The organism is Pseudomonas sp. MAG002Y (genome assembly GCF_019400845.1).
Classification (GTDB): Bacteria; Pseudomonadota; Gammaproteobacteria; order Pseudomonadales; family Pseudomonadaceae; genus Chryseomonas; species Chryseomonas luteola.
Window position 1 is genome coordinate 515,708 of sequence record NZ_WOEJ01000001.1, and the last position, 115,343, is coordinate 631,050.

A 115,343-nucleotide genomic window follows, 5' to 3' on the forward strand; every position below is an offset into this window, starting at 1 on the left:
GCCCCTGAATATAAGATGCCGTAACCCCGCCGACAAAGCTGCCCAGGATGATGCCAACCGTCATCCACACCACGAGTGGCCACTGGACCGCTCTCTGGCAATGATGCGCCAGAATGGAATTGATTGACGTAAAGACGATTGTTGCCAGTGAGGTACCGACGGCCAGATGCGTCAGCACATCGGTATCCATTCCATGAGCAGTGAAGCTGAACACCAGAACCGGTACGATGATCAATCCACCCCCGACGCCGAACAGACCCGCCAGAACGCCTGCACATGCGCCAAGAACCAGATAGAGCACGAATTCCATATCGAATCCTGCCGAACAAAACGGCAATGGTAGCCCAATCGGCCAACGCAAACGAGCGAACCCTCAATGATCAAGGCCTTACGGAGCCCAACTGATGTGTCTGATTGTCTTTGCGTGGCGCCCTGAAGATAACGAGTCACTTATCCTGGCCGCCAACCGTGACGAGTTCTATGCACGCCCCAGCGCTCCTTTGGATACATGGGACGATCAACCAGACATCATTGGAGGAAGAGACCTGACGGCAGGCGGGACCTGGCTCGCGGTAGGAAGGGATGGTCGCTTTGCCACCGTGACCAATATCAGGGATCCTGGTCAGTCGGTATCCGACCGCTCACGGGGCGAACTGCCTGTACGCTTTCTGGAACGTGATATCTCGGCCGAAGAGTATGTACATGAAGTGGCTCAACGTAGCGATGAATACACAGGGTTCAACCTGCTTCTAGGCGATCGCCAGTCGTTATGGCATTTGAATGCTCGCAGCCGAAAGCCGCATCGACTGCCGCCGGGCGTTTACGGCGTATCCAATGCCGATTTGAACACGCCATGGCCCAAGTTGCTCAGAGCCAGAGCAAGTCTCGAACAGGCCCTGGAAACCCCTTCGGACGAGGCTTTATTTGCACTGTTGGCCGACACCTGGCGACCTGATCCCGTAACGCTTCCGCATACCGGCATCAGCCATGAACTGGAAATACTCTTGTCCAGCGCTTTCATCTCCAGCGAACACTACGGCACACGGGCCAGCACTGTGCTACGGCAACAGGTAGACGGACAGACCGTCATTACGGAACGTCGCTTTGGAGCCTACGGCAAGTCGCTTGGAGAAAGCCGCCGGACGCTGTAGTCCGGCGTGCTGTCAGCTCTGGACGGTGGAAGCCGGGTTGATGACGCGCCCTAGCCCCAGGTTACGCAAGGCCAGATGCAGCGCACTGTGCACCACTTGCGGATTGTCAATCTTGAGCAGCTGATCCAGGAGCTCCTTTGCCTTGGACAGGCTCATCTGACGCAGCAACCACTTCACCTTGGGGAGGTTGGTTGCATTCATGGAAAGGGAGTCGTATCCCATGGCCATGAGCAATACCGCTGCGGCCGGATCGCCTGCCATCTCGCCACAGATACTCACTGGAACGTTTTCCGCATGAGCATCCTCCACCACGCTCTTGAGTGCTTGCAGCACGGCTGGATGGAAGTAGTCATACAGGTCAGCCACGCGTGGGTTATTACGATCTACCGCCAGCAGATACTGGGTCAGATCGTTGGAGCCCACCGAGATAAAGTCCACCTCACGGGCCAGATCCCGGGCCTGATAGACCGCCGAAGGCACCTCTACCATCACACCGACAGGCGGCATGGGAATATTGACCCCTTCATCACGCACCTCGCACCAGGCGCGATGCAGGAGATGCTGAGCCTCGTCCAGCTCGTGCACCCCCGAAATCATGGGTAGCATGATTCGCAGATTATCCAGACCTTCACTGGCCTTGAGCATGGCTCGCGCCTGTACCAGGAAGATTTCCGGATGGTCCAGCGTGACACGAATCCCGCGCCATCCCAGGAAGGGGTTGTCTTCCTTGATGGGGAAATAGGACAGGGATTTATCTCCGCCGATATCCAGCATGCGCATGGTAACCGGCTGGGGATGGAACGCCGCCAGTTGCTCCCGGTAGATGGACAGCTGCTCCTTCTCACTGGGGAAGCGGTCATTGATCATGAACGGGACCTCAGTCCGATACAGCCCCACCCCTTCCGCGCCACGCTGCTGCGCCCGTGCAACATCAGCCAGCAGCCCCGTGTTCACCCAGAGCGGCATACGATGGCCATCCAGGGTTTCGCACGGCAGGCTGCGCAGGGCTTCCAGCCCCTGGGTCAGCTGACGCTCCTCCTCGACCACAGCGCTGTACTGCTTGAGCAGCTGAGGTGAAGGGTTGGTAAAGACTTCGCCGTGATAGCCGTCGACAATCAACGAAATACCATCGACTTTTGAATAAGGCAGGTCTACCGCGCCCATGACGGTGGGAATACCCATCGCGCGTGCCAGGATTGCAACGTGGGAGTTGCCAGAGCCGAGCACGGAAATCATGCCGGCCAGCTTGCCTTCAGGCACCTCGCCCAGCATGGCGGGTGACAGCTCCTCACTGACCAGGATGGTCTGGTCGGGATAGACCAGACATTGTTGCCGTGCCTGCTGCAGATAAGCCAGCAATCGACGGCCAAGGTCCTTCACATCAGCGGCACGTTCGCTCAGATAGGCATCGTCCATCATTTCGAAACGACGAACATGCTCGGTCACAACCTGACGCAGTGCACCCTGTGCCCACTGCCCTCTCTTGATGATCTGAGTAACCTCGTTACCCAATGCCGCGTCGTCGAGCATCATGAGATAGACGTCGAATAGGGCGCGCTCTTCCTTGCGAAGCTGGGTCGACAGACGCTCTGACAGCTGGCGCATATCTTCACGTACAGACTCCAGCGCATGCTGGAACAAGGCCAGCTCTGCCTCGATGTCCGTAACGGTCTTGTCAGGAACGACTTCCAGATCAGCTGGAGGCAGCACGACTACAGCCGTACCCACACCAACACCGGGAGCACCGGGAATACCTACGAAACGAGCCTCCTGGATACCCTTGCCCTGCCGTCCGAGTCCACGAATGGTACCCGTGGCTTCAGCATGTGCGATAACGCCGGCCAACTGGGCGCTCATGGTCACAAGGAAGGCTTCTTCACCTTCGTCGAACTGGCGCCGCTCCTTTTGCTGAACAACCAGAACACCCATCACACGACGATGGTGAATGATTGGCGCCCCCAGGAAAGAGGCATAGCGCTCCTCGCCCGTTTCGGCGAAATAGCGGAAGCGCGGATGACTGGAGGCATCCTCAAGGTTGAGCGGCTCTTCACGCGTGCCGACCAGGCCGACCAGGCCTTCATTGGGCGCCATGCTGACACGCCCGATGGAGCGCTTGTTCAGGCCCTCGGTCGACATGAGAACAAATCGATTGGTTTCAGGGTCCAGCAGATAGACCGAGCACACCTGAGTGCCCATGGCCGCCCGAACGCGCTGAACGATGATCGATAACGCTGTCTTGAGATCCTTGGCGCCGTTTACTTCTTGAACGACCTTACGCAGCGTATTCAGCATGCTAGAAGCCCTGGGCTCTGGTGACGTTGGACGACATCCTGGTAAAGGATTTCGAGGCGCGAGCAAATTGAGTTCCGGTCACCGACCTGATAGCCACGATCGATGAAGGTGGACAGCAACGCCTATCTGACAGCGTATTGCCACTCAACGTCACAAATCGTTCATCCAGCATGGCCACAGCATTTCCTCCGTCCACGGCAGGCCCGGCATAACCGGGCAGGCCGGTGAGGCAATGCAAACGGTGCCTCTTCCGTCTTCCATACGTACACGTATGGTACAGGCTTAACATATCGATCAGGCGAGCAAGCGCGGGGCCAACTCCTTGAGGGCTCGACGATACACTTCCCGCTTGAACGTCACCACCTGCCCTAATGGGTACCAGTAGCTGACCCAGCGCCAACCGTCGAACTCCGGCTTGCCTGTCACATCCATGCGTACCCTCTGATCCTCAGACATCAGCCGGAGCAGAAACCATTTCTGCTTTTGACCGATGCACAGGGGCCTACTATGCGTACGCACCATGCGTTGGGGCAAGCGATAACGCAACCAGCCCCGCGTACAGGCCAAAATCCGGACATCATCCGGACTCAGACCCACTTCTTCGTTCAATTCGCGATAAAGCGCTTCTTCCGGCGTTTCACGATCATCGATACCTCCCTGTGGAAACTGCCAGGCGTCCTGGTTGATGCGCCGAGCCCACAGCACTTGGCCAGCGTCATTCGCGAGGATGATGCCGACATTCGGGCGAAAACCATCAGAATCGATCACGGCTGACACCCCTGGAAAGTCAATAGACTTGCATTGTTCCATAAAGCTTGTTGGAGCGGCAACGCAGCTCCCTGCCTGTATTTTTGCCGTCTGTGGCAATACGCTGGCAAGTGCCACTCCTGCCTGCTCGTCCATATGGACATTACATTGGGGTAATCCCGCCGGAGCGCCTGAAAATCCGCGAGCAGTATCCTCAGCCCTTGCTGAACAAAAGCTTACATAGCCAAACAATCAATGGATTCTGACGGGTAAAGCATGACCCGTTTCCCACTCCTATCAGCGAAAGTGCCGCTGCAGAAGCATGTAGATAGCCAGAATTACACCTACCCAGCCGATCAGGTAGAAATAGTCCAGGAAGCCCAGGATCGCAGCCTGGCGATTGACCAGCGAGGCCATCTGGCTCATGGAGGCATGCCCTACCGCCTCGCTCAGCTGTTCCCGATACTGCTGATAGAGCGGATTGAATGAGGTGATGTGACTGCGCAGAACATTGCCATGGAACGCATCGCGCCATTGCAGAAAGACGTTGGCCATGACGATTCCTAGCGGCATGACGATCTGCTGCGTCATGTTCTTGATCTGATATGCCTGGCTGAAGTAACGCGGAGGAATGGTCATGAAGGTGTACATGATGATCACCGCAAAGGTCGAGATCAGGAACACACCATGCATCATGAGCGCAGGCTGAAGCTGCTGCACAAGCGGCACCTCGCCATTCTGGCTGGACATCCAGAAGCCATAGCCGGCCAGCAGCGAATAGCCGAGCACCAGAAACTTCTTGAAGCCACCCCACGGGAAATACCGCTTGAGCGTGCCGGAGGTAATGGCCATGAGCGGCACTATCCCACACAGCCAGCCGATAGCCATGATCGTTCCAGCGGTGTAGATCGGCACCTGCAGGGCGTTCAGGACATATTGGGGAATAACGTAGTTATAGGCACCGAGCATGAAGTAGTTCAGCATCATAAACAGCATGCCGAGCAGAAAGGCCGGATTGATGGCGTTACGAAAGTCGAGGGTTGGCCGCTCCCGCTGCCGCTCACAATAGATGAAGACGGCCATGAGGCAGATACCCAGCAGAAAGAGTCCGAGCAGCTCCCAGGTATCGCTGTAGAAATCAAAACTCATCCGCTGGATAGTGGTTTCGACAATGATGCTTCCAACCAGCAGGATAGCCATGGGCAGCAGTGCTGGTCTGGCCGACAACTTTTCGGGTATGACGCGCGAGGGAATGGCCATCCAGATGCACACGGCCATGACCAGACAGACCACCAGCGGCACGGCAAAGATACCGCGCCACTCCTCATGCGCCAGCAGTTGCGCCGTACAAAAAGAAGCCATCGCCGCGCCAAGCGGCACGCCGCTGGCAAAGGCTCGTATGCCTGTGGGGGTTTGCGGCCCCGGGAAGAACATGAGCACCAGCACCCGCGCACCGGCGAAAAAGGTCGCGGCGGCCGCCCCCATGAAGACTCTGCCCGTGGCAAAGACCCACAGGTGGTCGCCGGCCAGGCAGAGCAGCTGGCCTATGGTATGGACAACTGTCGCCGCCATCATCAGGTGCCGGTACCCCAGATGCTGCACAAACCACTGGTGAGGCGCCGTGAAGACGATGACCGCGACGCTATAGGCTGCCGTGGCATACACATAGCTGCGCTGATCAGCACCCAGGCCGCCGGATACATAGCGGTTGGCCAGCGCGATGGAGAGGCTGTCGAGAAAATAGACGGTGACCATCAGCGTGATGCTGAGCATCAGCAGGCCACGGTGATGTGGAAACGTAGGTGAAGACATTCCGACTCGGTTCGATGACTGGTATCAGCTGGCCAGTAAACGTGGCCAGCCTTTCATCGAACACGGCCCGGGCGCTTGGTTCCCTACCAGACGCCCGCCGCCACCCTAAGCGTTAACTCAGAAACAGTTTATACGCAGGGTTATTGGTCTCATCCCAATAGCGATAACCGATCTCTGCCAGCGCTTCGGGCACACGGTGCCGCTCCTCCTCCGGAACCTCAAGCGCCGCCAATACGCGGCCATCAGCCGAGCCGTGATTGCGATAGTGGAACATGGTGATATTCCACCGCCCACCCAGGCGATTGAGGAAGTTGAACAATGCGCCAGGCCGCTCGGGAAACTCGAAACGGAAGACCTGCTCGGTATCCACATGGGCCGCATGTCCACCTACGGTATGCCGTATGTGCAGCTTGGCCAGCTCATTGTCGGTCAGATCCAATACGGGAAACCCTTGCTCACGCAGGCTTTCGATGAGCTTGCCGCGTGGATCGGTTTCCGGATGGGTCTGTACGCCGACAAAGATATGGGCTTCCCTGTCCGTGTTATAGCGATAGTTGAATTCGGTGATCTGGCGCTTGCCCAGTGCCTCGCAGAACGCTTTGAAACTGCCGGGACGCTCAGGAATGGTCACGGCGATGATAGCCTCACGCTGCTCCCCCAGCTCGGCACGCTCTGCCACGTGACGCAGGCGGTCGAAGTTGACGTTGGCACCCGAGTCGATGGCTACCAGGGTCTCCCCTTTTATGCCGCGGGTAGCGACATACTTCTTGATCCCCGCCACGCCTAGGGCACCAGCCGGCTCGGTGATGGAGCGCGTATCGTCGTAGATGTCCTTGATAGCTGCGCAGATCTCATCGGAGCTGACGGTAATCACGTCATCCACATAGTGTCGGCAGATCTCGAAGGTGTGATGACCGATCTGCCCGACCGCTACGCCATCGGCAAAGATACCTACTTGACTCAGCACCACCCGGTCACCTGCCTGCATGGCGGCCTGGAGGCAATTGGAGTCGTCTGGTTCAACACCAATAATCTTAATGTCAGGACGCAGGTACTTGACGTAGGCGGCGATCCCCGCGATCAGCCCTCCACCGCCTACCGGCACGAAAATGGCGTCCAGCTGACCTGGTTGCTGGCGCAGGATTTCCATGGCGACAGTACCCTGCCCGGCAATCGTATCCGGATCATCGTACGGGTGAATAAAGGTGTATCCCTTTTCCTCTACCAGTTTCAGCGCATGAGCCAGCGCCTCAGGAAAGGCATCGCCGTGCAGGACAGCCTTGGCACCGCGGGCACGTACCGCCTTGATCTTGATTTCTGGCGTCGTCTTGGGCATGACGATAACGGCCTTGATACCCAGCTTCTGAGCAGCTAAGGCCAGGCCTTGGGCATGGTTGCCGGCGGATGCCGCGATCACGCCGCGAGCCTTTTCCTCGTCGGTGAGCTGGGCCACCTTGTTGTAGGCGCCCCGAATCTTGAACGAGAAGACGGGCTGCAGGTCTTCGCGCTTGAGCAGAATCCGGTTACCCAGACGCTCCGACAGGCTGTGTGCGGGATGCAGGGGTGTTTCGACGGCCACGTCGTAGACGGGCGAGGTCAGCATTTTCTTGACGTACTGTTCGAGCATCGACTTTTCTCGGCAGGGCTTTTGCGGGGAACAGTCAGTCTACTGCGCAAGCAGCACGACAAGCCACCCACAATGCGTCAACCACCCTGTTCACCGCTGATAGGGTCAGCCCGGCTATAATCGAACCTCTACTTCTCCTTTGCCGGAATCGATCATGAACCAGGATCAGCTCAAGCAAGCCGTGGCGCAGGCCGCGGTGGACTATATTCTCCCGCACCTCTCGCGTGACAGCGTCATTGGGGTCGGCACCGGCTCCACCGCCAACTTCTTCATCGACCTGCTGGCCCAGCATAAGATGGAATTCGACGGCGCAGTAGCCAGCTCCGAGGCAACGGCCGAGCGACTCAAGAAACATGGCATTCCGGTGTATGACCTCAATGGCGTCAACTATCTTGAGTTCTACATCGATGGCGCCGACGAGGCCAACGAGCACCTGCAACTGATCAAAGGGGGCGGTGCAGCATTGACGCGTGAAAAAATCGTAGCGGCCGTGGCACAGACCTTTATCTGCATTGCCGACGGCAGTAAACGCGTGGATGTGCTGGGCGAGTTTCCGCTCCCCGTCGAGGTCATCCCCATGGCACGCAGCTACGTAGCCCGCGAGTTGGTCAAGCTGGGCGGCGATCCGGTCTACCGTGAAGGTGTTAAAACCGACAACGGCAACGTGATCCTGGACGTGTATAACATGCATATCCTTGACCCGATCGATCTGGAGTCCAAGATCAATAACATCGTCGGCGTAGTCACGGTTGGCCTGTTCGCGGCTCGCTCGGCGGACGTCCTGCTGCTGGGAACCGCCGAAGGCGTTCAGACGCTCAAGCGTTAAATACCTACGTCCCACGACGAGACATGCACTTCAGGCTGTGCACGATCACAGTGCACAGCCTGCCCGGCATTTTTTCCATCCCCATCTATAGTTACGCTCAGGCAGCGCTGTCAGTCTGCCAGGCGTCGCCTGCCTGTCCGATTTTCAAGCCGGCACGCTATCTGCTCCATGCAGCCCCGCACTACCCATAACTACAACACAACAAACCATAACAATGAGGATCGCTTGTGCATTCCTTTTCCAAACTAGCGCTTGCAGTCGGCTGTATCTTGATAGGGGGCACCGCGGGTGCCTATGACTTTGGTGAATACGCCGACGAGACACTGGACGTTCTGATCAATGAGTATCCGGGTCGTTATCGAGGCACTACGAGTTTTGAGGGCGCCTCGGCCTGGATGCAGCAGCGTATAGGTAACAACGCCACTCTCCAGCCCTTCACCTGGAACGGAAACCGGAACTCACAGAACGTAGTGGCTCAGCTGGCAGGCACCAGCGGCAACACCCTTGTACTAGGGGCACACTTTGATACCTACTTTGGCCGCCCGACACTCCAAGGCCTGGATGACAACGGTTCCGGTGCCGCCGTCCTTACGGAGATCACGCGCAACCTCAGCGGGATCGCGCTGGAAAATGGTATCAATGTGGTTGCCTTCGGAGCTGAAGAGGAAGGCCTGCGCGGCTCACGCGCCTATGTAGCCGGCTTGAGCGATAGCGAGCGGGCCAGCCTGCTGGGCATGATCAACCTCGACAGCCTGATCACGGGCGACCTGATGTATGCCCATGCCGGTGCCAACAGCGTCGATAACCCCGCCCTGGCGTCCATACGCGAGCAGACGCTTCGTATCGCACAGGAACTGGGGATCGATCTGCGCACGAATCCCGGGCTGAATTCGGAATACCCTGCCGGCACCGGCTGTTGCAGTGATGCAGCAAGCTTCGAGGCGCTCGGTATTCCGGTGTTGTTCGTCGAAGCGACCAACTGGGAAATCGGCGAGTTGGACGGCTATGAGCAGACCACCAATCCAGCCATTCCTGGCGGCGCCACCTGGCATACACCATCACTGGACAACGAGACGGTGCTGACCGGCGCCTTGGGTGCAGAGCGCATCCAGCAGCGCCTTCGTGATTATTCACGTCTGCTGACGCGTCTTCTCCTGGAGCTGACAAATGCCGACCTGCTCGCTTCCACCGCCTCCAGCGGTGCGCTGGCACGGGCCATGGAGGACAACCTGCGCAGCCAGCATGAAACCCTTACTCGGCTGCATGATCGCCGTTGGCTGGGCCTTCAGCTTGCTCCACTTGCACCCAACCAATTCACTGGCAGCGTGGGAATCGAGGGCGAGTACCAGCCTGAGCATGGGTTTGATGTAGATCCGAGCCAACGCTCCAAGCGGGCCACCGCCTATGCCATTGGCGATTATCGGGCCAGTGAATGGCTGACCGTAGGCGGTAGCCTGAGCATTCAGCGCGGCAAGGATGACCTGGAGCATTCCGGCAAGGTCCATAGCGAGACATGGCAGGCCGGGCTGTATGGTCTGGTCAGCAACGGCGGGCCGCTTTGGGCTGCAGGTGAGCTGAGCGCGGGTCACACCCGCTTCGATACGGATCGCTCCGTGTTCCTTCAGGCCAGTGGCGGGCCGGTTCTCCTGAACCAGACGTTATCTGGCGATACCAGGGCCCGCTTCTTCGGTGCTCGCCTGACCGGAGGCTACGACATGACGGTCGGTCAGCTGCGAACCGGTCCTCAGCTGGGACTGGACTATACCCGTTACCACATCGATAGCTTCGATGAAGACGACAGCCGCCGGACCGCCATGTCATTTGATGATCAGACCTATGACTCCATTCAGGCAAGCCTGGGTTGGCGGGTCTATGGCGATCTCCCCATGAGCCGTGGCATGGCCCTACAACCCTATGCTCATGTCGCCTGGGTCGAAGAACTGGGTGATGGCCGCGAGAGTCGGCTGGATGTTATCAGCCGTGGGGATGGTCGGCTGCGTACGGCAGCGCTGGATTCGGTAGACAAGCACTTTGCCCGCGCTCAGATCGGGGCTCAGTGGGCGATCACACCGGAGATTGGCGTCTATGCCGAGGTCAACAGTCGCCTGGGCCATTCCGAGGGCAGCCAGACCGGATACAGCCTGGGTGCTCAGTGGCGGTTCTGATCCGTATAACGCAGTTTAGTTACGCTTGAATCGATAAAAGAGGTTCGGTTCGCTCACGATATACAGCGTGCCCTGGTCGTCCATGGCCAGGCCCTCGGCCTGCGGCACGCTTTTCGTCAGACCCTGCCGCCCGGCATCGAGCGGCAGGGTGCTCAAGGGCTTCCCCTCGCTATCCAGCTCAATAACCAGCCTCGACTCATCCGAGAGCGCCAGCAGGTGATTCGTGCTGGCACTAAAGTGGAGGCTCGACAGATCGTCGACAAACAGGCCCCTGTCACGCAGCACATTAGATCTGATCGTAATGCTGACCGGTGCGCCGGGCTCAGGGTCGGCAAAACCATCGACCTCATAGATCTGCACAGGGTCCTTTTCTTTAGCTACATAGAGTCGCTTGTGTCGACTGTCATAGGCGAGCCCTTCGAAACCCCGATTATCGAACGCAGCCAATTCCAGAGAGAGACGTGTCTGATTGCGAGGGTCATTCGCATCGATGACGCGCGTTGTGTCATCGACATGAATCTGAACCAACCGTTGCCGGCCCTCTTCTGCCACGACGAAAACGCCCGGGCGAATGTACTCAATCGCCTCGGGATCATCGAATCCCTGCATAGGGATTTGCCGAAGAATTTCACCGTCGAGTGACAGCTCGATGAAATGGGATGACTTGTTGGTTAGGCTCGCAAGCGTGCCCCGGCTCGGGTCATAGGTCAGCGCCGACAAATCCGCGTGCCCTGGCACAGGCTTGGCCTCGATATCGACATGATAATCAGGAAGCCAAACCGAGACCTCACGGCGCTCATCGGCATGCCAGTGCTGCTGAACGCCATACCAGAGACGCGCCAGGAGCGGGGTCTGCTGGCTGACCACGATTGCGATGAGCACTGCCATCAGCAGCCCGGCCAGAGGAATGCGGTAAGGATAGATACGCTGCATGGGTAGGCCCGCTGCCGTCGAGGGATCGATCATCCGGGCGACCTGCATGCCCGCGCTCGACGACAAGCCTACGGATACTTTATGTCAGTCAGATTTCCGGAAGACATAGAACAGGTTAGGCTCGCTCACGATATAGACCGTTCCCTCTTCATCAATCGCAACGCCTTCAGCCTGAGGGATGTTTTTACTGAGTCCATTGAGCCCTCCGATCAGGCTGATGAAACTGACCGGCTTTCCGCTTTCGTCCAGTTCAAGCAACAGGTGCGACTCATCCGAGAGCACCAGCGTATGGCCGGTACGGGGATCGACGCTTAGCGCAGAATAATCATTCATCAGGTCGGGCTGATCGGGAAGATCCCTCATCTCACCCAGGATCTGATCACCATCGCTGGACAGGCTGAACAGTGCTGCAGGGTCTCGCTCCTTGCTGAGCAGGAGACGTTGCTGTCGCGCATCCCAGGCAACGCCTTCGAACCCCTTGTTGCCGGCATCGGCAAAGCCCAGGTCGAAAAACTGGAAATCTGCGGGCTGCAGCTGGCGGGTCTCGGGGGTCAGATTGAACAGGGCCAGCGTACGCTGACGCTCATCGACAATACCCATGCGATTTCCATCCAGGACCACTAGGCCCTCAGGGTTGGAAAGCCCGGTTATGGGAATCTGCCTGAGAATGTCACCGCTCAGGTTGGTTTCCACCAGCAAAGGCTCCTTGCCCATGACAATGAACAGGGTGCCGGTCGCCGGGTTATAGGCGATGTCCGATGCCTCGGCCTTTTCCATGCCGGGCAAGGGCTTGGCCTGAATGACCGCGGTATAGCCCGGAAGCCAGATATTGTCCGCATGCTGGGTGGCAGGCGTGTTACGTTCCTGCCACCAGAGCCAGGCACGCTGGTCCCAGTGAAACAGGTATGTGAGCGTGGCGGCGGCGACCAGCACGAAGCCGGCCAGCCACCATTTGAGGGATCGACGTTGTAATACTTTTGGCATGACGACGGTTTCGACTGCTTAGCGGTTTGGATCCGTCGCCTGATGCTTCCGGATTACTCAAGGGTGGATGTTAGAGAACACGACTCGTAAAGCGGCTTTTGCCAGGCAACTCCAGGACCAGTTCCTCACCTTTGTTCAACGCGCCGACTCCCTTGGGCGTACCGGTCAGTACCACATCGCCGGGTTGCAGGGAGAAGTGTGTGCACAGGTGCTGGATCAACGGGATGATCGGGTTGAGCATGTCACGGCTGTTACCTTCCTGGCGTACCTCGCCATTGATGGTGAGGCGAACATCGATATCAGCCAGATCGCTGTAGGCATCACCCGGCACGAAAGGCGCCAGGACACAGGCGCCGTCGAACCCCTTGGCGATTTCCCAGGGATAACCCTTTTCCTTCAAGCGGGCTTGCACATCACGCAAGGTCAGGTCCAGCGCTGGCGCGAAACCCGAAATAGCATCCCGGACCTCTTCTTCGCTTGGCGTGCGTGACAGGGGCTTGCCGATCAATACGGCGATTTCCGCCTCGTAATGCACCGCACCACGGTCTTCAGGAATACTGAAGCCACCTTCAATCGGCACGACCGAACTGGCCGGTTTGATAAAGATGAGCGGCTCGGTGGGTACAGGGTTGTTCAGTTCCTTGGCATGCTCAGCATAGTTGCGGCCAATACAGACCACCTTGCCCAGCGGGAAGTGGATCTTCGTACCATCGACGTACTGGTGTTGGTAGCTCATGGTGAACCGACTCCGAAAGAGGAAAAGTCCCGTTTAATCCTTTATAACCAAAAGCTTGGCCGCATTACCAAGGCAGGCGGCCAAGCATAACGACACGAACCTGAACGTTAGCGGAACGGTCGGTTTATCGCCTGATCCTCAAGGGCTATCAGGCGATGACCTTGCCCGGATTCATGATGTTATTGGGGTCGAAGACTGCCTTGACAGCTTTCATGTAGGCGATTTCGGCTTCTGAGCGGGAGTAGGTCAGGTAATCCCGCTTGGTCATGCCCACGCCATGCTCGGCCGAAATGGAGCCGTTGTATTTCGCAACGGTCTCGAATACCCACTTGTTCACGACCTTGCACTTGTCAAAGAACTCATCCTTGGAGAGATCATCAGGCTTGAGAATGTTCAGGTGCAGGTTGCCGTCACCGATATGGCCGAACCAGATGATCTCGAAATCCGGATAGTGCTCGCCCACGATGTCGTCGATATCACGCAGGAAGGATGGTACGTTCGAAACCGTTACAGAGATGTCATTCTTGTAGGGCGTCCAGTGGGAAATCGTCTCGGAGATGTCTTCTCGCAGACGCCACAGGTTTTGCAACTGCTGATCGCTCTGGCTCATGACGCCATCGAGCACCCAGCCTTCATTGACACAATGCTCGAAGGTAGCCAAGGCCTGATCGGCGCGCTCGTCCGTTGTTGCTTCAAACTCCAGCAGTGCATAGAACGGGCAGCGGGTATCGAACGGCGCAGGCACGTCACCACGGGCCAGAACCTTGTCCATGGCCTTGTCGGAAAAGAACTCAAAGGCCGTCAGGTCCAGCTTGTCCTGGAAGGCATGCAGTACCGGCATGATCGAATCAAAATCCGGCGTACCGAGCACTAGAGCCGTCAGGTTGGTCGGTTGACGCTCCAGCCGCATCGTAGCCTCGACCACGAAACCCAGCGTGCCTTCGGCACCAATGAAAAGATGACGGAAATCATAGCCGGTCGCGTTTTTCATCAGGCCCTTGTTCAGCTCGAGCAGCTCGCCCGTACCGGTCACGACCTTGAGGCCGGCTACCCAGTTACGGGTCATGCCGTAGCGGATCACCTTGATGCCACCCGCATTGGTACCGATGTTGCCACCCAGCTGACTGGAGCCGGCCGAGGCAAAGTCGACGGGGTAATAGAGACCTTTGTCTTCAGCAAAGGCCTGCAACTGCTCGGTGATCACACCCGGCTGGCAGACCACGGTACGATCGAACGTGTTGAAGTCGAGAATCCGGTTCATGTAATCGAATGCCACGACGACTTCGCCATTAGCTGCGACCGCTGCCGCCGAAAGACCGGTACGGCCACCAGAAGGCACCAGGGCCACCCGATGCTCATTGGCCCAGCGCACGATGGCCTGCACCTCTTCTATCGTCTTGGGAAAGACAATGGCAGACGGTGCCGGAGCAAAGTGCTTGGTCCAGTCCTTGCCGTAAGACTCCAGCGAGGCCGCATCCGTGAGCACCTTTCCGGGCTCGACCAGGGTTTTCAGCGATTCGATCAAAGCAGCGTCAATCATGTTGAAACTCTCGTGGCATTCATGGTCGTCCTGAGAACCGCTCAGGTCGTATCCGGGCAAGGAAAAGGGAGAACATGCTAGCATATGCCTACCCTTCGGCGACGCCAGCCGGCAGCCGATTCACACTTCCTCGGGACTACGGGTTCAACGCAGATGAGCAAGACCTCACTCGACAAGAGCAAGATCAGATTTCTTCTTCTCGAAGGCGTACACCAATCGGCAGTAGACACGCTGAAAGCGGCTGGCTACTCCAACATCGAGTACATCTCCAAAGCGCTGCCCGAGGCTGAGCTCAAAGAGAAGATCGCCGATGCGCACTTTGTGGGCATTCGCTCCCGTACTCAACTGACCGAAGAAGTGTTCGACTGCGCCAAGAAGCTGATCGCCGTTGGCTGCTTCTGCATCGGTACCAACCAGGTGGACCTGAACGCCGCCCGTGAACGCGGTATCGTCGTGTTCAATGCGCCCTACTCCAATACCCGTTCGGTCGCTGAACTGGTATTGGCTGAAGCCATTCTGCTGCTGCGTGGCATTCCTGCCAAGAACGCTTCCTGCCACCGTGGCGGCTGGCTCAAGAGCGCCAACAACTCCTTTGAGATTCGCGGTAAGAAGCTGGGCATCATCGGCTACGGTTCCATCGGTACGCAGCTGTCCGTCCTGGCCGAAGGCCTGGGTATGCAGGTCTACTTCTACGATGTAGTTACCAAGCTGCCGCTGGGTAATGCCCAACAGGTTGCTTCCATCACCGAGCTGCTGGGCATGGCCGACATCGTAACGCTTCACGTACCGGAAACGCCCTCGACCAAACTGATGATCGGCGAACGTGAAATCCGCGCCATGAAAAAAGGCAGCATCCTGCTCAACGCTGCACGTGGCACTGTCGTTGATCTCGAGGCACTGGCCGCTGCCATCAAAGACGAACATCTGCTGGGTGCTGCCATCGACGTGTTCCCAGTCGAGCCGCGCTCCAACAATGACGAGTTCGTCAGTCCGCTACGCGGCCTGGACAATGTCATCCTGACCCCGCATGTAGGCGGCTCCACCATGGAAGCCCAGGCCAACATCGGTCTGGAAGTGGCCGAGAAGCTGGTGAAGTACAGCGACAACGGTACGTCCGTGTCTTCCGTCAACTTCCCGGAAGTGGCGTTGCCCTCCCATCCGGGCAAGCATCGCCTGCTGCACATTCACCAGAATGTGCCGGGTGTGCTGTCTGAGATCAACCGTGTGCTGTCCGAAAACGGCATCAACATTTCCGGTCAGTACCTGCAGACGGACGAAAAAGTCGGTTATGTGGTAGTCGACGTAGATGCCGCCTACTCTGACATGGCTCAGGAGAAGCTGCAGAACGTCAAGGGCACCATTCGCTGCCGCGTGTTGTTCTAAACGTTCATCCAACAAAAGGAGGCTTCGGCCTCCTTTTTGTTTTGTACATGAAGACTATTTCGCTTCGAGCGCCTGCAGGTAGGCTACAGCCTCGTTCAGCTCGCTTTCATTGAAGACCTTTACACCGGCACGCCGCAAAGCTGCAGCTGTTACGCCCTCACCCGGGACTCGGTGTCCGGAAAAGGTGCCATCGTAATTCTCATTATTACCGCACGAGGGGCTACGCGCCTTGAGCACCGCCATCTGGATACGATGCTGCCTGACCAGCTCAACAGCCTGACAGGCTCCAGCCAGAAATTTCGCACTGACGTCCTCACCGGTATCGGTCATCACGGGCTGGTAGCCGTCCAGTACGGCAGCGCCTTGTCCGCCAGGGATTTCAGCCGGCGGCCGAGGTGTAGGCAGGCCACCGGCAACCTCTGGACACACGGCGACGACACGTCCTTCCGCCAGCCAGGAACTCAACTGATCATAGGGGCCATGAGCGCCCCCGTCATAGCGGACCCGGTGGCCCAGCAGGCAGCGGCTGATCAGTATCTTTTCCATTTACAAAACGTTTTCCAGTACGTTTTCACCCCGCCGGCGAAACCAGCCCGTTAATGACATACGCTCACGCGTCGCAGGCAGGACTTCATGGGGCAAATCGCCAGACATGAAGCAGACCAGGCTGCCACCAGCAGGCAATACATCGCGGGTCTGTCCGTCAGGCAGGTGCATGCGCAGTGCGCCCCCATGCTCGGGCAGCCACGCCTCATTCAGGTACAACACCAGAGATACCATACGCCTGTCGTCGTCCTTGAAGCGATCCAGGTGAGTGGCATAAAAAGCCCCTGGCGGATACATTGCAAAATGGCTTTCATAGTCTTCGAGACCCATGAAGAGGCTCTGATTGAAGGACAGCCGGAGCGCATCCATAAGCGCCAGATAGCGGGCAATAGCAGGCGAAGACTCATCGCCTTCTAACCAGGCAATCTGATCACCACGGACACCTTCGCGAATGACTTGGCTGTCGCCACGCCCGATAGCGGCTGGGGCCAACAGTCCGTGCTGCGCACGTTTGTGGCACTCTTGCGCCAGCGCACGGGTCAGATCATCGGGTAGAAACACAGTCTGATGGGACCAGCCGACATCGGCCAGATCATCGACGATACGCTGCAACAAGGGATGATCAGGGCGAATGGGCATATCGAATTCCTGCGAGACATCGCAACGAGATAACCAGCATAGACAAGAGCGGCTGGCGGCGTCGGCATTGTAATAAGTCGTCAACGCTTCTGCTCAAATTTATACGCTCCGACGAATCGGCCCTTTCCAACCTCGACAGCAACGTGATACCTACCCAGAATACTGTCTTTTTTCTGGCATGCTGCAGCTCAAGGCATGCCCTTGCAGGAGAGTTCATGCGCGTTTTTATTGCTGGTCTGCTACTCGCCATCGGTCTTCCCGCGCTGGCCGATAATTATCAAACCCTTTACCAGACCGCGGGCTGGCCCGAACAGCGCAGCCACTTCCGCGATGCGCTGCAAGCGGCACAGCAGCGCTACCAGAACAGCCTGCCGCCAGCGTTGTACCAGACGCTGGTGGATAACAGTAACCGCCGCTTCTCGGCCGATGCCATCGACCAGCGTGCCATTGGTCAACTGCGTCAGTCGCTGCCGGAGACCAATCCTGCCTTGCAGTTTTTCCAATCGCCTATAGGCCAGAAGGTCGTCGCGGCGGAGGTCAGCGCCACCCGTAGCGATCAGATCGCCCGCAACTCGGGTGGCCTGCCCAAGATTCAGGCCAGCGCAGCCCGTCAGACACAGATCAAACGAATCGCTGCCGTGATTCCAGCTCGTGAAGCCGGCGCGGAAGTCAGCATGGCGTTGGCAGGTCTGGCGGCTGACAGCCTGAGCCAGATGCTCCCTGGTCTGATGGGTCAGGCTCAGGGCATGATCGGCCAGCAACGCGAGCGCATCATGCAGCAGATGAACAATGGCGACCTGGAAAACACGTTGCTCTACGTTTATCGCACCCTTTCCGACAACGAGCTGACCCAGTTTGCCGACTTTGCCAGCTCGCCTGAGGGCCATCGCTATTACCAGGCCGCCCTGGCCGCGCTGCGAGCAGGCCTTGGCTCAGGCAGCAACTAAACCCTACGCCAGCCGCTCCCTTAGAAAATCGAAGTAGCGCTGGCGTAACGCTTCGGTTTCGTTGACCAGATGGTGCCGCGCTTCAGGCAGGCGCAGCACCTCTGGCTTGTCGAACTTCTGTTCCAGTACCTGCAGATTGTGTCGCCAATCCACGGTGAAGTCCTGCTCACCCTGGATGATGATGGGCCGATGCAGACTGGGCGAAGCCTTTTCAATACGTGGAATCCAGCGGGCTAACGCTCCTACCCAGCGACTGGGCAGCTCGCGCGGTTGCAGCAGATCATGATGCTGTAGAAAGGTAAGAAACGCTTCGTCACCGGAGTTGGCCGAAAACCGCCTGGGCAATGCTCGGACAAAGGGACCAACCAGCCGGTAGGTCAGATGTGACATCTTCCAGCTGCAGGGGCGAACCAGCGGCGCCAGCAGAATCGCTTCGCCTATCTCCGCACCGGGCTGCCCGTTCAATAGATGGTCCAGTACGATCGCACCTCCCGTGCTCTGCCCCAGCAGATGCCAGGGTTGCGGCAGATCAAGGCGTCTGGCCTGATCGAGCAGAGCCTTTAATACCGCTTGATACTCGGCAAAATCATCGATACTTGCGCGCGGACCGCTGGATAACCCGTGCCCCGGCAGGTCGCAAGACAGCACGGCGAAATTCATCGACAGCGCCCAGTCGATCGCATGGCGATACAACCCCATGTGGTCGTAATAGCCATGGAGCACCAGAAGCGTGGCCCGCGGCTGGTCATGCCACCACCCTTGCACGGCGATCTCGTAATCAGCCACGCGCATGCGACCCAGGCGAGCCTGGACACCTGGGTGCTGCTGGCTCATGTCGAGTCCATAAAAGGACTGATACGCCAGGATGGCCGGGCCAGACTCGCCAGGATCGAGGGACAGTTCCGCCAATAGCGGTCGCAGTTGTTCTGGATGAAACGGCGTGGTCATGGTCGTCACACTAAAAAGAGAGGCCTGCCCATGTAAAGCTTGGACACTTAATCATGTTCTGCTTCACGCCCTGGCGTGGCAAGCTATGTCTTCTTTTGCATTAACAGTCACGCCATGCCCTCTCGTCGATTCACTATTCTGCTCTGCCTGTTCACCATCCTTGTCATTGCTGGTTCGGGTGCTGCCTACTGGTGGTTCGAGCTGCGCTATTTACGTTCGTTTGCCGAGCAGACCGCCTTTTTTGATGGCAGTCATCTACAACTCCCACCCGAGCTTGCGGGTCCGGGACCGATCCGGCTGGTGCACTTCTGGGACCCGGACTGCCCATGCAACGAAGGCAATCAGGCGCACCTGCGTAACCTGACTGCACGCTTTGGTGATCGGGGCGTCGAGTTCTACAGCGTGCAGAAACCAGGGAGCGAAGGAAAGCTGCCGTCCATGCTGGATGGACGTCTGAAGGCCCTATCGACGATTCCTGGAGCCGATACGCTGCCCGCCAGCCCAGCCGTGGCCATCTGGGATAATGCTGGCAAGCTGGCTTATGTCGGCCCCTATAGCGAGGGCATGATCTGTACAGCTGGTAACAGCTTTATCGAGCCTATTCTCGAAGCGCTCGTGTCAGGGCGCAGCGTACGGTCGACCAATACCTTGTCGGTAGGCTGCTACTGCAACTGGCAGGGCTGACCCTTTTCTTGTAACGCCAAAGGCCGGGCATCGCATCGACTGCCCGGCCTTTTCGTTTTCACTGTTCTTCCTCTCAGGCACTTCTAATCATTGTTGCGCTCTTAGCAACAGAGACTTTTGCAAAATGTTGCTAAACAGATAGCTGCCTAGGCAGTATTCTACTCAGACTTAGCTGCCTGGGCAGATACTGCCATGACACGTTTCAAACCAGATAATTTTTCGCTGCGTTACTCGCTCGGCCATCTGATCCACTTGGTCAATTCGCTCAAGGATCGCCTGCTGGACAAGCACCTTGTCACTTATGACATCACGGCTGCCCAGTTCAAGGTGTTGCTGATGCTGGCACGCAATACGGCGGATACGCCTGCAGAGCTGTGCCGTTGCCTGTCCCTCGACAGTGGCGCCATGACCCGCATGATCGACCGGCTGGAAAGCAAGGACCTGATTGCTCGCGTGCGCAGCACCACCGATAGACGACAGGTTCGCCTCGAGCTCACCGAGCAGGGCCACAGCTTGAGCAAACAGATTCCGCAGATTGCAGCTGACGCCATGAACGACCTGACCGGCGAGCTGACCCATTCCGAGATCGATGAGCTGGAGCGCCTGCTCAAGAAGATATTGGTTCCGGCCGGCCTGGTCCCGGCCAATGAAGGAGAACAATAACGCCATGTGCCTTAAATACCCTCTCTCAGCCCTGGCCATTGCCCTGGTGCTGTCGGGTTGCGCGTCACCCACAGGCCTGCATACAGAAGGCCGGGCGCTTGACGCAGCGAGCCTGCACAGCGAGCAGACCGTTGCGGGTTCTGCCCTGTCACCGGCTGCCTGGCCGAAAAGCGACTGGTGGAACACCTTGGGAGATCGCCAACTCGACAGCCTCATCCGTGAAGCGCTGCAATCGAGCCCGGACCTCCAAGTGGCCGATGCCCGCTCCCGCCAGGCCAATGCAGCAGTGATTGCTGCAAACGCCGATCGCCAGCCGACGCTCGATGGCAACGCCTCGATAACCCGCTCCCGGCTGTCACGTCGCGATGATCCGACCGGCCAGGGCGGGCGCTATAGCACGCTGCGCGAGCTATCCGTTAATGGCAGTTATACCTTCGACCTCTGGGGTGGCCAACGTGCCGCCTGGGAAGCCGCTTTGGGCCGCGCCCGCGCCAGCGAGGTAGACCGCAAGGCCGCTGAGCTGACCGTGGCCGCCAACGTTACACGCGCCTACAACCAATTGGGCCAGGCTTACGTCATGCTCGACCTGGCCGAACAAGACCTCAAGCGTACCCGCGGCATGCTTGATCTTGCCCAACGGCGTGTCTCGGCAGGCCTGGACAGTGAGTTCCAGCTGCAACAGACCCAGAGCCTGGAGGCCGCCTCGGAGGCGCAGCTCACTGCTGCCAAGCAGTCTGTAGAAAGTGCGCAGATCCGTCTGGCCGTCCTATTGGGTAAAGGTCCTGACCGGGGTGCCAGCATTGGTCGTCCACAGCTGATTGCTCCGAAGACAATCGCCCTGCCCAGTCAGCTGCCTGCCGAGCTGATCGGCCGTCGCCCCGATCTGGTGGCCGCACGCTGGCGTGTTGAGGCCGCTTCGCAGGACATTGACTCGAGCCGGACCAATTTCTATCCAAACCTCAACCTGGTCGCCGCGGCCGGTACCGATGCCCTGCTGGGCGACGCCCTGTTTGGAGCACCCAGCCGCTTCTTCAATATCGGTCCAGCCCTGTCGCTGCCGATCTTTGACGGTGGTCGCCGGCGGGCCGACCTGGCCAGCCGCAACGCCGATTACGATCTGGCCGTCGCCCAGTACAACCAGACGCTGGTCAATGCACTTGGCGATATCGGCGACAGCATTTCCCGGCTGCGCTCGCTGAATCAGCAGATTCAGGAACAGCAGCGTGCCCGGGACATTGCTCAGGCGTCTTTCGACATCGCGATGCAGCGTTACGGCGCCGGTATCGGCAGTTATCTCGATGCGCTGAGCGTCGAGCAACAACTGCTTCAGGCAGACCGCCAGCTGGCCAGCCTCGCGACGGAGCGTATCGATACCTCCGTTTTGCTGATGCAGGCCTTGGGCGGTGGCTTTGAACCCTCTTCTGACACACCGGCGCTGCAACCGGGCCCACGTGTAACTTCGGATCGCTGAGACGTAAGACATGGCTGAATCAAACGCACAAACCGCCACTAACGAGAATAGCAAGCCCAAATCCGGCAAGCGCAAGTTCTTTCTTTTGCTCCTGCTTCTGCTCGTCATCCTGGGAGCAGTGGGCGCTTACTTCTATCACACACTCTATGGCCGTTTTCATGAGGGCACCGATGATGCCTATGTGAGCGGCAACGTTGTCCAGATCATGCCGCAGGTGACCGGTACGGTTGTCAGCATTACCGCTGACGATGGTGACTTGGTGCATGAGGGTCAGGTCCTGGTGAAGTTCGACCCGAGCGACACCGAAGTCGCGCTGCAGAGCGCTGAGGCCAATCTGGCCAAGACGGTTCGTCAGGTCCGCGGCCTGTACAGCAACGTGGACAGCTACAAGGCCCAGGTAGCTTCACGCAAGGTCGAACTGGAGCGTGCACGATCCGACTACAAGCGTCGCCAGGACCTGGCACGCGGCGGTGCGATCTCGCAGGAAGAACTGTCCCACGCCCGTGATACGCTGAACGCAGCCGAAAATGCACTGACCAGCGCCGAGCAACAACTCAGTACCAGCCGTGCACTGGTAGACGATACGGTGATCGCGTCCCATCCCGATGTGAAAGCCGCCGCCGCCCAGCTGCGTCAGGCCTATCTGAACAATGCCCGCAGCACCATCATTGCGCCGGTGACAGGCTATGTAGCCCAGCGCTCGGTACAGGTTGGCAGCCGTGTACAACCGGGCACAGCGCTGATGGCCGTGGTGCCGCTGGATCAGATCTGGATCGACGCCAACTTCAAGGAAACCCAGCTCAGCGACATGCGCATCGGTCAGCCGGTTGAAATTCATTCCGACCTGTACGGTGAAGATGTGAAGTACCACGGTACGGTAGAGAGCCTGGGGGTCGGCACCGGCAGCGCGTTTTCCCTGCTGCCCGCCCAGAATGCCAGCGGCAACTGGATCAAGATCGTGCAGCGCCTACCTGTGCGGATTCGCCTGGATCAGGATGCGCTGGAAAAGCACCCGCTGCGCATTGGCCTGTCGATGAACGTCGACGTCGACCTGCATGATCTGGACGGCCCGGTCCTGGCACAGAAGCCGCTGGCCCAGCCCCGTTATGCTACCGACGTCTATACCCGCCAGCTGGAGGATGCCGATCGCCTAATCGAGCGTCTGATCCACGAGAACGGCCCGGCCTCCCGTGATGTAGCCAAGCGCTAATCGGAGATCACATGAGCGATTCTGCATTCCGCCCGGCGAGCCTGGTGCTCGCCACGGTCGGCCTGTCGCTGGCCACCTTCATGCAGGTGCTGGATACCACCATTGCCAACGTGGCCCTGACCACGATTTCAGGCAATCTAGGCGTAAGCTCCGAACAGGGTACATGGGTAATCACATCGTTTGCTGTCAGCAACGCGATTGCCCTGCCCCTGACCGGCTGGATGGCACGTCGCTTCGGTGAGGTAAAGCTGTTCCTTGCTGCGGTGGTGCTATTCGTTATCACTTCGTTCCTGTGTGGCATCGCGCAATCGATGCCACAACTGGTATTTTTCCGGGCGCTGCAAGGATTCGTGGCCGGGCCGCTATATCCCATGGCCCAGACGCTGCTGCTATCAATCTTTCCGGCCGCCAAGCGAGGGATGGCCCTGGCGCTCCTGGCCATGGTCACGGTGGTGGCGCCCATCATCGGCCCGATTGCCGGTGGCTGGATCACAGATAACTACGCCTGGCCCTGGATTTTCTTTATCAATGTTCCCATCGGTGTGTTTGCCACCCTGGTGGTTTGGGCACAGCTGGGCAAAAAGCCGGAGCAGATCATTCGGCAGCCGATCGACTATGTAGGCCTGACGCTTCTGGTAATCGGTGTCGGTGCGCTGCAGGTTGTACTGGATAAAGGCAATGACCTGGACTGGTTCGAATCAAACTTCATTGTCATTGGCAGCTTGATTGCCGTCATCGCGTTGATAGCCTGTGTAATCTGGGAGCTGACCGACAAGCATCCCATCGTGAACCTGCGGCTGTTCAAATACCGTAACTTCACATTCGGAACGCTGGCCCTGGTACTGGGCTATTCAGGCTTCTTTGGCATCAACCTGCTTCTGCCCCAGTGGCTGCAAACTCAGTTGGGTTATACGCCGGTCTGGGCGGGTCTTGCCGCTGCGCCAATGGGATTTTTGCCTGTGTTCCTGTCGCCGCTGGTTGGCCGGTTCGCCCATAAGACAGACCTGCGCCTGCTTGCCGGGGGTTCCTTCCTGGTGATCGGTGCCTCGTGCTTCATGCGTGCCACGTTCAATACCGAGGTTGATTATCGCCATATCGCTGAAGTGCAGATGTTCATGGGGCTGGGAATTGCGCTGTTTTTCATGCCTACAACCAGCATTCTGTTGTCCAGCCTGCCGCCTAAAGACATTGCGGACGGCTCCGGGCTTGCGACATTTTTACGGGTACTGGGCGGTAGTTTCGCGTCATCACTGACGACCTGGATCTGGGCACGCCGCGCCACGCTCCACCATGCTCAGCTGACCGAGCAGGTAACGGTGTACGACCCAGCGACACGGGACTACATTTCGATGCTGGGGGGCCCTTCTCACACCACGTACGCCCAGCTCGATCGCGTGGTCGAAAGTCAGGCCTATATGCTGTCCACCATTGATTATTTCACGTTGCTCGGCTGGATGTTCATGGGCCTGTTCCTGATCATCTGGCTGGCCAAGCCACCTTTCGGCGCCAAGGGCCCCGCTCCTGCAGGCGGCGATCACTGACCAAAAGGCCGGCATGGAAACATGCCGGCCTTTTGTTTTGGCGATTGATCAATCGACGCAAATCAGACCGCAGCGAAGAAAAGAAAAACAATACACAGCATGCCGAGGGCCCATACCTTGGAGCGCTGGGTTGCACGGTCCTTGATATACAGCCAAGTATAAATGATACGGCTGACCACGAACAGGAGCGCCAGGAAATTGATCGTTCCCTGAGCCGCACCTCCGGTGACATGCGCCACGATCACGGCAGCGGCAAACAGCGGTGTAATTTCAAACGCATTCTGCTGCGCTGCGTTGGCACGCGCCTGGGGCCCTTCCAGCTTGGCAAGGAAATCACGTGGATGCCGGTTGTTGTCCGGCGTAAAGCCACTGCCGGTAAATTTTGCGTACGCCGCGGCGCCATAGGGAATGAGGTAGGCGAATAGGATGCACCAGTAGCCGAACGTCATGGGAATTCCTTGAATTGGCAGACCTGATAGTGACCTGTTTATAAGCCAAAGGTTAAGGCTTTTCCAGACTCTGCACGCTTGATATCCGCTTTCCAGCGAGACGGACATATCAACAAGATGATCCAGGCATCCTCATGGCCTTGGCTACCGTTGTGACTTTTGTCCGCAGCCGTTGCCCTAAAAAACTGTAACTTTCCGCGTCTATAGGTGTTCTTAATGAGAATTACCTAATGGCCATCATGGCCTCTACTTTCTATCCGCTGTACTGAAAGGATGTTCAATGCTTGAACTCGCCGCTGCCTTTATCTGTTTTACTGCGCTGCTCACTTATGTGAACTACCGGTTCGTCGGTCTGCCGCCCACGATCGGCGTCATGGTGATTGCACTGGTGTTCAGTGTGCTGCTGCAAATTGCATCGGCGCTGGGGTTTCCCATGCTGGAGGAAACTATTGAAAGGCTGATCCAGCGAATCGACTTCAACGAATTGTTGATGAATTGGATGTTGTCATTCCTGTTGTTTGCCGGTGCCTTGCACGTCAATGTTCAGGATCTTCGCAGCTACCGCTGGCCGATCGGCCTTCTGGCTACCCTGGGCGTTCTCGTTTCTACCGCCCTGATCGGCGGAACGGCCTATTACGTCTTTCCCTTGCTGGGCTGGCATGTAGACCTGGTGTATTGCCTGCTGTTTGGCGCGCTGATTTCTCCAACCGACCCGATTGCCGTTCTTGGAATCCTGCGTTCAGCCAAGGCGCCAAAGTCATTGGAAATCACCATCGTGGGTGAGTCCCTGTTCAATGACGGCGTTGCCGTTGTGGTGTTTACCGTGCTGCTCGGCATTCTTGCCTCCGGCGAGACACCCTCCGCCGGGCACGCCGTCATGCTGTTTGTCGAGGAAGCCTTGGGCGGCATCCTGTTCGGCTCGGTGATCGGCTATGTCACCTACCGGATGCTCAAAAGCATCGATCAGTACCAGATTGAGGTACTCCTGACGCTTGCGCTGGTTATTGGCGGCGCTGCCGTGGCTCCCCACCTGCATGTATCCGGTCCGATTGCGATGGTCGTGGCCGGCCTGTTCATCGGCAATCGTGGCCGTGAAAAAGCGATGTCCGATACCACACGCCGCTATGTGGACGGCTTCTGGGAGCTGATCGACGAGATCCTCAACGCCATGCTGTTCGTGCTCATCGGCATGGAGCTTTTGCTGCTGCCTGTGACAGGACTGCACGTGGCCGCCGCTGTGGCCTTTACCCTGGCCATCCTGCTTATCCGCTGGATCAGCGTGACACCGGTCGTGATGCTGACGCCGCACTGGCGACACATGGCCAAGGGCACCATGGGCATTCTGACCTGGGGCGCACTGCGGGGCGGGATTTCAGTGGCGCTGGCCCTATCGCTACCGGCAGGGCCGGAACGGGATCTGATCCTGACCATTACCTATATACTGGTGTTGTTCTCCATCCTCATGCAGGGCCTGACCATCGGACGCGTCGTACGTCGCGTGACGGGTAACGCTCCCTCGGAGCCTGATCAGCACGGGCACTAAGCGTCACTGGTGCTACGGCCGTCCTGACCGTAGCACCGCCCGGGTGGCCTTTCGTCGGTCACCCAGCCATTCCTCCCGCCTATTGAGCCAGGTCAGTATGCACTGACGGCTACCTGTCTATCCTTGCGCTAATCAAGGCGTACTCCGCGCCCGCACTGACTGTCAGGGAGGTGTTATGACAGACCTCAGCGCCCGCGTGACCATCAACGGCCACAGTATTGAGACTTCAACCAGCCGCTCGCTTCTAGAGGCTGTGATCGACTCTGGACAGCCGCTCACCGATGGTGTCGGCTGCATGGGACAAGGTGTATGCGGTTCCTGCCGCGTGCTGCTGCGCCGCAAGGATTCGCGTGAAGTCACGACGGCCCTGGCTTGTGAAACCGCCGTGGCGGACGGCATGCAGGTCAGCTTTCTGGATCATCTACCGATGAACCGCCATCACACCTACACCACCAACGACTGGGACGATACCTGGAACCTGCTGGATCGCATCAACAGCGCCTTTCCCGAAGCCAGCCACTGTCGGCACTGCGGTGGATGTGACCGTGCCTGTCCCAAGCATCTTGAAGTCCAGAAAGGCGTAAACCTGGCCGCGTCGGGCGATTTGAGCGCAGCCAAGGTGTTCGATGAATGCATCATGTGCAACCTCTGCACCATTGCCTGCCCGGAACACATCTCGCCCAACCACCTGGGGCTGTACATTCGCCGGATGACGGCATCCGTGATGTTGCGTCCTTCCGACCTGCTGCTGCGACTACGTCAGATCGACCTGGGCGTCATGCCGGTCGATCCAAACGTCGAGCTCACCTGAGGATTTGGCCATGAGCGGAACTGCCTACGAACTTGCCCTGGCGAACCTGAGCCGGTGCGACGGCATGGCGCCCCCGGCAGTGGACAAAACACCATTGTTGCAACGCTATCACCCGGATTACCAGGAGGGTACTCGTACTCGCCTGAGCATCGGGGCCAACCGCGGTGATGAATGCCCCTCACGGCTGGCCGCCCTGCTGCAGAGCAATGCGCAGATCAGTGATGCCGATCTGGCAGGTGCACCGGTCATCAATACCGAAGTACTGGTCATCGGAGGCGGCGGTGCGGGCTGTGCGGCCGCGCTGACAGCCGCCGAACAGGGGCGACGCGTCATCCTGGCGACCAAGCTACGCCTGGGTGACAGCAATACCGTCATGGCGGAAGGCGGGATCCAGGCCGCTGTCGGTGAAGAGGACAGCCTGCAGCGTCACTTCGAGGACACCCTGCGCGCCGGCCACCTGTGTGCAGACCGTACGCTGGTGGCTCGCCTGGCAGAGTCGGGACCTGATTGCATTCGTTGGCTGATTAGCCGCGGCATGCTGTTCGACCTGGCCGAAGGCAGCCCAGTGGGTGGCAAACTCTTGCGCAAGAAACCCGGCGGTGCAACATGCGCCCGCATCCTTTCCTACCGCGACTATACCGGCCTTGAGCTGATGCGCGTCCTGCGTGAGGCCGTGGAGCTGGATGACCGTATCTCGCTGTGGAATCGCTGCCCGCTGGTAGAGCTGCTCTCCGACGAGAGCGGCCAATGCGTAGGAGCCGTGCTGTATAACCTCGACTGGCATGGGTTCATTCTGGTACGCGCCAGCCGGGTAATCCTGGCGACAGGCGGCGCGGGACGGCTGCACCTGAACGACTTCCCAACATCCAACCACTACGGTGCAACCGCAGACGGACTGGTGCTCGCGTATCGGATGGGTGCTCGACTGCGGGAGCTGGATTCGTTCCAGTACCACCCGACCGGCTTGGCCTGGCCTTCGCACCTGGTTGGCGGCTTGATTTCCGAGGCGGCGCGCTCTGCAGGCGCCTGGCTGATCAATGGTGAAGGCAGGCGCTTTGTTGATGAGCTGCAACCACGCGATGTAGTGGCCGCGGCCATTCTCAAGGAGTGCGCAGAGGGCCGTGGGGTGGAGCGTGACGGTAATCTGGGCGTCTTCCTGGATACCCCCGGTCTTGAACGCAGGCAGCCAGGCATCCTGGAAGAGCGACTGGTCAGTCTGGGGCATCTGGCCCATCGCTGCGGAATCGATCCCAAGGTCGAGCCCATGATGGTACGGCCTACCCTGCACTACCAGAACGGCGGTGTGGAAATCGACGAACACGGCGCGACAGCCATACCCGGCCTGTATTGCGCAGGCGAAATCAGCGGTGGCATCCACGGCCGTAACCGCATGATGGGCAATGCCTTGCTGGAAATCATCGCGTTCGGCCGCCGGGCGGGGCAGCATGCAGGCGCGACAGCCAGTCCGAAACCCGCCCCCAAGGTAGGTCTGTATCACCTGTACGACTGGCAGCGGCAAATCACATTGGCAGGGCTGCCCACCCATGTCTGCGGCCCCTGTCTGTTTCCTGATTACGGCAATTTCGATCTGCGCCGCGACGTGGCCCTGCGTGCCAGCGCACCCGGTGCCGTTCAGGCCATGCTGGCCGGCATGACGCCGTCCTGAGGAGTACCGTCATGAGTTTCACACCTGTTCTGCTCTCACCCTCAGCCCAGGTCGGAGCCAATCTGCAAGCCTGGTTTGCTCAGGGCGGCGGCCAGGGATTACGTCAGGCACTGGCCGCGCCACACGCCATCATCCCCCTTCTGGAGGAAGCCGGCCTAAGGGGTATGGGAGGTGCCGGCTTTCCTACCCATCGCAAATGGGCACCTGCGGCTGCGCAACCGTCATACCTGGATAAATACGTCGTCTGCAACGGCAATGAAGATGAGCCCGGCACCTTCAAGGATCGCGTACTGCTGGAAAAATCTCCGCATCAAGTTATCGAAGGTGCGCTGATTGCCGCCACGGCCATTGGGGCCAACCATGTACTGCTCTATGTGAATCCCCATCAGAACGCGTCCGTCGCGTCATTGAGACAGGCCGTACAGCAATGGCAGACAGAGCCGCTCTTTCAGGAGCTGGCAGCCCTGCAGGGTCGACCAATCGACCTGCGCATAGTGGAAAGCTCGGGGCTGTACATTGGGGGCGAAGAAACAGCCGTTATTGCCACCCTCGACGGAGGCTTTCCCTTCCCCCATCGCAAGCCGCCTTACCCGGCCGAGTGCGGGGTGGATAACAAGCCTACCCTTATCAACAACACCGAGACGCTGGCCAGCGTCTCGCATATCCTGCGGCACGGTGCAGACTGGTATCGCCATCTGGGTATGGGCAGCGCTGCAGGTACCAAGCTCTACTCGCTTTCCGGCGATGTGCTCAAGCCGGGGCTGTACGAACTGCCGATGGGTACGTCGCTGCGCGCGCTCATTTTCGAGCACGGCGGCGGCATGCTGCAGGGCCGCGCCTTCAAGGCCGTCTTTACCGGCGGTCCATCTAATACACTGTTAACCGAACAGCACCTTGATGTAGCGCTGGATTTCGATTCTGTGAAGGCACGCGGATCCAGCCTGGGGACCGGGGCCATGATTGTGATCTCCGAAGGCACCAGCATCGTACGCAAGGTGGCCGAGTATGTGGACTTCTTTGCTGCAGGTTCCTGCGGGCAATGTCCACCTTGTAAAACAGGCACTTATCAGCTGTCTCGCCTGCTACGACGGATCGATACCGGTGGCGGTCTGCACAGTGATCTGCGTGCCCTGGAAAGCTTGTGCGAGTTACTGCCCGGCAGCGGGCGCTGCGGCTTGATCGACGGCGCAGTAACAGTCGTGCGTAGCTCACTAATGCAGTTCAGGGAAGATTATCAGCGGCAACTGATCGACTAATCTGCGACAATTGGCCGCTCTAGCGCGCTTATCAATGGGGCAGAATACGACCTATTGATTAGGGCGCTAACGTTAGTTTTGGTCTACGGTGCCCGCAGCTCCGCCCCGTCATGACAATGATAAGACTGGAAAGCGGGCATGCTTCTATCCTTGCTGTGAGGTTCCACTGATGAGTGATCGCATCCGCCACCCCGCGTTCGCTGCCCTACGCATGTCTGCCGAGCAGGCAGCTCGCCATATTCGCCATGGCATGACCGTTGGCATGAGCGGTTTTACCGGCGCAGGTTACCCCAAGGCCGTTCCTGGTGCCTTGGCCCAGCACATCACCGAAGCCCATGGCCGAGGCGAGCCGTTTCGTATTCGTGTCCTGACGGGCGCATCCACTGCGCCTGAACTGGACGGTGCGCTGGCCCGCGTCGACGGTATCGAGTTGCGTGTACCGTTCCAGTCCGACCCCGAGCTGCGCAGCCGCATCAATGCCGGCCAGCTGGATTACATGGATATTCATCTGGGGCAACTGGCCGAAAAGGTTCGCTACGGCTTTTTCGGCAAGGTTGACATTGCCGTGGTGGAAGTAACCGCCATTCGTGAAGACGGCAGCCTGGTGCCCTCCTCCTCGGTCGGCAACAACAAGACCTGGCTGGACATGGCCGATGCCGTGATTCTGGAGGTGAACCGCTGGCAGCCGGATGCGCTCGACGGTATGCACGACATCTTCTATGACACCGCCCTGCCGCCCAACCGTACCCCTATCCCACTGACCCATCCGGGTGAGCGTGTAGGTGAGCCTTATTTGCAGGTGCCGTTGGAGAAAGTAGTGGCCGTGGTCGAGACCGACGCGCCAGACCGCAACAGCCCGTTCAAGGCACCGGATGCTGCCTCCAAGGCCATTGCCGAGCATATGATCGATTTCCTGCGCTTCGAAGTGCGTCAGGGGCGTATTCCAGCAAATCTGCTGCCGATTCAATCCGGGGTGGGCAATATTGCCAATGCCTTTATGCAGGGGCTGGGTGAAAGCGAATTTTCCGGCCTGACTGCCTTCACGGAAGTGATTCAGGACGGCATGCTGGAACTCCTGATTAGTGGCAAGATGGATCTGGCGGCCGCTACCTCGTTCTCCCTGAGCCCCGCCGGTATCGACCGCTTCCTCGAACACTCTGAGATGCTGCGCAAGAAAATCATCCTGCGCCAGCAAGGCGTGAGCAACCACCCTGAGTTGGTGCGTCGCCTGGGCTGTATCGCACTTAACGGAATGATCGAGGCCGACATTTACGGCAACGTGAACTCCACGCACCTCATGGGCACCCAGATGATGAACGGCATCGGTGGCTCGGGCGACTTTGCCCGTAATGCCTACCTGTCAGTCTTTATGGCGCCGAGCACGGCAAAGAATGGCCTGATCTCCACGATTGTGCCGATGGTGAGTCATGTCGATCACACCGAGCACGATGTCAGTGTCATCGTGACCGATCAGGGTCTGGCTGACCTGCGCATGCTCAGTCCTAAGCAGCGTGCCAAGGTCATCCTGGAAAAATGCGTTCACCCCAGCTATCGCGACATGCTGGCGGACTACATCGATCGGGCCAACAGTGGCAGCTACGGCAAACATACGCCTCACCTGTTGCCGGAAGCCCTCTCCTGGCATGAGCGCTATCTGGTGACAGGTAGCATGTTCCGCCCGGAAGCCAATCAGGCACAGGATTGATTCTGCCCTGACGAAAAAGCCCCAGCGTCTATTAGGCGCTGGGGCTTTTTTATACGCTCAAGGTGGGGCAGGGTCACCTAATGCGCCAACTGCTCCCGCACAGACCATATACCCACGGTATGCAGAAGAGGTCTGCGTAACTCGAAATCGGGTTGGTCAGCTCAGGGCCTTGATCAACTCGTCTTTCTTCATGCGCGAGCGACCGGTAACGCCTTGCTCTGCGGCTTTCTTCATTAGTTCATCACGTGTCATGTCACTCAGCGATGTACTGCTGCGACGTCCGCGCGTCGACGCGCTACGACTGGTTGAGCGTCCTGAATTCGGCGAATGCCCATGCTTGGTTGCGACCGCACGGCGAGCAGAGTCCTTACGATCGGCGCGCTTGGCCGTCTCGCTTTTCTGTTTGCCGGAGCCACTCTTGTTGCCGCCACCAGACTGCTTGTTGACGGTAGCCCAGGCACGCGCCTCCGCCTGGTCTTCCGACATGCCTTTGGCTTCGTAGCTTTCCTCGATGTGCTCGGCCTTGCGCTTTTGTTTATCGCTGTAGGTTGACTTGTCGCCGCGTGGCATAGGTGCCTCCTGTTCAGACGGATCAGTCTTCGGCTTTGATCGTTGCTACGTCATCAGCCCGGACGCGAATCTGGCGGCCGGAAACGTCTTTGAATTCATAGAAACCATCGGCAGTTTTAGTGTTGGGTTTGTCCTGGGTGATGTACTCGGTACCATCCTGCAGGGTCACAACCGTGGCGGTGGAGCAACCGCCCAAAACAACAGCGCTCAGCAGCAGTAATACACCCGCAAAACCCTGTGTCAGGTTTTCCCTGAATGCGCGAATCATTGCGCTACTCCATCATCCAGTCGGTGGATCGAAACATCACTGATGCCCACGATAGGCAAGCCCGGTTCGAGATCGAACAGCAGATACTGTGCATCGTTGACGGCAATCAGATGCTTGACGGCCAGCTCACGAACCACATCGGTGACCGGTACGTTCAGGTCGGCAATGCGGTCGGTGTGGGGCTCGCCCAGCAATTTGTAGTGAATTTCATACTCCTGGCCCATATCGCTCATGGCTTCGGTCTCCCTGAGTGAGATACACCTGTTTTGAGAGGTATAACCCTTCACTTGTTCTGTCACGCCCGCTGAACGGTCGCTTCGTTGCGGCCTGACAGATAAACGGTAAAGCCTGATTAGTTCCCTCTTCTCATCTGTTGAAGCAGGGCCTTGCACTGGTTGTCCTGACTGTTATTGCTCGGGGCCACAAGTGCCAGCAGGCCCGCAGCCGGGGCAGCAAATGTGGCAAGCAGTGCGGCAGCGGCGCCCCGTGCAGCCAAGGGCAAGGGTTTGACGCCTGGCGAAGGATTCTTCAATGTTCCCCGCACATATAAAGGCGAGCGGAGCGAGAAGATGCGATAGCCCTTGCTGTGCGGCTCAATGGACAGGTCAATCTGCTCGTTAGCAAAGTTCACGGTGCCGTCGATGTTGATCAAAGCGTTTTCCGTATCGAATACGAAGACACGCGTCTTCATCAGTCCATTCGTGACCTGCAGATCCGACGCAGCGCAATTGATCGCCACCTCATCGTCACCAAACAGGCGGCTGACCAGATAGTTGCCCACATTGAGGCCAGCGATTTCCATCAGACTACGACTGATGGAGCCATCATTCATCAGCACCTTGAGTTCACCATTGCTGCTGCCCAGCAGTGCTGCGACCGAGTTACCCGTTCCCGTCAGGGTGGCATCACCGTTGAGTTCGCCAAAGCTGTCACGCATGGCTTCAACCGTAGGGAACAGCTGCTTGAGTTTGACGCCCCGTATGTGCAGATCCACCCGGGCGGGCATGGGGCTCTTGTCTCCTTCCAGGCGAACCGTGCTATTCAGCGCACCGCCTGCGGCGCCAAAGCGCAGTGGATCGATGAGCAGGACGCCATCGGTCAGCTTCAGATGCAGATACAGATCAGACAGCGGCAATGAGGCATTCTGAACGATGCGCTGGCCGGTAAACTTCACGTCGGCATCCATGGCGCGCCACCGTTCGGTACGAAACTCGGAAACAGGTAGCGCTTTGTTCGCGGGCTGCTTGTTCTCTTCACCGCGAGCCTGCTTCTGCTCGGCAGAGTCGGCGCCGATAAGAGGCGCCAGATCAGCAAAAAGCAGCTGATTGGAGGTCAGCTCGCCGGTCAGTTTTGGCCGTGGCTTGCCCCCTGTATATTGCAGATCTCCATGAAGATCGCTCTGCCCTACCTTTCCAGAAAAGTCCTCGTATTGGAAACGTGGCCCGGCCGGGTCGTTGAGGACAACGGTAAGGTGTCCATCAGTCGAGTACGGCGCCGTTTCCGGGAGCGTTACGCCCGTCAGGCGATAGAGCTGCCCCAGGCTCTGTCCGGACAGTTTGAGCCGCAGATCCAGAGCCCCCAGCTTGAGCGGTTCGGTCAGCGTTCCGAAGACATTTAGGTGCGTGGCACCCGCGCGGACATCGGCCTGAATGGGAAAGGGTGCGTCCGGATCATGCAATGCCAGTAGCCCACCGATCTTGCCGCTGCCCTCCACGGCTTGCTCCTTGTACCGGCCCTTCACGGTCCAGCCAAATTGCAGTGCCTGGGTCTGTTTGACATTGGCCCGCTGCCGCTGAGTCCCGGCCTGCCCAACGATGTCGGCATAGGCAATGGGAGCATCCAGTGAGGTGATCGTGGTTTTGACGTGGGCCTGTACGATGTCATCGTCATAGGCGACCTGGCCTGCATCAAAACCAATGGTGCCGATGTCCACGGTCCAGGCTGAGGATACTTCGTTTGGATTCTTTTCCTGTTTGTCGCCCTGGTCAAAGGTCCAGGTATTACGGCCATCGGCCAGGCGTTGCAGGTTGGCTTCCGGCTTGGTCACGTCGATACGTGGGATATAGACCTGCTTGCTCAAAAGCGCCAGAGGCGAGATCCGCAACTGTACCCGGTCCAGGTGCACGAAGCGTGGATTGCTTGCCCAGGAAGGATTGCCGATCTCGATGTTTTCCGCCGAGATGTGCGGCCACGGGATCCAGGCCCGCCAGCCGCCCTGATCCGTTTCGCGGCGCCAGTCCACACCCAGGTTGCCATTGATGGCAAACGAACGGTTGAGCGCGGCTGACGCTTTGTCGTTGATGGTAGGCTTGAGCCGGTTCCAGTCGAACGTCGAGACGAAGACGATCATTACGACGATTAACGCCACCAGGATGCCTAGCGTCCAGACGATGATTTTCCGGGTCCGTGTCACGCCTTTTCTCCGTTTCGCCAGCCATCAGAAGGTCACGGCGTTATGCCATGTACCTACTACGTCAACGACGAACGGCAGTGGTTCAACCGCTTGCTCAGCGACCTCCAGAAATGTCGAGTATCGCACCGCTGGCATAAGAGGCCTCATCCGACAGCAACCAGATGATTCCGGCTGCAATCTCTTGCGGCTCACCTGCCCGGCCTATGGGCGTCGTGACACCAAGCCGCAAACCGCGATCAGGATCGCCGCCACTGGCATGAATCTCGGTCAGAGTCAAACCAGGACGTACCGCGTTGACGCGCACGCCCTGCGGTCCCAGCTCTTTGGAAAGCCCCAGCGTCATGGTGTCGATTGCGCCTTTGGACGCGGCATAGTCGATGTATTCATTGGGCGAACCCAGCCGCGAGGCAACCGAAGACACATTCACGATCACCCCGCCCCGGCCGCCTCGCTCGGTAGACATGCGCCGTGCAGCCTCACGCGCGCACAGGAAGGCGCCCAGGATGTTCACCTCGAACATACGCCGCATACGGTCGATGGGCATATCGGCGAGCTGCAGGGACTGCCCCGTGATACCGGCGTTGTTGACCAATCCGTCCAGCCCGCCAAACTTGTGTTGAATGGTATCGAACATGGCCAGAACGTCCGCCTCGACGGACACATCGCCACGAATGGCAATCGCCTCGCCACCAGCCTGCTCTACCAGCGCCACACATTCATTAGCCGCCGTCTCGTCAGCCGTGTAGTTCACACCCACACGCCAGCCGCGTGCACCGGCCAGTCGCGCTGCTTCACGACCGATACCCCGGCTGGCGCCGGTAATCAGAATAATCTTGCTCATGGAGGCCTCTCTTATTCGGAAAGTCCGCTCAGCTTAGGCAGGAATTGATAAGGGTGCGAGCGACAAGGCGAATAGGACAGGTGCTGTTACATATCGCGAATGACCTTGAGCCCCTCGTGGTCGGTGTGCGGGGAGCCAAACAGGTCGGCATAGCGCATCGTCGCATTAGCATGTTCGCGCATCAGAGCTTCTGCACGTGCGCCCTGTCTGTTTACCAGGGCATCGACGATGGCATGGTGCTGCATGTGCGCAAAGTTGAAGCGCCGATATTCTCGGGCCATGTTGTTGCGATCCACTGCCAGCGAGCTGACCGAGGCAAACGGCAAGTGATCGTTACGCGCCAAGGCATGACTGATCGCAGGATTACCGCTGGCCTCAATGATGACCTGATGAAAGCGCCGGTTGAAATCATGGTAAACCTCCATGTCTTCCTCGGTGACATAACCTTTGGCAAACAGGACATCTCCCGTGGCAAGGCACTGCTGCAAGGCTTCCTGAGTCGTTGGATCCAAACCGCGTTCTGCCGCCTGTCGCGCCGCCAGCCCCTCCAATACACCCCGGACTTCCACCGCACCTGCAATCTCTTCGCCAGTCACCGTCCGCACGGTATAACCACGGCCTTCGTTCTTGGACAGCAATCCTTCCTGCTCCAGCGTCCGAAAGGCCATACGCACCGGCATGCGCGAAACCCCCAGCCGCTCGGCGGTAGGAATTTCCACCAGCCGCTCACCGGCCGGTAATTCACCGGACACGATCATTTTCCGTAATGTGACCAACACCCGTTGTCCTGGCTTGCTCATGAGGTCCTCTCGGCGCTGTAATCAATTCATCTTAGCGCAGGCAGCTTCCGGCTGGGCACGACACCTGCGGCAGCTATCGTCAGGGAGCAACCCGGCGTTCGTCGAACCCAATGGCCGTTAATCGCACCAAAAATGGATCCAATAGTGACTTATAGATTGACTCAGGATCTGTATAGCGCGAAGTATTGGATCCAATAAAAACAAAACAGCCCTGCGAGGAGCCCACCATGTTCCCGAAAAATACATGGTATGTAGCCTGTACGCCTGACGAGATCGCCGATAAACCGCTCGGTCGTCAGATTTGTGGTGAAAAGATCGTTTTCTACCGTGGTCCGGAAGGCAAGGTCGCGGCCCTGGAGGATTTCTGCCCTCACCGTGGCGCCCCGCTCTCGCTGGGCTTTGTACGTGACGGTGTCCTTGTATGCGGCTATCACGGCCTGGAGATGGGCTGCGATGGCAAGACCGTTGCCATGCCAGGCCAGCGCGTTCGTGGTTTCCCCTGTATCCGTCAGTATCCGGTCGAAGAGCGCTACGGCTTCATCTGGGTCTGGACCGGCGAGGCCGAAAAAGCCGATCCTGCCCTGATTCATCATCTGGAATGGGCCGACAACCCCGAGTGGGCATATGGCGGCGGCCTGTATCACATCAACTGTGACTATCGCCTGATGATCGACAACCTCATGGACCTGACCCATGAGACCTATGTCCATGCCAGCAGCATCGGGCAGAAGGAGATCGATGAAGCCGCACCCATCACGAAAGTGGAAGGCGACACCGTCATCACCAGCCGCCATATGGAAAACATCATGGCCCCGCCCTTCTGGCGCATGGCCTTGCGCGGCAACAACCTGGCGGATGACGTTCCCGTGGATCGCTGGCAGATCTGCCGCTTCACGCCACCAAGCCATGTTCTGATTGAAGTGGGTGTGGCCCATGCCGGGCATGGCGGTTACGAGGCCGATCCCAAATACAAGGCCTCCAGCATTGTGGTCGACTTCATTACACCGGAGACCGAGACCTCTATCTGGTACTTCTGGGGCATGGCGCGCAATTTCAGACCTGAAGACGAGGCGCTGACGGCGACCATCCGTGAAGGCCAGGGCAAGATCTTCTCCGAAGACCTGGAAATGCTGGAACGTCAGCAACAGAACCTGCTGGCCTATCCCGAACGGCAACTGCTGAAGCTGAACATCGACGCGGGCGGCGTACAGTCGCGCCGGATTCTGGATCGCCTCATCGAAAGCGAGCGTAGCGCAGCTGCCCCGCTGGGCATGATTGCTACCGCCTGATGCCACTGGCGCCTCCTTCGTACAGAGGCGCCTGCTATTGATGAGGTGGCTTGCATGGCAGGCCACTCAGCCGAGGACTTTATCGTGATCGACGTTTTGATCGTTTCGAAGAAAACCGAAGCCACGGACATCTGCAGCCTCGAGCTGGCCAGTGTCGATGGCTCACCCTTGCCGGAATTCAGTGCCGGCTCGCATATCGATGTGCACTTGCCGGATGGCATCGTTCGGCAATATTCGCTCTGCAACCCGCCAAGCGAGCGCCATCGCTATCAGATTGCCGTTCTCAAGGACCCCACCTCCCGTGGCGGCTCGCTCGGTGTTCATCAGCTCAAGGAAGGTACACACCTCTCTATCAGCGAGCCGCGCAATCTGTTTCCCCTGGCACATGGCGCCAAACGCAGCCTGCTGTTTGCTGGCGGTATCGGCGTGACGCCCATTCTGTGCATGGCCGAGCGTCTGTCGAATATGGCCGCAGACTTCGAGATGCATTACTGCACCCGCTCCGCCGATCGCACGGCATTCGTCGAGCGAATCAGCACCTCACCGTTTGCCGGTCAGGTACATTTTCACCATGACGATGGCCCCGCGCAGCAGAAGCTGGACGCCACTCAAGTGCTGGGCCAGCCGGAGCCGGATGTACACGTGTACGTGTGCGGCCCGACAGGCTTCATGGAGTACGTTCTCAGCACAGCCAAAGCCAACGGTTGGCCGGAGGAGCAACTGCATCGTGAATATTTTGCGGCAGCACCTACCGATACCTCCAACGATGGCAGCTTCGACCTCAGGATTGCCAGCACCGGACAGACCCTGCATGTTCCCGCTGAACGTACCGCACTCGACGTTCTGCTGGAGGCGGGGTTCGACATTCCGATGTCCTGTGAGCAAGGTATCTGCGGCACCTGTCTGACCCGCGTGCTGGACGGTACGCCAGAACACCGGGACATGTTCATGACAGAGGATGAACAGGCCGCGAACGATCAATTCACGCCCTGTTGCTCACGCGCCAAGAGCGCTGTGCTGGTCCTGGATATCTGATAGGCCTGATGGACGCCCGTCAGGTCATCAGATCGCCATCAAAAGCTGTTCGTTAAGCGGCCACTCTTCTACGTCGAGAGGGCCGCGGTGTCGTATAAGTACTGCATCCGGTCTGCCTCGAATATCGCGATCAAGGCTTGAACGCTTCGAGCAGACTTTCAGTACTACAACAATAACAAGAGGCACCCCCATGCTCATGACACCGCTATCTCTGCTCTGTTATGCACGTCACTTGCGCGCCACCACTATTCGGGAGGCTGACCATGCATAACGACCTTCGCCGGGCTGTCGATGAAGGCCGCATGAACGGCTTTCAATGGACCGCCATTATCATCTGTATCGCGTTAAACATGATCGACGGCTTCGACGTGCTGGTCATGGCTTTTACCGCCGCGTCCGTTTCCGCTGAATGGCAGCTCTCTGGCGCTCAGCTGGGCGTACTGCTCAGCGCAGGACTGTTTGGCATGGCTGCGGGCTCGCTATTTATTGCTCCCTGGGCGGATCGCTTTGGCCGTCGCCCGCTCATTCTGGCGTGCGTAACCGTTGCAGGCCTTGGCATGCTGCTGTCTGCATTCAGTCAGTCAGCTACTCAGCTGGCTGTATTGCGGGCCATCACTGGGCTTGGTATCGGTGGCATCCTGGCCAGCAGTAATGTGATTGCCAGCGAGTACTCATCCAAGCGGTGGCGTGGGCTTGCAGTGACCCTGCAATCCACCGGCTATGCCCTCGGGGCCACCATTGGCGGGCTTATTGCCGTGGCATTGCTGTCTGCCTGGGGCTGGCGCTCGGTCTTCGTCTTTGGTGGTCTGGTGACGTTCGCTATCATTCCCTTCGTACTGTGGCGTCTGCCCGAATCGTTGGATTTTCTGCTGGCCAAGCGCCCGGACAATGCCCTGGTGCGGGTCAATCGTCTGGCCCAAAAACTGGGCTATGCACCGCTTACCGAGCTGCCTCCGCAGCCCCTGCGCGAAGCGCACAAGGGCAGCAGTTTCAAGCAGCTATTTTCACCCGCGCTGCTACGCACCACCCTGCTGATCTGGGGCTCATTCTTCCTGACAATGTTCGGTTTCTACTTCATCATGAGCTGGACGCCCAAGCTGCTGGTGTCAGCCGGTCTTTCCGCACAGCAGGGCGTGACGGGTGGAGTATTGCTGAGCATTGGCGGCATCTTTGGTGCAGCCTTGATCGGTATGCTCGCTGCACGCTTTAAGATCAGCCACCTGCTGGCCGTTTTCATGGCCTGCACAGCCGTGCTGCTCAGCCTGTTCGTTTCCTCCACCTCCTCACTGACCACGGCCTTTGCCCTGGGTCTGCTCATTGGCCTCTTCAGTAACGGCTGCATTGCCGGGTTGTATGCCTTGGCCTCCATGGCATATGACGCCTCGGTACGCGCAACGGGTATGGGCTGGGGTATTGGCATTGGCCGCTTCGGGGCTATTCTCTCGCCACTGGTGGCCGGTGGGCTGATTGACCTGCAGTGGGGTCCGGCTCAGCTGTATCAGGGCTACGCCGTGGTGTTTGTATTGGCGGCGGCTACGGTGCTTCTGCTCAAACTGTCTGCCCCTGTTCGTACCGTGGGCGCACCTTCACAGGCTCATTGAGTGAGTAGACTAGAGGCCGCTCCAGCTGCCTCTAGTCTGATCCGATTACTCCGGCAGCGTGACCTTGACCGGCCCCGGATGCGCCTTGACGGTCTTGTAGGGAATCACCGTATCGCCTGGCTCATCGCAGCTTCTGGCGGCCCGGGCAAAAGTAGGCCCCAGGTAAATTCCACGAGGCTCGAAATACCACACCGAAAACTGCCAGACAGAAGGGTCCTGGTAATTGCATTCGTTTGGGTCGTCGTTCATCAACTCGGGATACAGACGCTTGAACTGGTCAACCACCCACGGGGCAAACAACTGCTCGCGGTAGTTGGAGTACGCCTCCAGATTATCCATGCCCCGCTCGTAATGGATGTACGGCCCCTTACCCAGCCAGAACACATCTTCCAACTCTAGAATCTTGCCGGTGGCCAACTCCATGTTGAGCGGCGCATCACCAAAGTCTGGATGCGCACCGCCGCAGTCGTAGCTGGTGAACAGGCTGACGCTCAGTACAGAGTCATTGATAAATACCGGTTTGACCGTCTGATCGAACTCTGTCTCACGATCACGTGCCCCGGACAGACACCCAAAGTAGCTGTTCACCTCCTGCCACTGCCGATTCTGCAACGTCCTGTTGGCAGCGCTCAGATCCATCGCCGTAGGGGATGAAACCAGCTGGAATAGGCGAATGCGGGAAACAGGCTCCACCCACCACTGCAAGCCATATCCCATAAAGGTGTCTTGCCTGTCTTTCTTCAGGCTCAGCCCTTTCAGGCGCAGATACTCATAGGGTGATGTACGCCGCAGCTCGTCCAGGGCGGGTAAATCATCAGGACGTGCTGGCGGCAGCGCTACAGGAGAAAGACTGATATCGAGCGTCTTGCCTTTGCTGGCCCAGCGGCCGGTCCAGCGACCATTGGCGCCCTGTTTGAGCGTCCACTGCATGGGCACGCTTTTCGTGCTGAAAAAAGGACGATTCTCACTCAGACGCAGGGTATGCTGCTTGTCCAACGCTCCGTCGAGCGCAATATCGGTGTGGTACTTCTGGTAGAAATAGCGCCCGGTCACCTCGTCGGGTTTAGCCAGATCCAGCTCAACCAGCACCTTGGCCTGCCCTACAGTGCCCTGCAACAGCTCCGGCTCTGCCATGGCCGAACCGGCAGCCAGCAACAGTGCCGCGCTACAGCACTGCAGCACAGAAACGATACCTCTCATGGACTCTTATCCTCGACCCTTTCTTGTACGAACCGACACAGCCTAATCGACCCATGTGTCAGCCCATACTCTACGAGGAATAAGCGGCTCAGCACATCCCTACCATAGTTATCCGCAGGGAGCGGATGTCAGCAGGTCCTGATACCCCCGGTTGAAGTAGACCAGCCCATCTACATCGTCCTGGCGCTCGATAGCGACCACTTCGCACAGGAGTACGTCGTGAGTGCCTACGGTATTGATCGAAGCGATTCGACAATCAAAGGAGACTACCGCTCCTTCCAGCGCTGGCGAGCCGGTGATCAGGGTATTCCAGCACGCCGCGGCAAATCGATCCTGCATACCGGTTTTACCGCCAAACAGATTGGAGAGTGCCTTGTGCTCACTGCTCAAGGTATTCACACACAGGGTGCCGTTGGCCTTGAAGATCGGATAGACCGAGCCTGAACGGTTCAGGCAGACCAGCAAGGTAGGCGGCTCATCGGTCACGCTGCACACGGCTGTTGCCGTGAAGCCGGCACGGCCTTGGGGACCATCAGTCGTTACAATATTGACCGCCGCGCCCAGCCGGGCCATGGCATCGCGATAGTCCTGCTTGGGTACACGAAGAGGTTGTACGGGCGAAACGATATTCAGGTTGGCAAGTGACATGGCATAGCCTCACTGCAGGAGCGACGCTCCTGTCATCGGATTCAGGTCAGGTAGTCGAGCATTAAAGCGTTAAAGGTATCGGGGTCCGTCACGCTGGAGGCATGCCCGCCGTAGCTGAGTAGCTCGAACTGCGCATCGGGCAGGTGTTTGGCCAGATACTCGGAACACACCCACGGCACTAGCAGATCGTCCTGATTGGCGACGATCAGGGTGGGTGTTCTGATCTGCGCCAGCTGGGTATCCACATCGAATGCCTGCAATGCAGCGATACGTCGGCGCACATTCTCGCTATCGGGAAAATGCGCCAGGGCATGGGCTTCGTCGGCCTCGAGGCGCTTGGTGTTTTGCAGCATCCAGTCGGCGGGATACAAAAACAGGGGCTGGGCCTGTACGTAGGCGGCCGGGCCTGTATCGTTCAAAAGAGCGAGTCGTACAGCAAAACAGCGGGCGCTGTGCGGATTAGGCTTGCTCCAGGCGTTGACCAGAATCTGGCTGATCAAAAGTTCGGGCCGCATCAAGCCGATCTGAAGCCCTACAAGACCGCCCAGGGCGTGCCCCATGAAATGGCAACGCGCGATACCCAGCGCATCGACCATATCCAGTACATCCTGCGCCATGGCCTCGATGGTATAGCCCTCAGGGATAACCGCCGGGCTCTTGCCTGTGCCGGTCTGGTCGTAAGTCACCACGCGGAAGTACTCGCCCAGCGCCGCGAGCTGTGGTGCCCAGAATGCCCCCGCACCGCCAAGACCGGATGACAGTACGATGGTATCGGCCTCGGCATCCTGCCGGCCATGGATCTCGTAGTGCATGCAAGGCTCCCCTGTATACCGTTGGATAACGCGCATGGGTTGTTTCATGAGATGCGTGACGGGGAATCCCCTGGTAGCAGGTATCGCCTGACGGCTCGACCCAACCTACAGACTCATAAGATGGGTTGAGTGAAGCGATACCCATCACTTCACTTGCTCACTTACGTTCCCACATGGGCGATACTGGCGATCTCGATCAACGCATCCGGCTTTACCAGGCCGCATTGGATGCAATAACGCGCGGGCTTCTCGCCTGGAAAATACTCGGCATACACCGCGTTGATCGCCCCGTAGTTCGCCCAGTCGGTGATCATGATCATGTTAAAGGTCACGTCATCCATCGTTCCGCCGGCCTCCTCCACGACCCTCTTGATGGTTTCCAGCACATGCCGCGCCTGTGCAGCGGCATCGCCTACGTGTACAACATTGTTGTCCTTGTCGAATGGCAGGGTGCCGGAAACATACAGAACTCCATCAGCCAGTGAGCCTGGAACAAAGGGCGCAAGGGGTTTTCCGCTTCCGGCAGGAATCACGCTGTGCTTGGGCATGGTCAGTCCTTTTTGAAGGTGGCGTGGAAATCGGCAACGGTTGAAACCCAGCCAAAAAACGTCTCGATATTGAATAGCGCCGCCTCGTGCGCCGAGCGCGGCCCGGCCTGATGGCAGGCATCACCCAGGCAGACGCCAAAGTATTCGAGAAAGAACCCGTCTCGCAGCGTGGACTCTACGCAGACGTTGGTGGCGATCCCTACGAACACGAGGTTACGAATGCCGCGGGCACGCAGGAGGCTATCGAGAGGCGTATTGTAGAAACCGCTGTAGCGGGTTTTGGGTACGACCAGATCCCCCTCCCGCGGCTGAAGCTGATCCACCAGCGCATAATCCCAGCCGCCCCGCGCCAGGAGCCGGCCCTGCAGTTCAGGCTGGCGGCGCATGGTCTTGAGCGCATTGGACTTATGCCAGTTGGGCGATCCGGGGCCACCGGCTTCCTGATAGGCCGGGTCCCAGCCATTCTGAAACCAGACAACCTGGATACCGGTCGCACGCGCGGTTTCCACCACCCCGGCAATGTTTTCGATGACCGGACCGGTTGCGTCTACATCAAAACCGGCAAGGTCCAGATAGCCGCCCTTGCTTGCATAGGCGTTCTGCATATCGACGACTATGACTGCCGTCTCGCTGGCCTTCAGCCGCAGGGGCTCAGGGCGTGCAGGTAGCGTGACCGCGTCCTGGCTGGCTGTCGGCACGGCATATCCTGCCACGGATTCAAGCGCGTTCATCAGGCACTCTCCTGCAGCCGAGTGACATGGCGGCGGCTTTGCATCAAGGGCTGGATTTTTTCACCAAATTCGGTGACGCCCTGCATGAAGTCGTCAAAGGTCAGCAACACACCACTGGCCCCAGGCACCTCGGCGATTTCATCCAGCATGCGGGCCACATTGGCGTAGGAGCCCACCAGCGTACCCATGTTGATGTTGACCGCAGATGTCGGGTCCGACATCTGTCGTACATTTGTATCGCCGCCTGACTTGGTATCTGCTGCTGCCTGAGTTCCCAGCCATTTGATGGCCTCTTCGTCGGCACCGGCCTTGTAGTGTTCCCACTTGGCACGTGCCGCTTCATCGGTTTCGCCGGCAATCACCATGAACAGCACGATGGAGCTTACGTCGCGGCCTGTCTTGGCGGTGGCAGCCATAAGACGCTCGGAGGTCGGCGCAAAAGCCTTGGGCGTGTTCACACCTTTGCCAAAGACAAAATTGTAATCGGCGTACTGTGCCGAGAACGCCATGCCGGCGTCGCTGGAGCCAGCACACACGATCTGCATATCAGCTTGCGGTTGCGGGCTGACACGGCAGTCTTCCATCTGGAAATGCTCGCCCTTGAAGTCGGAGCGACCGGTTCCCCACAAGTCGCGCAGGATCTGGGCGTACTCACCCAGGTAGTTGTAGCGGGTAGCAAAGAACTCATCGCCCGGCCAGAGGCCCATCTGGCTGTATTCAGGCTTTTGCCAACCGGTCACAAGGTTCACGCCGAAGCGGCCACCGGAAATAGAGTCAATGGTAGAGGCCATCCGCGCCACGATGGCAGGCGGCAGGGTCAATGTAGCGGCAGTAGCAAACAGCTTGATGCGGGAGGTAACGGCGGCAAGGCCTGCCATCAGGGTGAAGGATTCCAGGTTGTGATCCCAGAACTCGGTCTTGCCACCAAAACCACGCAACTTGATCATCGACAGGGCAAAGTCGAAGCCATAGTGCTCGGCGCGCTGCACAATGCTCTTATTCAGCTCGAAGGTAGGTTTGTACTGCGGTGCGTTCTCGGAGAGGAGCCAGCCGTTGTTGCCGATCGGGATGAATACGCCAATGTCTAGAGTCATGCTCAGCCTCGGATTCGCTCGTGGGTCGAAGTGATTTCCCGCCCGTACCGCAAGCCAGGAATACCAAGGACAGAGCACAAACTCTGCCAGCTTTAGGTTTCTGCTGGGCAAACAAGGAGTTAGGTCAAAACTTGCTTCTTAGCGTGGACCATTTGGTCCGAACAAGAGCACCTGGCTTGTGCAGCCTGCACGATGATGGGGCGAAAACCGCAGGCGACCTGCTACTCTGGCGAGCATGAAATTCGACTGACGGTACTCACTCAAGGCCGCTCGCGGTAAAGTGCAGTTCGTGCTGTAGAGGCAGGAGTCGTTGTGAGTCAGGACCGTTCATCCACACCCAGCAAGCCCACTCGCAAGCCCAGTGCTGCGACACTGGAGCGCCGCCGACGGCAGATCGAGGAAAAGCGCGGCATCATCCTTGAGGCAGCGCTGGACTTGTTTTCCCGGTACGGCCTGCATGGCACCAGTCTTGACCAGATAGCCGCCCAGGCAGAGGTTTCCAAGACCAATCTGCTGTACTACTTTGGCAGCAAGGAAGACCTCTACCTCAACGTGCTACGCCAGCTGTTGGTGATCTGGCTGGCCCCCTTGAAGACCTTTAGCACAGAGCAGGACCCGATCGACGCCATCAAGGGCTACATCAGGCACAAGCTGGAAATCTCTCGTGACTACCCAGCCGAATCCCGCCTGTTCTGCATGGAAATTCTGCAAGGCGCGCCGCTGCTCCTGAGCGAGCTGGAAGTGCCCCTGCGGGAGACAGTCGAGGCCAAGGCTGCAGTAATCCGCGCCTGGATCGACGCCGGTCAACTGGCTCCGGTCGACCCGCATCACCTGATCTTTACGCTCTGGGCAACCACCCAGCACTACGCCGATTTTCGTGTCCAGGTTCAGGCCATCCTGGGCAAGACCCTTGATGACCCTGTGTTTTTCGAAGAGGTGCTGAGCAGTGTACAGGCACTGATTCTGGACGGTTTGAAGCCCCGTTAGCCTGAAATGCAAAAGCCCGGTCAATGCCGGGCTTTCTATCGGTCTTTCGACATTCAGTCGTCGATCGTGAGCGTGCCCTTCATGATGGCCGCATGACCGGGGAAGGAGCAGAAATATTCATAGTCCTCTCCCTTATTCAATGTGGAGGTATCAAACGTCACGGACGTCTTTTCGCCACCCCCAATCACCTTGGTATGGGCGATCACGCGGGAATCGTTTTCCTTGAGGTAATCCTTGTCCATACCGGCCGCGATACCGTCAGTGGCGACGCCCTGGACATCATCCTTTGTGGTCAAGACCCAGTTATGCCCCATGACATTCTTGGGAAGCGTGCCGGGATGGATCAGGTTGACCGTGAATTGCTTGCAGTCCTCATTGACCTTGATCTTGTCCGTGCTGAAGGTCATCTGGTCAGTTCCCTGAATATCGACCGAGCACTGGTCGGCTGCCCATACGGATGAGCTGGCCAGAGCAAGCAGAGAGACAGCGAAAAGCGAACGTTTCATGAAATCTCCTAACGCATGTGTTCACTTAGTGAAGACTGGCATGTTTGAAAGCGAGTTCCAATCGCTAAAACGTCTGGAACATGGTTTGCAACGAAACGGCTATGGCTGCCATCGAAACTTTTGAGCGGCAAGGCCAGCCTGATATTGAGAGGATGCCCCTGTCACTTGCCGTCTTGAGGAGTACCCACCATGAAATTCCCGGACTACATCAACCAGCTTTTCATCGCCTACGCTCTGGGTGCCAGCGGCACCTGTCCTGAACAGGTCTCTGCCTGATGCTCCCTCCAGCCTGAAGTAATCGGCACGCGCGCACCTGCGATCAGCCGATTGCTTCATGGCCACCTCTCCCGCATGCACTACGGCACTGATCATGACAAGACTTGGTTAACCTCGGCGTGAGGATTACGCTTACGCCTCCTACCAGCCAAGGATCAGCAATGTCGTTGAAAGCCGTTTGTGTATTTTGTGGCGCCAAGACAGGCGCCGACCCAATCTACCGTGAAGCTGCCGAAGCTTTGGGTCGCGCCCTGGCCAAGCGCGGTCTGACGCTCGTCTATGGTGGCGGTGCCGTGGGCCTGATGGGCATCGTAGCCGACGCGACCCTCGCAGCCGGAGGCGAGGTGATAGGCATCATCCCCAAAAGCCTCCAGGATGCCGAAGTCGGCCACAAGGGACTGACCCGTCTTGAAGTAGTCGATGGCATGCATGCCCGTAAGGCACGGATGTCAGAACTGGCCGATGCGTTTGTAGCCCTGCCGGGGGGATTGGGCACACTGGAAGAGCTATTTGAAGTCTGGACCTGGGGTCAGCTCGGCTATCACGCCAAGCCGCTGGGCCTTCTGGAAGTAAATAACTTCTACGCGCCCCTTGCACAGTTCCTGGATCATGCAGTGAGTCAGGGCTTTGTGGCTGGCCCTCATCGCGAGATGCTTCAGGTCAGCCAGTCGCCGGATGAACTGCTCAATACGCTTGAACAATGGACGCCCACCGTAGCGCCTCGCTGGCACGCCAACGCGCCCAAGTAGATCACTTCAGTCGATAAAGCGAGGCGTATGGCCTCGTTTTATCGTTTCAGCACCATTCATCTCTTTTGGTGAACCCGCTCAACGTATGGCATGTCGCATTTTTACATCGCCCTAACACGTTTGGAGGAATTCATCATGACCGATTACCCACGCCCGCCTTTCCCCGAACAACCCCAAGAGCCGCCAGCACTTCAATCCAAAATGACACCCGTTCCGGACTGTGGCGAGCAGAGCTACAAGGGATCTGGTCGTCTGGCTGGTAAGGTTGCGCTCATCACCGGGGGAGACAGCGGCATCGGTCGTGCAGTAGCCATAGCCTTCGCTCGGGAAGGTGCCGATGTTGCCATTTCCTACCTGAACGAACATGAAGATGCCGAGGATACTGCGCGCTACGTGAAAGAAGCCGGACGCAAGGTTCTGCTACTGCCAGGCGATATCAGCAAGCGCCAGCAATGCCTGGATATCGTTCAGAAGACCGTGTCTGAGTTCGGCCGCATTGATGTACTCGTCAATAACGCCGCATTTCAGATGTCCCACGAGTCGCTGGAAGAGATTCCGGATGAAGAATGGGTGTACACGTTCGATACGAACATCACGGCCATGTTTCGTATCACCCAGGCAGCCGTCAAACACATGGGCAAAGGTGGTTCGATTATCAACACCACCTCTGTGAATTCAGACATGCCCAAGGCCACTCTGCTGCCCTATGCCACCACGAAGGGGGCGATTGCCAACTTCACGGCAGGTCTGGCTCAGCTCCTGGCCGAAAAAGGCATCCGCGCGAACAGCGTGGCACCCGGCCCGATCTGGACACCGCTGATTCCGTCCACCATGCCGCCTGAACAGGCGTCGCAGTTCGGTAGCCAGGTTCCGCTGGGACGAGCAGGTCAACCGGCCGAGCTTGCGCCTGTATATGTCATGCTGGCCTCTGATGAAGCCAGCTATGTGTCTGGCGCTCGCGTTGCGGTCACTGGCGGCAAGCCGATTCTGTAAGACCTACTGCGCCATGGTCGGCTACAAACCGGCCGACCGTGGCCAGACCCAAACATCTACATGCTCTTAATGACTCATGCGCCCTTGTGAGCGTACGGGATTGTTTTGCCTGCCTGTTCCTCATCTGTACTAAGGAGCACACATGGACTGGTACCCTCTTCGGTTATCTACCCCTATCCGTAGCCACATGTTCGGCGGTCACGCCATTGCTGAAATACTGGGTCGCCGCGGGCTGCCTGCCGGCCGTATTGCCGAGACATGGGAAGTCAGCGATGTCGAAGGCAGCATTGCAAATGTCACCGAGGGCTCGCTTGCCGGTCAATCGCTTCGTGATCTGGTGAAGCGTTATCCCACCGAGCTGGTGGGCCCGAGGTTTGACGGTCCCTATTTCCCCCTGCTCAGCAAGTTTATCGATGGCTGCGGCATGTTGCCGGTGCATTTGCATGCTGATGACGAAACCGCTCGCCGTCTCGAATGCCAGCCCAACGGCAAGACCGAAGCTTGGCATATCCTTTGGGCCGAGCCCGGTGCCACCGCACTGGTCGGAATCAAGCCGGGAATTGATCGCGATACCTTGCGCAGCGCCCTGATTGCCCAGGATTACGACGCCGTCATGCGCCGTCTGCCGGTCCGTGCAGGTGAAACCATCTATGTGCCTGGAGGCACGCTGCACAGCTTTGGCCCCGGTACGCTGATCTATGAGATCGAGCAGACTTCGGATATCCAGCAACAGGCAATGCCCTGGCAGATGTCCGACGGCTCGCCGCTCAGCCATCAGGACTGGATTGCCGGTATCGATCAGCTGCTCGAAGAGTGCTATCTCGAACCCCAACCCGAATTCACACCCGGCTTCCGGCTGCCCCAAGGCGATGACATTGATCGCTTAATCTGTACTGCTAGCCCTTACTTTGCCTTGGAGCGCTGGCGTGTAGCCGGTGCGGGCGCCAAGCCCCTTACCTACCGTTTCAACAAGGCCACGCTGCTCAGCAACGTCGGCACACCCATCCGCATTCAGGCCGGTAACTGGTCTGGCGTCCTGGGCGCTGCCGAAACCCTTCTGCTGCCTGCCGCGCTAGGAGAAATTCAGTTAGCCGGACCGGCTGACGTCCTGTTCGGCTACGTACCTGACCTTGAGCAAGACATTCGGACGCCCTTGCGCGCTGCAGGCTACGGTGATCAAGCCTTTGCAGTGCTGGGCGCCACGCATTAACCCGTTTTTCTAACCACTTGAAAGGAGGTCTTTATGTCCGACTATCCAACGCCACCCATGCCAGCCGAAACCCAACCCTATCCGGGCTATGAAAGCCAGATGAATCCGCGTCCGGACTTTGGCGAACAGAGCTACAAAGGCTCCGGCCGCCTGAAAGGCAAGGCCGCACTCATTACCGGCGGTGACAGCGGTATCGGCCGCGCGGTGGCCCTGGCCTTTGCTCGCGAAGGTGCGGACGTTGCCATCTCCTACCTGAGCGAAGACGAAGACGCCCGTGAAACGGCACGGCTCGTTACCGAAGCAGGCCGCAAGGCAATCCTGATTCCAGGTGACTTGAGCCAGCGCGAAAACTGCCTGGCCGTCGTGCAGAAAACCGTTGAAGCGTTTGGCCGTATCGATGTGCTGGTCAACAACGCCGCATTCCAGATGACCCGCCAGTCGCTGGAAGAAATTCCGGATGAAGAGTGGGTGCACACGTTCGATGTGAACATCACCGCCATGTTCCGCATTACCCAGGCGGCTGTGAAGCACATGCCCAAGGGCGGCTCCATCATCAATACCTCCTCGATCAATGCGGACATCGCGCCGCCTTCACTGCTGGCTTACTCCGCCACCAAAGGAGCAATCGCCAACTTCACGGCAGGTCTGGCGCAACTTCTGGCCGAAAAAGGTATTCGCGCAAACAGCGTGGCACCCGGACCGATCTGGACGCCGCTGATCCCCTGCACCATGCCAGCCGAACAGGTGGAAAGCTTCGGCAAGATGGCGCCGCTGGGTCGTCCTGGCCAGCCTGTCGAACTGGCGCCAGTCTATGTAATGCTGGCCTCGGATGAATCCAGCTACGTCTCCGGTGCCATGGTGCCTGTCACTGGCGGCTCGCCCGTGCTCTGATCGATCACGGCTGGGCTGTCTAACGGCCCAGCCGGCTTCTTACGCTGTTCTGTCATCTCTCCGCTTCATACTGCGCCTACCGTTTCGTTGAAAGCATGCTATTGCTTAAAGGATGAAGCGATCCGCTTGGTATGCCTCTCTGGCATGCATATCCCTCTGCACCTGGAAGCGCTAGATGATGCCTGTTCGCTCTTATGCTGCCCTGGGCCCTGTGGCCTTGTCCCTCCTGCTGACGGCCTGCTCTTCGGCCCCGACCCAACCGTTAGAGATCAACCTGGCCGTATTCAATGACTTTCACGGCTACCTGCAACCCGCCAGACTGACCTACCCTGACTCCACCGCACCCGACGGCAAACGCACAATCGAAGCGGGTGGTATAGAGGTGCTGGGTGGCGTTATCAACTATCTGCGTCAACAGGATCCAGAGCTACTGGTCGTTGCCAGCGGTGACCTCATCGGTGGCAGCCCACCCATCTCATCGCTCTGGGCGGACGAGCCCACCATCGAAGCCATGAACCTATTGGGGCTGCAACTCTCGGCGGTAGGTAATCATGAGCTGGACAACGGAAAGGATGAACTGCTGCGTATCATCAATGGCGGCTGCGCTTCCAACCGACCCCAGAAAGCCTGCCAGCTGCACAAAAACTATCAGGGGGCGCACTTTACCTACCTGGCTGCAAACCTGATCGATAACCAGACGGGTAAACCCGTGTTTCCGGCCTACCAGATCCTGGAAGCCCACGGACAAAAAATCGCATTCGTGGGTGCCGTGCTGAAAGACGTAGCCCGGATCGTCTCGCCGGCTGGCATGAACGGACTGAGCGTTCAGGACGAAGCCGATGCCATCAACGCCCAGATCCCTGCCCTCAAGGCCCAGGGTGTAGAGGCCATCATCGCAGTGATTCACCAGGGCGGAGGCACGAATGAATCCTACAACGCGCCAGACTGCACCCGCCTGCGCGGCCCTATCGTCGAGATTACCAAGCGCCTTGATCCGGCAGTCGATGTCGTTGCCAGTGCCCACACGCATCAGTCTTATACCTGTCACGTGGACAATCGCCTTGTCTTTCAGGGCGGCTCCTACGGGCAGTTCGTCAGCCATGTACGGCTCGGCATTAACCCCAAGACCCACGACATCGTCTCGGCCAGCAGCGAAAACCTGACCGTGGACGCCCATCGCTACACCCCCGATCCAGCGCTCGCCGCGCTGCGTCAGGAAGTTGAAAAGCGTAGCCAGCATGTGCTTCAGCGGCCTATCGCACGTATTGCTGTCCCCCAGATCACCCGCATGACCGATGCCAATGGCGAATCGACGCTAGGCGATCTCATTGCCGATGCCCAACTTCAGGCGACACGCAAGCTGGGCGCCCAGATTGCCCTCATGAACGCAGGCGGCATCCGCAGCAATCTGACTCTGGAGCCTGGCCAATCCAGGTTGACCTACGCCCAACTGGCCGCCAATCAGCCATTCGGCAATACCCTGACCTTGCTGACCTTGAGCGGTGCCCAGCTCTATCAGCTCATGGAGGAGCAATGGAGCAGTGACGACAGCGCCAGTCTGATGCAGGTTTCGGAAGGCTTCAGCTACCGCTGGAATCCGGCAGGCAAACCGGGCCAGAAAGTGGTTTCCGGAAGCATGAAGCTGAATGGACAGCCGATCCGGCTCGACCAGGATTACCGCATTACAGTGAACAACTTCATGGCCCAGGGAGGGGATGGACTTGAGACCCTCAAGCACGCCCGCCACGTACAGGAGACCGGCATTCTTGATGTCGATGCGCTTGAACACTATCTCGTTGAACGGGACACGTCCGATAAGCCGGCCGGCCAACTTAAACCTGCCGGACGTATTCAACGCTTGTAAGCGTGGCTGATATGACCCGTCTTAGCGCCATGCTATGTAACGTGGCGCTTCATCTACGGACTGCAGCGGTAGTCCGCCTGCCCTTACTGGCTCGCATGCTCTCAGTGATAAAACTGATCAGCCAGCGCCTGCAAAAAAGTTAGCTAGGCATACAAATAACTGACTTAATAAGAACGTATCGCTCGAAAATCTGAAATATTTTGTTACTACTGTAGAGGCCAGCTCCGTTACTGAGGTTTCCTCCGATGAAAGATGACGACCGTAATAAGCCCGATTCCACCCTCGAGAAATCAAGACGCCGCTTCCTGATCGGAGCAGGTGTCGTCGGGTTAGGGCTAGGTTTGCCCGGTCTTGACCGCATGGGAATGGCTGAAGCTGCCGAGCGCAAGGCATTCGACCATTCACTGAAACGGCAAATCAAAAATGTCGTTGTGATCTACGCGGAAAACCGCAGCTTCAATAACCTGTTTGGCAATTTTCCTGGCGTCTCGAAGCCACTGTCTGCGGTCAACGCCAAGCATTTCCAGCAGAAGGACCGTAACGGACAGCCGCTACCGCACTTACCCAAGATCTGGGGTGGCCTGGTGCCTATGGCTCAGACCATTGACGGTCAGCAATACCTGATTACTGAAGATCAGATCAGTGGGCTTTCCAATGCACCCTTTCCTCTGAAGGATGCTCAAGGCAAGCCGCTTAACCCGGGCTTGATCACTCGTGATCTCGTACATGCGTTCTACCAGAACCAGATGCAGATCAACGGCGGACGCAATGACGGCTTTGTCGCCTGGGGCGACTCCGGCGCACTGGTCATGGGTTACTACAGCCAGCCCGAGAAATTGCGCTTGTGGAAACTGGCCCAGGAATTCACCCTCTGCGACAACTTCTTCATGGCGGCTTTTGGTGGCTCTTTCCTGAACCATCAGTTCCTGATCTCGGGTCGCGCGCCGTTCTACCCCAACCACACCACCAGCCCGGCAAAAGACAAGGTGGCGGTGCTTAAAGGGAAGAATCCGCTGGGCTATGAGTTGGCTCTGGCGGATAACTCTCCTGCCTCGGCCCTGGACGGACGCCCGATGTTCGTCAATCCGGGCGCGCTTAGCCCTGACGGCTATGCCATCAACACCATGCTGCCGCCCTATCAGCCCAGCCAGATTCCGCCGCCGGCAGGAGGCGACCCGGCCTTGTCCGATCCGACCAACCCGAGCGTACTGCCACCACAGACCCATGCCACCATTGGCGACCTGCTGTCAGCCAAGGGCGTGGACTGGGCTTGGTACTCGGGAGGCTGGCAGGCAGCGCTGGAGGGCAATGGCGCCGATACCCGGTTCCAGGCGCACCACCAGCCATTCAACTACTTCAAGCGCTTCGCTCCGGGCACGGCAGCACGCGAGCAGCACATCCGCGACGGCGGGATTGGCGATGATCCGAGCACCAACCGCTTTCTGGCAGACATTGATGCCGGTCGCCTGCCGCCTGTAACCTTCTATAAGCCCCAGGGCAGCCTCAACCTGCATGCCGGTTATGCCGATGTCGCTTCAGGCGATCAGCACATTGCCAAGGTTATCGAACATCTGCAGAAAGGCCCGCAATGGGAAAACACCGTAGTCGTCATTACGTTCGATGAGAACGGCGGCTGGTGGGATCACGTAGCACCGCCCAAGGGTGATCGCTGGGGTCCAGGCACACGTATTCCGGCCCTTGTCGTGTCACCCTTCGCACGCAAAGGACATGTCGATCACGACCTGTACGACACTACCTCAATCCTGCGCCTGATCACCCGGCTCCACGGCTTGCCGCCGCTCAAGGGTCTGGTGGAGCGCGACATCGCACGCGTCACCCACGGTCTCGCCCCCTTGGGCGATCTTACCGGCGCGTTGACGATCCGCTGATAGCAAAACGGCGAGCCCGAGGCTCGCCGTTTCATCAACGCGGAATATTGGGTTCTCGCCGGGGCTTTTTCTTGCCTTTGGCAAACGCCACCGCCTGACCTTCCTGCTTCTTGTCCCATCCCTTGCTGCCATCCGCCGCCCGCGGCGGTAAGCCGGTATGCTGAGTCAGCAACGGCTTGCCTGCTTTTTTGCTACCCAGCGGCGTCGAGTTCTTACGACGTGCGCTCTGGTAAGTACCATCCACAGCGGGCTGGAACGTGGGAATCAGGTGATGCTTGCCGTTACCGATCAAGTCGGCACGCCCCATATCCTTGAGCGCTTCACGCAGCATCGGCCAGTTGTTTGGATCGTGATAGCGCAGGAATGCCTTGTGCAGGCGGCGCTGACGCTCCCCCTTCACGATCGGTACGCCATCGCTCTTGTAAGTTACCTTGCGCAGCGGATTCTTGCCCGAATGGTACATCGCAGTCGCGGTTGCCATTGGCGACGGATAGAACGCCTGTACCTGATCCGCCCGGAAGCCGTTACGCTTGAGCCAGAGCGCCAGGTTCATCATGTCTTCGTCAGTCGTACCTGGATGCGCAGCGATGAAGTAAGGAATCAGGTACTGTTCCTTACCGGCTTCCTTCGTATACTTCTCGAACATCTGCTTGAAGCGATCGTAACTGCCGATGCCCGGTTTCATCATCTTGGAAAGCGGACCTTCCTCGGTGTGCTCTGGCGCAATCTTCAGGTAACCCCCCACGTGATGGGTTACCAGCTCTTTTACGTACTCCGGCGACTCTACCGCCAGGTCATACCGCAAGCCCGACGCAATCAGGATCTTCTTCACACCCGGCAAGGCACGTGCAGAACGATACAACTGGATCAGCGCCGAGTGGTCGGTGTTCAGGTTTTCGCAGATACCCGGCCACACGCAGGACGGCTTGCGGCAATGCTTCTCGATTTCCGGGTCCTTGCACGCAATCCGGTACATGTTGGCTGTCGGGCCACCCAAGTCGGAAATAACCCCGGTAAACCCTGGCACTTTGTCGCGAATTTCCTCGATCTCGCGAATAATGGACTCTTCCGAACGGTTCTGGATAATGCGGCCTTCGTGCTCGGTAATGGAGCAGAAAGTGCAGCCGCCAAAACAGCCGCGCATGATGTTGACCGAGAAGCGGATCATCTCGTACGCAGGAATCCGCTCGCCTTTATAAGCAGGATGCGGAACACGGGCATAGGTTAGCCCGAAGACGTAGTCCATCTCTTCAGTGGTCAGCGGAATTGGCGGCGCATTGAGCCATACGTCCTGATCGCCATGACGCTGAACCAGCGCGCGAGCATTGCCCGGGTTGGTCTCCAGGTGCAGCACGCGGTTGGCGTGGGCATACAGGACCGGATCGCCCTTTACTTTCTCGAACGACGGCAGCCGAATGACCGTCTTGTCACGGGTAAGCTTCGGGCTGGGCAGCAGCTGAACAACCTTCGCTTCCTCAGGATCTTCCTGCGGCCCCTTGGACTGCTCAATGGCACACGCCTGCAAATCCTGTGTATTGACGTAGGGGTTGATGATCTTGTCGACCTTCCCCGGACGGTCAATACGCGTCGAGTCCAGCTCGAACCAACCTTCCGGCGTGTCCTTGCGGATAAACGCAGTGCCGCGAATATCGGTGATCGCCTGGATGGGTTCACCCGCAGCCAAGCGGTGAGCAATCTCCACGACTGCACGTTCGGCATTGCCGTACAGCAGAATATCCGCCTTGGCATCCATCAGGATGGAATGGCGTACCTTGTCCTGCCAGTAGTCGTAGTGAGCAATCCGGCGCAGTGATGCCTCGATACCGCCCAGGACAATCGGTACCCCCTTGTAGGCTTCACGGCAACGCTGGCTGTAGACCATGCTGGCACGATCGGGACGCTTGCCGGCCAAACCGCCTGGTGTATAAGCGTCGTCGGAGCGAATCTTGCGATCGGCTGTATAGCGGTTGATCATCGAATCCATGTTGCCTGCCGCCACGCCAAAAAACAGGTTCGGCTTGCCAAGCTTCATGAAGTCGTCTTTGGATTGCCAGTCTGGCTGGGAGATAATCCCTACCCGAAAGCCTTGCGCTTCCAGAAGACGTCCAATAATGGCCATGCCAAAGGATGGATGATCCACATAGGCATCGCCTGTCACGACAATGATGTCGCAACTGTCCCAGCCGAGCAGGTCCATCTCCTCCCTGCTCATCGGCAGGAAAGGCGCAGGTCCAAAACACTCAGCCCAATATTTGGGATAGTCGAACAACGGCTTGGCAGCGAGCATGAAGGCTTCCGGGGATTAAAAGTGGTGCGGGAGGAGGTGCAAGAATAGCACAAAAAATAGCCAGTTAAGAGAGGCGAACCGCTATCCGTCGCCTGACAGCCGCATGGTTACTGGACTGCTGAGCTTGCCGAACGCGCGCATCCACGCCTGGATTACCACATGCAAGGCCAAGGCGCTTATAAAAAAGCCGCACAGGTGTGCGGCTTTTTTGCGCCCCCGACAACTTAGTCGTCGTCGAAGTTATAACTGCCGGGCGCCAAGTTCTCGAAACGGGTGTACTTGCCGATAAAGGCGAGTCGCACCGTACCGATAGGACCGTTACGCTGTTTACCGATAATGATTTCGGCTACACCCTTGTACTCGGTTTCAGGGTGATACACCTCATCCCGGTACACAAACATGATTACGTCGGCGTCCTGCTCGATCGCTCCGGATTCACGCAAGTCGGAGTTCACCGGGCGCTTGTTCGGCCGCTGTTCCAGCGAGCGGTTAAGCTGGGACAACGCAACCACCGGACAGTTGAACTCCTTGGCCAGCGCTTTGAGCGAGCGCGAAATTTCGGAAATCTCATTGGTCCGGTTTTCGCTGGCTGCCCCGCCAATCCGCATCAATTGCAGGTAGTCGACCATGATCAGCGCCAAGTCACCGTGTTCACGCACCAGACGCCGCGTACGCGCACGCATTTCCGACGGGCTGATACCTGCCGTGTCGTCGATAAACAGCTTGCGGTCATTCAGGAGGTTGACCGCTGAGGTCAGCCTTGGCCAGTCATCGTCCTCCAGCTTACCCGAGCGGACCTTGGTCTGATCGATTCGCCCAAGGGACGACAACATACGCATCACGATCGAATCAGCTGGCATTTCCAGTGAAAATACAAGCACGGCCTTGTCCGTACGCAGTACCGCATTTTCGACCAGGTTCATGGCAAAGGTCGTCTTACCCATCGAGGGACGTCCCGCCACGATAACCAGGTCCGACGGTTGAAGGCCGCTGGTTTTATCATCCAGATCCACAAATCCTGTGGAAACACCCGTAATGGCATTATCCGAGTTGAACAGGGTATCGATTCGATCAATGGCCTTGGTCAGGATGTCATTAACGCCAATCGGACCTCCTGTCTTTGGGCGGGCCTCGGCGATTTCGAAAATCTTGCGCTCCGCCTCATCAAGAAGCTCATTAGCGCCCCGACCTTCAGGGTTATAGGCACTGTCGGCAATGTCATTGCTGATGCCGATCAGCTGGCGCAGCGTGGCGCGCTCGCGCACGATCTGGCCATAGGCCTTGATGTTTGCAACAGAGGGGGTGTTTTTTGCCAGCTCACCTAGGTAAGCCAGCCCCCCTACCTGGGGTAGTTGTCCTTCCTTGTCGAGCTGCTCGGATAACGTAACCACATCGAAAGGCTGGTTGCTTTCAGCCAGACGAGCAATGGCACGAAAGATCAGGCGATGGTCATGGCGATAGAAGTCGCCGTCCGATACCTGGTCCGAGACGCGTTCCCACGCATTGTTATCCAGCATCAAGCCACCCAGCACGGCCTGCTCGGCCTCGATGGAGTGCGGTGGCACCTTCAGCGCGGCAGTTTGCAAATCGTATTGTTCAGCGATGGCGATCTCATTCATGGCGTAGCGATTGGCACCGAAAGTTCGATCAGAGAAGACAGGCCTTCATGGCCTGAAAAAAAACGGGCACGTCATTACGAGAATGACGTGCCCGATTGTCGGCAGGCTTGCATGTTCGTGCAAGCCCGCCAGTCAGTTGTCATGACCGCTTATTCAGCAACCACGACCACCTTGACGGTAGTTTCAACGTCGGTGTGCAGCTGCACATCTACGTCGAACTCGCCAACGTTACGCAGAGCGCCGTTGGGCAGACGAACTTCGCTCTTGTCCAGCTCAACGCCAGCAGCAGAAACAGCCTCGGCGATGTCGCGAGTACCGATAGAGCCGAACAGCTTGCCTTCGTCGCCAGAGTTGGCAGCGATGGTAACGGTCAGTTCGTTCAGCTTGGCAGCACGAGCTTCAGCAGAAGCCTTCTTATCGGCAGCCTGCTTCTCGAGCTCTGCACGACGTGCTTCGAACGCAGCAACGTTGTCAGCAGTAGCGGCAGTTGCCTTGCCCTGCGGCAGCAGGAAGTTACGAGCGTAACCGCCCTTGACGTTCACTTTATCGCCCAGGTTGCCCAGGTTGGCGATCTTTTCCAGCAGGATGACTTCCATTTGAGTCTTACCTCTTAACTTTTAACCTTCACCGTTCGTGGAGTCCTTGGACGTATTGCCCAGGCGCCCACGAAAATCAAACAGACTGTCGACCACGGCTACGATCACCAACAACGGATAGATCAACTGCCCAAAGATCAGCAGTGTCACGTACAACCCCACCAGCCAGAACGTGGCCATGTGCTTCTGTCTTACCAGTCCGTGAATCAGGGCAACGCCAGCTATCGCCAGGGGTACACTGCACAGCGGTGTCAACATCCCAAGTCCCAGGTTGATGTTGGGTGCCAGTAGCATGACCAACAGCATTCCCAGTGCTAGGGCGGGCGACAATCTCAGCGCATGAAACTCACGCGCGAAACCGCCTGGGTTATACAGCGCAGCTTGCCAATAACGTCCCAACATCAGGCACAGCAGACAGACAATCTGGAAAAGACTCGCCATCAGACCGGTCAATACAGGCACCAGCATGTCATGCAGCTGGGCCTGCTTGGCTTCCGGCAAAGCATCCGGTGACTGACCCGCCATCTGAGGCAGAAGCTTTTGAATTTCCTCTGCCAAGAGGTTGATGGGCTCTGCGTAGACATGACCAATGGTCACAGCAAACGCCAGACCGACCAGGATGCTGGCGAGCAGGACACGCGGCCAGGAAACACTGCTGCGTAAAACCAGCGCCAGCGCCAGGGTACCGACGAATACGAGCGCAATGCTCGGGTCCCCCAGATACCACCAGAACGCGGCCGGCAGCAATGCCCAGACCACTACACCTGCAGCGTCACTTGCGCCACGGCGCAGGACGACCAGACTCCCTGCTGCAGCGCTGAGCCAGTACAGAAATGGCACAACCGCTGCAATCACCACCGTAAGGGTGGCTTGCATGCGACCGCGCATGATGAAATCAGCAAGGGCTCGCATGCGAATTATCCGTTAGTTCGTGTCGATGCCCAGTCTCAACGGCCGTGGCTGTCGGTGTAAGGCAACAGGGCCAGATAACGAGCACGCTTGATGGCAGTACCCAGCTGACGCTGGTACTTGGCCTTGGTGCCAGTGATACGGCTCGGAACGATCTTGCCGGTTTCGGAGACGTAGGCTTTCAGGGTGTTCAGATCTTTGTAATCGATCTCTTTCACGCCTTCAGCGGTGAAACGGCAGAATTTACGACGACGGAAGAAACGTGCCATAACAATGATTCCTCAATAATCCAGGCTTACTCGGCGCTATCGTCGCCATCGACGTCAGCATTGTCGCTGCCATCGGCGGACTCGGACTCGGCAGGACGCTCGCGACGCTCACGGCGCTCGCTACGGTTCTCTTCGGCCTTGAGCATTTCAGACTGGCCGGTAACGGCTTCATCGCGACGGAGGATCATGTTACGGATCACGGCGTCGTTGTAACGGAAGTTGTCTTCCAGTTCAGCCAGTGCTTTGGCGCTGCACTCAATGTTCATCAGAACATAGTGAGCCTTGTGCACGTTGTCGATAGCGTAAGCCAGCTGACGACGGCCCCAGTCTTCCAGACGATGAACCTTGCCACCGTCTTCTTCAATCGCTTTGGTGTAGCGCTCAACCATGCCGCCCACCTGTTCGCTCTGGTCAGGATGAACCAGAAACACAACTTCGTAATGACGCATAAATGCTCCTTACGGGTTATAGCCTGCCACATGATGCGGTCAGACAAGGAGTGAATGTTTCGTTTTGACTTGCCTGCAAGCGGAGGCCCGCTACAGGCAAGGGGCGGTATTCTAGAGAAGGGCACCGGGTGGCGCAAGGAAGATCACGAGCCAACCGGCTCGCCGGTACAACTATCTGACGGACAGATCATCGAGCAGCTGCCGGATCTTGAAAAGATCGTATGGCTTGAGCAGCGCCTTTACGTGTTTGAGTTCGTCGTCCTTGTCAAAGGCATAACCGGAAGCCACTACGACATGCAATCCGGGATAACGCTTGAGCGCCTGACGGCTCAGGTCCAGCCCTGACATGCCTCCAAGCCCGATATCTGTGAAAAGGACATCAAAGGTACTGCTCTGCAGCGCGTCCAGTGCCTCTTCGGCAGAAGCCACGGCCGTAACCTGATAGCCCAGCTCTTCCATCACCTCGCTAGTCAGGCTACGTAGCGTCAGGTCATCCTCGACCAGCAGAATATTCAATACCTTGTTACTTGCGGTTTCCTCCAACGCCATGTCCTCTTCTGTTACAGCTGTAGTAGGGGTGTGCTGTCTGTGCATACCGAGCATCATACGCACCTTTTGGGCTAACTCATCCCGACGATAGGGTTTACTGAGCAGGTTACCTCCTGCCTCGAGCCGTCCGCCCTGTATTACAGCGTCCTGTGTATAGCCCGAGGTAAACAGTACCTTCAAGGAAGGCCTGAGCGCCCCTGCTCTGCGTGCCAGCTCGGTGCTGCGTACCGGGCCTGGCATCACAATGTCTGTAAACAATAAATCTACAGGCGCCCCCTGCTCAAGCATCGTCAGGGCAGCCTGCCCATCACCGGCTTCCAGCACGTCATAGCCTAGCTCACTCAGCATATCCACCACGATGTGACGAACATCGGGGTCGTCTTCCACTACAAGGATACATTCGCTTCCACCTTCCTCAACCGACGGCAAGACCATAGAGCTATCGGCTGTATCGGTATTCGGTAGCGAGCGTGGCAGATAAAGAATGATCGATGTTCCCTTGCCCAAGGTACTGTTGATCAAGATATGTCCGCCACTCTGCTTCACGAAACCATAGACCATGGACAGGCCAAGCCCGGTGCCATGCTCTTCACGCTTGGTCGAGAAAAAGGGCTCGAAGGCTTGCGCCTTGACCTCTTCGGACATTCCGCGCCCGGTATCCGTGATGATCAACTGCACGTACTCGCCTGGAATCAACTCGTCAGCGGCCTGCCACTGGTCCTGGGAAAGCAACACGTTATGTAGCTCAACAGTGACATGCCCTTCATTAGCCATTGCCTCACGGGCATTGAGTAACAGACTGACTAGCACGTTTTCCAGCTGACCTGCATCGACAAATATCGACCAGACATCAGGGTCAGCAAGCACAGTCAGCGTGATGGACTCGCCCAACGCCTGATGCAGCAAATCACTCATGCCATCCAGGAGACTCTTCGTATCGACTGACATTGGTTGCAGGGGTTGCCGCCGCGCAAAGGACAAGAGCTGAGAAGCAAGGCTTGCACCCCGCTCTACGGCTGTATTGGCCGCCTGCAGCCGACGCTGGCCAACCTCATCGCCTGCCAGTCGGGTTTTCAGCAACTGCAGGTTGCCTCCGATGATCTGCAGGACGTTATTGAAATCATGGGCAACGCCCCCCGTCAGTTTGGCAACGGCTTCCAGCTTTTGCGCCTGAACCATAGCGGCCTGTCGCTCATCTTCACTGCGTTTGAGCTCGCGCGTCCGCTCCTGCACCAGATCTTCAAGGTGCAGCCGGTAATTGGCCAGCTCGGTTTCCGCCCGCTTCTGCTGGGTGACATCGTTACCCTGGATAAAAAGCCCTGCCACCTGCCCGTTATCAATAATCGGCTGCAGGATGAAATCTACATAGATTTCGTTAGAAGGCCCCAAGGCGGTACGTTGAATATCCAGGCGAACGCCGCGTCCGGAAAACGTTTTGAGAGAGACTAGCGCCTCATCAAATAACCTGAGAGCACCTTGCTCTACCAATTCGGGAAAGACAATACGAAGAGGATGACCGACAATGTCTCCTCGCGCTACAAGGTGCAGAAACGCATCGTTAGCCAGCTCAAACACATGGTCAGGCCCGCTCAAGACACAGATGAAACCCGGCGCCTGCTGAAACAGCCGTCTCAGCTGGGCCCCTTCATCCTGTAAGGCTTTTGCTCGATTGATCAGTCGCTGCCCCAGTTGAATGTTTGTCGATGTCAGGCTGGGAGAACGAACTACATCGGCACGCATGGCCTGGAGTTCACTGATATCCGTAGCGTGCTGGAGGATATGCTGCAATCGACCTTCAGCATCGAAGAGTGGCGTATGCGTAACACTCCAGACATGGTCTTCAAACACTACCCCCCTGGCACTGCTACGCGGTATCGCGTAGCGAATGACAGGGAGAGCATCTTCCTGCCTGAGCGTAACAGCTCGCTCGATGGAAGCTTTCAGGGCCTGCTGCGATGGCACATTGCCCTGCAACGGATCGACAGGAAAGGCCTCGAACAAATGGACCCCAAGCAACTCCTGACGCTGCCGCCCCACGGCCCTTAGGTACGCCTCGTTGGCGTCCACGACGGTCAAAGCGCTGTTCAGCAGAACATACGAATTCGGCGAAGCCCTGAAAATGCTTTCAAAATCGAGCATGTAACCTAACTACTTTCAGCGGGCGAGCCGATCCCTCTAGCGAGAACGACGTTGACGAACGGCTTCGAACAGGCAAACCCCTGTCGCTACGGAGACGTTCAAACTGCTGACACTACCGGACATAGGCAAACGCACCAGAAAATCGCACAGCTCACGTGTCAATCGGCGCATTCCCTTGCCCTCTGCACCCATGACGAGAACGGTCGGCCCGGTCATGTCTACATCATAGACATCCTGCTCTGCTTCTCCTGCCGTGCCCACAACCCACAGCCCTCGCTTCTTGAGCTTTTCCAGCGTACGCGCCAGATTGGTAACCGCTACCAATGGAATAACCTCAGCGGCACCACACGCTACCTTACGAACCGTAGCATTCAGACTGGCTGACTTGTCCTTGGGTATGATGACCGCCTGAACACCTGCCGCGTCGGCTGTACGCAGGCAGGCCCCCAGGTTATGCGGATCCGTCACCCCATCCAGCATCAGAAGCAGTGCCGGGCCTTCGGCTCTATCCAAAAGTTCTTCAAGCATCGCCTCGCCCCAGATCTGGCTCGGACTTACATGCGCCACGATCCCCTGATGCACACCGTCCACCTGCTCATCGAGCGATTGACGGCTATGGGTCTGCACCGGCACACGTGCAGCATCGGCCAATGTGACCACTGCCTGTATGCGCGGTTCCTGACGACCTTCGGCTATCCATAGTTGCTTCACCCGCTTTGGATGATGACGCAACAACGCTTCTACGGCATGGATGCCATAGACCATTTCCCACTGACTCATGACTTGACCTTACGTTTACGGACTTCACCAGAAGCCGCCTGTGCCTTGGCCTTGGAAGGCCCCTTGCGATGTTTGCTCGGCTTCGTTGCCTTGGCCGATTTAGCTGGCTTGCCGGGTTTAGCGCTGTCTGCTTTTTTACCTTTCTTTGCTGGCGTGTGCGCCGGGGCGGCCTCCTGTCTGGCAGGTTGCGCCCTGGCGGGCTTTTCTCCACCGGTCTTGGCCTCATCCAGCAGGGCGCGCTTGACTGCACGACTGCGCTTGACGTCCGTATTGCCCAGCAACACTTCTGCCTGCTTGAGCAATTCAGGCGAGACCTCGATCCCTACTGCTGAATTCTGGGCAGGTACCTGGGTTTTCTCGCGCTTTCGAGACTTATCTCTTGAGGGCTTGGCATCGCCTCGCTGGCGACGACCTGCCGGAGCCGATTGTGCCGTCTCGGACAGCTCGAAGTCGATCTTGCGCTCATCCAGATCCACACGCGCCACCACGATTTCGACCAAGTCACCCAGCCGATAACTGCGCCCGCTACGCTCACCTGAAAGCCGATGGTGTACGGCATCGAAATGATAATAGTCGCTTGGCAGCGCCGTAACGTGAACAAGCCCCTCGACGTAGATATCGCTCAGCTCGACAAACACGCCAAATCCCGTCACAGCGGTGATGACACCCGGGTACGTCTCGCCGACCCGATCACGCATGTACTCGCACTTGAGCCAGTTCGAAACGTCTCGTGTAGCTTCGTCGGCACGGCGTTCGGTCATGGAGCACTGCTCACCCAGCTGATCCAGCTGCGCCTCATCATACGGATAGATACGCGACTTGGGCATGGCAGCGGCGCCGGCACGCTTCACATGCCGTGTTTCAAGCTTGGAACGAATGACGCTGCGAATTGCACGGTGAACCAATAGGTCCGGATAACGCCGAATGGGCGATGTGAAGTGTGTATAGGCTTCGTAATTGAGACCAAAATGGCCCTCATTGTCCGGGCTGTAAACCGCTTGACTCAGTGAGCGCAGCATTACCGTCTGGATCAGACGGTAATCGGGACGGTCATGAACGGCTTTGAGTAGCGCCTGGTAGTCTTTGGGCGTCGGTGTAGCCTTGCCCTTCGTCAAAGTCAGGCCGATCTCACCCAGGAACTGCCGCAACTTGGTCTGTTTCTCAAGCGGCGGCGCATCGTGAACCCGGTACAGGGCTGGAATGCTGTGCTTCTCGAGAAACTTGGCTGTCGCTACGTTCGCGCACAGCATGCATTCTTCGATCAGCTTGTGGGCGTCGTTACGCTGAGTAGGCCGGATTTCCGAAATCTTCTTGTCGGCACCAAAGACGATTCGCGTCTCCTGTGTCTCGAAATCGATAGCACCCCGCTCCTGCCGGGTAATCACGAGCACCTTATATAAGGCATACAGTTCCTGGATATGCGGCACCAGCTGCGGCAGCTGCTCACGGAACTGCTGCGCCTCAGTGCTTTCCGGCGTTTCCAGTAACTGACTGACCCGGGTATAGGTCAGGCGCGCATGGGAATGGATCACCGCCTCGTAGAACTGATAGCCCGTGAGCTTGCCTGTCGCCGAGATGGTCATCTCGCATACCATGGCCAGGCGATCCACCAAGGGGTTCAGGGAGCACAGCCCATTGGACAGGATTTCAGGCAGCATGGGCACTACGCGCCCCGGGAAATATACCGAGTTGCCCCGGCGTGCGGCCTCGGTGTCTAGCGCGGAGCCGACCTTCACATAATGAGACACGTCTGCAATCGCGACGAAGAGCCGCCAGCCTCCGGACTTCTTCTTCTCGGCATAGACCGCGTCATCAAAGTCACGCGCATCTTCACCGTCAATTGTCACGAACGGTACGTTGCGCAGATCGACCCGCTTTTCCTTATCTTTCTCAGAGACTTCAGGCTTGAGCTTGGCCGCCTCTTTCTCTACATCGGCCGGCCACTCATGGGGAATATCGTAGCTGCGCAATGCCACTTCGATTTCCATCCCCGGCGCGAGGTAATCACCCAGCACCTCAACCACCTCGCCCTGAGCCTGGCGATGAGTGGTAGGCCAGTCGGTGATATGAACCTGAACAAACTGCCCATGCTGCGCTCCGCCATGCTTGCCGGCGGGGACCAGCACCTGCTGTTGGATCCTGGGGCTGTCCGCCACTACATACGCGATGCCGCTCTCTTCAAAGAACCGGCCGACCACGCTCTCATGGGCACGGTGTACGACTTCGACCAGAGCGCCTTCACGGCGGCCTCGACGATCCAGACCGGACACACGCGCCAGCGCCTTGTCACCATCGAACACGAGCCGCATTTGCGCAGGGCTCAGGAAAAGGTCATCACTGCCGTCGTCAGGGATAAGAAAGCCAAAGCCGTCACGGTGACCACTGATTCGCCCACAGACAAGATCGAGCTTATCAACAGGGGCGTAAGCACCGCGACGCGTATAAAGAAGCTGCCCATCCCGCTCCATGGCACGAAGGCGACGGCGCAATGCTTCAAACTGATCCTCTTCCGTCAAACCGAACTCTTCTATCAGCTGCGTGCGCGAGGCAGGACCGCCCCGCTGCGCCAGATGCGCCAGAATAAGCTCGCGACTTGGAACAGGGTTTTCATATTTTTCCGCTTCTCTAGCGGCCTCGGGATCGAGGGATTGCCAATCGGCCATCAGTTTAGAGTTACCTTTTGTCTGGTTAAGAGCTCTCTATATATTGAAGCTCGAAAATGCCTTAAAGGTTAGTCTTCGAAAAATAATAAAAATTTTCCACTTCAAGGGTTTACAGGTTTAAAAAAGCCACGTATAGTTCGCGCCACAGCAACGGCAACAACGTTGCTAACGCGAAATACGATGAGATCATCGCATATCGCAGAGTGCCCAGGTGGCGGAATTGGTAGACGCACTAGGTTCAGGTCCTAGCGGTGGCAACACCGTGGAAGTTCGAGTCTTCTCCTGGGCACCACTTTACAGACAACCGAGCTAAATAGCTCGGTTTTGTCGTTTCTGGGGTTATGCTTTTTAATTCCCTCCCCTTTCTCAGTTGCTTTTACTGACGCCTATAAAAAAGGGCCGCCTAAGCGACCCTCCCTTCTATCTACCCGATCAGATCAGGCAAACGGATGACGAAGCGTAATCGTTTCGTTGCGGTCAGGGCCTGTCGAGATAATATCGATAGGCGCACCAACCAGCTCTTGAATACGCGCAATATAAGCACGCGCATTTGCAGGCAGCTCATCCATGCTGCGAGCACCTACGGTAGACTCGGACCAGCCTGGCATTTCCTCATAGATAGGCTCCAAACCGATATAGCTATCAGCATCGGTCGGCGCTTCGGTCAGCTCACCTTCGGCATTACGATAACCTACACAGATACGCACGGTTTCCAGACCATCGAGAACGTCCAGCTTGGTCAGGCATAGACCAGAAATGCTGTTTACCTCGATAGAGCGACGCAGGATGACTGCATCGAACCAACCACAACGACGCGGACGACCTGTTACCGAACCAAACTCATGACCTTTCTTGGCCAGATAAGCGCCAGTCTCGTCAAACAGCTCCGTTGGGAACGGACCGGAACCTACACGCGTGGTATAGGCCTTGGTGATTCCAAGGATGTAATCCAGATACAAAGGCCCTACGCCAGAACCCGTCGCTACACCGCCTGCCGTGGTGTTAGAGCTGGTAACAAATGGATAAGTGCCGTGATCGATATCCAGCAGCGTACCCTGAGCTCCTTCGAACATGATGTTCTCGCCGGCTCTACGCAGCTCGTGCAAACGCGACACTACATCCAGCATCAGCGGCTCGAGTACCTTGGCGTGCTCCATCGCATCATCATAGGTCTTCTGGAAATCAACAGGCTGCTCGTTGAAGAAGTTCTGCAGCACAAAGTTATGATACTCCAGCACTTCACGCAGCTTTTGAGCGAAGCGCTCAGGATGGAACAGATCACCTACGCGCAGGCCGCGACGGGCAATCTTGTCTTCATAAGCCGGGCCGATTCCACGACCGGTCGTTCCGATCTTGGCATCACCTCGGGCCTTTTCGCGCGCCTGATCAAGCGCCACGTGATAAGGCAGAATCAATTGGCAGGCCGAACTGATACGCAGTCGCTCACGAACCGGAACGCCTCTCGCCTCAAGCTCGGCAACTTCCTTGAACAAGGCGTCCGGCGCCAGCACCACGCCGTTACCGATCAGGCACTGCGTGTCGGCACGCAAAATACCGGACGGAATCAACCGCAGAATGGTTTTTTCACCATCGATAACCAATGTATGCCCAGCGTTGTGGCCACCTTGGTAACGAACAACCGCTGCCGCCTGATCAGTCAACAGATCGACAATTTTGCCTTTGCCCTCATCACCCCATTGGGTGCCCAGGACGACGACATTCTTACCCATAACCTTTCCCCTATAGGAATCTCTGGAGCCGGCTAACCCGGCGAACTCTCACGACGCCAGGGGCGCCACCTGCCAACTTCCATCCTGCCACGTCAGCTGTCGGTCACAGCCCGACTCGCGCGCATCCGAATCCGCCTGGCCAGGCAACGCCTGCACCACGCGCTCACCGCCTGAACGTAACTGGCGAATCGCATTCCATAGCTGAGCATCCTCGCCATGAGGTGCCCAGATACCTGTTAGCGGCTCGGTCATTTCCGCCTGACCCAGCATAACCAATGTTTTCAGATCGGTAGAAAAGCCTGTTGCCGGGCGTGCCCGGCCAAAATTCGCGCCGATATTGTCGTAGCGCCCCCCTTGAGCAATAGCTTGACCGCTACCTGGGACAAACGCCGCGAAAACAACGCCGGTGTGATAGTGATACCCACGCAGCTCGCCCAGATCAAAATACAGCGGAACATCTGGAAACCGTTGAGCTAACGTATCAGCAAGAGAGCACAGCGCCTCCAGGGCAGAGACAACGGCAGGCGGCGCTTCCGCCAGGCGCTGACGCGCAGCCTCCAGGGCCTGACGCCCACCGCACAGCTCAACCAGGCTACGCAACATGTCGCCATAAGGCGCAGGAAGCTTTTGGGTCAGGGTAATAACTTCATCTACCGCCTTGCGCTGCAGCGCATCGAAAAGCGCCTCTTCTGCTGCGCCGGATAGGCCCGCCGCTTCGCACAAACCACGATAGATTCCGACATGTCCAAGATCCATGTGCACATCCGGGATTTGAGCCAGTTCAAGCACACCCAGCATCAGGCTGATGATTTCAAGATCACCGGCCGTGTCCTTGGCACCATATAACTCAGCCCCGATCTGAATCGGACTGCGCGACGTAGACAGCGCACGCGGACGGGAATGCAGGACACTGCCGGCATAGCACAGGCGACTCGGGCCTTCCCTATGCAACGCATGGGCATCCATTCGAGCGACCTGGGGTGTGATATCGGCGCGGAATCCCATCAGGCGCCCCGACAGCGGATCGGTTACCTTGAAGGTGCGCAGCTCCAGATCCTGGCCCGCCGCCGTCAGCAACGACTCCAGAAACTCGACATGGGGCGTTACGACAAATTCGTATCCCCACTGTTGAAACAACTCCAACACCCGTCGACGCGCGATCTCGATGCTGGCAGCCTCGGGAGGCAGGATTTCTTCAATTCCGTCAGGCAGCAGCCAGCGGTCTACCGTTGCCATTTAGCCTTTCTCCATCATGCGAGCAGCAGCCTGTCATGAAGACCTTATGCACGCGCAGGCAAAACCTGCCGCACAGAGCACGGTACAGTAGCGAGCAAAGCGCGCAGCGACGGTAGATCGCCTAAGCCATCCCCGTGATACAACCTCGCCGCCATGCAATGGTTCATGCAGACGCAAAAAAGCCGGGATGTTCCCGGCTGACTCATGATACCACGAAATACAAAAAGGTCAGCGGCGGGCGACGAGCGCCCGCCAACCTTTTTACGGGGTTGGATCACCCAAGTATTTGAAGAACTCGTTCTTCGGATCCATCACTAAGATGTCGCTCTTATTAGAGAAACTGTTGCGATAAGCCTGCAAGCTACGCGTAAAAGAGTAGAACTCAGGGTTTTTTGTATAAGCCTGAGCATAGATCGCAGCAGCACGAGCATCACCATCGCCTCGTGTTTCTTCTGCCTCGCGATAGGCCTCCGCCAGAATGACGCGACGCTGACGATCTGCATCTGCACGAATACCTTCAGCCAGCTCACGCCCCTTGGCACGGTGCTCACGCGCTTCACGCTCACGCTCAGTGCCCATACGCTCATAGACGCTACGGCTCACCTCTTTCGGCAGATCAATAGCCTTGACTCGGACATCCAATACTTCGATGCCCAGCTCTGCATTAGCCATTTTGTTAAGTGAACCTGTTAACTCGGCCACCATGGCATCACGCTCACCAGAAACCACTTCATGCAAAGTACGCTTACCAAACTGATCACGCAGTCCGGCTTCTAAACGACGCATCAGACGCTCATCGGCAATCTGCTTCATACCTGAGGTTGCCGTATAGAAACGCTCAGCATTAAAGACACGCCATTTGGCATAGGCATCAACCATCACAGCTTTCTTTTCCAAGGTCAAAAACCGCTGTGTTGGAGAGTCTAGCGTCATAAGACGGGCATCGAACTTACGCACCTTATTTACAAAGGGCAGCTTGAAGTGCAAACCAGGCTTAAGGTCAGCATCTACTACACGACCAAACTGCAACATAACTGCACGTTCGGTCTGCTGAACGATAAACAGGCTGCTCCAGGCAAATAGTCCTAGAATGACCACTACAACCAGAGCGGCGATAGACTTGTTACTCATCAGCGGCTCTCCCTTGTCCGTACTTCAGGCAGCTGCGGCAAAGCCCTTACCGATGGCGAAGGATTATTCGAGCTGTTATTGCCTGAAGAAGGCGAGGTCGATGAATCACTCGATTCGGCAGGACGGTTTTGCACCATCTTATCTAGCGGCAGATAGAGCATATTATTCTGACCGCCCTGTGCTGTGATCAGAACCTTGCTCGATTGGCTGAGCATATCTTGCATAGCCTCAAGATACAGACGCTCGCGCGTTACCTGAGGTGCTTTCTCATACTCGGCTACCAAGTTATTAAAGCGATCCGCTTCACCCTGAGCGCGTGCAATGACCTCCTCACGGTAACCATTGGCATCTTCAATTAAACGCTGAGCCTGACCACGCGCCTCGGGAATCACGCCGTTAGCATAAGCTTCGGCTTGGTTACGCTCACGCTGCTCGTCTTCACGTGCACGAATAACATCATCAAATGCTTCCTGCACCTCGCGAGGTGCAGCAGCACTTTGGATGTTTACCTGAGTTACCGTAATACCTGTTTTGTAGGTATCCAGGAAACGCTGTAAGCGCTCACGCACCTCACCTGCGACCTGCTCACGGCCAGATGTCAGCAGCTGATCCATGGTCGAAGAGCCAGCCACATGACGCAGAGCACTATCAGTAGCATGCTGAAGACTGAGTTCCGGCTGATCCACGTTTAATACAAAAGACTCCAAATCGGTAATCTTGTACTGAACGGTCAGCGGTACCTCGACGATATTCTCGTCCTGAGTCAGCATTTGCCCCTGCTTGCTATACGCACGCTCACGCGTCACGTTTTCCTGGAACTTGCGATCCATTGGGGGAAAATAAATATTCAGGCCAGGACCTACCGTTTCGTAATACTTGCCGAAGCGCAGCACAACTGCTTGCTCCTGCTCGTCAACGACATAAATAGCGTTGTATAGCCACAAGCCAAACAGCAAGGCCAAGCCAATTAAAATCAGACCCGCACCGCTGCCCGCCTGACGGTTACCCCCGCTGGAATCCGGGCGCTTTTTACCGCCAAACAAGCGATTCAGCTTGTTCTGCAGCTTACGAAGCGCTTCATCCAAGTCCGGTGGACCTTGACGGCCGCCACCATTACCATTACCACCGCCACGGCGATCGCCCCAGGGGTCTTGATTATTTGAGTTGCCACCCGGCTCGTTCCAAGCCATAGCGCTCTCCCTACTGACTAAAGCGAAAACGCGCCGGTTGGCGCGCCGACCAATGCTACCGGATGCCGGGCACCCGGACCAAAAACGTCGATAAAGGCTTTATTGCAAAGTATGTTGCGCCACGAAGTCATCCGGCTTGAAACCTTCACGACTGACGAGACGATTAAGTTCTGCACGAGGCAAACGTACTGACAACACCGTATACCCTTCTTCGTCATGCGATTCTTCCTGTACAGCACCTTGACTGAACAATAGCGCACGCAGACGTCCCATAGCCTGAGGCAGCCGCAATTTACCTACGAACAGGTCGTCGCCCAACAATTCGGCCACAGCTTGACGAATCAGTTCCAAGCCCCGGTTTTCCCGAGCAGAAGCCCAAACTCTGATTGGACGACCAGTTTCCTCGTCGCGCTGGATGTGCGGCTCGACATTCTCAAGCAGGTCGATCTTGTTATAGACCTCCAGCATGGGAATCTCGTTAGCACCGATCTCTTCCAGCACGACGTTCACCTGCTCGATTTGCAGCATGCGATCCTCTTCGTGAGAGTCGATCACATGCAGTAGCAGATCCGCGTTGCTTGATTCTTCCAGCGTGGCGCGAAACGCCTCAACCAGCTTGTGTGGCAGATGTCGGATGAAACCCACGGTATCAGCCAGTACCACTGGTCCCAGGTCAGCCAGGTCTAGACGACGCAATGTAGGATCCAGCGTCGCGAACAACTGATTCGCTGCATAGACCTCGGAAGAGGTCAGGGTGTTGAATAGCGTAGACTTGCCAGCGTTGGTATAGCCAACAAGCGATACCGCTGGAACTTCGGCACGTCGCCGCCCTCTTCGGGCCTGCTCACGTTGACTGCGTACCTTTTCAAGGCGCTGTTTGATCTGACGGATACGAACACGCAACAGGCGACGGTCCGTCTCGAGCTGTGTTTCGCCCGGCCCTCGAAGACCGATACCACCTTTTTGTCGCTCAAGGTGGGTCCAGCCACGTACCAGACGAGTACTCATGTGCTCGAGCTGGGCCAGCTCCACTTGAAGCTTACCCTCGTGAGTTCGGGCTCGCTGGGCAAAGATATCGAGAATCAACCCGGTACGATCAAGCACCCGGCACTCCAGGGCGCGCTCGAGGTTGCGCTCCTGACTGGGCGTAAGGGTATGGTTGAAAATGACCAGTTCGGCTTCATCGGCCTTCACCAGGTCATGGAGTTCATCGACCTTGCCGGTACCGATGAGAAAACGTGCAGAAGGCTGGTGTCGCGACACGGTAACCATCGCCACCGTGTCAGCGCCAGCAGAGCGCGCAAGTTCTTGGAACTCCTGAGGATCCTCGCGGGATTCAGGATCTTGGCCTTCGAGATGGACCAGAATGGCCCGTTCACCACCACCCGGGCGTTCAAAGAACAAAGGCGACTCCTATTTACATGTTACCGGGTTCAGCCGGCTGATCACTGCTAGGCAGACGAACAGGACGACTAGGAACTACCGTTGAGATTGCGTGCTTGTAAACCATCTGGCTGACAGTGTTTTTCAGCAGGATGACGAACTGATCAAAGGACTCGATCTGACCTTGCAACTTGATGCCATTGACCAGGTAAATGGAAACTGGAACGCGTTCCTTACGCAAAGTATTCAGGTAAGGGTCTTGTAGCGAATGCCCTTTTGACATTGTGCCGCTCTCCTCAAAGGTAAAAGATTCGTTTGTTGCAAGGTCAGAAGGTTCGCCATCACCGGCGTGGTTCTTCTTGAGACTCAACTGCATATGGAGACCGCCTTAAGGCTTTTCAAGACACGCGACACATTGTCACGGGCCATACTGTCCAACCACTGTAGCTGGCCCCAGCTGCGTAGCCAGGTAAGCTGCCGTTTAGCCAGCTGACGCGTAGCGATAATGCCGCGCTCTGTCATTTCGTCGTAACTCATTCCGCCGTCCAGATACTCCCATACTTGACGGTAGCCTACGGCACGCATGGAGGGTAGTTCAGGCTGCAAATCACCTCGCGCCCGTAGACGTGAGACCTCATCGACAAAGCCCTGTTCCAGCATGTGGCGGAAACGCTGGGCTATTCGCGCATGCAATAGCGCACGCTCTTGAGGAGCAATAGCCAGATGAACGGCAGTATACGGGAAATGTGCGACAAACGGCGCGTCGGAATCTGCATTTCCTTGTCTTTGACGCTCCCGATGCTCGGTCATCGTCATTCCACTGACGCGATGGACTTCCAGTGCACGGGTCAGGCGCTGGGGGTCATTGGGATGGATGCGCGCCGCTGACTCAGGATCGACCTCTGCCAGTTGCCGATGAACCTCACCCCACCCCTGCTCTGCCGCAACGGCTTCGATTTCGGCACGAATGGTTGGATCGGCGCTGGGCATGTCCGCTAACCCCTCAAGGAGCGCCTTGAAATACAGCATGGTGCCGCCTACCAGCAGAGGAATACGCCCTGCCGCCGTGATGTCTGCCATTGCCTGACGGGCATCGGCACAGAAATCAGCTGCCGAATAGGTCTCGCTGGGCTCGCGGATGTCGATCAGACGATGGGGAAAAGCCTCCAGAAGTGCTTTCGAGGGCTTGGCCGTACCGATATCCATCTCACGATACACCAGCGCCGAGTCGACACTGATCAAGTCGCATGGCAGAACCTTGGCAAGCTCAAGGGCTAGATCGGTCTTGCCGGAGGCTGTAGGGCCCATCAGAAAAATGGCAGGTGGAAAAGACATGGAAACTCTCATGAAAGTCGACGCCGCGTCATGCAACGTCGATTACCTGCCACGCAGGAATAATTTATCGAGATCATCAAGGCCCATCTGCGTCCATGTGGGTCGACCATGATTGCATTGGCCGCTTCGCTCGGTGATCTCCATATCCCGTAGCAAAGCGTTCATTTCAGGCACTGTCAAACGCCGGTTGGCTCTGACGGAGCCGTGACAGGCCATGGTGCCCAGCAGTTCGTTGATATGCGCCTGGATACGATCACTCGTGCCGTACTCCAGAAGATCTGTTAGAACATCTCGAACCAGATCACCTGCTTCGGCCTGTTTTAGCAGCGCAGGTATCTGCCGGATGGCAAGGGTTTCCGGTCCCAGCCGCTGCAGCTCAAAGCCCAGCCTGGAAAACCATTGGGCATGTTCTTCTGCACAATCGGCCTCTCGCTCGCTGACCGCCAATGACTCAGGCACCAGAAGTGGCTGCCCACGCAAGCCTTCACTGGCCATGGCAACCTTCAGACGCTCATAGGTAATACGCTCATGAGCAGCGTGCATGTCGACCAGCACTAGACCGTGAGCGTTTTCCGCCAGGATATAAATGCCCTTGAGCTGAGCCAGGGCATAGCCCAACGGAGGAATATCCCCCTGGCTTTCCGGCAAGGCAGCCGGCATAGCTCCTGTACTACTGGCCGCAGAAGGCAACGGAGCAAAAAAGGTCTGGTAGGCTCCCTGCAGCTCGGCCACACTCTGGGTAGGGTATGCCGGCTTGGCCGAATAGCTGCCGGAGCCGCCGTAGCTTCCACCAGAACCACCGCCAGCAACTGGCCGTGGCGATGTTTCCGGCATGGCCGGTTCGATGCGATACGATGCAGGCGCAGGCTGGCTACTTTCCAGTGCATGCGCCGCCAGACTCATTTCACCTTGGGGACCAAATTCTCCTGCAGCGGAGCCTGTGGCGCGAGGCGGCACGGTAACAGCCGATGCCGGTGCCGTCACCTGATCGTCCGGACGCACATCGGCCAGCGCACGGTGCAAGGTGCCGTAAAGGAAATCATGCACCATCCGCGTATCCCGGAACCGAACTTCATGCTTGGTGGGATGTACGTTCACATCCACCACGCCTGGGTCGAGTTCGAGAAACAACACGAATGCAGGGTGCCGCCCGTTATAGAGGACATCGCGATAGGCCTGACGGATAGCATGCGCAACCAGCTTGTCGCGCACCATGCGACCATTCACATAGAAGTACTGCAGGTCCGCCTGGCTGCGAGAGAAGGTCGGCATACCAACCCATCCCCACAGGCGCAGCTCGCCGCGCTCATTCTGAATAGGCAGGGCCTGCTCCAGAAAATTCGGTCCACAGACCGCCGCGACACGGCGGGCCTGAGTAAGATCATCCGTAGCCTCACGCAGGGCTAGAATGCTCTTGCCGTTGTGGCGAAGATTGAACCCCACGTCAAAGCGGGCCAGGGCCAGGCGCTTGATAACTTCCTGCAGATGATCGAATTCAGTTTTTTCCGAACGCAGGAATTTACGACGCGCCGGTGTATTGAAGAAAAGGTCGCGCACTTCGACCGTGGTGCCTTGCGGATGCGCGGCCGGTTTGACTGATGAGTGCATTTCTCGCCCTTCGGTCTCGACCTGCCACGCCTGATCGGCATCCTGGTGGCGTGATGTAAGGGTCAGGCGCGAGACCGAGCTGATCGAGGCAAGCGCTTCTCCTCGAAAGCCCAGGCTGATGACATGCTCAAGTTCATCCAGGTTATAGATCTTGCTGGTCGCATGGCGCTCCAGCGCCAGAGGCAGGTCGACAGAAGGAATACCGCTACCATCGTCCCTGATTCGCAGCAGCTTGACACCGCCCTGCTCGACATCAATGTCGATACGGCGTGCCCCGGCATCCAGACTGTTTTCCAACAGTTCCTTGGCTACCGAGGCCGGGCGCTCAACCACCTCGCCGGCGGCAATCTGGTTAGCCAGACGTGGGCTGAGCAGTTGAATACGACGAAGTTCAGTCATGGAATTAGCCAGGCTGGTCTGAGAGTCGAATGGAAAGCAGTTCCAAAACGAAACCGGCCGCGCTGCCCGAGGCAGTGGCAGCCGGCCGATTCGAACCGCTATGGCGTAGGCATCTCGCTATTTTAGCGCGAGCCGGTTGCCACTTGCTGTGCTTTTTGGTCACGCAGCCAGGCCAGGTATGTACCTGGCGGCGGACTCTTCTGGAAGTACGTGGAAATACCGCTGCGGATCTGCCGTGCCAGCAATTCCTGATGTGAGGCCGTTGCAAGCTTGACGGACTCGGTCGGGTTCGAGATGAACCCGGTTTCAACCAGGATCGAAGGAATATCCGGCGATTTCAACACCACGAAGGCAGCCTGCTCCACGCGATTATGCAGGAGCTTGGTCTGTTGCCCGATGTTGGCCAGAACCTTCTGCCCGACATCCAGACTTGCGGACATGGTAGAGGTCATGGACAGATCCAGCAAAACACCGGCAAGCATCTGATCCTTGTTGTCCAGAGCACTGCCCACCCCGCCTACAAGGTCTGAGCTGTTTTCAGTGTCTGCCAGCCAGCGCGCTGTTTCAGACGTGGCGCCCCGCTGAGAAAGCGCAAATACCGATACACCCGAGGCGGTTCGGTTGGGCGCTGCGTCGGCATGAATGGACACAAACAGATCAGCCCCTTTCTTACGCGCTATCTCGGTACGCTTGCGCAAGGGGATGTAATAGTCACCCGTACGGGTCAGCTCGGCCTTGAAGCCCTTCATGCTATTGATCTGGGCTTGCAGTTTTCGCCCGATGGCCAACGTGATGTTCTTTTCATAAAGGCCGCCACCCTTGGCAATTGCACCAGGGTCTTCACCGCCATGACCAGGGTCGATCACTACAATGATGTCGCGCTTGCCAGAGGGACCAGCCGGCACGGTGACCTTAGGCTGCGCAGGGGTTACCGGCGCAGATGGCTCACCCGGCGTAGGCGTCGCGGGAATATCAGATGACAGGTCCGCGCCCTGATCGAACAGATCGACTACCAGACGATTTCCGTACTGCTGATTAGGCGCAAGCGTAAAGCTCTTGGGCGTAACCTGTTGGGACACATCAAGCACCATGCGCAGCTCGTCGGCTGAGCGTTGGGCCGAGCGCAGTCCGGTAATCGGTGTACCCTTCAGGCGAGCCTCGTTGAGCTTGGTCGCCAGTTTGGCTCCGCTGACATCAATGACGATCCGGTTGGGCGACGTCAGAGTAAAGACATTGGCTTTGACCGGCCCTGACAAATCGAATACCAGGCGCGTATTGTCCGGCGCACGCCAGACACGCATATCCTTGATATCTGACGCCGCCAACACCTGGCTGGTCAGACAACACAAAATGACTCCCAACGTTGCCCATCCCAGGCGTACACGCTTCCCCCACCCCATTTGCATCAAACTCCTGTGGATAGGGCGGCACGCCAGGCATCACCATGTGAGCCTTGAAAAACCAACTGCACGTTACGGCCGCCCGCATGCGGCGTAATGGTAATGTCCAGGTCCGGCTTTGGCAAAAGCCCCATGCCCCGTTCAGGCCATTCGATCAGACAAAGGGCATCACCGGTGAAGTAATCCCGGATTCCCATGAACTCGAGTTCTTCCGGATCAGCCAGACGATACAGATCGAAATGGTAGACCCGGATCTCACCGATCTCGTACGGCTCGACCAGCGTAAAGGTAGGGCTCTTGACCGCACCTGTATGGCCTAGACCCCGCACGATGCCGCGTGACAAGGTCGTCTTGCCGGCTCCGAGGTCTCCGTGAAGATAAAGCGTTCCACGGCCGCCGCTGGCCTGGGCTATCATGCTGCCCAGGGCTGTCATGGCGTCCTCGTCAGGCGCGAACAGGGTTATCGTCTCGGACGAAGGCGTTACTGCAGACATGGATTGTAACTCTCTAAAAGCTGACGAACGGTATCGGGTAAATCACTGGCAGCCAGTCCTCGACCATGCTGTCCCAGCAGCTCTCCTGCACGGCCATGTAGCCAGGCGCCCAGGCAGGCAGCATCGAACACCGAGAGGTGTTGTGCCAGTAAGGCAGCAATAATGCCTGTGAGCACATCGCCTGCGCCACCAGTAGACATCGCCGGGTGACCACGCCCACAAAGCGCCATGCGGCCATCCGGTGCAGCAATAAGGGTCCCGAGGCCTTTGAGCAACACCACTGCGCCATAGTGCTCCGCCAGCTTTCGGGCTGCGGCCGGGCGTCGACTTTGAATCGTGGCAATATCGCTGCGCAACAGGCGCGCAGCCTCACCTGGGTGAGGGGTCATGATCCACTCGCCCCTGGGCTTGGTGACCGCCTGGCTGGCCAGCAGGTTGAGCGCATCGGCATCCCATACCTGAGGTACTTCTCGGGACGCCGCCACGCTGATCACACTGCGGCTCCAGGCGCCCTGCCCCAGACCAGGCCCGACGGCCAGGACATCGGCTTTTTCTGCAAGGGCACTGACTTTACCCGCGGACTCGACACCTGCCACCATCACTTCAGGTCGACGTGCCAGCACAGGCGCCACATTCGAAGGTCGCGTAGCCAGGGAAATCATGCCGGCGCCGCAGCGGAGCGCTGCCTCGGAGGTCATGAGCGCAGCGCCTCCAGTGCCCTCATCCCCTCCAATGACCAACACATGGCCAAAGTTACCCTTGTGCGAGCTGCGCTTACGCGGCTTAAGCTTGGGCAGATTACGGGGCGCCAGCCGTTGCGCCATGGCATCGGCAGGGTTCTGGGGTTCCTCAACCAGGGCGGCAAACTCGATACTGCCGCAGTAGTCAGGCCCATTGCCTGTGAACAGCCCGAGCTTGAGACCGATAAAGGTAATGGTAAGGTTGGCTTTGACGGCTTGATCCCTGACAAAGCCTGTATCAGCGTTAAGCCCCGAGGGAATATCGACGGCCACGACCGGAAGGTCGCAGCTATTGATCTGCTCGATGGCCTTGGCATACGGCTCACGTACCTCGCCGGAAAAGCCGGTACCCAGCATGGCGTCCACTACAACGCCTGTCAGCTTTACGCCCGCTCGCCAAGGCTCCGGGTTGATACCGGTACCCTTGGCCTCCATATATGCCTTGGCCGCATCGCCTTCGAGCTTTTCAGGGTCGCTCAGGTAATACACGTTTACCGGCCAGCCACTCCGCTGAGCAAGCGAGGCGATTAGATAACCGTCTGCGCCATTATTACCGCCCCCGGCAAAAACAGTCAGTGCACCGGCATCGGGCCAGCGTTGACGCAGGGACCGCCAGGCGGCTCGCGCGGCACGGTGCATAAGTTCGAAACCGGAAGTACCCGATTCGATCAGACGCGCGTCGAGCGCTCGTACCTGCGCAGCGCTATAGAGGGAAAGCGGCAGTTCGTCGTGCATGCGATACCAAGCTCCAAGGTCTGGCAAAATAGGTTCTCGTCAGTAACTTAAACACGTCATGTCTTCTTACGCACTCGATCTCGATACGCTAGCAGCCTCCATCAAGGAATGGGGTCGCGAGCTGGGCTTTCAGCAGACCGGCATTACCGGTGTAGCGCTGGGCGACCACGAAGCGTACCTCGAGCGCTGGCTGGCCGCGGGCTATCACGGCGAGATGGACTATATGGCCGCACACGGGCAAAAACGTTCGCGCCCGGACGAACTGGTGCCAGGCACGCTACGGATCGTTTCGCTTCGCATGGATTATCTGCCGGGCGATACCGACATGGCGAAGCGACTGGCGGACCCTGCACACGCCTATATCTCTCGCTACGCCCTGGGCCGCGATTATCACAAACTGATTCGCAAACGGCTGCAACAGCTGGCCGAACGTATTCAAGCCACGATTGGCCCGTTCGGCTACCGTGCATTCGTCGACAGCGCCCCTGTGCTTGAGAAAGCGCTGGCGGAAAAGGCCGGCCTGGGCTGGATCGGCAAGAACACGCTGGTACTCAACCGCAAGGCAGGCAGTTATTTCTTTCTGGGAGAACTCTTTACCGACCTACCCTTACCTGTCGATGAGCCTCATCCCAGCAATCACTGTGGCCGGTGCAGCGCCTGCATGGATATCTGTCCGACACAGGCGTTCGTTGCCCCCTATATACTGGATGCGCGGCGCTGCATTTCCTACCTGACGATCGAGTTCAAGGGCTCGATTCCCGAGGAACTGCGCCCGTTGATCGGCAACCGGGTCTTTGGCTGCGATGACTGCCAGATTGTCTGCCCCTGGAACCGATTCGCCAAGCCCACCGCGCAACCGGACTTCCAGCCACGGCATAACCTGGACAACAGTGATCTGGTGACGCTATTTCGTTGGACGGAAGACGAATTTCTAAGTCGTACGGAGGGTTCGCCCTTGCGCCGGGCAGGCTACGAGCGCTGGCTGCGCAACCTGGCGGTGGCGCTGGGCAACGCGCCTACCAGCATTCCGGTGGTCGAAGCATTGAAGGCGCACCAGCAACACCCATCTCCACTTGTGCGCGAACATGTGGAGTGGGCGCTGGGGCGTCACGGCTATGCCTAGACCTTGATGAAGTGCTTGCGGTAGTAGCGCAGCTCCTCAATAGAGTCACGGATATCGTCCAGCGCCAGATGACTGCCGGTCTTCTTCACGCCATCACGGACATGAGGTGCCCACCGCGCCGCCAGCTCCTTGAGGGTTGAAACATCCAGGTTGCGATAGTGGAAATAGGCTTCCAGCTGCGGCATGTGCCGATAAAGAAAGCGGCGGTCCTGGCAAATGCTGTTTCCGCAAATAGGCGACTTGCGCGCCGGCACCCACTGCTCGAGGAAGGCCAGGGTCTGGCGCTCGGCCTCCGCCATGCTGATGGTGCTTTCGCGGACCCGCTGGGTCAGGCCTGACTGGCCGTGCTGACGTGTGTTCCACTCGTCCATGCCGTTCAGAATCTCGTCCGGCTGATGAATCGCGATGACCGGACCTTCGGCCAAGGTGTTCAGCTCACTGTCCGTCACGATGGTGGCCATTTCTATGATCACATCGTTATCCGGATCCAGGCCGGTCATTTCGAGGTCGATCCAGATCAGGTTCTGGTCATTCTGCATGGCAATACTCCTTAAGCAATGCAGGCAGTTTAGCGGAATAAATACAGCTCGGCTGGCCTTGCGCCACGCCGTCAGCGTTGCCAGATGAGAATTTTCGACTGGCGCCAGTCATTCAGCTCGATGACCTGCCGGGGAGGCACACCCGGAATCTCGAACGTGTTGCTGACAAACAGCGCACCCGGACGCATTTCGGCCTGCGCTTTTTTCCATAGGTCAGGCATTGGGGCGGGCGAGAGAAAACAGTAGACGACATCGTATTCAGCCAGATCGACTTTCCAGAGGCTCTGATAACGAATCCGACAGTTACGCCGCGGTAGGCAGCGCAGCCAGGAGAGCAGAAAACTCATCGGCGCGGTCTCGACGCCCGTAAAATGGCTCTTAGGGTGTAAACGCGACAGATAGACGAGCGTTCCGGCCAGACCGCTTCCCAGGTCGATGAAAGACACCTTGTCTGATCGTTCAGCTATCAGCTCACTGAGCTTTCGCTGTGTCTCATGCCCGGTCAGATAGAGCGGAACCCGTTCGGTCAGGCTGTTCCAGTTCAAGAGCAGAATAACGAAAAATCCTGCGAGAAAGACCCAACCGGGAATGGCATAACCGGCGAAGGCAACCAGGGCTGGTACGAAAGCCAGATTGATGAAGAGCCACCAGCGGTGCAGGCCCATCCACTGCCCAAGCGCTGCGGCCAGGACCCCTTGCAGGCACGCCGCACCGATCAACGGTGCGCGGTAATGGAGCGTAACCAGACCAACCTGTAGAACAATCCAGGTAACAAGCAGTGCAAGCACCTGCACCAGTAATGCAAGGATAGCGGGATATCGGCGGCGTAAGGTGTCGAGCATATGGCCAAGTCATAACAGCGGATAATGCTGTGCAGTCTAGCCAAGATCCGACCGCTGGACGATCTCTGCCCCGGCAGGCGAACCGCCTGTTAGACTTTATCTTTACTTCAGGTTTATCGAGCTACTTAATGGCCAAACGCCACCTCACTCGCCGGCAAAGCTGGCGTATTGAAAAGATTCAGACCGAACGTGCGGCTCGCGCCGAGCGCCGGGAGTCCCGGTTGATCGAAGAGCTTGAGGGTGGCGACCTGGGCCCGGAGTTGAAGGGTCGGATCATTGCCCACTTTGGTGTACAGGTAGAGGTGGAGGGCGAAGACGGCCAGCTCCAGCGCTGCCACTTGCGCGCCAACCTGCCAGCTCTGGTGACGGGAGACCGGGTAGTCTGGCGGGCGGGTAATCAGGGCATTGGCGTTATCGTCGCCCAACTGCCTCGAATTTCGGAGCTGTGCCGTCCCGACATGCGGGGTGTCCTGAAGCCAGTTGCGGCCAACGTCGATCGATTGATCATTGTATTTGCGCCGATTCCCGAGCCCCACAGCAACCTGATCGACCGCTATCTGGTCGCAGCCGAGCATGCCAGTATTCAGCCTATTCTACTGTTGAACAAGGCTGATCTGATCGATGAAAGTAATGCCGAGCGGATGGATAACCTGCTGGGCATCTACAACAACCTGGGCTACCCCTTGCTCGAAGTATCGGCGTTGAACGGCCTAAGCCTGGACAAGCTGAAAGAGACGCTCGATGGACACATCAGTGTTTTCGTAGGGCAGTCCGGTGTAGGCAAATCATCGCTGGTAAACGCCTTGTTGCCGGGCGTGGACACGCGTGTCGGGGCGTTGTCCGAGATAACCGGCAAAGGAACGCATACGACCACCACGGCTCGCCTGTTCCACTTCCCGGGCGGCGGCGATCTGATCGACTCACCCGGTATCCGCGAGTTCGGCCTGGGTCATGTAAGCCGTCAGGATGTGGAAGCCGGCTTTATCGAGTTCGCCGACCTTATCGGGCATTGCCGCTTCCGTGACTGTAAGCACGACCGGGAGCCGGGCTGTGCTTTTCTGGCGGCGCAGGAAGAGGGTCGAATTCACCCTCAACGCATGGCCAGTTACCGTCACATTATCGCCAGCCTGCCCGAACCTGAGTACTAGGTCCGGGCAGGCCCTCTTTACCGCTAGGGCTTAGGCGGCGGGCTCATTTGCAGCGCACCGTCGTCGAAGGCGTTGATTTCCTTCTTCAGGTCGATGCCCTTGAGCGGGTTGGCCAGATTACTCGTAGCCTTCACGCTGCCGGGGTTACCGGTCGAGGCACCCGTGTCGCTGCCTGTCGGAGCCTGGTCCGGAGTCGCGGCCGGCGGGGTATCGGCTTGGCCGCCATTGTCACCCTCGATGGCCTTCTGAGCCTTCTTGGTCAGAACAACAATGTCGATACGACGGTTGACCGGATCGAGCGGGTCCTTGCGATCGAACAGTGCCGACGAGGCATACCCTACTACACGGGCCACCTGGTTCTCTGGGTAACTACCTGCCACCAGCGCTCGACGGGCCGCATTGGCACGAGCAGCCGACAGTTCCCAGTTGCCGTAGTATCCCTTCCCTACGAACGGCTTGGCATCGGTGTGACCGCTGATGCTGATCTTGTTTGGAACTTCCCTGATCGTATCCGCCATGGCCAGCAGGATATTCTCGAAGTACATCTTCAGCTCAGCACTGCCCGAGTCGAACATCGGCCGATTTTCCGCATCGACGATCTGGATACGCAGGCCGTCCTGAGTGATCTCGAGCAGGATCTGGTCCTTGAAACGCTGCAGATCCGGGTTCTCGTTGATCTTGTTCTGCAATTCCTGCAGGAGCAGTTGCAGGCGCTCCTTGTCGATCTTCTCCGCGATGTTCTCGGCCTGCTGAGCATCAATGCCGCCCGCATCGGCTGGGCTCGGCTTGGTAGTCTGGTCGATCTGCTCCTCATCAGTGCTATCAGGTGAATCCGGCGTCTTGGGGACATTTTCCATCGTCGGGTTCAGCGTCTGATTGGGAGACGGTGTTGGCGTACCGCCAAGGTCGATCACATAAGGACTTCCGCTTTCCGTAAACCCGATCGGGTCCTGAAAGTAGCCTGAAATGGCGATCCGCTGCTCGGGAGTGGTCGAAATCAACAGCCACATCACCAGGAAGAACGCCATCAGGGCTGTCATGAAGTCGGCGAAGGCAATCTTCCAGGCGCCGCCATGGTGCCCGCCTTCAACTTTCTTGACGCGCTTTATGATAATGGGCTGGTTGTTATCCATGACGGCTTAACCTCACGCGCCGCGCATTGCTTGCTCAAGCTCGATGAAGCTTGGGCGATGGGCGGGATACAGGACTTTACGACCGAACTCGACAGCCACGGTTGGCGGCATGCCCGATGCGGAAGCAACCAGGGTGGCCTTGATAGATTCGAGAACGTTCAGTTCTTCCTTGGCGTCATGCTCGAGCGAGGCCGCCAAGGGTGCAAAGAAGCCGTAGGACGCCAGAATACCCAGGAACGTACCTACCAGGGCGGTACCTACGCTCGCACCAATCTTGATGGTGTCCCCTTCGGCCAACAGGCCCATGGTAATTACGATACCCAGTACCGCTGCCACAATACCCATGGCTGGCATACCATCGGCGATCTTGGCTACTGCATGAGAAGGATGCTCAAGGTCAGCCTTGGTGCTATTCAGCTCCATGTCGAACAACCCTTCCAACTCGTGCGGAGCCATATTGCCAGACGACATCAGACGCAGATAATCAGTGATGAAGGCTGTCATCCGTGCATCTTTGAGGATGGCTGGGTATTTGCTGAAGATCGGGCTTTCGTTAGGCTCTTCAATATCGCCCTCGATAGACATCATGCCCTCACGACGGCTCTTGTTGAGGATTTCGTAGAGCAGCTTGAGCACGTCCAGGTAGTACGCATGAGTGAAGCGATGACCAAACATGGACAAAGACTTCTTAAACACGATCTTGAAGGTGCTGCCCGAGTTGGCCTGTAAAAAGGCACCCAACGAAGCGCCACCAATCGTCAGCACTTCGTAAGGATGCACGAGAGCCATGATACTGCCGCCCGACAGCACGAAGCCTGCGAGTATGCTACCGATGACAACGATAATGCCGATGATCTTGACCATGATTTTCAAACACTTCTAGTTAAACAAGGGCCCACAAAGAGGCTGCTGATTTAGTTATCGGATAATCTGCGCCAGACTGTAGGTATTTCTGTAAGCCATTCATGCGAGCTCTCTATGTCCATTACTACCGCTCGTCCAAATACGCTCGACGCCTGGCTGAAAAGGCTGGAAAGCGTACGTTTATCCGTACCCCAGGAAGTCAAGGAAGATGTCCGCAGGGCTCTTGCCAATGGCAACAAGACCGTTCCTGAAATTGCCGAGGTGGCGCTTCAGTCACCGATCCTGTCGCTGGTGCTGCTAAGGGAGTCCAACCGAAGCCAGCTTGGCCGGGAGAATCCTGCGGTTTCGCTGGAAGTAGCCTTGAGCCGGCTCGGGCTGGGTCCCACTGAGTACCTGTTATCGGCACTTCCGTCGGAAGCTAAAGAGAAATACTCGCCAGCCCTTTCGCAGCTCCTTTTGATCAGCGAACACGCGATGGCACAGGCCAATGGCCTCTTCGGCAATACCCTGGCCCGCCTGCGCCAGGAGGTTCGTCTCTCTACGCTTCTGTTCCTGGCGCCCGTGTGGCCACTGGCTCAGGCTTATCCAGAACTCTGGGAAGAATGGGAGCAGCGGGTACTGGGCAATAACGAGCCGGCCATCACGGTCGAGCTGGAGCTGCTTGGCGTACCCCTTCTGGACCTGTGCCTGACCCTAGCCGAGCGCTGGAGCCTGCCCGCTTGGGTTGTAGACGGATATCGTCTGCTGGTGAAGGACCGTCGCCGCCTGGTCAAGGCGCTGCACATTGCCCACAACGATGCCCATCCTCTTCAGCAGCAACAGCGCCTGGATGAGGACTTGCCGCTACGTCGGTGGCTCACCCAGCCCGGCAACACAATTCTGTTGGCGAATGGCCTGACCGTGGCCGCCCACCAGAGCTGGAGCAACCCGCACATCCTCCGCTGGCAACGGCTGGTCGGCCTCTATATGCATGAGTCACTGGATCATATTCAGCAGGTCACCCATCAGGCCGCCGCGCAGCATGCTCGCCAACAGTTCATTCCAGGCCTTTGGCATCCGGCCGAAGCCCTGATCTGGCCCTGGGATGCAAGACGCCTGCACTCAAACAGGAAGGCCGCGCCTGACACCCAATCAGCCGCGGCCAATAACCAAACGACAGGCGATGGGCTGGACGCGTGGCGTCGGCATTGTGCGGAACTGGTAAAGACGCCCAGCCCCTTTACCAATGGCATCCAGCTGACGGCTTGCGCCAGGGATGCCTTGGCGGCAGCCAGCCTGCCACGCTTGATCCTGCTGACACCCGATGCGGACCAGACAGTGCTCATGGCTCAAGGTATTCATGGCTTGCCCGAAGCAGCCAAGGGGATTCAGCTGCCTATCAACAATCATCCCCTGCTGCGCAAGCTGATGAGCGATCCCGCCCAACTTCGCATTACTCCGGAGAACAGCGCGCAGTTTCGCCCTCACCTGCCTGGTAATCTGCAAGCCCTGTTTCCACACTCACACATGGTGCTGCGCTCGATGGGCAGCAAGGGCCGCGTCACGATGCTGGCTATTATTGACAACGGGGGCGAGCCGTTTTCCGAGCGTGACCAGCAGGCTATCAACAAAACCGTTACCTGCATTGAGCGTGGCGTGATGAATTACGCCCAACGGCTTACATGATCGCTACAATCGAACCCATGATTTCAGACCGGATGACCTGATATGTCCTTTACAGACCTGCCGCTCGTGATCGAGCCTGCCGACCTTGCCGCCCGCCTCGACACGCCGGAGCTGATTCTGGTCGATCTATCCAGCGCTGCGCATTATGCCGAGGGGCATGTGCTCGGCGCCCACTTCATTGCGCCCCAGCGTACACAATTGGGCAAACCTCCAGCGCCAGGGCTTCTCCCTGAAAAAGCCGACCTGGAAATGTTGTTCAGCGAACTGGGCCATGGCCCTGAGGCCGTTTATGTCGTGTATGACGACGAAGGCGGTGGCTGGGCAGGACGGTTCATCTGGTTGCTGGATGTGATCGGTCATCACCGCTACCATTACCTTAACGGCGGCCGTCATGCCTGGATCGAAGCGGGCCTGCCATTGACGCAGGATGTGCCACCGCCGGTGGATACGCCGGTTAACCTCACGCTGCATGATGAGCCTACTGCAACGCGTGAGTATCTGCAGAGCCGCTTGGGTGCGGAAGATCTGGCCATCTGGGATGCACGCGGGCCACAGGAATATCGAGGCGAAAAAGTCCTGGCAGCCAAGGGCGGGCATATCCCGGGCGCCATCAATTTCGAGTGGACGGCCGGCATGGACCCGGCACGTAGCCTGCGTATCCGCAGCGATATGGCCGAAACACTTAATGCCTTGGGGATCACGCCCGACAAGGAAGTGATTACCCATTGCCAGACGCACCACCGCTCGGGATTTACCTATCTGGTCGCCAAGGCGCTGGGCTACCCTCGAATCAAGGGTTATGCCGGCTCCTGGGGAGAATGGGGAAATCATCCGGATACACCGGTCGAACGCTGATAGCGGGTTTCCAGCGGCGAGCCGAATGGCTGTACAATAAAACGAGATCCGGGTCACAGCAATCTGATCCAGCCTTTTCTGTTTTGCCTTGTCTGGCCTCGCCCGCGGGTTCACGCTTCATATATTGCCGCTCAAGGACACACCATGAATTTGAAAGACCGCCTGTTCATTCTTAGCCAGCACGTACTGCCCCATCACTTCCTGTCACGGTTGATTGGCGGCTTCGCCGAATGCCGGATGCCCTGGTTCAAGAATGCCCTGACGGCATGGTTTGCCCGTCGCTACGACGTGGATATGCGCCAGGCTCAGGTCGAAGACCTGACGGCATACGAAAACTTCAATGCATTCTTTACCCGCAGCTTAAAGCCAGATGCACGTCCGCTACCGGAAGATCCGACAGCCATTGTCAGCCCGAGCGACGGCGAAGTCAGCCAGATCGGCCAGGTCGAGCATGGCCGTATTTTTCAGGCCAAGGGGCATAGCTACAGTCTGCTGGAGCTTGTAGGTGGTGATGCCCAACGGGCTGCACCGTTCATGGGTGGATCGTTCGCGACGATCTACTTATCGCCCAAGGACTATCACCGCGTACACATGCCTATTGCCGGCACGCTGAAAGAGATGGTGTATGTACCCGGGCGAATCTTTTCGGTCAATCACCTGACCGCCGAGAACGTTCCGGAATTGTTTGCCCGCAATGAGCGTGTCGTGTGCATCTTCGATACCGAACGCGGTCCGATGGCCATGATTCTGGTCGGCGCCATGATCGTGGCCAGTATCGAGACCGTTTGGGCCGGTATGGTGACACCACCTAAACGCATGTTGAAAACAACACGTTACGACGAAGCGGCACGTGCGCCCATTCATCTGGAAAAAGGTGAAGAAATGGGCCGTTTCAAGCTGGGCTCCACGGTTATCGTCCTGTTTGGTCCTGATCAAGTGAACTGGGCTCAGGAGCTAGGCGCCTTCAGCACGGTCAATATGGGACAGCAGATTGGCTCGCCCAAGGTCGCCGAGGTTATCGAGCCTCTGTTGGGAGACGTCTGACACCTGCGACACAGGGACGCTAGCCCGATACCGCTGGCGTCCAGTAGTTGAATATTGGGGATAATGACTGTTATCGCCGCTCAGTCTGGAGAACCGACAGTCAATGGATAGTAAAGGCCCTCAGCAGTTGCTGCGGGTACCGACGCCCATGCAGCGGAGCCTTACGTTCTGCGAAGCCAGCCCTGCCGGATTGAAACGCTGGCTGGACCAATTGCCGCGAGCAAAGCTCGGGGAAGTGGCGCGTCTGTTGTACCAGGGGATGCTGGAAATCAACCAGCTGATCCAGCCGAACGATCAACGTCTGCGCATGCTTGAGTTGTTGCGACCGGAAGTGAACCGGACGTGTGTCATGCTCGAACGCCATGTTCTTGACCAGCCTATTGTGCTGGACGAGCGCTCACGCAAGGTAGCCAACCTGTGTCAGGCGCTACAGAACCATATGGCGGCAGGCTACAAGTTGGTGGTGGTCGACGAACTCAATACGCCCTCGCGTGATCGGGCCAGCCTGTTGCCATTGGCCCTACAGCGCGCCATGAAAGGCCTTTACGGCCCGCTGATTCGCGCAGCCCAATTGTATACCCCAGCAGCCGATCATCTCTGGCTGGAGCTGCATCAGCTCTTCCAGATCGCCCTGCGTCTCAACCTGCAGGGCCAGCGTGTACGGGACGACCTACTGACGCGCCCTGACGGCCAGAGTTTGCAAGAGGCCTATGCTGTCCCGCTGCTATTTGGGGCAGCGCGGTGTAACCAGATGCGCCAGCGTCAGATTGCCCAGCTGGTCGAGTACCTCGATCAATGGGCAAATCTCGTGCAGATAAAACCCGCTGACCAGCCAGGCGTACTGTTTGTAGTCGCACCTCAGATCGATGCGCCGCCACGTTACCGAACCCTCCTCAAGGAGGCCAGCCTGAGCGGCCTGCTAGGCCTGTCAACACAGGTATTGGTCAGCCAGATTTCTGATTATCTGGCATTGCCGCCGGAGGAGCGCAGCCGTGCACGCCTGCCAGTGCAGCCGGATATCAGCACGGACCTGCTGCAACACCTGCGCGCGGCATGGGGCCAGGAATCCGACCGGGCCTTTCAGCGCACCCCTGGTCAAGGACGCCTGGAGATCTGCATTGGCATGAGTGCGCTGCACTATCACCTTTCGGGTCGCGTAGCCTTTGCCCAGACGCTCAACCTGCCGGAACCGCCCAAGTCCAAGCCGGACTTTGCCCCGGCCGAGAAGACGTCGGATGTATGGTCACTGGCCTTCGATGCCGAGCACAATTCAAGCCTGGACGCGCATGAGGAAATCCACTACGACACGCCTGTGGATGTGAAAAGCGAACAGATTGAGCTGGATAAAACCTACCCCCTCTTCTCGCTGCCCATCGTCAATCACAGCCCGGGCGGCTATTGCGTCAGTTGGCCTGGGGAAGTGCCGGACCAATTGCAAGCGGGTGAAGTGCTGGGGCTGCGCGGCCTGAACGAGAACAGCTGGGGTATTGCAGTCATTCGCTGGATACGGCAGGTCCCTGGCAGCGGCACCCAGATGGGCGTTGAGCTGTTGGCGCCTACGGCTCGCCCCTGTGGATTGCAGCTGCTTCGCAAGACCGAGCAACACAGCCAATATCTGAGAGGCCTGCTGCTTCCAGAAATCAAGGCCATAGACCAGTCTCCCTCTCTCGTTGCCCCGCGTCTGCCCTTCCAGGAAGGCAGCAAGATTCAGATCAATCAGAAGGGAGTCGAGCAACAAGGCATGCTGACAAGGCGTCAAAATGCTACCGTTAGCTTCAGCGTCTTCGAATATCGTCTGCTGGAGCAGGCGCGACCGACGCCAGAAACACCCAGGCCGGGAAGCCAGGGACCGTCCTCCAACACAGAGGACGATTTTGACTCCTTATGGAAGTCTCTGTAGATTCCAGCCTCTTCGATTATTAACCGCTTTAACTGTCCGGGTTCATACGTAGACCTATGGCTATCGAAAAGAAGACCATCCGCCTGCTCATTGTTGAGGAGTCACAGAATGAAGCCGAGCGACTGGTAAGTCTGTTTCGAAATGCGGGCTGCGCAACCCGGGCACAGTGCGTCACAGAGCCGGACGAGCTGGCCGCTGCACTTCAGCAGAGTTGGGACCTGCTCATTGCGGCGCCCAACTGTGAAGAGCTTTCTCCTCACGAGGCGCTCAAGACCATCAAGCGCCAGGCCAAGGATATTCCGGTTATCCAGCTGGTCGACCCTGAAGAGCCCGACGCGATTACCCAGGCGTTACTGAATGGGGCTCAGGATGCCGTTCCGCTGGGTGAAGACGAACGACTCGTGCTCGTATCCCGGCGCGAGATTGGCAATCTGGAAGTGCGGCGTGCCTATCGCACTGCCGAACTAGCCCTGCATGAGGCAGAAAAGCGATGCCAATTGCTTTTGCAAAGCTCCGAAGATGCCATCGCCTATGTCCATGACGGGATGCATGTTCATGCCAATCCCATTTACCTGCAGCTCTTCGGGTATACGGATGTGGAAGAACTGGAAGGGATGCCGGTCATTGATCTGGTGGCAAGCGATGATCAGCAGGCGTTTCGCGATTTTCTCAAGCAATACTCCAACGATCCCGAAGCCAACGGCACAGCCCGATTCCTCTGCCAGGGCTTGCGCGCTGATGGCTCTACCTTCACGGCGGACATGAGCTTCTCTCCAGCCACCTACGAAGATGAGCCCTGCATTCAGGTTGTCATCCGTGACGGCAACGAGAACGATGCCGAGCTGGAAGAAAAATTGCGGGAAGCTACCAGCGTAGACCCTGTCACTGGCCTGCTGAATCGCACCCGGCTTGTAGAGGCGCTGGAAGCGGAAATGGAGAAAGTGGTCCAGCACGGTCAGACAGCCAGCTTCGCCTACCTGCAGCTGGACCGGTACGCGGCCATCCTCGCTGAAATCGGCATTTCCGACATTGATGCGCTGCTGGCCGCCCTGGCCAACCAGCTGAAAGAGCACTTCGCACCGCCAGCACTGCTTGCACGGTTCAGCGACGATGCATTTGCCGTCCTGGTTCAGGGCAGCACTGCCGAGCAGCTTGAAAGCCGCCTGAAACCACTGCTCCGTCAAGCGGTGTCACAGCCTATCGAAATCAACAAGCGGGCCTTGCAACCCTCCTATTCCATTGGCTTGACGGCTCTTGATGAGCAGACCGTCAATGCGCACGAAATCATGGACCGCGCTCACCGCTGCGCCCTGGCGATTGCTAAACAGGGCGGTAATGCCATCAAACGATACGACCCGGCAGAAGAACTGGCCGCAGCAGCCAGCCGAGGCAGCCTGATTGCCATTGTGCAACAGGCGCTGGAACAGAGCCGTTTCCGCCTGCTCTTCCAGCCACTCATCAGCCTGCGTGGTGACAGCCGCGAGCACTATGAAGTGCTGCTCCGCCTGAACAATACTCAGAACGAAGAAGTACCGCCGGCCGAGTTCTTCCGGGTAGCGGAAGAAAGCGGACTAAGTGCAAAGATAGACCGATGGGTAATCCATAACGCCATCAAGGTATTGGTCGACCACCGCGCCCGTGGGCACGATACCTGCCTGTTCATTCACCTGTCCGCCGCCTCGCTACAGGACGCAAGACTCCTGCTCTGGCTGCAGGCGGCCTTGCAGGCCGCTCGCTTACCGTCTGAATCCCTGATATTCCAAATTAGCGAGGCCAATGCTCTGGCTCACCTCAACCAGACCAAGATCATGGCCAACGGCCTGAAAAAGCTGGGGCATCGCGTCACTCTGGGTCAATTCGGCTGTGCATTGGCGCCGTTCAATATTCTCAAGCAGGTTCCAATCGATTTCCTCAAGGTAGACGGCTCGTTTGTCCGCGACCTGGGCAATCCGGAAAACCAGGAAACGCTGAAAAACCTCATTAGCGGCATTCAGGAACACAAAAAGCTGTGCATCGTGCCGTTCGTTGAAAACGCCACGATCCTCGCAACGCTCTGGCAGTCCGGTGTGAATTACATCCAGGGTTACTACCTGCAGGAACCCAGCCAGGCAATGAACTATGAATTCGTCGCGGACGAATAAGCGACAGACATGAAAAAGCCGGCAATAGCCGGCTTTTCTTTCAGCGCCTGATCAAAGCATGTGGTCTCGGTCTCTGACACCCAGCAGATACAGCACGCCATCCAAACCCAGTGTTGTAATTGACTGGCGCGCCGACTGACGCACAAGCGGCTTGGCGCGAAAGGCAACGCCCAACCCGGCCAGACCCAGCATAGGCAAGTCGTTTGCCCCATCCCCTACGGCAATGGTCTGTTCAAGGCTCAGCCCTTCCTTCATGGCCAGTTCACGCAGCAGATCGGCCTTGCGCTGCGCGTCCACAATGGGCTCTACCGCCACACCGGTCACCTTGCCGTCCACTGTTTCCAACTCGTTGGCATAGACATAATCGATGCCCAGCCGAGCCTGGATCTGGCGGGCAAAGTAAGTAAAACCGCCGGACAGGATGGCGGTCTTGTATCCCAATCGCTTGAGCTCGGAAAACAGTCGCTCGGCGCCCTCGGTCAGGCGCAGCCCTGCACCGATGTCTTCGAGTACTGTTTCAGGCAGGCCGTTGAGCAGGGCGAGTCGCTCCTTGAAGCTGGCCCTGAAATCGAGCTCACCGCGCATGGCTCGCTCGGTAATGGCGGCAACCCGCTCTCCGATACCAGCGGCCTTGGCCAGCTCATCAATGACTTCCGCCTGGATCAATGTTGAATCCATATCGAATACGGCCAGTCGCCGATGGCGGCGGAACAGCGTGTCAGCCTGAAATCCGATATCCATCTCAAGGTTCTGGGTCGCAGCGAAAAAGGCAGCCTTGAGCCCCTCCAGATCCTGCGGCTCACCCGCCAGCGTGAATTCCAGCGCAGCACGCTCCCTGGCGTCAGGTGCCGACAGCCGCTCGATACGCTCAATGGTCATACCGTGGGACTCGACAAGTTCGCTCACATGTTGAACCTGGTGGGCGTCCAGCTGGCGTCCCATGAGCGTCAGGATATGGCGAGGAGCCAACTCGTTGGTCTGCCACGCGGCATAAGCCTCTGCATCCAGAGCAGCCAGGTGCACTCTGGCCCCCACGGCCGCAGCGCGTAGTTCGAGCGCTTCACCCAAGGCAGCGGCATCAGCGCCTTCGGGCAACTTGATGAGCAACGCAAGTGTTACGGCCCCCTGCACACGACTCTGACGAATATCCAGCAACGCTGCGCCTGACTCGGCCACTACGCTCGTCAATGCAGCACTCAAGCCGGGTCCGGCATACCCGGTGCTGGTAATGAGAAGAATGTCTCGCAAGGCGCAGCCTCCACCAAGGGGTCAAAAACACGATTCTACCTGTTTCCGAAAACGGTGCAGAACCACCCATACGCAGACGAGTGGTTGACGGACTCGGTTAGTACGCTTTAACGACCTCTGGTCGCTGGTTATACTTCGCCCCACATTTTTGCCCAAAGAATTCACCAGTGACCCGGCACGCGACCGTCAAGCCCGACAATTTCTTCGTTCTGCTGTTTCGTGCAATGCGCCAGCGCCGTGTTCCTATCGCGCTCCGCATTGTTTCCCATAGCCTTATTCTCGTCATCGCCGCCCTGGTGATCTATGCCGTTGTCGTGGCCTTGCAGTTCCGGCATGCCATGCAGCAGCAGGCCGATGCCGTAGGTCAGACGCTGGTTACCCAGACGGCCGCCTCAGCGACGGAGCTGCTGGTATCCAACGATACGCTGAGCCTCAACGTGCTCTTGGGCAATCTGGCGCGTAATCCGCTGGTTGCCCACGCGGCAGTGTTCAGCCCGGATAATCGTGTACTGGCCGAAGCAGGCACCCGCCCGACGCGCAATCTTCTGGGCGAGGCGGAAGGCATCTACTCCACATCAATCAAGTTTCAAGACGTGACCACTGGCCAGCTGCGTATCAGTCTGGACATGAATCAGTTCCAGCAACCCATGGTGATCAGCCTGCAAAACATGGGATTGTTGGCGCTTATCCTGTTGATGCTGACCCTGATTCTCAGCCTTCGCCTGGGCCGCAACATTTCCACGCCCCTGCTGGAGCTGCGCGTCTGGCTGCGTGACCCGGATGATCCGGCTCCCAGCGTTGGTCGTCAGGATGAAATTGGTGACTTGGCGCGTCAGCTCCAGGCGCGGTTGGTCCCGGAAAAACCCAAACCGACACCGGTTAAACCGTCCAAGAAAGCCAAGGCAGCAGCTCCGGTAGAAGGCGACGAGGACAACCCGTTCCTCGATGAAAGCGCCGGTATCAAGGTTCGCTCCACCTCACCACGCAAGGCTGCCGCAGCCGCCAAGAAACCGGCCAAAGCACCGGTGACTACCGAAGACGGTGACGACGAGTTCGACGAAGACGCCTTTGCCGATGTCATGCCGGACGAGGCAGAAAACGAAGTTGTAGAGACAGCGGCAGCCGCCGAGCCCGTTACACCGGCCATGGCGTCAGAACCCGACATCGTTTCCAGCGCGGTACTGGCGATCCAGCTCGGGTCTCAAGAACAGTTACGCAAGCTGCCCCGTGCGCGCCTGGTCAGTCTTCTGGAGCGTTACAGGGATTGCCTGGAGCAGGCCACCTCGCTGTACAAGGGTGAACTGCATAGCCTCATCGATGGCGGCAGCCTGATCCTTTTCCACGAAACCCAGGGCGAAGATGATTATCTGACTCATGCCTTGTGCTGCGGTGAAATCATGCGAGCGCTGGGCCATGCCCTTCAGGTCGAAGTAGCCGACAGCGGGATCACGCTGCAGCTGCAGCTGGGTCTGACGCAGGGCGAACGTCTGGTGAACCTGAAGCTGCCCGAGCTGCTCAATAACGATACGGTCCGGAACGCTATCGCACTCAGTCGGCACAGTCGCAACCTGCTCCTGGTCGAGCGCAGCATCGCCGATGATGAACTGCTGCGCCAGCGTGCCCGAATCCGCTCTATTGCGAGTCCAGAAGGTGCCAGCTGTGTCGAACGCCTGCTTGAACCCTATTCGTCTACCCTTGAACGCCATCTGGTTCGTCTCGAATCCCGTTAAAGCCGGCACACGCCGGCTGGCGGCCCGCATCCATCAGGGCCGTTCCCTCTGGATGGTAAGGCCGCCCTATCGGGCGACCCGAGCGCTTCTTCCCCTGGGGCTCGCCATGAGCCTTGTAATTCTTCCCGCCCCTTTCGCTCAGGCAGCCGAGATCCGTCTGCCGGATGGCTCGGTCTACCACGGCGATGTGGAGCGCGGACGCCTACAAGGTGAGGGGCGCCTCGACTGGGCCAATGGCAACTGGCTGCGGGCCTCCTTCAGAGACGGCCTGGCCGAAGGCCTGGGCGAGCGTTTTTTTGTGGATGGCACCCGCTATCGAGGCCGCTTTCACCATGGCCTCTATGAGGGCCAAGGGCAGCTGACCTCCCCCAGCGGACGTTACGAAGGCTCCTTCCACCGGGGGATGTACCATGGCAAAGGGGTCTTGGAGTCCAATGACGGCTGGCGTTACGAAGGTGATTTCTTCGAGGGCCGCATGCAGGGCCGCGGCGCGCGGACTGAAAGCGACGGCAGTCAATATAACGGCATTTTCACGGATGGCCGCCTGAACGGCAGAGGTCAATGGGTCGATCAGGAAGGCAATCTGTACGAAGGCAACTTTGTTGACAGTGCTTTCTCCGGCCAGGGTCGCTATCAAAGCGTAGATGGTAATGTCTGGGAAGGGTCCTTCCAGAAAGGGGAAATGACCGGCCAAGGCAAGTACCACGGCAGCGATGGCAGCCGTTACAGCGGCAGCTTCAAAAGCTGGCAGTACCATGGGCTGGGGCAATATACCGAGGCAGACGGCAGCGTGTATATCGGTGACTTCCTGAACGGCCAGTTCGATGGCAATGGCACCTACACCCATGCCGATGGTCGCCGCGAAAGCGGGCTCTGGAGCGAAGGCCAGTTCATCCGCAGCGATGACGGTGTTTACCAACCTGACCCCATGGAAGTTGCGCTACTGGAACAAGGCGAGCGCCTGGGTCAGGAACTCAATAACGTCCGTCCCTCTACGGCCAGTACCGAGCTTTACGGTATTACTCTAGCAGGCGATGGCGATCAGCGCGTGTTTCAACGTGAAGCCGATTATGTCGCCAAGCTGATGGTCAATCGTTTCAATGCCCGTAGCGTGGTTCGCCTGATCAATCAGCGTGATCTTAAAAGCGTAACCCCACTGGCAACGCGGGAAAATCTTCATCGCGCCATTGCCACCCTGGCCGAGCGCTCAGGGCCTGAGGATTTGATCTTTGTCTACCTCACCAGCCATGGCTCCTCCGACCATCGTTTATCCTTGAGCGAGCCGGGTCTGCAACTGGCCAGCTTGCCAGCCATTGAGTTTGCGTCCCTGCTTGAGCCGCTGAAGAACCGCGACAAGATCGTTGTCGTTTCAGCCTGCTACAGCGGCGGCTTCCTTCCCCCGTTGCAAGATGACCATACCATGGTCATTACCGCCTCACGTGCGGACCGGACGTCTTTTGGCTGCACGGACGAAGCGGACTTCACTTATTTTGGGAAGGCCTTGTTTGCAGAAGCCTTCCAGGCAACAGACGATCCCGAGCAGGCATTTTCGATCGCCAGCAAGCGTGTCGCCGAGCGCGAGGCGGTACAAGGGTTCGAGCCATCGGAGCCGCAGATCTGGGCGCCGCCTGCTGTTCTGAAAAAATGGCAGGCCTATCGCGCCGAATCAACCAGCCACGTTGCAGAGCAATGAGCCTTTCGCTCTGAAATGTTGTCCGATGGGATAAGGGCGGGCATTACAACGAAGCGGACCGGGCAGAAGCGCGGGCCGCCTACCTGCTCCGCCAGTCATGCTCATCGAAAGGAGCTTTGCGATGCACCTGACTCCGCAACATGTCCTGATTACAGGCGCCACGGGGCTTACCGGCGAACACCTACTGGATCGCCTGCTGAATGAGCCAACTATTCAACGTGTCCTAGCGCCCACCCGCCGACCACTTCCTGCTCATCCACGCCTGGAAAACCCGGTCGGCGAATTGCTGGATGTGCTGCCTCAGCTCACCGGCCCGCTGGATACGGCCTTTTGCTGCCTGGGCACCACGATCAAGAAAGCCGGCTCACAGGAAGCCTTTCGCGCCATTGATTATGACCTGCCCATCGCTGTCGGACGTCGCGCACGCGAACTGGGTGCCAGACACTTCGTGGTTATCAGTGCCATTGGTGCTGATGCTTCCTCTTCGATCTTTTACAACCGGGTAAAAGGTGAGCTTGAAGAGGCACTACAGGATCAAGGCTGGCCGCAGATCACCTTTGCACGCCCCTCGCTGTTGCTCGGCCCCCGTAACGAGCAGCGATTGGGCGAACAGATTGCCGCCCCGCTCTCCCAGCTGCTGCCTGGCAAGTGGCATGGCATTGAGGTCTGCGTGTTGGCACGAGCACTCTGGCGACTCGCGCTGGAGGAAGGCGACGGTGTTCGTTTTGTCGAGTCGGACGAGTTACGCCGGCTGGGGCGTTGACGCACTGGCCAGGGCCTCCTCAACCAGCCAGTCATGCAGTGAACGTACACGTGGATCAGCTAGAGCACCTTGCGCATAAAGCAGGACATAACGCTTGCGCGCCGGTACGGACACCCCGAAGGGAATAACCAACGCACCCCGCTCCAGCTCGTTAGTGATCAAATGGCGCCGCGCGATGGCAACCCCCATGCCGGCAATAGCCGCCTCGATAGTCAGGTGATTGCGATTGAACGTATGACCTCGCCTGACATCCAGTGCAGGGGCGCCAATGGACGCCAGGTAAAACTCCCACTCGGCATACTCATAACTGCCGCGCCAGGCGGTGATGTCATGCAGCAATGGGTAATGATCCAGCGCCTCGGGACGATCAAGTGGCGGGCGCCCCTCCAACAGCGAAGGAGCACACACCGGAAATATCTGCTCGTCCAGCAACGACGTGGATGCAAGACCAGGATAACTACCGTCATTAAGATCAATGGCAAGGTCAAACTCGCCCTCGCGCAGTGACCATGAACTGTCCTCAGCAACGACCCGAAGCTGGATATCCGGAAAGCGAGCCTGCAGCTTGGGTAGCCGCGGCATGACCCATTTGCCGAGAAAGGAAGGAATCGAGCGTAGCCGGAGCACGCCGCCAAACTGACCGGCATTCAGCCGCCGCAGCTCTGCATCCACAAGCCCGGAAGCCTGATTGACTGTTGAGGCCAGCCGTTGCCCCTCCGCCGTCAGCTCCAGCCCTCGGGCCATTCGGTGAAACAGCTTGAACCCCAACCGCTCTTCCAGCTGTCGCATCTGCTGGCTAATGGCGCCTGGCGTTACGTGCAACTCCTCGGCGCAGCGGGTAAAGGACAGGTGGCGTGCCGCACAGGCAAATACTTGAAGCCAGGCTTGCGTTTGCGCGTTCAGGATCCGGCTCATGGGTTTAGCTCTACTAAAGGGTCGCTTAGAACGTATCGATTGTGCAGGGAGGCCGCTTTTCCCATGATGATCCTCAGACTGTTACGTACGTTACGGTCACCATTGAACCTCATATCCAGGACTTCAGCATGGCCATCAGCGTATTCGACCTGTTTAAAATCGGCGTGGGTCCTTCCAGCTCTCACACGGTAGGCCCCATGCGAGCCGGTGCATTATTCGTCTCCACCTTACGTGAGCAACAATGCCTGGAGCAGACTCGCCGGGTAGAAGTACGCCTGTATGGCTCCCTGTCCGCAACAGGTGTCGGGCACGGGACCGACCGTGCAACGTTGATGGGGTTGATGGGAGAGTGGCCAGACCGGGTTGATCCCGACCGGGTCGAGCCCTGCATCCAGACGCTCAAGCTTGAAAACACGCTTATGCTCGGGGGTAGCCATCCTATCGAGTTCGTCTGGACCCGAGACCTGCATCTGCTCCATGAGAACCTGCCTTACCATCCCAATGCAATGACCATCACCGCATTTGGCGAGACCGGAGAGCTGTTCGAGGAGACTTATTATTCCGTGGGCGGCGGTTTTGTTATCGACAGCCAGCAGGCGGCCAGCGGTCAGCGTGATCAGGATACCACTACCCTGCCCTATGACTTCTCCAGCGCAGCGGAGCTGCTCCGTTTATGCCGCGAGCATGGGTTGTCCATCTCCGCCCTTATGCTTGCCAATGAAAAAGCCTGGCGCAGCGAGGATGACATTCGCGCAAACCTTTTACATATCTGGCAGACCATGCGCGAATGTATCCGGAATGGGCTGGCTCACGAAGGTGTACTGCCGGGCGGCCTTAAAGTCCCACGTCGCGCTGCTCGCCTACACCGTAGCCTGCGGGCGATGACCAACCCGAGCGTTATCAGCTCGACGCTTTCAGCCATGGAGTGGGTCAACCTGTTCGCCTTGGCGGTCAACGAGGAAAATGCCGCAGGAGGTCGCATGGTAACGGCGCCTACCAACGGCGCAGCAGGCATCATTCCTGCGGTACTGATGTACTACATGAAATTCAACCCGGATGCTAACGATGAAGATGTTGTGCGCTATCTGCTGGCCGCAGCCGCAGTAGGTATTCTGTGTAAAAAGAATGCCTCGATCTCGGGCGCCGAGGTGGGGTGTCAGGGCGAAGTGGGCTCGGCCTGTGCCATGGCCGCCGCCGGACTAGCCGAGCTGCTGGGCGCGACGCCAGAACAGGTGGAAAATGCTGCGGAAATCGGCCTTGAGCATAACCTGGGCCTGACATGCGACCCGGTGGGAGGACTGGTTCAGGTGCCCTGTATCGAGCGCAATGCCATTGCCGCCGTGAAAGCCATCAATGCCGCCCAGATGGCGCTACGCGGTGACGGAGAACATTTCATCTCGCTGGATCGAGTCATTCGTACCATGCGTGATACCGGTGCCGACATGCAGGACAAATACAAGGAAACCTCTCGGGGCGGGCTCGCTGTCAGCATGGTTGAATGCTGATCAAGGGTTGACGCACGCGCCCGGCTTTTCAAGAATCCAGGCTCTACCGAATGGGAGCCCCTCATGAGCCTGGATTCAGTCCGCGACTTTTTCACGACCCACGCCCCGGATATTCACATCATTGAGCTTGAAACCAGCACCGCAACCGTTGCCTTGGCGGCCGAAGCACATGGCGTCGAGCCGGGGCGAATTGCCAAAACGCTTGGACTGAAGATTGGTGAGCTTGAGGTGCTGCTCGTGGCACGAGGCGATGCACGACTGGACAATAAAAAGCTCAAGGCTACGTTTGGCGGCAAAGCCAAGATGCTGGATGGCGAGCGCGTGCAGCTGCTGACCAGCCATCCGGTAGGCGGCGTTTGCCCATTCGGACTGGCAACGCCCATGCCGGTATATTGCGATTGCTCGCTCAAGGCTTTTGATGAGGTCCTGCCGGCAGCTGGCGCAATCCACAGCGCCGTGCGCATTACCCCGCAACGGCTGGCCGAACTGGTCGAGGCCCAATGGGTGGATGTCTGCCAGGAACCGACCGAGTAGCTGGCAGACATTGGCGCTACATCAGACGACGCTGACCGACTGGGATGCCAATAGTGCTTCCTCCTCACGGTAACGCACGATCTCCTCAATGGTCAGCACCGGTATCCCGTGCTGCTGCGCGTAGTGCTCGACATCAGTACCACGCGCCATGCTGCCATCAGGGTTCATCAGTTCGCACAATACGGCCGCCGGACGTAGCCCTGCCAGCATGGCCAGCTCTACCGAGCCCTCGGTATGACCGCGCCGAGTCAGCACCCCACCTTCACGCGCGCGCAAGGGAAAGATATGCCCGGGGCTGACGATTCGGCTCCGACCTTCGCAGGAGTCCAGCGCGGCCCGAATAGTGATCATCCGATCAGCAGCCGAAACACCGGTAGTCACACCTTCCGCCGCCTCGATGGAAACTGTAAACCCTGTTCCATGACGTGCCTGGTTATTCTTGACCATGGGTGGCAGGTCCAGGCACCGCACACTGGCATCATCCAGGCACAGGCAGACAATACCGCTGCCATCCCGGATCATCTTTACCATCGTGCTCAAGGTGAGGTTTTCGGCAGCGGCTACCAGATCAGCTTCGTTTTCGCGGTCGGCATCATCCAGCAGAAGCACTGGACGCCCCTCGCGGTAGGCTGCTACAGCAGCATGCAGGCGGGAATGGCGTTGTGGGTCGAGCATAGGCATGAAACGTCCTCGTTGGAGTGAGTGAACGTTTCAGGGCAAAAAGCGCAGACGCTACTTATGCCAGGCGGCATAGGCAGACAAACGCATCTTCTTTCATCCGGACTATGACCGTCGGCCCTGGAATCACACCAGGTCTGCTGACCTCCGACGTATCGGAGCGCTCGCGGGCTTGCCACCATGTGGTTTACCGCCGGTGGGGAATCTCACCCCGCCCTGAAGACCCGACCGACTATAACGAAGTGAAGCCGCCTTCGCCAATGCCTGGGGCAGCTCAACTGCCTCCGCGAACGTTCAGCCCGATACCCAACACCTTTGCCAGGGCAAGGGGGAATAACACTGTGTCCACCAGCAGACTGCCCGGCAGATCGAGCCTGGGATAGGCGGGAGCCTCTACGCCAAAGCGCTCCGTTGGACAGCAGCCCCCTTGAATGGCATACCAGTCCAGCCGGGTTCCCGAGTAAACGATCGGAGCGCCCGGCTTGCTGGCGTTGAGCGTACTGACGCTGGCGCAGCCACTCAGCACAAGCACCAGGCACGCACAGAGGAACTTACTCATCGCTCACCAGATGATGCTCGCCCCACCGGGGCAGCATGTCTTGGGGAATACTCAATGTATTAAGAATCCGGGCCACGACAAAGTCGATCAGATCATCCACCGTTTGCGGCTGGTGATAGAACCCTGGCGCAGCCGGAAGAATCGTCGCGCCCAGGTTGGACAGCTTGAGCATGTTTTCCAGATGAATACTGGAGAACGGTGATTCCCTAGGCACTAGAACCAAGGTGCGCCGCTCCTTGATGGCCACATCGGCAGCGCGCTCGATCAGGTTATTGCAGGCACCTGTTGCAATGGCGGACAGCGTACCGGTCGAGCATGGGCAAACCACCATGGCTGCCGGCGCACTGGAACCTGACGCCGGGGGCGCCATCCAGTCGCTCTGGCCAAAGACTCGAATCTGCCCGGGCGCAGCACCAGTGTATTCCGTCAAAAATGCCTGCATGGCCTGAGGTTTGGCCGGTAGCGCCACATCGGTCTCAGTGGCCATGACCAGCTGTGCAGCCTTGGAGATCAGGAAGTGAACCTCACGCTCCTCCTGCACCAGACAGTCAAGCAGCCGTAATCCGTATTGAGCGCCAGAAGCGCCGGTCATTGCCAGGGTGATACGTTCCGGTCCGCTCATGCAGGGCCTCCTTCACGCAACGCAGCAGCCAGCTTGCCGTGCAGACCACCAAACCCGCCGTTACTCATGATGACTACATGGGTCCTGCCTTTCGCCGCCTCTTTAACGCGCGCGATAATGGCCTCAAGCGAGTCGCAAACAACCGCCGGGACAGGGCAATTCGCTGCTGTCTCGGCCAGATCCCACCCCAGGTTCGGCGGCGCATACCAGATAACAGAGTCGGCCTGTCGAACACTGTCCGGCAGGCCGTCACGGTGGGCGCCCAACTTCATCGAGTTGGACCGTGGCTCGATGACTGCAATGATGGATTCCTCCCCTACACGTGCTCGCAATCCCTGAAGCGTAGTGGCAATGGCCGTGGGATGATGGGCGAAGTCATCATAGATCGTGACGCCGTTGATTTCGGCAACCGTTTCCATTCGGCGCTTGACGCTCTTGAATGCATTTAACGCCTCGATCCCTTGAGGCGGCACGACGCCTACATGCCGCGCGGCGGCCAATGTGGCTAGAGCATTGGCCACGTTATGCTGGCCGGTCAGACTCCACTCAACCGTTCCCTGTGTCTTCCCATCGAAGATTACCTCAAACCGCGAGCCGTCCTCATGGAGCAAGCGGGCCTGCCACTGCCCGCCCTCTCCTGTCGTCTGAACCGGCGTCCAGCACCCCATCGTCAGGACATGAGACAGCGCTTTTTCAGCAGTTGGATGAATGATGAGTCCTTCACTTGGAATCGTACGCACCAGATGATGAAACTGCCGCTCGATCGCTGCCAGATCAGGAAAGATATCGGCATGATCGAACTCGAGATTATTCAGGATAGCGGTGCGCGGTCGATAATGGACGAACTTGGAGCGCTTATCGAAAAAGGCGCTATCGTACTCGTCAGCCTCTACGACAAAGAAAGGCGTTCCGCCCAGCCGGGCGGATATCCCAAAATTTTGGGGTACACCGCCAATCAAGAAGCCCGGGCTCATGCCTGCATGCTCCAGCACCCAGGCTAGCATGCTCGTGGTGGAGGTCTTACCGTGGGTACCCGCTACAGCCAGAACCCAGCGTCCCTGCAATACATGATCTGCCAGCCATTGCGGTCCGGATACATAGGGCAACCCCTTGTTCAGGACATGCTCCACAGCCGGATTACCCCGGGAGAGTGCATTGCCGATCACGACCAGATCCGGTGCCGGCTCAAGGTGGGCAGGCTCGTATCCCTGCATCAGCTCGATACCCTGTGCCTCCAGCTGCGTACTCATGGGCGGATAGACATTGGCATCGGAACCGGTCACTCGATGACCCAACTCCTTGGCCAGCACGGCCAGAGAGCCCATGAACGTCCCGCAGATGCCGAGAATGTGGATATGCATGAATAACCCCTGACAAGCGAGGCCCTGGCAGCCCCATTGAAAACGAGCCGAAGGTTAGCACAGCGCCGTCAGGACTCTATGGGTTCATCCGCCTCGTGAATCACGAAATTCCATCTGATCCCAGCCGAGCTCCGGCCTTGAAAGAGAAGAAAGCAGATATCCGTGCGGTAGATCGCAAATCCCACCCTACCGTTTACCCTAATGGCTACTCGCGACCTAGAGCCTTCGCCCTATAATGGAGCTTCGACCCGCTGCCATAGATAGGCTGTACATGGACTTTAACCCGATCGATCTGATCCTCCACCTCGACGTTTACCTGGAAATGCTGGTCAGCAACTATGGGTCATGGATCTATTTCATCCTGTTCCTGGTCATTTTTTGCGAAACGGGCTTGGTAGTCATGCCCTTCCTGCCCGGTGACTCATTGCTGTTCATTGCTGGTGCCATTTGCGCAACAGGCGGCATGGACCCCTGGCTTCTGGGTAGTCTTCTTGCCTTTGCGGCCGTTGCCGGTGACAGTACAAACTATGTCATTGGCCGAACCCTGGGTGAAAAGCTTTTCTCGCGACCAAACTCCAAGATATTCCGTCGTGACTATCTGGAGCGCACCCAGGCGTTCTATGCCCTGCATGGCGGCAAGACCATTACCCTGGCGCGATTCCTGCCCATCATCCGAACGTTCGCGCCATTCGTGGCGGGCATCGGTCGCATGCACTATCTCCGTTTTCTGGGCTTCAGCGTCTTGGGCACGTTCCTCTGGGTAGGCGGTCTGGTTACCCTGGGTTACTTCTTTGGCAATGTGCCGTTCATCAAGCAGCACCTGTCCATGCTGGTTATCGCCATCATTGCCATCTCGCTGCTGCCCATGGTCATCAGCATGGTCAGCCGTCGCCTGCGGCCGAGCCCCAGCCGTAGCGAAATCGGCTAACGCATGTGGTCCCTGCGCGCCTGGCGGGATCGACGTGTCCTTGAACGGACCGTTATCCCGCCGGCGCTCTGGGATGAAGTTCATTCCCGCCTGCCTTTCCTCGACGGACTCCCGCCTGAATCTGATCAACGGCTTCAGCAGCGCAGCATCCTTTTTCTGGCGCATAAACGCCTGACGCTACTGGGTGACATTGCGCTTGCTGACGTTGACCGCCTGGCCCTGGCTGCCCAGGCCCAACTGCCCTTGCTATACCTGCCTGAGGAAGACTGGTATGGCAACTTCCACGAGCTGATCCTCTACCCCTCGGACTTTGTCAGCCCACAACGCTACCGTGACGATAGCGGAATCGAACATGAGGGAAGCGAAAGCCATAGCGGTGAGGCTTGGCTACAAGGTCCAGTGATTTTGGCGTGGTCGGGTGTTCAGGAGAGCGGCGACTGGACGGGTTACAACTTGGTCATTCATGAATTGGCGCATAAGCTCGACATGCTCAACGGCGATGCCAATGGCCTGCCCCCACTGCACCGGGACATGTCGCTTCCTCGCTGGGCTGAGGTCATGCAGGCTGCTTACGATGACCTCAACCGACAGATTGATACCCATAAGGAAACACTGATCGATCCCTATGCCAGCGAGCATCCTGCTGAGTTCTTTGCCGTCTGCTGTGAATACTTCTTTACCGCACCTGATGTACTCGATCAGGCATACCCGGATGTTTATATGCAGCTACGTCAGTTTTTCCGTCAGGATCCACTGACGCGGCTACAGGCATTGGCTCAGCGGATTTCAATTCCCGCAGCCGAGTCACCTCCACGAGGAGCGTCCGGCGAACCCTGATAGGCCAAGGGAACCTCCTCCAGAAACTCCAGCGACCGAACAGGCATACCGAACTTGATGCCACGCTGGTCCAGCTCCTTGAGCAGTGCCAGATTGATGTTCTGTTGAATATCCATGTACTGGTTGTAGTCCGCGCTCAACACGTAATACACCACCTCGAATTTCAAGGCGCTGCTTTCCAGTGCCAGCAGATGCGCACGATCGAAACGGGTGTTCTCCAATGACGTGACAATCTGCTTTACGAGTGGAGCAATTTCACCCACTTGATCGGCAGGTGTGCGGTAACTGATATCGAACTGGAACAGCACCCGCCGTTCGGACATACGCTTATAATTATGGATCGTCTGCTGCAGCAGCTTCGTGTTGGAACAGACCACCTGCTCACCGCTAAGGCTGCGAATACGCGTGGTCTTGAGGCCGATGTATTCAATGGAGCCGGCAATATCGCCAAATACGACGAAATCACCTTGCTCGAAAGGCTTGTCGATACCAATGGACAGCGAGGCAAACAGGTCACTCAGCACATTCTGAACGGCCAGCGCGACGGCAATACCACCAATACCCAGGCTGGCGACGAACGCCGTGATATCGACACCCAGGTTGGAGAGTACTGCAAGCAGAACCACCGTCCACAAGGCTACCCGGACCATCAGCGAAATCATGGTCATGGTGAGCTGGCTGCGCTGATGGCCATTCCTGTTCTGCAGTGCCGAACGTGCCCACAGCAGAATTGCGCCATCGACCCACAGCCCGAACTGTAGAGCCAGGACCAGGAACCAGATATGGCTGACGCGTGCCTCCCAGCCTGGGCTCAGATCAATGACATACAGTCCGATCTGAATAGCCATGAGCAGAATCAGCAAGCGACTGGTTCGACCAATGATCTCGCCTACGTAATGTGCCCAACCGCTGTTTGCCCGGGAGGACCAATTTACAACGCGACTGGTAACGGCTGTAACGAGCCGGCGAATGACGCCATAGCTGATGATAGTAATGACAAGTGCAAGCGCCAGGTTGATGGCTGTCGCCTCATTGATCCATTGGAACATGCCGATGTTGTCTCCGATTCAGAGGAAAGCTGCCCCGCCCTCTAACAGGCAGGCCTCTTTTTTCGGGTCCGTTACCGTTACAAAGTTCCTGCTTTGAACCTTATCCCACCCCAAGGCTCGAATCGCGGGTCAAATATGCCTATACTCCAAACCACATCAATTTGGCCTACCAACAAAGGTGAGTCGCTCTATGAGCTATAGCAAGATTCCGGCCGGCAAAGACGTGCCGAACGACATCTACGTCGCGATTGAAATCCCGGCTAACCATGCACCCATCAAATATGAAATCGACAAGGACAGCGATACTCTGTTTGTCGACCGGTTCATGGCGACCCCGATGTTTTATCCGGCCAACTATGGCTATATCCCCAACACGCTGGCTGATGATGGCGATCCCCTCGACGTGCTCGTCGTAACGCCTTACCCGGTTACACCGGGCGCCGTCATTCGCGCACGTCCGGTTGGCGTACTGCACATGACCGACGAAGCCGGTGGCGATGCAAAATTAGTTGCCGTTCCGCATGACAAACTGTCTGTGCTGTACCATGATGTAAAGGAATACACCGACTTACCGGCTCTGCTGCTGGAGCAGATCAAGCACTTCTTCGAGAACTACAAGGATCTTGAAAAAGGCAAGTGGGTAAAAGTTGAACGCTGGGGCAATGCTGAAGAAGCCCGTGCGGAGATCTTAAAGGCAGTCGCGGCTTACCAAAAATAAGTCGCTACTACCTCACGAAGCCGGCCACAAGCCGGCTTTTTAATGCCTATCGTTTTACCCGGTTTCGGTCAAACCTGAACAAAGCCAGACCTTAGCTCTGCATCGACTCGTTGAGCGCTATCCAAGGCGGCCATCTAGCGAATAGTGCGGGAGGGTATAACGCTCAGCGAAAGGTACCCTTTTGGTTTTTTGTCATCGCTGGACTGTGCGCAATCCAGCGATGCGTCAAGCTCTGAAGAGCACACCGCGGGGCCTTATCCTTTAAACCCCTTTGCCACCAGATAGACCTCCCTTGAGCGCGGCCGCGATGCCTCTGGCTTGCGTATCATCACCTTCTCGAATGAGGTGCGAACGTCTTTCAGAAACTCGTCGGAGCCCTCTCCCTGGAATACCTTGGCTACAAGATTGCCGTTGGGCTTGAGGACCTGACGCGCCATATCAAGGACGAGCTCGACCAGATACATCGAGGACGCCTGGTCGGCAGCAGCGATGCCACTGATATTGGGAGCGATGTCAGAAATGATCAGATCAGGTTGATTGCCATCGAGCTTGTCGAGAATCTGTTGGAACACCGCGTCGTCGGTGAAATCGCCCTGGATGAAGTCGACGTTCTCCAGCGGGTCCATCGGCAGAATGTCACTAGCCAGAACCCGTCCCTTCTCGCCTACGAGACCGCCAGCCACCTGTGACCAACCGCCCGGTGCGGAGCCAAGGTCCATGACCAGCATGCCGGGACGTATCAGCTTGTCCTTCTCGTTCAGCTCGATCAGCTTGTAACTGGCACGAGAACGCAAGCCATCCTTCTGAGCCCGCTTAACATAAGGATCGTTGACGTGTTCATCCAGCCAACGGCGGCTGCTTTTGGATCGTTTCATGAGGGAGCCAAGCACGGAAAATTCAATGGGAGAAGCAGACCAACGCCTGGAAAAAACAGAAAGCGATTGGACGCACAATGGCAATGATTATAAACCGATAATATAAGACTGGTGGGCAGGGATCGTGTAGCACCCGTTAGGCAGGACTGTCAGGGAGGGATAGAGAGAGGTATAATTCGCCTCTTACCCCATCCTTTCTAAAGCTTCCTTTGCCGGAGTCACCGGCCAGGATTACCGCCATGATTCGCATCAACGAACTGTCCCTGCCTCTTGATCATTCTTCAGATGAGTTGCGCAAGGCCATTGTCAAACGCCTGGGCATCAGCGACGCCGACTTGCTGAACTTCACTGTATTCAAGCGCAGCTACGATGCTCGCAAGAAAAACAGCGTCATTCTGTTCATCTATATCATCGATCTAGAGGCACGCAACGAGGCGGCAATCCTGGCGCGCTTTGCCGATGACAATCATGTACGTCCAGCACCGGATACCCACTACTACCCAGTAGCTCAGGCGCCCGCCCACTTGTGGGAGCGCCCGATAATCGTAGGCTTTGGTCCTTGTGGATTGTTCGCAGCGCTGCTGCTCGCACAGATGGGATTCAAGCCCATCGTACTGGAGCGCGGCAAGGATGTACGTAAACGCACCAAGGATACCTGGGCGCTGTGGCGTAAAAAGATCCTGACGCCGGAATCCAACGTGCAGTTTGGTGAGGGAGGAGCCGGCCTGTTCTCGGACGGTAAACTCTATAGCCAGATCAAGGACCCCAAGTTCTACGCCCGCAAAGTGATGCACGAGTTCGTCCGCGCTGGCGCGCCGGAAGAGATCATGTATGTGAGCAAGCCGCATATCGGCACCTTCCGTCTCACCGGCGTGGTCGCAGCGATGCGTGAGGAGATCATCGCCTTGGGTGGCGAGGTACGCTTCGAGAGTAAAGTGACCGATCTGCTGATCGACAACGGCCAGCTTGAAGGTGTGGTGTTAGCCAATGGCGAGACAATCCGCAGCCGCCATGTGGTGCTCGCGCTGGGCCACAGCTCTCGCGATACCTTCCGCATGCTACACCGCCAGGGCGTATATATCGAAGCCAAACCTTTTGCGGTGGGTTTCCGCATCGAGCATCCGCAAGGCATGATCGATCAGGCTCGCCTGGGCAAATACGCCGGCCATCCGGAGCTGGGCGCCGCCGATTACAAATTAGTGCATCACGCCAAAAACGGTCGTGCCGTCTACAGTTTCTGCATGTGTCCCGGCGGGACCGTAGTGGCCGCCACCTCCGAGCCGGGGCGCGTCGTGACCAACGGCATGAGCCAGTACTCGCGCAACGAGCGCAATGCAAACTCAGGCATTGTTGTGGGTATCAACCCGGAGCAGGATTTCCCAGGCGACCCGCTGGCTGGCCTGGATCTGCAAGAACGCCTTGAGTCGCGGGCCTACGAGCTGGGCGGCAGCGATTACTGCGCACCAGCACAATTGGTGGGCGACTTCATCCGTGGAGTGCCGTCGACCGAACTTGGCGAGGTAGAGCCCTCCTACAAACCCGGCGTACGCCTGGGTGATCTTGCGCCCTCGCTGCCAGACTATGCCATCGAGGCCATCCGCGAAGCGCTGCCGGCATTCGGCAAGCAGATTCGTGGCTTTGATCGTGATGATGCCATTCTCACAGGTATCGAAACCCGCACGTCCTCTCCTGTCCGCATTACTCGCGACAACGAGACCCTGCAAAGCCTCAACCTGCGCGGCCTGTATCCGGCTGGTGAAGGTGCCGGTTATGCGGGGGGCATTTTGTCGGCGGGCGTAGATGGAATTAAGGTTGCCGAGGCTTTGGCCAAATCGCTTCTATCGGACTTTGAGATGGCGAACATGCAGCCCAGCCGAGCGGCGTCTTGATGAAATTCGATGACGTCAAAAAACTTCACCAGAAGAAATACCGGGCCGAGTTCGGTTATTTTCTGGTGGAGGGCGAACATCTGCTGCTGGAGTTACAAAAGGCGGCGCTACAGAATCCGCTGCTACAGAGCAGTCAACTCTATGTAACCGAGGCTTATGAACACTGGGCAAGCTCGTTTGAAACCCATGTGATCAGTGACCGCCAAATGGCGCAGATATCCGATACCAAAACACCGCAGGGCGTTATTGCGCTGGTACCGATGCCGGCCACTAACGCACCGGGTTGCGCGCCTGCTGATAACGAGCGCGCCATTTACCTACATGAAATTCAGGATCCGGGCAATCTCGGCACCATCCTGCGCACGCTGGTATGGTTCGGTAACTTTCGCTGCTTGCTTAGTCCTGGCAGTGTTGATCCGTACAACCCTAAAGTTGTTCGCTCCAGCATGGGCGCCATTTTTCATGCATCCATTGAGTTGGACGTGAAAATAGATTCGCTGCGCACACGGTTTGACCGCATTGCCTGTCTGGACATGAGTGGTGATCACGTTCAATCGGCAGCGTTTAAGACATTCGATTGCTATCTGTTCGGCAATGAAGCGCGCGGCGTACCCCATGAGCAATTGACCGTACTTAATGCGCAACCTTTTACCATTCCCGGATGCGGCGCTATCGAATCGCTGAACCTGGCATCAACAGTCAACATGTGTGCGTATGAGCTGAGTCGATAGCCGATATCAGGAACGTCACCTCGCTTAGTAAAAATCGGATCGCGTGCTCGACGCTCACGTAACGATGTAGCGAGGAGATAGTTTCAACTGCGCCATGAAATACTCAGACAGCGGTTTTTGCTCCACAAAAGCGCATCTGTTTTCTATTTTTTCAGGCAGAAAGCCCCTGAAATCAAATTGTCATGCCCTGGCGCGATAGTTGCTATGTGTGTTGGCCAGCGAGCAAACAGTTTCGCTTGGTAACACCTTATAGAGTGCACTTCCTCCCGGACCGATGCCTTGGCGTCTGTCCAGCCGTATACGGCCTTGTCCTGGCGCTTACCCCATCGGCTCCTGGACAGGGCCGTTCTTATTTCCGCTGCAAGTATTTACTCGGCTTCCACGCCTCTGCTAGTGTCCCGCGATTGTGTATCACCCCCGAGATTGCCAATGGCCCGCAAGAAAGCTCCCGATTTCGAACACTCCCTGGCAGAACTGCAAACCCTGGTCGAGCGCCTGGAAAGCGGTGAGCTTTCCCTCGAAGAATCACTGGGCGCCTTCGAACAGGGTATTCGCCTGACCCGTGAATGCCAGAGTGCACTGAGTCAGGCTGAGCAGAAAGTCCAGATTCTGCTCGAGCGCGACGGAGTCATGACCGAATCCCCCTTCGACGTACAGGGCGACGACACATGATCAAGGATTATCAGGCTCGCAGTCAGGCACGTGTCGACGCCATGCTGGACACCCTGTTCGTTTCGCCACGTCCGGAGCTCGATCGCCTGTATGAGGCAATGCGTTATAGCGTCATGGGTGGCGGCAAGCGTGTGCGCCCCCTGTTGGTGTATGCCGCCTGCGAAGCCCTTGGGGGAGAGCCCTCTCAGGCCGACAATGCTGCGTGTGCCGTCGAGCTGATCCACGCGTACTCACTTGTGCATGACGACTTGCCGGCTATGGATGACGACGACCTGCGCCGTGGCCGTCCGACTACGCACAAGGCTTACGACGAAGCGTGTGCCATTCTGGCAGGCGATGCACTGCAAACATTTGCAGTTGAAATACTGACCAACGCACCGCAAACGGCCGAGACACGTTTGGAAATGCTTAATATCCTGGCTCAGGCTTCTGGCCCTGCCGGCATGGTAGGCGGTCAGGCCATTGACCTTGAGTCCGTTGGTAGACAGATAGACCAGACGGCGCTTGAAATCATGCATCGTCACAAGACTGGCGCACTGATCGAGGCCAGTGTCCGCCTGGGTGCATTGGCCAGCGGCAAGGCCACGCTCGAGCAGCTGGATGCCCTGAGCCGCTATGCCCGCGCAGTAGGATTGGCCTTTCAGGTACAGGACGATGTGCTGGATGTAGAAAGCGACACCGCCACCCTGGGCAAGCGCCAAGGCGCAGATGTTGCGCGGGACAAGCCAACCTACCCGGCCCTGCTGGGCCTGGATGAAGCCAAGCATTATGCGCAGCTATTGTGTGAACAAGCCCAGCAGGCCTTGCAGCACTTTGGCGAGTCTGCCGAACCCTTGCGGGCATTAGCACTCTACATCGTCCAACGCCGCCACTAGTCACACACAGAACAGCTCGAAGCTCTATATGACGGTTCACTGTTGGGTGACTGGAGGGCTTCGGGTAAACTTCGATCTTTCATACCTTATAACGATGACCTGATGCCCAAGACGCTGCACGAGATTCCACGCGAGCGGCCCGCCACGCCATTGCTCGACCGCATCGACACCCCGGCTGCGCTGCGCCACCTGAGCGAGCACGAGCTGGAAACGCTCGCCGATGAGTTGCGCCACTATCTGCTCTATACCGTCGGGCAGACCGGCGGACATTTTGGTGCCGGCCTCGGGGTCATCGAACTGACCGTTGCGCTGCATTATGTGTTCGATACACCCGACGACCGCCTTGTCTGGGATGTCGGCCATCAGGCTTACCCGCACAAAATCCTGACCGGACGCCGTGACCAGATGGGTACACTGCGCCAGAAAGGCGGGGTCGCTGCCTTTCCGCGTCGTTCTGAAAGTGAGTACGACACCTTTGGGGTTGGCCACTCCAGCACCTCGATCAGCGCGGCGCTGGGCATGGCCATTGCTGCCCGCATGCAAGGCAGCAAGCGCAAGTCCGTTGCGGTGATCGGTGATGGCGCCCTGACCGCAGGCATGGCATTCGAAGCGCTCAATCACGCCTCCGACGTAGAAGCCGACATGCTCGTCGTTCTCAATGACAACGACATGTCGATCTCCCATAACGTGGGAGGTCTGTCGAATTACCTTGCCAAGCTCCTGTCCAGTCGCACGTATCAGAACATGCGCGAGGGTGGGAAAAAGGTACTGGCCAA

Annotated in this window: 102 protein-coding genes, 1 tRNA gene, 1 pseudogene and 1 riboswitch (2 of these 105 running past the window's edge); of the genes and pseudogenes, 46 read left to right on the plus strand and 58 right to left on the minus strand. The window is 57.8% G+C overall.

Translation table 11 applies throughout. The annotated features are described in order from the left end of the window. Positions 1-310, minus strand: partial view of a sulfite exporter TauE/SafE family protein gene (locus GM154_RS02340; RefSeq protein ID WP_219650818.1) — the beginning only. Its footprint begins 473 nt before the window's first position; 310 of the gene's 783 nt are visible here — the first part of the coding sequence; its start codon is at positions 308-310; its stop codon lies beyond the left edge, outside the window. 94 nt (positions 311-404) lie between these two features. On the opposite strand from GM154_RS02340, the gene GM154_RS02345 reads away from it, so the two are divergent. Next, positions 405-1,151, plus strand: a complete 747-nt coding sequence (locus GM154_RS02345) for an NRDE family protein (protein ID WP_219650819.1) — start codon at positions 405-407, stop codon at positions 1,149-1,151. Between the two features lie 12 nt (positions 1,152-1,163). Here GM154_RS02345 and ptsP read toward each other — a convergent pair whose 3' ends face one another. The 4 genes and pseudogenes from ptsP to ilvA all read right to left on the minus strand — a co-directional run. After that, positions 1,164-3,443, minus strand: coding sequence for a phosphoenolpyruvate--protein phosphotransferase (gene ptsP / locus GM154_RS02350; protein ID WP_219650820.1), 2,280 nt, complete (start codon positions 3,441-3,443; stop codon positions 1,164-1,166). Between the two features lie 294 nt (positions 3,444-3,737). Further along, positions 3,738-4,211 carry an RNA pyrophosphohydrolase gene (locus tag GM154_RS02355; protein WP_010796984.1) on the minus strand — a complete coding sequence of 158 codons (474 nt, stop codon included), beginning with the start codon at positions 4,209-4,211 and terminating at the stop codon, positions 3,738-3,740. Positions 4,212-4,487: 276 nt separating this feature from the next. Then, positions 4,488-6,002, minus strand: coding sequence for an MFS transporter (locus GM154_RS02360; protein WP_074823220.1), 1,515 nt, complete (start codon positions 6,000-6,002; stop codon positions 4,488-4,490). A 112-nt stretch (positions 6,003-6,114) separates the two neighbouring features. After that, a pseudogene (gene ilvA / locus GM154_RS02365) lies at positions 6,115-7,647 on the minus strand (threonine ammonia-lyase, biosynthetic); the annotation flags it as partial. 136 nt (positions 7,648-7,783) lie between these two features. Here ilvA and rpiA point away from each other — a divergent pair. Beyond that, a complete protein-coding gene (gene rpiA, locus GM154_RS02370; RefSeq protein ID WP_219650822.1) occupies positions 7,784-8,455 on the plus strand; it encodes a ribose-5-phosphate isomerase RpiA in 672 nt (223 codons plus the stop codon). A gap of 227 nt (positions 8,456-8,682) precedes the next feature. Next, positions 8,683-10,620 (plus strand): autotransporter outer membrane beta-barrel domain-containing protein, encoded by a 1,938-nt coding sequence (locus GM154_RS02375; RefSeq protein ID WP_219650824.1) that lies wholly within the window; start codon positions 8,683-8,685, stop codon positions 10,618-10,620. 15 nt (positions 10,621-10,635) lie between these two features. Here the strand turns inward: GM154_RS02375 and GM154_RS02380 are convergent, their stop codons facing one another. The 4 genes from GM154_RS02380 to GM154_RS02395 form a co-directional block, all read right to left on the minus strand. Next, on the minus strand, positions 10,636-11,553 hold the full coding sequence (locus GM154_RS02380) for an SdiA-regulated domain-containing protein (protein ID WP_219650950.1): 918 nt from the start codon (positions 11,551-11,553) through the stop codon (positions 10,636-10,638). A gap of 84 nt (positions 11,554-11,637) precedes the next feature. Beyond that, a complete protein-coding gene (locus GM154_RS02385; RefSeq protein ID WP_219650826.1) occupies positions 11,638-12,537 on the minus strand; it encodes an SdiA-regulated domain-containing protein in 900 nt (299 codons plus the stop codon). 70 nt (positions 12,538-12,607) lie between these two features. Next, entirely contained in the window at positions 12,608-13,273 is a 666-nt protein-coding gene (locus GM154_RS02390) for a fumarylacetoacetate hydrolase family protein (RefSeq protein ID WP_219650828.1), read from the minus strand. A 148-nt stretch (positions 13,274-13,421) separates the two neighbouring features. Further along, positions 13,422-14,813, minus strand: a complete 1,392-nt coding sequence (locus GM154_RS02395; protein WP_219650829.1) for an FAD-binding oxidoreductase — start codon at positions 14,811-14,813, stop codon at positions 13,422-13,424. A 153-nt stretch (positions 14,814-14,966) separates the two neighbouring features. Here GM154_RS02395 and serA point away from each other — a divergent pair, with 153 nt between their 5' ends. Next, positions 14,967-16,196, plus strand: coding sequence for a phosphoglycerate dehydrogenase (serA, locus tag GM154_RS02400; RefSeq protein ID WP_037030737.1), 1,230 nt, complete (start codon positions 14,967-14,969; stop codon positions 16,194-16,196). Positions 16,197-16,250: 54 nt separating this feature from the next. Here serA and GM154_RS02405 read toward each other — a convergent pair whose 3' ends face one another. Together GM154_RS02405 and GM154_RS02410 are read right to left on the minus strand one after the other, a co-directional pair. Beyond that, positions 16,251-16,742: a DUF523 domain-containing protein gene (locus GM154_RS02405; protein WP_219650830.1), complete on the minus strand. Its 492-nt coding sequence runs from the start codon at positions 16,740-16,742 to the stop codon at positions 16,251-16,253. Continuing rightward, positions 16,743-17,381 carry a 2OG-Fe(II) oxygenase gene (locus tag GM154_RS02410; protein ID WP_219650833.1) on the minus strand — a complete coding sequence of 213 codons (639 nt, stop codon included), beginning with the start codon at positions 17,379-17,381 and terminating at the stop codon, positions 16,743-16,745. It lies immediately after the preceding gene. A 215-nt stretch (positions 17,382-17,596) separates the two neighbouring features. Between GM154_RS02410 and GM154_RS02415 the strand changes: the two genes are divergently transcribed. Further along, positions 17,597-18,328: a DUF2059 domain-containing protein gene (locus tag GM154_RS02415; protein WP_219650835.1), complete on the plus strand. Its 732-nt coding sequence runs from the start codon at positions 17,597-17,599 to the stop codon at positions 18,326-18,328. 3 nt (positions 18,329-18,331) lie between these two features. On the opposite strand, the gene GM154_RS02420 is transcribed toward GM154_RS02415, so the two are convergent. Further along, on the minus strand, positions 18,332-19,276 hold the full coding sequence (locus tag GM154_RS02420; RefSeq protein ID WP_074823245.1) for an alpha/beta hydrolase: 945 nt from the start codon (positions 19,274-19,276) through the stop codon (positions 18,332-18,334). Between the two features lie 114 nt (positions 19,277-19,390). Here GM154_RS02420 and GM154_RS02425 point away from each other — a divergent pair, with 114 nt between their 5' ends. The 5 genes from GM154_RS02425 to GM154_RS02445 all read left to right on the plus strand — a co-directional run bounded on the left by GM154_RS02425 (position 19,391) and on the right by GM154_RS02445 (position 24,845). Continuing rightward, positions 19,391-19,960, plus strand: a complete 570-nt coding sequence (locus tag GM154_RS02425) for a DUF6436 domain-containing protein (RefSeq protein WP_010796970.1) — start codon at positions 19,391-19,393, stop codon at positions 19,958-19,960. A gap of 192 nt (positions 19,961-20,152) precedes the next feature. Continuing rightward, positions 20,153-20,623 carry a MarR family transcriptional regulator gene (locus GM154_RS02430; RefSeq protein ID WP_074823248.1) on the plus strand — a complete coding sequence of 157 codons (471 nt, stop codon included), beginning with the start codon at positions 20,153-20,155 and terminating at the stop codon, positions 20,621-20,623. Between the two features lie 4 nt (positions 20,624-20,627). Then, complete coding sequence (locus GM154_RS02435; protein WP_219650837.1) at positions 20,628-22,094, plus strand: efflux transporter outer membrane subunit; 1,467 nt, start codon at positions 20,628-20,630, stop codon at positions 22,092-22,094. A 10-nt stretch (positions 22,095-22,104) separates the two neighbouring features. Further along, complete coding sequence (locus tag GM154_RS02440) at positions 22,105-23,304, plus strand: efflux RND transporter periplasmic adaptor subunit (protein WP_219650839.1); 1,200 nt, start codon at positions 22,105-22,107, stop codon at positions 23,302-23,304. A gap of 11 nt (positions 23,305-23,315) precedes the next feature. Then, positions 23,316-24,845 (plus strand): DHA2 family efflux MFS transporter permease subunit, encoded by a 1,530-nt coding sequence (locus GM154_RS02445; RefSeq protein ID WP_219650840.1) that lies wholly within the window; start codon positions 23,316-23,318, stop codon positions 24,843-24,845. Positions 24,846-24,907: 62 nt separating this feature from the next. On the opposite strand, the gene GM154_RS02450 is transcribed toward GM154_RS02445, so the two are convergent. After that, positions 24,908-25,294 (minus strand): MAPEG family protein, encoded by a 387-nt coding sequence (locus GM154_RS02450; RefSeq protein ID WP_010796965.1) that lies wholly within the window; start codon positions 25,292-25,294, stop codon positions 24,908-24,910. A gap of 280 nt (positions 25,295-25,574) precedes the next feature. Here GM154_RS02450 and GM154_RS02455 point away from each other — a divergent pair, with 280 nt between their 5' ends. The 5 genes from GM154_RS02455 (at position 25,575) to GM154_RS02475 (ending at position 32,275) form a co-directional block, all read left to right on the plus strand. Next, positions 25,575-26,837 carry a sodium:proton antiporter gene (locus tag GM154_RS02455; RefSeq protein WP_219650841.1) on the plus strand — a complete coding sequence of 421 codons (1,263 nt, stop codon included), beginning with the start codon at positions 25,575-25,577 and terminating at the stop codon, positions 26,835-26,837. Between the two features lie 175 nt (positions 26,838-27,012). After that, positions 27,013-27,648 carry a 4Fe-4S dicluster domain-containing protein gene (locus GM154_RS02460; protein WP_219650843.1) on the plus strand — a complete coding sequence of 212 codons (636 nt, stop codon included), beginning with the start codon at positions 27,013-27,015 and terminating at the stop codon, positions 27,646-27,648. A gap of 10 nt (positions 27,649-27,658) precedes the next feature. Beyond that, positions 27,659-29,314, plus strand: a complete 1,656-nt coding sequence (locus tag GM154_RS02465; protein ID WP_219650844.1) for an FAD-binding protein — start codon at positions 27,659-27,661, stop codon at positions 29,312-29,314. 11 nt (positions 29,315-29,325) lie between these two features. Further along, the gene (locus GM154_RS02470) at positions 29,326-30,570 is read left to right on the plus strand and encodes an NADH-quinone oxidoreductase subunit F (protein ID WP_219650845.1); all 1,245 of its coding nucleotides are present in this window, start codon (positions 29,326-29,328) and stop codon (positions 30,568-30,570) included. A 169-nt stretch (positions 30,571-30,739) separates the two neighbouring features. Then, complete coding sequence (locus tag GM154_RS02475; protein WP_125887298.1) at positions 30,740-32,275, plus strand: acetyl-CoA hydrolase/transferase family protein; 1,536 nt, start codon at positions 30,740-30,742, stop codon at positions 32,273-32,275. A gap of 156 nt (positions 32,276-32,431) precedes the next feature. On the opposite strand, the gene GM154_RS02480 is transcribed toward GM154_RS02475, so the two are convergent. The 6 genes from GM154_RS02480 to GM154_RS02505 all read right to left on the minus strand — a co-directional run bounded on the left by GM154_RS02480 (position 32,432) and on the right by GM154_RS02505 (position 37,167). Further along, positions 32,432-32,845, minus strand: coding sequence for a Rho termination factor N-terminal domain-containing protein (locus GM154_RS02480; protein WP_219650847.1), 414 nt, complete (start codon positions 32,843-32,845; stop codon positions 32,432-32,434). Positions 32,846-32,867: 22 nt separating this feature from the next. Then, positions 32,868-33,113: a YgdI/YgdR family lipoprotein gene (locus tag GM154_RS02485; protein ID WP_010796958.1), complete on the minus strand. Its 246-nt coding sequence runs from the start codon at positions 33,111-33,113 to the stop codon at positions 32,868-32,870. After that, positions 33,110-33,346 carry a hypothetical protein gene (locus GM154_RS02490; protein ID WP_010796957.1) on the minus strand — a complete coding sequence of 79 codons (237 nt, stop codon included), beginning with the start codon at positions 33,344-33,346 and terminating at the stop codon, positions 33,110-33,112. Before GM154_RS02490 ends, GM154_RS02485 begins: the two co-directional genes overlap by 4 nt. Before the next feature lie 119 nt (positions 33,347-33,465). Next, a complete protein-coding gene (locus tag GM154_RS02495) occupies positions 33,466-35,526 on the minus strand; it encodes an AsmA family protein (protein WP_219650848.1) in 2,061 nt (686 codons plus the stop codon). Positions 35,527-35,620: 94 nt separating this feature from the next. Next, complete coding sequence (locus GM154_RS02500) at positions 35,621-36,367, minus strand: SDR family oxidoreductase (protein ID WP_219650849.1); 747 nt, start codon at positions 36,365-36,367, stop codon at positions 35,621-35,623. Positions 36,368-36,453: 86 nt separating this feature from the next. After that, on the minus strand, positions 36,454-37,167 hold the full coding sequence (locus GM154_RS02505; RefSeq protein WP_219650851.1) for a GntR family transcriptional regulator: 714 nt from the start codon (positions 37,165-37,167) through the stop codon (positions 36,454-36,456). A 227-nt stretch (positions 37,168-37,394) separates the two neighbouring features. On the opposite strand from GM154_RS02505, the gene GM154_RS02510 reads away from it, so the two are divergent. The 3 genes from GM154_RS02510 to GM154_RS02520 all read left to right on the plus strand — a co-directional run bounded on the left by GM154_RS02510 (position 37,395) and on the right by GM154_RS02520 (position 41,092). After that, a complete protein-coding gene (locus GM154_RS02510) occupies positions 37,395-38,456 on the plus strand; it encodes an aromatic ring-hydroxylating dioxygenase subunit alpha (RefSeq protein WP_122043540.1) in 1,062 nt (353 codons plus the stop codon). An 84-nt stretch (positions 38,457-38,540) separates the two neighbouring features. Continuing rightward, on the plus strand, positions 38,541-39,491 hold the full coding sequence (locus tag GM154_RS02515) for a PDR/VanB family oxidoreductase (RefSeq protein ID WP_219650951.1): 951 nt from the start codon (positions 38,541-38,543) through the stop codon (positions 39,489-39,491). A 263-nt stretch (positions 39,492-39,754) separates the two neighbouring features. Continuing rightward, positions 39,755-41,092, plus strand: coding sequence for an MFS transporter (locus GM154_RS02520; RefSeq protein WP_219650852.1), 1,338 nt, complete (start codon positions 39,755-39,757; stop codon positions 41,090-41,092). 45 nt (positions 41,093-41,137) lie between these two features. Here GM154_RS02520 and GM154_RS02525 read toward each other — a convergent pair whose 3' ends face one another. The 6 genes from GM154_RS02525 to rutA form a co-directional block, all read right to left on the minus strand. Then, positions 41,138-42,292: a hypothetical protein gene (locus GM154_RS02525; protein ID WP_219650854.1), complete on the minus strand. Its 1,155-nt coding sequence runs from the start codon at positions 42,290-42,292 to the stop codon at positions 41,138-41,140. 108 nt (positions 42,293-42,400) lie between these two features. Continuing rightward, positions 42,401-42,940 carry an NADH-dependent FMN reductase RutF gene (gene rutF / locus GM154_RS02530; protein ID WP_219650855.1) on the minus strand — a complete coding sequence of 180 codons (540 nt, stop codon included), beginning with the start codon at positions 42,938-42,940 and terminating at the stop codon, positions 42,401-42,403. 41 nt (positions 42,941-42,981) lie between these two features. After that, positions 42,982-43,752: a pyrimidine utilization protein D gene (rutD, locus tag GM154_RS02535; RefSeq protein WP_219650857.1), complete on the minus strand. Its 771-nt coding sequence runs from the start codon at positions 43,750-43,752 to the stop codon at positions 42,982-42,984. A gap of 161 nt (positions 43,753-43,913) precedes the next feature. Beyond that, positions 43,914-44,300: a pyrimidine utilization protein C gene (gene rutC, locus GM154_RS02540; RefSeq protein ID WP_010796946.1), complete on the minus strand. Its 387-nt coding sequence runs from the start codon at positions 44,298-44,300 to the stop codon at positions 43,914-43,916. A 2-nt stretch (positions 44,301-44,302) separates the two neighbouring features. Next, a complete protein-coding gene (gene rutB, locus GM154_RS02545) occupies positions 44,303-45,031 on the minus strand; it encodes a pyrimidine utilization protein B (RefSeq protein WP_219650859.1) in 729 nt (242 codons plus the stop codon). Further along, positions 45,031-46,125, minus strand: coding sequence for a pyrimidine utilization protein A (rutA, locus tag GM154_RS02550; protein ID WP_219650860.1), 1,095 nt, complete (start codon positions 46,123-46,125; stop codon positions 45,031-45,033). Before rutA ends, rutB begins: the two co-directional genes overlap by 1 nt. Positions 46,126-46,437: 312 nt before the next feature. Here rutA and rutR point away from each other — a divergent pair, with 312 nt between their 5' ends. Then, entirely contained in the window at positions 46,438-47,112 is a 675-nt protein-coding gene (rutR, locus tag GM154_RS02555; protein WP_122043549.1) for an HTH-type transcriptional regulator RutR, read from the plus strand. 53 nt (positions 47,113-47,165) lie between these two features. Here rutR and azu read toward each other — a convergent pair whose 3' ends face one another. Beyond that, on the minus strand, positions 47,166-47,618 hold the full coding sequence (gene azu, locus GM154_RS02560; protein WP_219650862.1) for an azurin: 453 nt from the start codon (positions 47,616-47,618) through the stop codon (positions 47,166-47,168). 437 nt (positions 47,619-48,055) lie between these two features. Here azu and GM154_RS02565 point away from each other — a divergent pair, with 437 nt between their 5' ends. The 6 genes from GM154_RS02565 to GM154_RS02590 all read left to right on the plus strand — a co-directional run bounded on the left by GM154_RS02565 (position 48,056) and on the right by GM154_RS02590 (position 55,490). Beyond that, complete coding sequence (locus tag GM154_RS02565) at positions 48,056-48,643, plus strand: TIGR00730 family Rossman fold protein (RefSeq protein WP_219650864.1); 588 nt, start codon at positions 48,056-48,058, stop codon at positions 48,641-48,643. 132 nt (positions 48,644-48,775) lie between these two features. Further along, a complete protein-coding gene (locus GM154_RS02570) occupies positions 48,776-49,636 on the plus strand; it encodes an SDR family oxidoreductase (protein WP_112297618.1) in 861 nt (286 codons plus the stop codon). Between the two features lie 142 nt (positions 49,637-49,778). Next, entirely contained in the window at positions 49,779-50,846 is a 1,068-nt protein-coding gene (locus GM154_RS02575; RefSeq protein WP_219650867.1) for a class I mannose-6-phosphate isomerase, read from the plus strand. Between the two features lie 33 nt (positions 50,847-50,879). Then, positions 50,880-51,737, plus strand: coding sequence for a glucose 1-dehydrogenase (locus GM154_RS02580; RefSeq protein ID WP_010796937.1), 858 nt, complete (start codon positions 50,880-50,882; stop codon positions 51,735-51,737). A 175-nt stretch (positions 51,738-51,912) separates the two neighbouring features. After that, positions 51,913-53,601 (plus strand): bifunctional UDP-sugar hydrolase/5'-nucleotidase, encoded by a 1,689-nt coding sequence (locus GM154_RS02585; protein WP_219650868.1) that lies wholly within the window; start codon positions 51,913-51,915, stop codon positions 53,599-53,601. Between the two features lie 245 nt (positions 53,602-53,846). Further along, complete coding sequence (locus GM154_RS02590; protein ID WP_219650870.1) at positions 53,847-55,490, plus strand: acid phosphatase; 1,644 nt, start codon at positions 53,847-53,849, stop codon at positions 55,488-55,490. A gap of 34 nt (positions 55,491-55,524) precedes the next feature. Here the strand turns inward: GM154_RS02590 and GM154_RS02595 are convergent, their stop codons facing one another. From GM154_RS02595 to rnr, 9 genes are all read right to left on the minus strand, one after another. Beyond that, positions 55,525-57,777 carry a YgiQ family radical SAM protein gene (locus GM154_RS02595; RefSeq protein WP_010796934.1) on the minus strand — a complete coding sequence of 751 codons (2,253 nt, stop codon included), beginning with the start codon at positions 57,775-57,777 and terminating at the stop codon, positions 55,525-55,527. Positions 57,778-58,001: 224 nt separating this feature from the next. Then, positions 58,002-59,396 (minus strand): replicative DNA helicase, encoded by a 1,395-nt coding sequence (gene dnaB / locus GM154_RS02600; protein WP_010796933.1) that lies wholly within the window; start codon positions 59,394-59,396, stop codon positions 58,002-58,004. A gap of 149 nt (positions 59,397-59,545) precedes the next feature. Continuing rightward, on the minus strand, positions 59,546-59,992 hold the full coding sequence (rplI, locus tag GM154_RS02605; protein ID WP_010796932.1) for a 50S ribosomal protein L9: 447 nt from the start codon (positions 59,990-59,992) through the stop codon (positions 59,546-59,548). 21 nt (positions 59,993-60,013) lie between these two features. Continuing rightward, on the minus strand, positions 60,014-60,904 hold the full coding sequence (locus GM154_RS02610; protein ID WP_074823311.1) for a hypothetical protein: 891 nt from the start codon (positions 60,902-60,904) through the stop codon (positions 60,014-60,016). 35 nt (positions 60,905-60,939) lie between these two features. Next, a complete protein-coding gene (gene rpsR / locus GM154_RS02615) occupies positions 60,940-61,170 on the minus strand; it encodes a 30S ribosomal protein S18 (RefSeq protein WP_007161145.1) in 231 nt (76 codons plus the stop codon). 26 nt (positions 61,171-61,196) lie between these two features. Further along, positions 61,197-61,619 (minus strand): 30S ribosomal protein S6, encoded by a 423-nt coding sequence (gene rpsF, locus GM154_RS02620; RefSeq protein WP_010796930.1) that lies wholly within the window; start codon positions 61,617-61,619, stop codon positions 61,197-61,199. A gap of 171 nt (positions 61,620-61,790) precedes the next feature. Next, on the minus strand, positions 61,791-64,307 hold the full coding sequence (locus GM154_RS02625; protein WP_219650872.1) for a response regulator: 2,517 nt from the start codon (positions 64,305-64,307) through the stop codon (positions 61,791-61,793). Between the two features lie 36 nt (positions 64,308-64,343). Then, complete coding sequence (rlmB, locus tag GM154_RS02630) at positions 64,344-65,087, minus strand: 23S rRNA (guanosine(2251)-2'-O)-methyltransferase RlmB (protein ID WP_219650874.1); 744 nt, start codon at positions 65,085-65,087, stop codon at positions 64,344-64,346. Further along, positions 65,084-67,750, minus strand: a complete 2,667-nt coding sequence (gene rnr / locus GM154_RS02635; RefSeq protein WP_219650876.1) for a ribonuclease R — start codon at positions 67,748-67,750, stop codon at positions 65,084-65,086. Before rnr ends, rlmB begins: the two co-directional genes overlap by 4 nt. 205 nt (positions 67,751-67,955) lie before the next feature. Here rnr and GM154_RS02640 point away from each other — a divergent pair. Then, positions 67,956-68,042: transfer RNA gene (locus tag GM154_RS02640), tRNA-Leu, on the plus strand. A gap of 145 nt (positions 68,043-68,187) precedes the next feature. Here GM154_RS02640 and GM154_RS02645 read toward each other — a convergent pair. From GM154_RS02645 to GM154_RS02695, 11 genes are all read right to left on the minus strand, one after another. Then, complete coding sequence (locus GM154_RS02645) at positions 68,188-69,480, minus strand: adenylosuccinate synthase (RefSeq protein WP_074823321.1); 1,293 nt, start codon at positions 69,478-69,480, stop codon at positions 68,188-68,190. A 48-nt stretch (positions 69,481-69,528) separates the two neighbouring features. After that, positions 69,529-70,716, minus strand: coding sequence for an ATP phosphoribosyltransferase regulatory subunit (locus GM154_RS02650; RefSeq protein WP_219650877.1), 1,188 nt, complete (start codon positions 70,714-70,716; stop codon positions 69,529-69,531). Between the two features lie 261 nt (positions 70,717-70,977). After that, positions 70,978-71,847: a protease modulator HflC gene (gene hflC / locus GM154_RS02655; RefSeq protein WP_010796924.1), complete on the minus strand. Its 870-nt coding sequence runs from the start codon at positions 71,845-71,847 to the stop codon at positions 70,978-70,980. Then, entirely contained in the window at positions 71,847-73,037 is a 1,191-nt protein-coding gene (hflK, locus tag GM154_RS02660; protein WP_219650878.1) for an FtsH protease activity modulator HflK, read from the minus strand. The genes hflC and hflK overlap by 1 nt, the downstream gene beginning before the upstream one ends. A 99-nt stretch (positions 73,038-73,136) precedes the next feature. Then, positions 73,137-74,441: a ribosome rescue GTPase HflX gene (hflX, locus tag GM154_RS02665; protein WP_074823327.1), complete on the minus strand. Its 1,305-nt coding sequence runs from the start codon at positions 74,439-74,441 to the stop codon at positions 73,137-73,139. 13 nt (positions 74,442-74,454) lie between these two features. Beyond that, a complete protein-coding gene (gene hfq / locus GM154_RS02670) occupies positions 74,455-74,703 on the minus strand; it encodes an RNA chaperone Hfq (RefSeq protein ID WP_026003896.1) in 249 nt (82 codons plus the stop codon). Between the two features lie 83 nt (positions 74,704-74,786). Further along, on the minus strand, positions 74,787-75,755 hold the full coding sequence (gene miaA, locus GM154_RS02675; RefSeq protein ID WP_074823329.1) for a tRNA (adenosine(37)-N6)-dimethylallyltransferase MiaA: 969 nt from the start codon (positions 75,753-75,755) through the stop codon (positions 74,787-74,789). 42 nt (positions 75,756-75,797) lie between these two features. Then, the gene (gene mutL, locus GM154_RS02680; protein ID WP_219650879.1) at positions 75,798-77,762 is read right to left on the minus strand and encodes a DNA mismatch repair endonuclease MutL; all 1,965 of its coding nucleotides are present in this window, start codon (positions 77,760-77,762) and stop codon (positions 75,798-75,800) included. A gap of 122 nt (positions 77,763-77,884) precedes the next feature. Then, positions 77,885-79,162 carry an N-acetylmuramoyl-L-alanine amidase gene (locus tag GM154_RS02685; protein ID WP_083397844.1) on the minus strand — a complete coding sequence of 426 codons (1,278 nt, stop codon included), beginning with the start codon at positions 79,160-79,162 and terminating at the stop codon, positions 77,885-77,887. A gap of 5 nt (positions 79,163-79,167) precedes the next feature. After that, positions 79,168-79,656: a tRNA (adenosine(37)-N6)-threonylcarbamoyltransferase complex ATPase subunit type 1 TsaE gene (gene tsaE, locus GM154_RS02690; RefSeq protein WP_010796917.1), complete on the minus strand. Its 489-nt coding sequence runs from the start codon at positions 79,654-79,656 to the stop codon at positions 79,168-79,170. After that, positions 79,644-81,131: an NAD(P)H-hydrate dehydratase gene (locus GM154_RS02695; protein WP_219650880.1), complete on the minus strand. Its 1,488-nt coding sequence runs from the start codon at positions 81,129-81,131 to the stop codon at positions 79,644-79,646. The genes tsaE and GM154_RS02695 overlap by 13 nt, the downstream gene beginning before the upstream one ends. Positions 81,132-81,189: 58 nt before the next feature. On the opposite strand from GM154_RS02695, the gene queG reads away from it, so the two are divergent. Beyond that, a complete protein-coding gene (queG, locus tag GM154_RS02700) occupies positions 81,190-82,254 on the plus strand; it encodes a tRNA epoxyqueuosine(34) reductase QueG (protein WP_219650881.1) in 1,065 nt (354 codons plus the stop codon). Here queG and orn read toward each other — a convergent pair. Next, the gene (orn, locus tag GM154_RS02705) at positions 82,251-82,793 is read right to left on the minus strand and encodes an oligoribonuclease (RefSeq protein ID WP_010796914.1); all 543 of its coding nucleotides are present in this window, start codon (positions 82,791-82,793) and stop codon (positions 82,251-82,253) included. The two genes, queG and orn, sit on opposite strands and share 4 nt — an antisense overlap. A gap of 71 nt (positions 82,794-82,864) precedes the next feature. Further along, positions 82,865-83,635, minus strand: coding sequence for a trans-aconitate methyltransferase (locus GM154_RS02710; protein WP_073449590.1), 771 nt, complete (start codon positions 83,633-83,635; stop codon positions 82,865-82,867). A gap of 128 nt (positions 83,636-83,763) precedes the next feature. On the opposite strand from GM154_RS02710, the gene rsgA reads away from it, so the two are divergent. Beyond that, positions 83,764-84,783 (plus strand): small ribosomal subunit biogenesis GTPase RsgA, encoded by a 1,020-nt coding sequence (rsgA, locus tag GM154_RS02715; protein WP_219650884.1) that lies wholly within the window; start codon positions 83,764-83,766, stop codon positions 84,781-84,783. A 23-nt stretch (positions 84,784-84,806) separates the two neighbouring features. Here the strand turns inward: rsgA and motB are convergent, their stop codons facing one another. Together motB and motA are read right to left on the minus strand one after the other, a co-directional pair. Further along, the gene (gene motB, locus GM154_RS02720; protein ID WP_219650886.1) at positions 84,807-85,916 is read right to left on the minus strand and encodes a flagellar motor protein MotB; all 1,110 of its coding nucleotides are present in this window, start codon (positions 85,914-85,916) and stop codon (positions 84,807-84,809) included. Between the two features lie 12 nt (positions 85,917-85,928). Further along, on the minus strand, positions 85,929-86,780 hold the full coding sequence (gene motA / locus GM154_RS02725; protein WP_010796910.1) for a flagellar motor stator protein MotA: 852 nt from the start codon (positions 86,778-86,780) through the stop codon (positions 85,929-85,931). Positions 86,781-86,894: 114 nt separating this feature from the next. Here motA and GM154_RS02730 point away from each other — a divergent pair, with 114 nt between their 5' ends. The 5 genes from GM154_RS02730 (at position 86,895) to GM154_RS02750 (ending at position 94,385) form a co-directional block, all read left to right on the plus strand. Further along, positions 86,895-88,445, plus strand: coding sequence for an HDOD domain-containing protein (locus GM154_RS02730; RefSeq protein WP_219650887.1), 1,551 nt, complete (start codon positions 86,895-86,897; stop codon positions 88,443-88,445). 42 nt (positions 88,446-88,487) lie between these two features. Further along, positions 88,488-89,300, plus strand: a complete 813-nt coding sequence (gene rhdA, locus GM154_RS02735; protein WP_219650888.1) for a thiosulfate sulfurtransferase — start codon at positions 88,488-88,490, stop codon at positions 89,298-89,300. A 144-nt stretch (positions 89,301-89,444) separates the two neighbouring features. Next, positions 89,445-90,344 carry an archaetidylserine decarboxylase gene (gene asd, locus GM154_RS02740; protein WP_372238863.1) on the plus strand — a complete coding sequence of 300 codons (900 nt, stop codon included), beginning with the start codon at positions 89,445-89,447 and terminating at the stop codon, positions 90,342-90,344. 103 nt (positions 90,345-90,447) lie between these two features. Beyond that, complete coding sequence (locus GM154_RS02745) at positions 90,448-92,244, plus strand: molecular chaperone (protein WP_219650889.1); 1,797 nt, start codon at positions 90,448-90,450, stop codon at positions 92,242-92,244. A 56-nt stretch (positions 92,245-92,300) separates the two neighbouring features. Then, positions 92,301-94,385, plus strand: coding sequence for an EAL domain-containing protein (locus GM154_RS02750; RefSeq protein ID WP_219650890.1), 2,085 nt, complete (start codon positions 92,301-92,303; stop codon positions 94,383-94,385). A gap of 51 nt (positions 94,386-94,436) precedes the next feature. On the opposite strand, the gene serB is transcribed toward GM154_RS02750, so the two are convergent. Next, on the minus strand, positions 94,437-95,633 hold the full coding sequence (gene serB, locus GM154_RS02755) for a phosphoserine phosphatase SerB (RefSeq protein ID WP_219650891.1): 1,197 nt from the start codon (positions 95,631-95,633) through the stop codon (positions 94,437-94,439). Positions 95,634-95,800: 167 nt separating this feature from the next. On the opposite strand from serB, the gene GM154_RS02760 reads away from it, so the two are divergent. The 3 genes from GM154_RS02760 (at position 95,801) to GM154_RS02770 (ending at position 99,819) form a co-directional block, all read left to right on the plus strand. Further along, positions 95,801-97,363, plus strand: a complete 1,563-nt coding sequence (locus GM154_RS02760; protein WP_219650892.1) for a histidine kinase — start codon at positions 95,801-95,803, stop codon at positions 97,361-97,363. After that, positions 97,293-99,056, plus strand: coding sequence for a C13 family peptidase (locus GM154_RS02765; RefSeq protein ID WP_308460586.1), 1,764 nt, complete (start codon positions 97,293-97,295; stop codon positions 99,054-99,056). Before GM154_RS02760 ends, GM154_RS02765 begins: the two co-directional genes overlap by 71 nt. A gap of 121 nt (positions 99,057-99,177) precedes the next feature. Next, positions 99,178-99,819 carry an oxidoreductase gene (locus GM154_RS02770; protein ID WP_074823364.1) on the plus strand — a complete coding sequence of 214 codons (642 nt, stop codon included), beginning with the start codon at positions 99,178-99,180 and terminating at the stop codon, positions 99,817-99,819. Here the strand turns inward: GM154_RS02770 and GM154_RS02775 are convergent. Further along, a complete protein-coding gene (locus GM154_RS02775; protein ID WP_010796900.1) occupies positions 99,799-100,734 on the minus strand; it encodes a LysR substrate-binding domain-containing protein in 936 nt (311 codons plus the stop codon). The genes GM154_RS02770 and GM154_RS02775 overlap by 21 nt on opposite strands. A 128-nt stretch (positions 100,735-100,862) precedes the next feature. On the opposite strand from GM154_RS02775, the gene GM154_RS02780 reads away from it, so the two are divergent. Together GM154_RS02780 and GM154_RS02785 are read left to right on the plus strand one after the other, a co-directional pair. Then, positions 100,863-102,239 (plus strand): L-serine ammonia-lyase, encoded by a 1,377-nt coding sequence (locus GM154_RS02780; protein ID WP_010796899.1) that lies wholly within the window; start codon positions 100,863-100,865, stop codon positions 102,237-102,239. 63 nt (positions 102,240-102,302) lie between these two features. Next, a complete protein-coding gene (locus GM154_RS02785) occupies positions 102,303-102,773 on the plus strand; it encodes a YbaK/EbsC family protein (protein WP_010796898.1) in 471 nt (156 codons plus the stop codon). A 21-nt stretch (positions 102,774-102,794) separates the two neighbouring features. On the opposite strand, the gene ribB is transcribed toward GM154_RS02785, so the two are convergent. The 4 genes from ribB to mpl form a co-directional block, all read right to left on the minus strand. After that, positions 102,795-103,454, minus strand: a complete 660-nt coding sequence (ribB, locus tag GM154_RS02790; protein WP_374940296.1) for a 3,4-dihydroxy-2-butanone-4-phosphate synthase — start codon at positions 103,452-103,454, stop codon at positions 102,795-102,797. Positions 103,455-103,535: 81 nt separating this feature from the next. Further along, positions 103,536-103,679: riboswitch (FMN riboswitch) on the minus strand. A gap of 46 nt (positions 103,680-103,725) precedes the next feature. Continuing rightward, entirely contained in the window at positions 103,726-104,010 is a 285-nt protein-coding gene (locus GM154_RS02795) for a YceK/YidQ family lipoprotein (RefSeq protein WP_219650893.1), read from the minus strand. Further along, a complete protein-coding gene (ubiX, locus tag GM154_RS02800) occupies positions 104,003-104,632 on the minus strand; it encodes a flavin prenyltransferase UbiX (RefSeq protein ID WP_010796895.1) in 630 nt (209 codons plus the stop codon). Before ubiX ends, GM154_RS02795 begins: the two co-directional genes overlap by 8 nt. Then, entirely contained in the window at positions 104,629-105,993 is a 1,365-nt protein-coding gene (gene mpl / locus GM154_RS02805; RefSeq protein WP_219650895.1) for a UDP-N-acetylmuramate:L-alanyl-gamma-D-glutamyl-meso-diaminopimelate ligase, read from the minus strand. Before mpl ends, ubiX begins: the two co-directional genes overlap by 4 nt. Before the next feature lie 271 nt (positions 105,994-106,264). On the opposite strand from mpl, the gene GM154_RS02810 reads away from it, so the two are divergent. Beyond that, on the plus strand, positions 106,265-106,921 hold the full coding sequence (locus GM154_RS02810; protein WP_010796893.1) for a DedA family protein: 657 nt from the start codon (positions 106,265-106,267) through the stop codon (positions 106,919-106,921). 3 nt (positions 106,922-106,924) lie between these two features. Next, positions 106,925-107,758, plus strand: a complete 834-nt coding sequence (locus tag GM154_RS02815; RefSeq protein ID WP_010796892.1) for a zinc-dependent peptidase — start codon at positions 106,925-106,927, stop codon at positions 107,756-107,758. Here GM154_RS02815 and GM154_RS02820 read toward each other — a convergent pair. After that, on the minus strand, positions 107,698-108,807 hold the full coding sequence (locus tag GM154_RS02820) for a mechanosensitive ion channel family protein (protein WP_197872080.1): 1,110 nt from the start codon (positions 108,805-108,807) through the stop codon (positions 107,698-107,700). The two genes, GM154_RS02815 and GM154_RS02820, sit on opposite strands and share 61 nt — an antisense overlap. 190 nt (positions 108,808-108,997) lie before the next feature. Here GM154_RS02820 and ppa point away from each other — a divergent pair, with 190 nt between their 5' ends. Further along, positions 108,998-109,525, plus strand: a complete 528-nt coding sequence (gene ppa, locus GM154_RS02825; RefSeq protein ID WP_010796890.1) for an inorganic diphosphatase — start codon at positions 108,998-109,000, stop codon at positions 109,523-109,525. Positions 109,526-109,779: 254 nt separating this feature from the next. On the opposite strand, the gene rlmE is transcribed toward ppa, so the two are convergent. After that, positions 109,780-110,400 carry a 23S rRNA (uridine(2552)-2'-O)-methyltransferase RlmE gene (gene rlmE, locus GM154_RS02830; RefSeq protein ID WP_019366818.1) on the minus strand — a complete coding sequence of 207 codons (621 nt, stop codon included), beginning with the start codon at positions 110,398-110,400 and terminating at the stop codon, positions 109,780-109,782. A gap of 239 nt (positions 110,401-110,639) precedes the next feature. On the opposite strand from rlmE, the gene GM154_RS02835 reads away from it, so the two are divergent. The 5 genes from GM154_RS02835 to dxs form a co-directional block, all read left to right on the plus strand. Further along, entirely contained in the window at positions 110,640-112,289 is a 1,650-nt protein-coding gene (locus GM154_RS02835) for an NAD(P)/FAD-dependent oxidoreductase (RefSeq protein WP_219650897.1), read from the plus strand. Continuing rightward, a complete protein-coding gene (locus GM154_RS02840; protein WP_219650899.1) occupies positions 112,289-113,020 on the plus strand; it encodes an RNA methyltransferase in 732 nt (243 codons plus the stop codon). Before GM154_RS02835 ends, GM154_RS02840 begins: the two co-directional genes overlap by 1 nt. A gap of 429 nt (positions 113,021-113,449) precedes the next feature. Further along, positions 113,450-113,692 carry an exodeoxyribonuclease VII small subunit gene (locus tag GM154_RS02845; RefSeq protein WP_219650901.1) on the plus strand — a complete coding sequence of 81 codons (243 nt, stop codon included), beginning with the start codon at positions 113,450-113,452 and terminating at the stop codon, positions 113,690-113,692. Beyond that, positions 113,689-114,567, plus strand: coding sequence for a (2E,6E)-farnesyl diphosphate synthase (ispA, locus tag GM154_RS02850; RefSeq protein WP_122043606.1), 879 nt, complete (start codon positions 113,689-113,691; stop codon positions 114,565-114,567). The genes GM154_RS02845 and ispA overlap by 4 nt, the downstream gene beginning before the upstream one ends. A gap of 102 nt (positions 114,568-114,669) precedes the next feature. Next, positions 114,670-115,343 carry the 5' end (the start) of a 1-deoxy-D-xylulose-5-phosphate synthase gene (gene dxs, locus GM154_RS02855; protein WP_219650903.1) on the plus strand. 1,264 nt of this gene lie beyond the right edge of the window, so 674 of the gene's 1,938 nt are visible here — the first part of the coding sequence; its start codon is at positions 114,670-114,672; its stop codon lies beyond the right edge, outside the window.

Coding starts and splice junctions, on each gene's coding strand:
- GM154_RS02650 (WP_219650877.1), bottom strand. CDS start 70,716: ATGGCAACGGTAGACCGCTGGCTGCTGCCTGACGGAATTGAAGAAATC.
- GM154_RS02840 (WP_219650899.1), top strand. CDS start 112,289: ATGAAATTCGATGACGTCAAAAAACTTCACCAGAAGAAATACCGGGCC.
- hflC (WP_010796924.1), bottom strand. CDS start 71,847: ATGAGTAACAAGTCTATCGCCGCTCTGGTTGTAGTGGTCATTCTAGGA.
- azu (WP_219650862.1), bottom strand. CDS start 47,618: ATGAAACGTTCGCTTTTCGCTGTCTCTCTGCTTGCTCTGGCCAGCTCA.
- GM154_RS02770 (WP_074823364.1), top strand. CDS start 99,178: ATGCACCTGACTCCGCAACATGTCCTGATTACAGGCGCCACGGGGCTT.
- GM154_RS02625 (WP_219650872.1), bottom strand. CDS start 64,307: ATGCTCGATTTTGAAAGCATTTTCAGGGCTTCGCCGAATTCGTATGTT.
- GM154_RS02470 (WP_219650845.1), top strand. CDS start 29,326: ATGAGTTTCACACCTGTTCTGCTCTCACCCTCAGCCCAGGTCGGAGCC.
- rhdA (WP_219650888.1), top strand. CDS start 88,488: ATGTCCTTTACAGACCTGCCGCTCGTGATCGAGCCTGCCGACCTTGCC.
- rutD (WP_219650857.1), bottom strand. CDS start 43,752: ATGCACTACGAGATCCATGGCCGGCAGGATGCCGAGGCCGATACCATC.
- rutB (WP_219650859.1), bottom strand. CDS start 45,031: ATGAACGCGCTTGAATCCGTGGCAGGATATGCCGTGCCGACAGCCAGC.
- GM154_RS02385 (WP_219650826.1), bottom strand. CDS start 12,537: ATGCCAAAAGTATTACAACGTCGATCCCTCAAATGGTGGCTGGCCGGC.
- GM154_RS02435 (WP_219650837.1), top strand. CDS start 20,628: ATGTGCCTTAAATACCCTCTCTCAGCCCTGGCCATTGCCCTGGTGCTG.
- GM154_RS02475 (WP_125887298.1), top strand. CDS start 30,740: ATGAGTGATCGCATCCGCCACCCCGCGTTCGCTGCCCTACGCATGTCT.
- GM154_RS02810 (WP_010796893.1), top strand. CDS start 106,265: ATGGACTTTAACCCGATCGATCTGATCCTCCACCTCGACGTTTACCTG.
- GM154_RS02585 (WP_219650868.1), top strand. CDS start 51,913: ATGATGCCTGTTCGCTCTTATGCTGCCCTGGGCCCTGTGGCCTTGTCC.
- GM154_RS02390 (WP_219650828.1), bottom strand. CDS start 13,273: ATGAGCTACCAACACCAGTACGTCGATGGTACGAAGATCCACTTCCCG.
- ispA (WP_122043606.1), top strand. CDS start 113,689: ATGATCAAGGATTATCAGGCTCGCAGTCAGGCACGTGTCGACGCCATG.
- queG (WP_219650881.1), top strand. CDS start 81,190: ATGTCTTCTTACGCACTCGATCTCGATACGCTAGCAGCCTCCATCAAG.
- rpsR (WP_007161145.1), bottom strand. CDS start 61,170: ATGGCACGTTTCTTCCGTCGTCGTAAATTCTGCCGTTTCACCGCTGAA.
- rnr (WP_219650876.1), bottom strand. CDS start 67,750: ATGGCCGATTGGCAATCCCTCGATCCCGAGGCCGCTAGAGAAGCGGAA.
- motB (WP_219650886.1), bottom strand. CDS start 85,916: ATGGATAACAACCAGCCCATTATCATAAAGCGCGTCAAGAAAGTTGAA.
- ppa (WP_010796890.1), top strand. CDS start 108,998: ATGAGCTATAGCAAGATTCCGGCCGGCAAAGACGTGCCGAACGACATC.
- GM154_RS02420 (WP_074823245.1), bottom strand. CDS start 19,276: ATGACCACGCCGTTTCATCCAGAACAACTGCGACCGCTATTGGCGGAA.
- GM154_RS02450 (WP_010796965.1), bottom strand. CDS start 25,294: ATGACGTTCGGCTACTGGTGCATCCTATTCGCCTACCTCATTCCCTAT.
- tsaE (WP_010796917.1), bottom strand. CDS start 79,656: ATGTCTGCAGTAACGCCTTCGTCCGAGACGATAACCCTGTTCGCGCCT.
- GM154_RS02775 (WP_010796900.1), bottom strand. CDS start 100,734: ATGAGCCGGATCCTGAACGCGCAAACGCAAGCCTGGCTTCAAGTATTT.
- rplI (WP_010796932.1), bottom strand. CDS start 59,992: ATGGAAGTCATCCTGCTGGAAAAGATCGCCAACCTGGGCAACCTGGGC.
- GM154_RS02595 (WP_010796934.1), bottom strand. CDS start 57,777: ATGCTCGCTGCCAAGCCGTTGTTCGACTATCCCAAATATTGGGCTGAG.
- dnaB (WP_010796933.1), bottom strand. CDS start 59,396: ATGAATGAGATCGCCATCGCTGAACAATACGATTTGCAAACTGCCGCG.
- GM154_RS02440 (WP_219650839.1), top strand. CDS start 22,105: ATGGCTGAATCAAACGCACAAACCGCCACTAACGAGAATAGCAAGCCC.
- orn (WP_010796914.1), bottom strand. CDS start 82,793: ATGCAGAATGACCAGAACCTGATCTGGATCGACCTCGAAATGACCGGC.
- GM154_RS02405 (WP_219650830.1), bottom strand. CDS start 16,742: ATGGAAAAGATACTGATCAGCCGCTGCCTGCTGGGCCACCGGGTCCGC.
- GM154_RS02480 (WP_219650847.1), bottom strand. CDS start 32,845: ATGCCACGCGGCGACAAGTCAACCTACAGCGATAAACAAAAGCGCAAG.
- hfq (WP_026003896.1), bottom strand. CDS start 74,703: ATGTCAAAAGGGCATTCGCTACAAGACCCTTACCTGAATACTTTGCGT.
- rsgA (WP_219650884.1), top strand. CDS start 83,764: ATGGCCAAACGCCACCTCACTCGCCGGCAAAGCTGGCGTATTGAAAAG.
- rpiA (WP_219650822.1), top strand. CDS start 7,784: ATGAACCAGGATCAGCTCAAGCAAGCCGTGGCGCAGGCCGCGGTGGAC.
- GM154_RS02785 (WP_010796898.1), top strand. CDS start 102,303: ATGAGCCTGGATTCAGTCCGCGACTTTTTCACGACCCACGCCCCGGAT.
- hflK (WP_219650878.1), bottom strand. CDS start 73,037: ATGGCTTGGAACGAGCCGGGTGGCAACTCAAATAATCAAGACCCCTGG.
- asd (WP_372238863.1), top strand. CDS start 89,445: ATGAATTTGAAAGACCGCCTGTTCATTCTTAGCCAGCACGTACTGCCC.
- GM154_RS02730 (WP_219650887.1), top strand. CDS start 86,895: ATGTCCATTACTACCGCTCGTCCAAATACGCTCGACGCCTGGCTGAAA.
- ubiX (WP_010796895.1), bottom strand. CDS start 104,632: ATGAGCGGACCGGAACGTATCACCCTGGCAATGACCGGCGCTTCTGGC.
- GM154_RS02610 (WP_074823311.1), bottom strand. CDS start 60,904: ATGCGAGCCCTTGCTGATTTCATCATGCGCGGTCGCATGCAAGCCACC.
- GM154_RS02745 (WP_219650889.1), top strand. CDS start 90,448: ATGGATAGTAAAGGCCCTCAGCAGTTGCTGCGGGTACCGACGCCCATG.
- GM154_RS02490 (WP_010796957.1), bottom strand. CDS start 33,346: ATGAGCGATATGGGCCAGGAGTATGAAATTCACTACAAATTGCTGGGC.
- ptsP (WP_219650820.1), bottom strand. CDS start 3,443: ATGCTGAATACGCTGCGTAAGGTCGTTCAAGAAGTAAACGGCGCCAAG.
- GM154_RS02750 (WP_219650890.1), top strand. CDS start 92,301: ATGGCTATCGAAAAGAAGACCATCCGCCTGCTCATTGTTGAGGAGTCA.
- GM154_RS02815 (WP_010796892.1), top strand. CDS start 106,925: ATGTGGTCCCTGCGCGCCTGGCGGGATCGACGTGTCCTTGAACGGACC.
- rutA (WP_219650860.1), bottom strand. CDS start 46,125: ATGACTCTAGACATTGGCGTATTCATCCCGATCGGCAACAACGGCTGG.
- GM154_RS02835 (WP_219650897.1), top strand. CDS start 110,640: ATGATTCGCATCAACGAACTGTCCCTGCCTCTTGATCATTCTTCAGAT.
- GM154_RS02460 (WP_219650843.1), top strand. CDS start 27,013: ATGACAGACCTCAGCGCCCGCGTGACCATCAACGGCCACAGTATTGAG.
- serA (WP_037030737.1), top strand. CDS start 14,967: ATGAGCAAGACCTCACTCGACAAGAGCAAGATCAGATTTCTTCTTCTC.
- GM154_RS02645 (WP_074823321.1), bottom strand. CDS start 69,480: ATGGGTAAGAATGTCGTCGTCCTGGGCACCCAATGGGGTGATGAGGGC.
- rlmE (WP_019366818.1), bottom strand. CDS start 110,400: ATGAAACGATCCAAAAGCAGCCGCCGTTGGCTGGATGAACACGTCAAC.
- GM154_RS02505 (WP_219650851.1), bottom strand. CDS start 37,167: ATGAGCAAGCCAGGACAACGGGTGTTGGTCACATTACGGAAAATGATC.
- GM154_RS02845 (WP_219650901.1), top strand. CDS start 113,450: ATGGCCCGCAAGAAAGCTCCCGATTTCGAACACTCCCTGGCAGAACTG.
- GM154_RS02510 (WP_122043540.1), top strand. CDS start 37,395: ATGTTCCCGAAAAATACATGGTATGTAGCCTGTACGCCTGACGAGATC.
- GM154_RS02525 (WP_219650854.1), bottom strand. CDS start 42,292: ATGAGAGGTATCGTTTCTGTGCTGCAGTGCTGTAGCGCGGCACTGTTG.
- GM154_RS02455 (WP_219650841.1), top strand. CDS start 25,575: ATGCTTGAACTCGCCGCTGCCTTTATCTGTTTTACTGCGCTGCTCACT.
- GM154_RS02795 (WP_219650893.1), bottom strand. CDS start 104,010: ATGAGTAAGTTCCTCTGTGCGTGCCTGGTGCTTGTGCTGAGTGGCTGC.
- rutC (WP_010796946.1), bottom strand. CDS start 44,300: ATGCCCAAGCACAGCGTGATTCCTGCCGGAAGCGGAAAACCCCTTGCG.
- GM154_RS02395 (WP_219650829.1), bottom strand. CDS start 14,813: ATGATTGACGCTGCTTTGATCGAATCGCTGAAAACCCTGGTCGAGCCC.
- ribB (WP_374940296.1), bottom strand. CDS start 103,454: ATGCCTATGCTCGACCCACAACGCCATTCCCGCCTGCATGCTGCTGTA.
- GM154_RS02345 (WP_219650819.1), top strand. CDS start 405: ATGTGTCTGATTGTCTTTGCGTGGCGCCCTGAAGATAACGAGTCACTT.
- motA (WP_010796910.1), bottom strand. CDS start 86,780: ATGGTCAAGATCATCGGCATTATCGTTGTCATCGGTAGCATACTCGCA.
- GM154_RS02360 (WP_074823220.1), bottom strand. CDS start 6,002: ATGTCTTCACCTACGTTTCCACATCACCGTGGCCTGCTGATGCTCAGC.
- GM154_RS02710 (WP_073449590.1), bottom strand. CDS start 83,635: ATGCTCGACACCTTACGCCGCCGATATCCCGCTATCCTTGCATTACTG.
- GM154_RS02445 (WP_219650840.1), top strand. CDS start 23,316: ATGAGCGATTCTGCATTCCGCCCGGCGAGCCTGGTGCTCGCCACGGTC.
- GM154_RS02575 (WP_219650867.1), top strand. CDS start 49,779: ATGGACTGGTACCCTCTTCGGTTATCTACCCCTATCCGTAGCCACATG.
- GM154_RS02430 (WP_074823248.1), top strand. CDS start 20,153: ATGACACGTTTCAAACCAGATAATTTTTCGCTGCGTTACTCGCTCGGC.
- rutF (WP_219650855.1), bottom strand. CDS start 42,940: ATGTCACTTGCCAACCTGAATATCGTTTCGCCCGTACAACCTCTTCGT.
- GM154_RS02410 (WP_219650833.1), bottom strand. CDS start 17,381: ATGCCCATTCGCCCTGATCATCCCTTGTTGCAGCGTATCGTCGATGAT.
- GM154_RS02500 (WP_219650849.1), bottom strand. CDS start 36,367: ATGAGCAAGATTATTCTGATTACCGGCGCCAGCCGGGGTATCGGTCGT.
- GM154_RS02465 (WP_219650844.1), top strand. CDS start 27,659: ATGAGCGGAACTGCCTACGAACTTGCCCTGGCGAACCTGAGCCGGTGC.
- miaA (WP_074823329.1), bottom strand. CDS start 75,755: ATGTCTTTTCCACCTGCCATTTTTCTGATGGGCCCTACAGCCTCCGGC.
- GM154_RS02580 (WP_010796937.1), top strand. CDS start 50,880: ATGTCCGACTATCCAACGCCACCCATGCCAGCCGAAACCCAACCCTAT.
- GM154_RS02425 (WP_010796970.1), top strand. CDS start 19,391: ATGCCCTCTCGTCGATTCACTATTCTGCTCTGCCTGTTCACCATCCTT.
- rpsF (WP_010796930.1), bottom strand. CDS start 61,619: ATGCGTCATTACGAAGTTGTGTTTCTGGTTCATCCTGACCAGAGCGAA.
- GM154_RS02565 (WP_219650864.1), top strand. CDS start 48,056: ATGTCGTTGAAAGCCGTTTGTGTATTTTGTGGCGCCAAGACAGGCGCC.
- GM154_RS02695 (WP_219650880.1), bottom strand. CDS start 81,131: ATGCACGACGAACTGCCGCTTTCCCTCTATAGCGCTGCGCAGGTACGA.
- GM154_RS02820 (WP_197872080.1), bottom strand. CDS start 108,807: ATGTTCCAATGGATCAATGAGGCGACAGCCATCAACCTGGCGCTTGCA.
- mutL (WP_219650879.1), bottom strand. CDS start 77,762: ATGACTGAACTTCGTCGTATTCAACTGCTCAGCCCACGTCTGGCTAAC.
- GM154_RS02380 (WP_219650950.1), bottom strand. CDS start 11,553: ATGCAGCGTATCTATCCTTACCGCATTCCTCTGGCCGGGCTGCTGATG.
- GM154_RS02590 (WP_219650870.1), top strand. CDS start 53,847: ATGAAAGATGACGACCGTAATAAGCCCGATTCCACCCTCGAGAAATCA.
- GM154_RS02415 (WP_219650835.1), top strand. CDS start 17,597: ATGCGCGTTTTTATTGCTGGTCTGCTACTCGCCATCGGTCTTCCCGCG.
- GM154_RS02780 (WP_010796899.1), top strand. CDS start 100,863: ATGGCCATCAGCGTATTCGACCTGTTTAAAATCGGCGTGGGTCCTTCC.
- GM154_RS02485 (WP_010796958.1), bottom strand. CDS start 33,113: ATGATTCGCGCATTCAGGGAAAACCTGACACAGGGTTTTGCGGGTGTA.
- GM154_RS02520 (WP_219650852.1), top strand. CDS start 39,755: ATGCATAACGACCTTCGCCGGGCTGTCGATGAAGGCCGCATGAACGGC.
- GM154_RS02685 (WP_083397844.1), bottom strand. CDS start 79,162: ATGGGGTGGGGGAAGCGTGTACGCCTGGGATGGGCAACGTTGGGAGTC.
- mpl (WP_219650895.1), bottom strand. CDS start 105,993: ATGCATATCCACATTCTCGGCATCTGCGGGACGTTCATGGGCTCTCTG.
- rlmB (WP_219650874.1), bottom strand. CDS start 65,087: ATGAGTCAGTGGGAAATGGTCTATGGCATCCATGCCGTAGAAGCGTTG.